104 protein-coding genes (2 of these 104 running past the window's edge) are annotated in these 115,343 nt (G+C 51.0%); 57 read left to right on the forward strand and 47 right to left on the reverse strand.

The window, feature by feature from the left end; translation table 11 throughout:
- Positions 1 to 2,540: the 5' portion of a pullulanase-type alpha-1,6-glucosidase gene (pulA, locus tag HV213_RS23530; RefSeq protein ID WP_181483521.1), read on the reverse strand. Its footprint begins 733 nt before the window's first position; 2,540 of the gene's 3,273 nt are visible here — the first part of the coding sequence; its start codon is at positions 2,538 to 2,540; its stop codon lies beyond the left edge, outside the window.
- A gap of 474 nt (positions 2,541 to 3,014) precedes the next feature.
- Here pulA and gspC point away from each other — a divergent pair, with 474 nt between their 5' ends.
- Genes gspC through HV213_RS23595 form a run of 13 tightly spaced genes read left to right on the forward strand, consistent with a single transcriptional unit; the run spans position 3,015 to position 14,639 of the window.
- A complete protein-coding gene (gspC, locus tag HV213_RS23535) occupies positions 3,015 to 3,854 on the forward strand; it encodes a type II secretion system protein GspC (protein WP_181483522.1) in 840 nt (279 codons plus the stop codon).
- Positions 3,855 to 5,837 carry a GspD family T2SS secretin variant PulD gene (gene pulD / locus HV213_RS23540; RefSeq protein ID WP_181483523.1) on the forward strand — a complete coding sequence of 661 codons (1,983 nt, stop codon included), beginning with the start codon at positions 3,855 to 3,857 and terminating at the stop codon, positions 5,835 to 5,837.
- On the forward strand, positions 5,834 to 7,327 hold the full coding sequence (gspE, locus tag HV213_RS23545) for a type II secretion system ATPase GspE (RefSeq protein ID WP_181483524.1): 1,494 nt from the start codon (positions 5,834 to 5,836) through the stop codon (positions 7,325 to 7,327). The genes pulD and gspE (HV213_RS23545) overlap by 4 nt, the downstream gene beginning before the upstream one ends.
- A 1-nt stretch (position 7,328) precedes the next feature.
- Complete coding sequence (gene gspF / locus HV213_RS23550; protein WP_181483525.1) at positions 7,329 to 8,537, forward strand: type II secretion system inner membrane protein GspF; 1,209 nt, start codon at positions 7,329 to 7,331, stop codon at positions 8,535 to 8,537.
- A gap of 20 nt (positions 8,538 to 8,557) precedes the next feature.
- Positions 8,558 to 8,980: a type II secretion system major pseudopilin GspG gene (gene gspG / locus HV213_RS23555; RefSeq protein WP_110272498.1), complete on the forward strand. Its 423-nt coding sequence runs from the start codon at positions 8,558 to 8,560 to the stop codon at positions 8,978 to 8,980.
- Complete coding sequence (gspH, locus tag HV213_RS23560; protein WP_181483526.1) at positions 8,980 to 9,492, forward strand: type II secretion system minor pseudopilin GspH; 513 nt, start codon at positions 8,980 to 8,982, stop codon at positions 9,490 to 9,492. Before gspG ends, gspH begins: the two co-directional genes overlap by 1 nt.
- Complete coding sequence (gene gspI / locus HV213_RS23565) at positions 9,489 to 9,854, forward strand: type II secretion system minor pseudopilin GspI (protein ID WP_181483527.1); 366 nt, start codon at positions 9,489 to 9,491, stop codon at positions 9,852 to 9,854. Before gspH ends, gspI begins: the two co-directional genes overlap by 4 nt.
- Positions 9,851 to 10,447, forward strand: coding sequence for a type II secretion system minor pseudopilin GspJ (gspJ, locus tag HV213_RS23570; RefSeq protein ID WP_181483528.1), 597 nt, complete (start codon positions 9,851 to 9,853; stop codon positions 10,445 to 10,447). Before gspI ends, gspJ begins: the two co-directional genes overlap by 4 nt.
- On the forward strand, positions 10,444 to 11,424 hold the full coding sequence (gene gspK / locus HV213_RS23575) for a type II secretion system minor pseudopilin GspK (protein WP_181483529.1): 981 nt from the start codon (positions 10,444 to 10,446) through the stop codon (positions 11,422 to 11,424). Before gspJ ends, gspK begins: the two co-directional genes overlap by 4 nt.
- Positions 11,417 to 12,613, forward strand: coding sequence for a type II secretion system protein GspL (gspL, locus tag HV213_RS23580; protein WP_181483530.1), 1,197 nt, complete (start codon positions 11,417 to 11,419; stop codon positions 12,611 to 12,613). The genes gspK and gspL overlap by 8 nt, the downstream gene beginning before the upstream one ends.
- Positions 12,606 to 13,091: a type II secretion system protein GspM gene (gene gspM, locus HV213_RS23585; RefSeq protein WP_181483531.1), complete on the forward strand. Its 486-nt coding sequence runs from the start codon at positions 12,606 to 12,608 to the stop codon at positions 13,089 to 13,091. Before gspL ends, gspM begins: the two co-directional genes overlap by 8 nt.
- Positions 13,081 to 13,839 (forward strand): type II secretion system protein N, encoded by a 759-nt coding sequence (locus HV213_RS23590; protein ID WP_181483532.1) that lies wholly within the window; start codon positions 13,081 to 13,083, stop codon positions 13,837 to 13,839. Before gspM ends, HV213_RS23590 begins: the two co-directional genes overlap by 11 nt.
- On the forward strand, positions 13,839 to 14,639 hold the full coding sequence (locus tag HV213_RS23595) for a prepilin peptidase (RefSeq protein ID WP_181486488.1): 801 nt from the start codon (positions 13,839 to 13,841) through the stop codon (positions 14,637 to 14,639). Before HV213_RS23590 ends, HV213_RS23595 begins: the two co-directional genes overlap by 1 nt.
- Before the next feature lie 97 nt (positions 14,640 to 14,736).
- Here the strand turns inward: HV213_RS23595 and HV213_RS23600 are convergent, their stop codons facing one another.
- Both HV213_RS23600 and hrpB read right to left on the reverse strand, forming a co-directional pair.
- Positions 14,737 to 15,699, reverse strand: coding sequence for an IS110 family RNA-guided transposase (locus HV213_RS23600; protein WP_197975051.1), 963 nt, complete (start codon positions 15,697 to 15,699; stop codon positions 14,737 to 14,739).
- 380 nt (positions 15,700 to 16,079) lie between these two features.
- Positions 16,080 to 18,509 carry an ATP-dependent helicase HrpB gene (gene hrpB / locus HV213_RS23605; protein WP_181483533.1) on the reverse strand — a complete coding sequence of 810 codons (2,430 nt, stop codon included), beginning with the start codon at positions 18,507 to 18,509 and terminating at the stop codon, positions 16,080 to 16,082.
- A gap of 72 nt (positions 18,510 to 18,581) precedes the next feature.
- Between hrpB and thpR the strand changes: the two genes are divergently transcribed.
- The 9 genes from thpR to panD all read left to right on the forward strand — a co-directional run bounded on the left by thpR (position 18,582) and on the right by panD (position 25,577).
- Entirely contained in the window at positions 18,582 to 19,118 is a 537-nt protein-coding gene (thpR, locus tag HV213_RS23610) for an RNA 2',3'-cyclic phosphodiesterase (RefSeq protein ID WP_139537010.1), read from the forward strand.
- Complete coding sequence (sfsA, locus tag HV213_RS23615) at positions 19,118 to 19,834, forward strand: DNA/RNA nuclease SfsA (protein ID WP_181483534.1); 717 nt, start codon at positions 19,118 to 19,120, stop codon at positions 19,832 to 19,834. Before thpR ends, sfsA begins: the two co-directional genes overlap by 1 nt.
- 164 nt (positions 19,835 to 19,998) lie before the next feature.
- Positions 19,999 to 20,454: an RNA polymerase-binding protein DksA gene (dksA, locus tag HV213_RS23620; RefSeq protein WP_110272509.1), complete on the forward strand. Its 456-nt coding sequence runs from the start codon at positions 19,999 to 20,001 to the stop codon at positions 20,452 to 20,454.
- A 64-nt stretch (positions 20,455 to 20,518) separates the two neighbouring features.
- Complete coding sequence (gene gluQRS, locus HV213_RS23625) at positions 20,519 to 21,400, forward strand: tRNA glutamyl-Q(34) synthetase GluQRS (RefSeq protein ID WP_181483535.1); 882 nt, start codon at positions 20,519 to 20,521, stop codon at positions 21,398 to 21,400.
- 51 nt (positions 21,401 to 21,451) lie between these two features.
- A complete protein-coding gene (pcnB, locus tag HV213_RS23630; protein ID WP_181486489.1) occupies positions 21,452 to 22,849 on the forward strand; it encodes a polynucleotide adenylyltransferase PcnB in 1,398 nt (465 codons plus the stop codon).
- Positions 22,846 to 23,325: a 2-amino-4-hydroxy-6-hydroxymethyldihydropteridine diphosphokinase gene (gene folK / locus HV213_RS23635; RefSeq protein ID WP_181483536.1), complete on the forward strand. Its 480-nt coding sequence runs from the start codon at positions 22,846 to 22,848 to the stop codon at positions 23,323 to 23,325. The genes pcnB and folK overlap by 4 nt, the downstream gene beginning before the upstream one ends.
- Positions 23,326 to 23,444: 119 nt before the next feature.
- On the forward strand, positions 23,445 to 24,236 hold the full coding sequence (gene panB, locus HV213_RS23640) for a 3-methyl-2-oxobutanoate hydroxymethyltransferase (protein WP_181483537.1): 792 nt from the start codon (positions 23,445 to 23,447) through the stop codon (positions 24,234 to 24,236).
- An 11-nt stretch (positions 24,237 to 24,247) separates the two neighbouring features.
- The gene (gene panC, locus HV213_RS23645; RefSeq protein ID WP_181483538.1) at positions 24,248 to 25,102 is read left to right on the forward strand and encodes a pantoate--beta-alanine ligase; all 855 of its coding nucleotides are present in this window, start codon (positions 24,248 to 24,250) and stop codon (positions 25,100 to 25,102) included.
- 94 nt (positions 25,103 to 25,196) lie between these two features.
- Positions 25,197 to 25,577, forward strand: coding sequence for an aspartate 1-decarboxylase (gene panD / locus HV213_RS23650; RefSeq protein ID WP_181483539.1), 381 nt, complete (start codon positions 25,197 to 25,199; stop codon positions 25,575 to 25,577).
- A gap of 2 nt (positions 25,578 to 25,579) precedes the next feature.
- Here the strand turns inward: panD and HV213_RS23655 are convergent, their stop codons facing one another.
- Both HV213_RS23655 and HV213_RS23660 read right to left on the reverse strand, forming a co-directional pair.
- Positions 25,580 to 26,833: a polysaccharide deacetylase family protein gene (locus tag HV213_RS23655; protein WP_181486490.1), complete on the reverse strand. Its 1,254-nt coding sequence runs from the start codon at positions 26,831 to 26,833 to the stop codon at positions 25,580 to 25,582.
- A gap of 56 nt (positions 26,834 to 26,889) precedes the next feature.
- On the reverse strand, positions 26,890 to 27,330 hold the full coding sequence (locus HV213_RS23660) for a PTS sugar transporter subunit IIA (protein ID WP_181483540.1): 441 nt from the start codon (positions 27,328 to 27,330) through the stop codon (positions 26,890 to 26,892).
- Positions 27,331 to 27,617: 287 nt separating this feature from the next.
- On the opposite strand from HV213_RS23660, the gene HV213_RS23665 reads away from it, so the two are divergent.
- Genes HV213_RS23665 through HV213_RS23680 form a run of 4 tightly spaced genes read left to right on the forward strand, consistent with a single transcriptional unit; the run spans position 27,618 to position 32,540 of the window.
- The gene (locus tag HV213_RS23665) at positions 27,618 to 28,163 is read left to right on the forward strand and encodes a fimbrial protein (protein ID WP_181483541.1); all 546 of its coding nucleotides are present in this window, start codon (positions 27,618 to 27,620) and stop codon (positions 28,161 to 28,163) included.
- Between the two features lie 55 nt (positions 28,164 to 28,218).
- Positions 28,219 to 28,899: a fimbria/pilus periplasmic chaperone gene (locus tag HV213_RS23670; protein ID WP_181483542.1), complete on the forward strand. Its 681-nt coding sequence runs from the start codon at positions 28,219 to 28,221 to the stop codon at positions 28,897 to 28,899.
- A 21-nt stretch (positions 28,900 to 28,920) separates the two neighbouring features.
- Positions 28,921 to 31,455, forward strand: a complete 2,535-nt coding sequence (locus HV213_RS23675) for a fimbria/pilus outer membrane usher protein (protein ID WP_181483543.1) — start codon at positions 28,921 to 28,923, stop codon at positions 31,453 to 31,455.
- Positions 31,456 to 31,469: 14 nt separating this feature from the next.
- The gene (locus tag HV213_RS23680; protein ID WP_228288570.1) at positions 31,470 to 32,540 is read left to right on the forward strand and encodes a fimbrial protein; all 1,071 of its coding nucleotides are present in this window, start codon (positions 31,470 to 31,472) and stop codon (positions 32,538 to 32,540) included.
- A 30-nt stretch (positions 32,541 to 32,570) separates the two neighbouring features.
- Here HV213_RS23680 and HV213_RS23685 read toward each other — a convergent pair whose 3' ends face one another.
- Both HV213_RS23685 and HV213_RS23690 read right to left on the reverse strand, forming a co-directional pair.
- Positions 32,571 to 33,341: an ABC transporter permease gene (locus tag HV213_RS23685; RefSeq protein ID WP_181483544.1), complete on the reverse strand. Its 771-nt coding sequence runs from the start codon at positions 33,339 to 33,341 to the stop codon at positions 32,571 to 32,573.
- Complete coding sequence (locus HV213_RS23690; protein WP_181483545.1) at positions 33,338 to 34,264, reverse strand: ABC transporter ATP-binding protein; 927 nt, start codon at positions 34,262 to 34,264, stop codon at positions 33,338 to 33,340. Before HV213_RS23690 ends, HV213_RS23685 begins: the two co-directional genes overlap by 4 nt.
- A 107-nt stretch (positions 34,265 to 34,371) precedes the next feature.
- On the opposite strand from HV213_RS23690, the gene can reads away from it, so the two are divergent.
- Positions 34,372 to 35,034, forward strand: a complete 663-nt coding sequence (gene can, locus HV213_RS23695; protein WP_110272520.1) for a carbonate dehydratase — start codon at positions 34,372 to 34,374, stop codon at positions 35,032 to 35,034.
- Between the two features lie 72 nt (positions 35,035 to 35,106).
- Here the strand turns inward: can and hpt are convergent, their stop codons facing one another.
- Positions 35,107 to 35,643, reverse strand: a complete 537-nt coding sequence (gene hpt, locus HV213_RS23700; RefSeq protein ID WP_110272777.1) for a hypoxanthine phosphoribosyltransferase — start codon at positions 35,641 to 35,643, stop codon at positions 35,107 to 35,109.
- A gap of 19 nt (positions 35,644 to 35,662) precedes the next feature.
- A complete protein-coding gene (locus HV213_RS23705) occupies positions 35,663 to 35,767 on the reverse strand; it encodes a hypothetical protein (RefSeq protein WP_181486492.1) in 105 nt (34 codons plus the stop codon).
- Between the two features lie 79 nt (positions 35,768 to 35,846).
- Here HV213_RS23705 and HV213_RS23710 point away from each other — a divergent pair, with 79 nt between their 5' ends.
- The gene (locus HV213_RS23710) at positions 35,847 to 38,237 is read left to right on the forward strand and encodes a glucose/quinate/shikimate family membrane-bound PQQ-dependent dehydrogenase (protein WP_181483546.1); all 2,391 of its coding nucleotides are present in this window, start codon (positions 35,847 to 35,849) and stop codon (positions 38,235 to 38,237) included.
- Between the two features lie 88 nt (positions 38,238 to 38,325).
- On the opposite strand, the gene cueO is transcribed toward HV213_RS23710, so the two are convergent.
- Complete coding sequence (gene cueO, locus HV213_RS23715; RefSeq protein ID WP_181483547.1) at positions 38,326 to 39,924, reverse strand: multicopper oxidase CueO; 1,599 nt, start codon at positions 39,922 to 39,924, stop codon at positions 38,326 to 38,328.
- Between the two features lie 146 nt (positions 39,925 to 40,070).
- Here cueO and HV213_RS23720 point away from each other — a divergent pair, with 146 nt between their 5' ends.
- The 5 genes from HV213_RS23720 to speD all read left to right on the forward strand — a co-directional run bounded on the left by HV213_RS23720 (position 40,071) and on the right by speD (position 44,792).
- Positions 40,071 to 40,418 carry a YacC family pilotin-like protein gene (locus HV213_RS23720; protein WP_004872121.1) on the forward strand — a complete coding sequence of 116 codons (348 nt, stop codon included), beginning with the start codon at positions 40,071 to 40,073 and terminating at the stop codon, positions 40,416 to 40,418.
- A gap of 255 nt (positions 40,419 to 40,673) precedes the next feature.
- Entirely contained in the window at positions 40,674 to 41,093 is a 420-nt protein-coding gene (locus HV213_RS23725) for a permease (protein WP_228288571.1), read from the forward strand.
- An 8-nt stretch (positions 41,094 to 41,101) separates the two neighbouring features.
- Positions 41,102 to 42,952: an FKBP-type peptidyl-prolyl cis-trans isomerase N-terminal domain-containing protein gene (locus HV213_RS23730; RefSeq protein ID WP_228288572.1), complete on the forward strand. Its 1,851-nt coding sequence runs from the start codon at positions 41,102 to 41,104 to the stop codon at positions 42,950 to 42,952.
- A 167-nt stretch (positions 42,953 to 43,119) separates the two neighbouring features.
- Positions 43,120 to 43,983 (forward strand): polyamine aminopropyltransferase, encoded by an 864-nt coding sequence (gene speE, locus HV213_RS23735; RefSeq protein WP_181483550.1) that lies wholly within the window; start codon positions 43,120 to 43,122, stop codon positions 43,981 to 43,983.
- A 14-nt stretch (positions 43,984 to 43,997) separates the two neighbouring features.
- On the forward strand, positions 43,998 to 44,792 hold the full coding sequence (gene speD, locus HV213_RS23740; RefSeq protein WP_181483551.1) for an adenosylmethionine decarboxylase: 795 nt from the start codon (positions 43,998 to 44,000) through the stop codon (positions 44,790 to 44,792).
- Between the two features lie 30 nt (positions 44,793 to 44,822).
- On the opposite strand, the gene HV213_RS23745 is transcribed toward speD, so the two are convergent.
- Positions 44,823 to 45,818 (reverse strand): LacI family DNA-binding transcriptional regulator, encoded by a 996-nt coding sequence (locus HV213_RS23745; protein ID WP_181483552.1) that lies wholly within the window; start codon positions 45,816 to 45,818, stop codon positions 44,823 to 44,825.
- A 360-nt stretch (positions 45,819 to 46,178) separates the two neighbouring features.
- On the opposite strand from HV213_RS23745, the gene HV213_RS23750 reads away from it, so the two are divergent.
- Positions 46,179 to 47,582, forward strand: coding sequence for a sugar porter family MFS transporter (locus HV213_RS23750; protein ID WP_181483553.1), 1,404 nt, complete (start codon positions 46,179 to 46,181; stop codon positions 47,580 to 47,582).
- Positions 47,583 to 47,600: 18 nt separating this feature from the next.
- Positions 47,601 to 49,652 (forward strand): glycoside hydrolase family 36 protein, encoded by a 2,052-nt coding sequence (locus HV213_RS23755; RefSeq protein WP_181483554.1) that lies wholly within the window; start codon positions 47,601 to 47,603, stop codon positions 49,650 to 49,652.
- 32 nt (positions 49,653 to 49,684) lie between these two features.
- On the opposite strand, the gene yacL is transcribed toward HV213_RS23755, so the two are convergent.
- Together yacL and acnB are read right to left on the reverse strand one after the other, a co-directional pair.
- Positions 49,685 to 50,047: a protein YacL gene (gene yacL / locus HV213_RS23760; RefSeq protein WP_110272529.1), complete on the reverse strand. Its 363-nt coding sequence runs from the start codon at positions 50,045 to 50,047 to the stop codon at positions 49,685 to 49,687.
- 175 nt (positions 50,048 to 50,222) lie between these two features.
- Positions 50,223 to 52,820, reverse strand: a complete 2,598-nt coding sequence (gene acnB, locus HV213_RS23765; RefSeq protein WP_181483555.1) for a bifunctional aconitate hydratase 2/2-methylisocitrate dehydratase — start codon at positions 52,818 to 52,820, stop codon at positions 50,223 to 50,225.
- A 355-nt stretch (positions 52,821 to 53,175) separates the two neighbouring features.
- Between acnB and HV213_RS23770 the strand changes: the two genes are divergently transcribed.
- Entirely contained in the window at positions 53,176 to 54,813 is a 1,638-nt protein-coding gene (locus tag HV213_RS23770; protein ID WP_181483556.1) for a DUF3300 domain-containing protein, read from the forward strand.
- A gap of 10 nt (positions 54,814 to 54,823) precedes the next feature.
- Positions 54,824 to 55,624 (forward strand): DUF2950 family protein, encoded by an 801-nt coding sequence (locus HV213_RS23775; protein ID WP_181483557.1) that lies wholly within the window; start codon positions 54,824 to 54,826, stop codon positions 55,622 to 55,624.
- Positions 55,625 to 56,708: 1,084 nt separating this feature from the next.
- On the opposite strand, the gene HV213_RS23780 is transcribed toward HV213_RS23775, so the two are convergent.
- The 6 genes from HV213_RS23780 to HV213_RS23805 all read right to left on the reverse strand — a co-directional run bounded on the left by HV213_RS23780 (position 56,709) and on the right by HV213_RS23805 (position 62,910).
- Positions 56,709 to 57,566 (reverse strand): hypothetical protein, encoded by an 858-nt coding sequence (locus HV213_RS23780; RefSeq protein ID WP_181483558.1) that lies wholly within the window; start codon positions 57,564 to 57,566, stop codon positions 56,709 to 56,711.
- Between the two features lie 25 nt (positions 57,567 to 57,591).
- Positions 57,592 to 58,125 carry a fimbrial protein gene (locus HV213_RS23785; protein ID WP_181483559.1) on the reverse strand — a complete coding sequence of 178 codons (534 nt, stop codon included), beginning with the start codon at positions 58,123 to 58,125 and terminating at the stop codon, positions 57,592 to 57,594.
- Between the two features lie 27 nt (positions 58,126 to 58,152).
- On the reverse strand, positions 58,153 to 60,756 hold the full coding sequence (locus tag HV213_RS23790) for a fimbria/pilus outer membrane usher protein (protein ID WP_181483560.1): 2,604 nt from the start codon (positions 60,754 to 60,756) through the stop codon (positions 58,153 to 58,155).
- A 54-nt stretch (positions 60,757 to 60,810) separates the two neighbouring features.
- Entirely contained in the window at positions 60,811 to 61,506 is a 696-nt protein-coding gene (locus HV213_RS23795; RefSeq protein ID WP_181483561.1) for a fimbria/pilus periplasmic chaperone, read from the reverse strand.
- 55 nt (positions 61,507 to 61,561) lie between these two features.
- Positions 61,562 to 62,092: a fimbrial protein gene (locus HV213_RS23800; protein ID WP_181483562.1), complete on the reverse strand. Its 531-nt coding sequence runs from the start codon at positions 62,090 to 62,092 to the stop codon at positions 61,562 to 61,564.
- A gap of 296 nt (positions 62,093 to 62,388) precedes the next feature.
- Positions 62,389 to 62,910 carry a hypothetical protein gene (locus tag HV213_RS23805; protein ID WP_181483563.1) on the reverse strand — a complete coding sequence of 174 codons (522 nt, stop codon included), beginning with the start codon at positions 62,908 to 62,910 and terminating at the stop codon, positions 62,389 to 62,391.
- A gap of 333 nt (positions 62,911 to 63,243) precedes the next feature.
- Between HV213_RS23805 and HV213_RS23810 the strand changes: the two genes are divergently transcribed.
- Positions 63,244 to 64,017, forward strand: coding sequence for a winged helix-turn-helix domain-containing protein (locus tag HV213_RS23810; protein WP_181483564.1), 774 nt, complete (start codon positions 63,244 to 63,246; stop codon positions 64,015 to 64,017).
- A gap of 13 nt (positions 64,018 to 64,030) precedes the next feature.
- Positions 64,031 to 64,522 (forward strand): FidL-like protein, encoded by a 492-nt coding sequence (locus HV213_RS23815; RefSeq protein WP_181483565.1) that lies wholly within the window; start codon positions 64,031 to 64,033, stop codon positions 64,520 to 64,522.
- A gap of 176 nt (positions 64,523 to 64,698) precedes the next feature.
- Here the strand turns inward: HV213_RS23815 and lpdA are convergent, their stop codons facing one another.
- From lpdA to pdhR, 4 genes are all read right to left on the reverse strand, one after another.
- The gene (gene lpdA / locus HV213_RS23820; RefSeq protein ID WP_110272779.1) at positions 64,699 to 66,123 is read right to left on the reverse strand and encodes a dihydrolipoyl dehydrogenase; all 1,425 of its coding nucleotides are present in this window, start codon (positions 66,121 to 66,123) and stop codon (positions 64,699 to 64,701) included.
- A 207-nt stretch (positions 66,124 to 66,330) separates the two neighbouring features.
- A complete protein-coding gene (aceF, locus tag HV213_RS23825) occupies positions 66,331 to 68,217 on the reverse strand; it encodes a pyruvate dehydrogenase complex dihydrolipoyllysine-residue acetyltransferase (RefSeq protein ID WP_181483566.1) in 1,887 nt (628 codons plus the stop codon).
- Between the two features lie 14 nt (positions 68,218 to 68,231).
- Positions 68,232 to 70,895, reverse strand: coding sequence for a pyruvate dehydrogenase (acetyl-transferring), homodimeric type (gene aceE / locus HV213_RS23830; RefSeq protein ID WP_110272535.1), 2,664 nt, complete (start codon positions 70,893 to 70,895; stop codon positions 68,232 to 68,234).
- A 241-nt stretch (positions 70,896 to 71,136) separates the two neighbouring features.
- A complete protein-coding gene (pdhR, locus tag HV213_RS23835; protein WP_004098632.1) occupies positions 71,137 to 71,916 on the reverse strand; it encodes a pyruvate dehydrogenase complex transcriptional repressor PdhR in 780 nt (259 codons plus the stop codon).
- Between the two features lie 652 nt (positions 71,917 to 72,568).
- Between pdhR and aroP the strand changes: the two genes are divergently transcribed.
- The 3 genes from aroP (at position 72,569) to HV213_RS23850 (ending at position 76,472) form a co-directional block, all read left to right on the forward strand.
- A complete protein-coding gene (gene aroP / locus HV213_RS23840; RefSeq protein WP_181483567.1) occupies positions 72,569 to 73,939 on the forward strand; it encodes an aromatic amino acid transporter AroP in 1,371 nt (456 codons plus the stop codon).
- A 176-nt stretch (positions 73,940 to 74,115) separates the two neighbouring features.
- The gene (locus HV213_RS23845) at positions 74,116 to 75,522 is read left to right on the forward strand and encodes a glycoside-pentoside-hexuronide (GPH):cation symporter (RefSeq protein WP_181483568.1); all 1,407 of its coding nucleotides are present in this window, start codon (positions 74,116 to 74,118) and stop codon (positions 75,520 to 75,522) included.
- Positions 75,522 to 76,472, forward strand: a complete 951-nt coding sequence (locus HV213_RS23850; RefSeq protein ID WP_181483569.1) for a glycoside hydrolase family 43 protein — start codon at positions 75,522 to 75,524, stop codon at positions 76,470 to 76,472. Before HV213_RS23845 ends, HV213_RS23850 begins: the two co-directional genes overlap by 1 nt.
- A gap of 76 nt (positions 76,473 to 76,548) precedes the next feature.
- Here HV213_RS23850 and ampE read toward each other — a convergent pair whose 3' ends face one another.
- Together ampE and ampD are read right to left on the reverse strand one after the other, a co-directional pair.
- Positions 76,549 to 77,403, reverse strand: a complete 855-nt coding sequence (gene ampE, locus HV213_RS23855; protein ID WP_181483570.1) for a beta-lactamase regulator AmpE — start codon at positions 77,401 to 77,403, stop codon at positions 76,549 to 76,551.
- Positions 77,400 to 77,963, reverse strand: a complete 564-nt coding sequence (gene ampD / locus HV213_RS23860) for a 1,6-anhydro-N-acetylmuramyl-L-alanine amidase AmpD (RefSeq protein ID WP_181483571.1) — start codon at positions 77,961 to 77,963, stop codon at positions 77,400 to 77,402. Before ampD ends, ampE begins: the two co-directional genes overlap by 4 nt.
- A gap of 203 nt (positions 77,964 to 78,166) precedes the next feature.
- Here ampD and nadC point away from each other — a divergent pair, with 203 nt between their 5' ends.
- The 3 genes from nadC (at position 78,167) to HV213_RS23875 (ending at position 80,799) form a co-directional block, all read left to right on the forward strand.
- On the forward strand, positions 78,167 to 79,060 hold the full coding sequence (gene nadC, locus HV213_RS23865) for a carboxylating nicotinate-nucleotide diphosphorylase (RefSeq protein ID WP_181483572.1): 894 nt from the start codon (positions 78,167 to 78,169) through the stop codon (positions 79,058 to 79,060).
- A gap of 182 nt (positions 79,061 to 79,242) precedes the next feature.
- Positions 79,243 to 79,308 (forward strand): prepilin-type N-terminal cleavage/methylation domain-containing protein, encoded by a 66-nt coding sequence (locus HV213_RS33805; protein ID WP_181486493.1) that lies wholly within the window; start codon positions 79,243 to 79,245, stop codon positions 79,306 to 79,308.
- A 513-nt stretch (positions 79,309 to 79,821) separates the two neighbouring features.
- Positions 79,822 to 80,799 carry a hypothetical protein gene (locus tag HV213_RS23875; protein WP_181483573.1) on the forward strand — a complete coding sequence of 326 codons (978 nt, stop codon included), beginning with the start codon at positions 79,822 to 79,824 and terminating at the stop codon, positions 80,797 to 80,799.
- 257 nt (positions 80,800 to 81,056) lie between these two features.
- On the opposite strand, the gene HV213_RS23880 is transcribed toward HV213_RS23875, so the two are convergent.
- A complete protein-coding gene (locus HV213_RS23880) occupies positions 81,057 to 81,830 on the reverse strand; it encodes an abortive infection system antitoxin AbiGi family protein (RefSeq protein WP_181483574.1) in 774 nt (257 codons plus the stop codon).
- Positions 81,831 to 81,882: 52 nt separating this feature from the next.
- Positions 81,883 to 82,509, reverse strand: a complete 627-nt coding sequence (locus HV213_RS23885; RefSeq protein ID WP_181483575.1) for an XRE family transcriptional regulator — start codon at positions 82,507 to 82,509, stop codon at positions 81,883 to 81,885.
- A gap of 109 nt (positions 82,510 to 82,618) precedes the next feature.
- On the opposite strand from HV213_RS23885, the gene HV213_RS23890 reads away from it, so the two are divergent.
- From HV213_RS23890 to HV213_RS23900, 3 genes are all read left to right on the forward strand, one after another.
- Complete coding sequence (locus HV213_RS23890; RefSeq protein ID WP_181483576.1) at positions 82,619 to 82,867, forward strand: helix-turn-helix domain-containing protein; 249 nt, start codon at positions 82,619 to 82,621, stop codon at positions 82,865 to 82,867.
- Positions 82,868 to 83,111: 244 nt separating this feature from the next.
- Entirely contained in the window at positions 83,112 to 83,693 is a 582-nt protein-coding gene (locus HV213_RS23895; protein ID WP_181483577.1) for a hypothetical protein, read from the forward strand.
- Positions 83,681 to 84,025 carry a hypothetical protein gene (locus HV213_RS23900; RefSeq protein ID WP_181483578.1) on the forward strand — a complete coding sequence of 115 codons (345 nt, stop codon included), beginning with the start codon at positions 83,681 to 83,683 and terminating at the stop codon, positions 84,023 to 84,025. Before HV213_RS23895 ends, HV213_RS23900 begins: the two co-directional genes overlap by 13 nt.
- Before the next feature lie 148 nt (positions 84,026 to 84,173).
- Here the strand turns inward: HV213_RS23900 and HV213_RS23905 are convergent, their stop codons facing one another.
- Entirely contained in the window at positions 84,174 to 84,794 is a 621-nt protein-coding gene (locus HV213_RS23905) for a recombinase family protein (RefSeq protein WP_181483579.1), read from the reverse strand.
- 417 nt (positions 84,795 to 85,211) lie between these two features.
- Between HV213_RS23905 and HV213_RS23910 the strand changes: the two genes are divergently transcribed.
- From HV213_RS23910 to HV213_RS23920, 3 genes are read left to right on the forward strand one after another with little or no spacing between them, the layout of a single operon-like run.
- Entirely contained in the window at positions 85,212 to 86,396 is a 1,185-nt protein-coding gene (locus HV213_RS23910) for a dsDNA nuclease domain-containing protein (protein ID WP_181483580.1), read from the forward strand.
- A complete protein-coding gene (locus HV213_RS23915) occupies positions 86,393 to 86,872 on the forward strand; it encodes a hypothetical protein (protein ID WP_181483581.1) in 480 nt (159 codons plus the stop codon). Before HV213_RS23910 ends, HV213_RS23915 begins: the two co-directional genes overlap by 4 nt.
- Complete coding sequence (locus tag HV213_RS23920) at positions 86,869 to 88,620, forward strand: AAA family ATPase (protein ID WP_181483582.1); 1,752 nt, start codon at positions 86,869 to 86,871, stop codon at positions 88,618 to 88,620. Before HV213_RS23915 ends, HV213_RS23920 begins: the two co-directional genes overlap by 4 nt.
- A gap of 162 nt (positions 88,621 to 88,782) precedes the next feature.
- Here HV213_RS23920 and HV213_RS23925 read toward each other — a convergent pair whose 3' ends face one another.
- The 5 genes from HV213_RS23925 to HV213_RS23945 form a co-directional block, all read right to left on the reverse strand.
- Entirely contained in the window at positions 88,783 to 89,454 is a 672-nt protein-coding gene (locus tag HV213_RS23925) for an EAL domain-containing protein (RefSeq protein WP_181483583.1), read from the reverse strand.
- 290 nt (positions 89,455 to 89,744) lie between these two features.
- A complete protein-coding gene (locus tag HV213_RS23930) occupies positions 89,745 to 90,464 on the reverse strand; it encodes an HNH endonuclease (protein ID WP_181483584.1) in 720 nt (239 codons plus the stop codon).
- A 520-nt stretch (positions 90,465 to 90,984) separates the two neighbouring features.
- Entirely contained in the window at positions 90,985 to 91,446 is a 462-nt protein-coding gene (locus HV213_RS23935; RefSeq protein ID WP_181483585.1) for a hypothetical protein, read from the reverse strand.
- A 499-nt stretch (positions 91,447 to 91,945) separates the two neighbouring features.
- Complete coding sequence (locus HV213_RS23940) at positions 91,946 to 92,323, reverse strand: hypothetical protein (RefSeq protein WP_181483586.1); 378 nt, start codon at positions 92,321 to 92,323, stop codon at positions 91,946 to 91,948.
- A 425-nt stretch (positions 92,324 to 92,748) separates the two neighbouring features.
- Complete coding sequence (locus tag HV213_RS23945) at positions 92,749 to 94,335, reverse strand: recombinase family protein (protein ID WP_249415942.1); 1,587 nt, start codon at positions 94,333 to 94,335, stop codon at positions 92,749 to 92,751.
- A gap of 121 nt (positions 94,336 to 94,456) precedes the next feature.
- Between HV213_RS23945 and ppdD the strand changes: the two genes are divergently transcribed.
- Genes ppdD through hofC form a run of 3 tightly spaced genes read left to right on the forward strand, consistent with a single transcriptional unit; the run spans position 94,457 to position 97,443 of the window.
- Positions 94,457 to 94,852, forward strand: coding sequence for a prepilin peptidase-dependent pilin (gene ppdD / locus HV213_RS23950; protein WP_181483588.1), 396 nt, complete (start codon positions 94,457 to 94,459; stop codon positions 94,850 to 94,852).
- Between the two features lie 10 nt (positions 94,853 to 94,862).
- Positions 94,863 to 96,248, forward strand: coding sequence for a type II secretion system protein GspE (gspE, locus tag HV213_RS23955; protein ID WP_181483589.1), 1,386 nt, complete (start codon positions 94,863 to 94,865; stop codon positions 96,246 to 96,248).
- Positions 96,238 to 97,443, forward strand: coding sequence for a protein transport protein HofC (hofC, locus tag HV213_RS23960; protein ID WP_181483590.1), 1,206 nt, complete (start codon positions 96,238 to 96,240; stop codon positions 97,441 to 97,443). Before gspE (HV213_RS23955) ends, hofC begins: the two co-directional genes overlap by 11 nt.
- A 30-nt stretch (positions 97,444 to 97,473) precedes the next feature.
- Here the strand turns inward: hofC and HV213_RS23965 are convergent, their stop codons facing one another.
- Complete coding sequence (locus HV213_RS23965) at positions 97,474 to 98,517, reverse strand: GMP reductase (RefSeq protein WP_112215517.1); 1,044 nt, start codon at positions 98,515 to 98,517, stop codon at positions 97,474 to 97,476.
- A gap of 347 nt (positions 98,518 to 98,864) precedes the next feature.
- Between HV213_RS23965 and coaE the strand changes: the two genes are divergently transcribed.
- Genes coaE through yacG form a run of 3 tightly spaced genes read left to right on the forward strand, consistent with a single transcriptional unit; the run spans position 98,865 to position 100,432 of the window.
- Positions 98,865 to 99,485 carry a dephospho-CoA kinase gene (gene coaE / locus HV213_RS23970; protein ID WP_181483591.1) on the forward strand — a complete coding sequence of 207 codons (621 nt, stop codon included), beginning with the start codon at positions 98,865 to 98,867 and terminating at the stop codon, positions 99,483 to 99,485.
- Positions 99,485 to 100,228 carry a cell division protein ZapD gene (gene zapD, locus HV213_RS23975; RefSeq protein WP_181483592.1) on the forward strand — a complete coding sequence of 248 codons (744 nt, stop codon included), beginning with the start codon at positions 99,485 to 99,487 and terminating at the stop codon, positions 100,226 to 100,228. The genes coaE and zapD overlap by 1 nt, the downstream gene beginning before the upstream one ends.
- A 9-nt stretch (positions 100,229 to 100,237) precedes the next feature.
- Entirely contained in the window at positions 100,238 to 100,432 is a 195-nt protein-coding gene (yacG, locus tag HV213_RS23980; RefSeq protein WP_181483593.1) for a DNA gyrase inhibitor YacG, read from the forward strand.
- A 65-nt stretch (positions 100,433 to 100,497) separates the two neighbouring features.
- On the opposite strand, the gene mutT is transcribed toward yacG, so the two are convergent.
- The 13 genes from mutT to mraY form a co-directional block, all read right to left on the reverse strand.
- Positions 100,498 to 100,890, reverse strand: coding sequence for an 8-oxo-dGTP diphosphatase MutT (gene mutT / locus HV213_RS23985; protein WP_181483594.1), 393 nt, complete (start codon positions 100,888 to 100,890; stop codon positions 100,498 to 100,500).
- A gap of 60 nt (positions 100,891 to 100,950) precedes the next feature.
- Positions 100,951 to 103,656, reverse strand: a complete 2,706-nt coding sequence (gene secA / locus HV213_RS23990) for a preprotein translocase subunit SecA (RefSeq protein ID WP_181483595.1) — start codon at positions 103,654 to 103,656, stop codon at positions 100,951 to 100,953.
- A gap of 61 nt (positions 103,657 to 103,717) precedes the next feature.
- On the reverse strand, positions 103,718 to 104,227 hold the full coding sequence (gene secM, locus HV213_RS23995; RefSeq protein WP_167492826.1) for a secA translation cis-regulator SecM: 510 nt from the start codon (positions 104,225 to 104,227) through the stop codon (positions 103,718 to 103,720).
- A 252-nt stretch (positions 104,228 to 104,479) separates the two neighbouring features.
- Positions 104,480 to 105,397 carry a UDP-3-O-acyl-N-acetylglucosamine deacetylase gene (gene lpxC, locus HV213_RS24000; RefSeq protein WP_110272551.1) on the reverse strand — a complete coding sequence of 306 codons (918 nt, stop codon included), beginning with the start codon at positions 105,395 to 105,397 and terminating at the stop codon, positions 104,480 to 104,482.
- Positions 105,398 to 105,497: 100 nt separating this feature from the next.
- Positions 105,498 to 106,649 carry a cell division protein FtsZ gene (gene ftsZ, locus HV213_RS24005; protein WP_110272552.1) on the reverse strand — a complete coding sequence of 384 codons (1,152 nt, stop codon included), beginning with the start codon at positions 106,647 to 106,649 and terminating at the stop codon, positions 105,498 to 105,500.
- 62 nt (positions 106,650 to 106,711) lie between these two features.
- Positions 106,712 to 107,968 carry a cell division protein FtsA gene (gene ftsA / locus HV213_RS24010; protein WP_004098594.1) on the reverse strand — a complete coding sequence of 419 codons (1,257 nt, stop codon included), beginning with the start codon at positions 107,966 to 107,968 and terminating at the stop codon, positions 106,712 to 106,714.
- Entirely contained in the window at positions 107,965 to 108,798 is an 834-nt protein-coding gene (gene ftsQ / locus HV213_RS24015) for a cell division protein FtsQ (protein WP_142512308.1), read from the reverse strand. Before ftsQ ends, ftsA begins: the two co-directional genes overlap by 4 nt.
- A 1-nt stretch (position 108,799) precedes the next feature.
- The gene (locus HV213_RS24020) at positions 108,800 to 109,720 is read right to left on the reverse strand and encodes a D-alanine--D-alanine ligase (RefSeq protein ID WP_181483596.1); all 921 of its coding nucleotides are present in this window, start codon (positions 109,718 to 109,720) and stop codon (positions 108,800 to 108,802) included.
- The gene (murC, locus tag HV213_RS24025; protein ID WP_181483597.1) at positions 109,713 to 111,188 is read right to left on the reverse strand and encodes a UDP-N-acetylmuramate--L-alanine ligase; all 1,476 of its coding nucleotides are present in this window, start codon (positions 111,186 to 111,188) and stop codon (positions 109,713 to 109,715) included. Before murC ends, HV213_RS24020 begins: the two co-directional genes overlap by 8 nt.
- Before the next feature lie 47 nt (positions 111,189 to 111,235).
- A complete protein-coding gene (gene murG / locus HV213_RS24030) occupies positions 111,236 to 112,306 on the reverse strand; it encodes an undecaprenyldiphospho-muramoylpentapeptide beta-N-acetylglucosaminyltransferase (RefSeq protein WP_181483598.1) in 1,071 nt (356 codons plus the stop codon).
- Positions 112,303 to 113,553 (reverse strand): cell division protein FtsW, encoded by a 1,251-nt coding sequence (ftsW, locus tag HV213_RS24035; RefSeq protein ID WP_110272557.1) that lies wholly within the window; start codon positions 113,551 to 113,553, stop codon positions 112,303 to 112,305. The genes murG and ftsW overlap by 4 nt, the downstream gene beginning before the upstream one ends.
- Positions 113,553 to 114,869: a UDP-N-acetylmuramoyl-L-alanine--D-glutamate ligase gene (gene murD / locus HV213_RS24040; protein ID WP_181483599.1), complete on the reverse strand. Its 1,317-nt coding sequence runs from the start codon at positions 114,867 to 114,869 to the stop codon at positions 113,553 to 113,555. The genes ftsW and murD overlap by 1 nt, the downstream gene beginning before the upstream one ends.
- A 2-nt stretch (positions 114,870 to 114,871) precedes the next feature.
- Positions 114,872 to 115,343, reverse strand: partial view of a phospho-N-acetylmuramoyl-pentapeptide-transferase gene (mraY, locus tag HV213_RS24045; protein ID WP_181483600.1) — the 3' end only. The gene runs 611 nt beyond the window's last position; only the last 472 of its 1,083 coding nucleotides appear in the window; its start codon lies off the right edge, out of view; it ends in the stop codon at positions 114,872 to 114,874.

Raw genomic sequence — 115,343 nt, forward strand, 5'->3', positions numbered from 1 at the left:
TCCCACAGGGTCTGGTTGTCGTGCTTCGAAACATAGTTGACGACTTCCGTCGGGTCTGCGGCATAACCGCCAGGCGCGCCGTTATAGTCAATTTCGCTGCCTTTCTTCACCGCGCCGTCTTTATCGATCATCACAAAATCGGCAAGGTTACCGGCCATTCCCAGACGGGTCAGGTCAGCCAGGTGGCGAACTTGATCATCGCTCAGGCTGGTAATTTCGTTTGGTAATACGCCCGCGCCGCTGCCGACGCCCTGGTTCTGACGCAGCGCATCGCCGGAGTCGAACGGCCCGCCGCCGCGCACGGAGTCGCGCAGGCGATCGGAGAAGGTACCGATACCGGTGCCTTTCAGGTTGATCTGCGAAGCAATTTCAAAACGATCGCTCTGGTTAGAGTCCCAGCCTTCACCGAAGAAGTAGATATCCGGGTTCAACGCTTTGATGCGATCCCACGCCGAGAGAATTTGCGCTTTCGGGTGATAGCCCATCAGGTCGAAGCGGAAGCCATCGATTTTATAATCGGTGGTCCACACCGCCAGCGAGTCGGCGATAAGCTTGGCGAACATCCGATGTTCCGGCGCGGAGTCTGAACAGCAGGTAGCGGATTCAACGCTGCCGGTGGTTTCATTCAGGCGCTGATAGTACCAGGGGACAATCTTATCCAGCACCGAGGTGCGATCGGTCGGCCCGGCGGCATTGGTGTGGTTGTACACCACGTCCATAATGACGTTCATCCCCAGATCCTGCTTGATCGCCTGAATCATGGTGCGGAACTCTTTAATACGCGTCGTGCCTTCCGGATCGGTCGCATAGGATCCTTCCGGAACCGTGTAATGGAACGGATCGTAACCCCAGTTATAGGAGTCGGTCTGCGCCACCAGAGTATTCAGCGCCTGCACCTGCGGGTTATCCTGGCTATCGCTCTGCTTGAGCTGATTCAGCACCTCTTCCACCGTGGATCCGCTGTCGCAGTACCCGGCAAATTCGCTGCTCTTCACCGCGCTGTTCACTTCACACAGGCGGCTGAACGGCTGCTGAATGTCAGCGACTTTATCGCTGAACTCATTCACCGTCGCCAGATCGAAGACCGGCAGCAGCTCAATGTGCGTCACGCCTGAAGCCGAGAGCTTCTTCAGGTGCTGCACCATATTGCTGTCGCCAGCGGTCAGCGCGAGGTATTTACCGCGCAGTTCGGCCGGGACGGTCTGATCCCAGGCGGAGAGATCGCGAATATGCGATTCATGGATCGTCATCTTCGCTAGATCAGCTTTGGTTTTCTGCGCATGCGGCATGGTCAGGCTGTCCCAACCGTCAGGCTTGAGCGCGCTGTCGTTGAGGTCAACGACCTGACTGTACTCCGAGTTGGTCGACAAGCTGTGCGCGTACGGGTCGGTAACTTCGTACTGTTCAACCTTACGCGACTGCGGGTGATACACCGTCATCGCATAGCGGTAGAATGCCCCTTTCAGGTCGCTACCACCCTGCCACGACCATGCGCCAGAAACGCTGTCGCGGGTCATCGGATGGCTGCCGGTCACTTTCTTATCGGCACTGTACACCACCACATCCACCTGCTGAGCGGTCGGTGCCCAGACGCGGAAGTTCACGCCGCCGTCGGTCAGCTGCGCACCGTAACTCTGCGCTTCTGCCGCTTCAGCATAGGTATCGTCCAGTACGCCCGCCGTCTGTACCTGGGTGGCGGAAATCAGGATCCCGTCCTGCTCTGCGGCAATGGCAACCGTTTCACCCTGCAACAGTTCATCAACGTTGGCGTTTTCCGGCAGCTTAAAGGCCGCATAGCTGGAAAGATGCGGGAAGCGCATGCTGACCTGCTGGCTAACGGTGGTCGGCGTCAGTTTCAGATAGCGGTCGGTAAATTTACCTTCGCTATCGGCCGCCACTTTACTGCTATGGCTGTAGTACAGACGCACGATGGGCTTATCCTGACCGCCCGGCCACAACAACGTGTTTTTATCGACCCAGTGGGCTTCGGCCAGCGCCACGCCAAACGCGGCGCGGAAGGCATCGGCGCGGGAATCGTAGACCGCGCTGTTACCAGCGATAACGGAAACCGTGCGATCGGTAAAGTCGCCAAACGACACTTGCAGATCGCTGTCGATCAGCTTATTGGTGCCGTCGCGAACAATCACGTTAATACAGCCGCTTTCTTTATTGAGCGGAACCACCCAGTACGGGCCATATTTGTCGCTGCCCGTCGGCATGGTGCTGACATCGTTCCAGTCAGCAACCGGCGAGCTCAGCGCGTCGCAGGTTTCGTTATTCCACAGATAGAGGTTTTTACTGCTGTAGTCCGCCGCGCTGTTGCTGGTGATCCCGGCAATATCCACCAGGTGGATGACCGCCTGGTTTTCTACCGCCGTGACCGCTTCACCGGGCACCGCAACGTCAGGTAAACGTACAACGACATCCTGATTATCAGGCGTGTCAGGATTTCCAGAGGAAGAAGAAGAGGATCCGTTATCGCAGCCGCTAAGCAAAACCAGCGATCCCAGAACCAGGGCATTACGGGTATATCTGAGCATTCGATAGTCCCTTTAATACCCGTCATACTTCAAGTTGCATGTGCGTTGGCTGCCTCGCTCACCCCAGTCACGTACTTAAGTACGCTCCTGGGGACTCACTGCGTTGCCGCCTTCCTGCAACTCGAATTATTTAGGGTATATGCTGATTAATTATATGAAGTGATCTATGAACGAAATTATTCAGAGTGCATTACAGCACCATGAAAAATGACGAGCATATCTTTAAAGCGTCGATAATTAGATATTCTTGCTCTCTTCGGTTCAATCATCCATTCACTCACCCCTTGGGGGCGTAGGCGGCCGGGGGAGAAAAAATAAAAAGGGAATGACGACCGCAATAGCGAAACTCATTATGATTCGCAGCGACCAACACAGATTCCCGCAATAAGCATACTTAGAATAAAAAAACGCCCCACCAATATCGGTAGGGCTGTACCTTTTGCTGAGGGAAATAGAATGAACAAAGGAATGAAAATGCATAATTCCGTGATGAGATTAACAATATCAAATAAAAAAATAATTAATTACGCGCCTCATATTGTGACCTCCATCATATTATTAATTCTCTGCCAACAGCTCGCTCAATTAACCTGGAAAATAATTTTCCCGGTAAACTTTACGGATAACGAACGCCCTCATAGCAGCCTGACAGCACCTCCCGATGTTCCATCTAAAACAGCGCTTCCGCGCTTTACGTTGTTTGGTATCGCGGAGAAGACCGCCGCGCCCGCAAGCGTTAATGACCTTCGGCAGGCCCCCATTTCAGCTTTAAAACTGCGCGTGACCGGTCTGCTCGCCAGCACCGACCCAGCCCGCGCCATTGCTATTATGATGAAAGGCAATCAACAGGTTAGCCTCGGCGTTGGCGATAACACGCCGGGTGGAGAGGCCAAAATCGTCGCTATTTTTCCCGACCGACTGATCGTCAATTATCGCGGCAGCAACGAGGCCATCCCGCTGTTTAACGACCAACCTACTGGCGCAAAAAATAGCGCGATGACCCCAACCCAACAATTGGCTCAGGAACTGCGCAAGCAACCGCAAAATATTCTTCACTACCTCAATATTTCGCCGGTGATGACCAATGACAAACTGAGCGGATATCGCCTGAATCCAGGCAAAGACCCGGCATTATTTCGCGAGGCCGGTCTCCAGGAAAACGACTTAGCTATTGCCCTGAACGGCCTGGATTTACGCGACAGAGAACAGGCCCAGCAGGCGTTAACTCAGCTTCCGGAATTAAGTGAAATAACCCTTACCGTTGAACGCGATGGTCAGAAACACGATATTTACCTGGCCCTGAGGGACGAATAATTGAACATCACCACCGTTATCCGCCCATTTTTCCTGGCGCTGCTTATATTCTCATCCCTGTTATTCAGACCGGCTGGTGCGGAAGAATTCTCTGCCAGCTTTAAGGGAACCGATATTCAGGAATTTATCAATACGGTGAGTAAAAACCTGAATAAAACGGTGATTATCGACCCCAGCGTGCGCGGCACTATTACCGTGCGCAGCTACGATATGCTCAATGAAGAGCAATATTATCAATTCTTCCTCAGCGTCCTCGATGTGTATGGCTTCGCCGTGATTAATATGAATAACGGCGTGCTGAAAGTGGTGCGTTCGAAGGATGCGAAAACCGCCGCCGTGCCGGTCGCCAGCGATGCCGCGCCGGGAATCGGCGATGAAGTCGTCACCCGCGTGGTGCCGCTGACCAACGTCGCCGCCCGCGATTTAGCACCACTGCTGCGCCAGCTCAACGATAACGCCGGAGCGGGCAGCGTGGTGCATTACGAACCCTCCAACGTCCTGTTGATGACCGGCCGCGCGGCGGTGATCAAGCGCCTGTTGACCATTGTTGAGCGCGTCGATAACGCCGGAGACCGCAGCGTGGTGACCGTTCCCCTCTCCTGGGCTTCCGCCGCCGATGTGGTCAAGCTGGTGACTGAACTCAACAAAGACACCAGCAAATCGGCGCTTCCCGGCTCAATGGTCGCCAACGTAGTGGCCGATGAGCGCACCAACGCGGTACTGGTCAGCGGCGAACCCAACTCCCGCCAGCGGATCATCGCCATGATCAAGCAGCTCGACCGCCAGCAGGCGACGCAGGGCAATACCAAAGTCATCTACCTGAAATACGCCAAAGCGTCCGATCTGGTGGAAGTGCTGACCGGCATCAGCAGCACGATTCAGAGCGAAAAGCAGGCCGCGAAACCGGTGGCGGCGCTGGATAAAAACATCATTATCAAAGCCCACGGTCAGACCAACGCCCTGATTGTCACCGCAGCGCCAGACGTGATGAACGACCTTGAGCGGGTGATCGCCCAGCTTGATATCCGCCGCCCACAGGTGCTGGTGGAGGCGATTATCGCTGAAGTGCAGGATGCCGACGGTCTTAACCTTGGTATCCAGTGGGCCAATAAAAATGCCGGGATGACTCAGTTCACCAACAGCGGCCTGCCGATATCCACAGCGATTGCCGGAGCCAATCAGTACAACAAAGATGGCACCCTCACCAGTTCGCTGGCCAGCGCCCTGGGTTCCTTCAACGGCATTGCCGCCGGATTCTATCAGGGCAACTGGGCAATGCTTTTAACCGCCCTTTCCAGCAGCACCAAAAACGATATTCTTGCCACCCCGAGCATTGTCACCCTCGACAACATGGAGGCCACTTTTAACGTTGGCCAGGAAGTCCCGGTGCTCACTGGCTCGCAAACCACCTCCGGAGATAACATCTTCAATACCGTTGAGCGCAAAACCGTCGGCATCAAGCTGAAGGTCAAGCCGCAAATCAACGAAGGTGATTCGGTACTGCTGGAGATCGAACAAGAGGTCTCCAGCGTGGCGGACGCCGCTTCCAGCACCAGCTCGGATCTCGGCGCGACCTTCAATACCCGCACGGTGAATAACGCGGTGCTGGTCGGCAGCGGCGAAACGGTAGTGGTCGGCGGCCTGCTGGATAAAAGCGTCACCGACACCGCCGATAAAGTCCCGTTACTTGGTGATATTCCGGTGATTGGCGCGCTGTTCCGCTCCACCAGCAAAAAGGTCTCCAAGCGCAACCTGATGCTGTTCATTCGCCCGACGGTGATCCGCGACCGCGACGAGTACCGCCAGGCATCATCCGGCCAGTACACCGCCTTTAACGACGCCCAGACCAAACAGCGTGGCAAGGAGAGCAACGACGCGATGCTGAGTAACGATCTGCTGGAGATCTATCCGCGCCAGGACACCGCCGCGTTCCGTCAGGTGAGCGCCGCTATCGACGCGTTCAACCTGGGAGGAAATCTATGACCCCCGCCGCCGAACGCCGTCCGCTGTTGCCCTTCAGCTACGCCCGCACGCATAACGTGATGCTGTTGAGCAACGGCGAAAGCTGCGAGGTTTTCTGCCTCGCCGCCACCGCGCCGCAGGCGCTGTTGGAAGCCCGCCGGGTCGCCGCGATACCGTTCAGCCTCGAAAGCCTGGAGGAAGAGGCGTTCGAAAAGCTGTTGGTGCTGAGCTATCAGCGCGATTCAGCTGAGGCACGACGGATGATGGCCGATATCGGCAACGAGCTGGATTTATACACCCTTGCCGAAGAGCTGCCGGACACCGACGATCTGCTGGATAGCGAAGACGACGCGCCGATTATTCGCCTGATTAACGCCATGCTCACCGAGGCCATCAAAGAGAAAGCCTCGGATATTCATATCGAAACCTATGAACGCCATTTGCAAATTCGCTTTCGCGTCGACGGCGTGCTGCGTGAAATCCTGCGCCCCCAGCGCCGCCTCGCCGCGCTGCTGATCTCGCGCATTAAGGTGATGGCGAGCCTCGATATCGCCGAAAAGCGTATTCCTCAGGACGGACGCATGGCGTTGCGCATTGGCGGACGAGCCGTCGACGTGCGCGTTTCGACGCTGCCCTCAAGCTACGGCGAACGGGTGGTACTGCGTCTGCTCGACAAGAACAGCGTTAATCTCGATCTGCTGACCCTTGGGATGTCGCCCGCCCTGCTTCAGCAGGTGGATGGGTTGATCGCCCGCCCGCACGGCATCGTGCTGGTGACCGGGCCAACCGGTTCAGGAAAAAGCACCTCGCTTTACGCTGCGCTGAGCCGCCTCGACGCCCGCGAGCGCAACATCATGACCATTGAAGACCCTATCGAATACGAGCTGGAGGGCATCGGTCAGACCCAGGTTAACAGTAAAGTCGATATGACCTTTGCCCGCGGGCTGCGCGCCATATTGCGCCAGGATCCCGACGTGGTGCTGGTGGGTGAAATCCGCGATGGCGAGACGGCGCAAATTGCCGTCCAGGCCTCGTTAACCGGCCATCTGGTGCTCTCTACGCTACACACCAACAGCGCGCTGGGCGCTATCTCGCGCTTGCAGGATATGGGCGTGGAACCTTTTCTGCTCTCCACCTCGCTGCTGGCGGTGATGTCGCAGCGGCTGGTGCGCCGACTGTGCCCGCACTGCCGTCAGCAGGAACCGGCGAATATCGACGCTGCCCGCCAGATGGATATCCCCCCCGGCACTGCGCTTTGGCGGCCTCAAGGCTGCGCCGAGTGCGGTTTTACCGGCTATCGCGGGCGCACCGGCATTCACGAACTGCTGCTGGTGGACGATCGTGTGCGCATGGCTATCCATCGTGGTGAAAACGAGGTGACGCTGATCCAACAGTTGGGGGCGGACTATATGACCCTGCGCCGTTCCGGGCGGGAAAAAGCGCTGGCGGGAATCACCAGCTGGCAAGAGGTGCTCAGAGTCACCGAGCAGCAGACCACGGAGGCTTCCTGAGATGGCGCTTTTTCGTTACCAGGCCCTCGACGAAAACGGCAAAACCCGGCGCGGCGTTCAGCAGGCTGACTCCGCCCGCCACGCGCGCCAGGTGCTGCGGGAGCAGGGCTGGCTGGCGCTGGAAGTCGACCCGACAACCAACGGCAGCAGCGGACGTCCACGCTTTATCCGCCGCACGAGCGCAAGCGATCTCGCCCTGCTGACCCGCCAACTGGCAACCCTGGTCGCCGCCGCCATCCCGCTGGAAAAAGCCCTCGACGCGGTGGCCCAGCAGTGTGAGAAACCGCAGCTAAAAACGATTATCGCCGGGGTGCGCGGCAAAGTGCTGGAAGGCCATTCCCTGGCGGAAGCCATGCGCGGCTATCCTGGCTGTTTCGACGCGCTCTACTGCGCGATGGTCGCCGCCGGGGAAGCCTCAGGCCACCTCGACGGCGTACTAAATCGGCTGGCGGATTACACCGAACAGCGCCAGCAGCTTCGCGCCAAACTGCTGCAGGCGATGATTTACCCCATCGTACTGACCTTTGTTGCCGTCAGCGTGATTGTGATCCTGCTCTCGACGGTGGTGCCGAAAGTCGTCGACCAGTTTGTGCATCTCAAACAGGCGCTGCCGTTTTCCACCCGCCTGCTGATGGCGATGAGCGACCTGGTTCGCACCGCCGGTCCATGGCTGCTGCTGGTCATCGTGCTGGTCATTCTGCTGCTGCGCTACCTGCTGCGTCAGCCCGCAAAGCGGCTGGCCTGGCATAAACAGCTGCTGCGCCTGCCGCTGATTGGCCGGGTCGCGCGCAGCGTCAACAGCGCCCGCTACGCCCGTACCCTGAGCATTCTCAACGCCAGCGCCGTTCCGCTGCTGCTGGCGATGCGCATCAGCGCAGAAGTGTTAAGCAATGCCTGGGCGAAGCGCCAGCTGGAAGCCGCCAGCGACGCGGTCCGCGAAGGGGTCAGCCTGCACCGCGCCCTCGAAATGACCCAGCTTTTCCCACCGATGATGCGCTACATGGTCGCCAGCGGCGAACAGAGCGGCGAGCTCAACGGCATGCTGGAGCGCGCGGCAGATAATCAGGACCGGGAGCTGAGCGCGCAAATCCAGCTGGCGCTCAGCCTGTTTGAACCCCTGTTGGTGGTGGCGATGGCCGGAATGGTGCTGTTTATCGTCCTCGCCATCCTACAACCGATACTGCAACTCAACACCCTGATGAGTATGTAATTGTTCTAATGGAGAAAAATATGCAACGACAGCGCGGATTCACCTTACTGGAAATCATGGTGGTGATTGTTATCCTCGGCGTGCTCGCCAGCCTGGTGGTGCCCAACCTGATGGGTAATAAGGAAAAAGCCGACCGGCAAAAAGTGGTCAGCGACCTGGTCGCGCTGGAGGGGGCGCTGGACATGTACAAACTGGACAACAGCCGCTATCCAAGCACCGAACAGGGGCTGCAGGCGCTGGTCACTGCGCCGTCCGCCGAGCCACACGCACGCAACTATCCGGAGGGCGGCTATATCCGCCGTCTGCCGCAGGACCCGTGGGGCGGCGATTACCAGTTGTTAAGCCCCGGTCAGCACGGACAAGTGGATATTTTCAGCCTCGGGCCGGACGGCGTCCCGGAGAGCAATGACGATATCGGCAACTGGACGATCGGGAAGAAATAGTGCGCCAGCGCGGCTTTACGCTACTGGAGATGATGCTCATTTTGCTGCTAATGGGCGTCAGCGCGGGCATGGTGATGCTGGCGTTCCCGGCTTCGCGTGACGATGGCGCGGAGCAGACGCTGGCGCGCTTTCAAGCGCAGTTGCGCTTTGTCCAGCAGCGAGGACTGCAAACCGGCCAGTTCTTTGGCGTCTCGGTGCATCCCGATGGCTGGCAGTTCCTGGTATTGCAAGCCCGTGAAAGCAACGATCCGACACCCGCCAGCGACAGCTGGAACGGCTATCGCTGGCTACCGCTGCAGGCCGGGCGCGTCGCCACCTCGGGCAATATCAATCAGGGCAAGCTGAACCTCACTTTCCCACAGGGCGAAGTCTGGACTCCAGGCAACACTCCCGATGTGCTGATTTTCCCCGGCGGCGAAATGACGCCGTTCCAGCTCAGCATGGGCGATGCACCGGGTATCGCGTTTAATGCCCGCGGCGAAAGCCTGGCCGAATCGCAGGAGGCGCAATGAAGCCCCAGTCCGGTATGACGCTGATTGAAGTGATGATTGCGCTGGTGGTGTTCACCCTCGCCGGGCTGGCGGTGATGCAGGCTACGCTCCAGCAAACCCGCCAACTGGGACGAATGGAAGAGAAAACTCTCGCCAGCTGGCTGGCGGATAATCAGTTGGTGCAGCTACGGCTGGAGAATCGCTTTCCGGCGCTGAGCTGGTCGGAAACCACCGTGCAGGCGGCGGGCGTCAGCTGGCATATTCGCTGGCAGGGCGTGGAGACTGACCTTCCGCAACTGCGGGCGCTGGATGTCGAAGTCCGTCACGATAAAAGCGACAAGACCCCGGTCTCTTCGCTACGCACCTATGTCACCCAGCTATGACTCAACGCTCGCGCGGCTTCACCCTCGTCGAAATGCTGCTGGCGCTGGCGATCCTCGCCGCGCTCAGCGTGGCCGCGGTGACGGTGCTGCAAAACGTGATGCGCGCCGATACGCTCACCCGTGATAAGAGCGGGCGAATGCAGGCGTTACAGCAAACCTTCAGCCAGATGGCGGCGGATTTCAGCCAAATCATTCCCCGCCGCAGCCGCGACAGCGCGAGCCTCTTTTTTGCCGGACGCTTTCAATTGAGCAGCGATGACTGGGCGATAACCTTTAGCCGCAACGGCTGGCCCAACCCGCTGGGCATCCTGCCGCGTTCGGAAATTCAGAACGTTAGCTATCGCCTGCGTGAGGGCCAACTGGAGCGCCTGAGCTATGACCAGCAGGACCCATTGCCCGGCAGCCAGCCCACCATCACCGTAGTCCAGCGCGGCGTTCAGGCGTTCCGTCTGCGCTTTTACGCCAGCGGCCGCTGGCAGGATGAATGGCAGCAGCCGCAGACGCTGCCGCAGGGGCTGGAAGTGACACTGGCGCTGGAGCAATACGGCGAAATCAGGCGGCTGTTTCTGCTCACGCCGGGGGGCAGCCAATGAACAACCGCCAACGCGGCGTCGCCCTGCTGATGGTGCTGCTGATCCTTGCCCTGATGATGGTGCTGGCGAGCGCCATGACCGAACGCACTGCGCAGATGTACCAGCAAACCGCCACCACCCTCGATAATCTACAGGCCAAATGGTACGCGCTGGGGGCGGAAACCATGGCGGCGGCGCTGCTGCAACGCGACGCGCTCGACTCGCCGAACCAAACCCATCTGGCGCAGAACTGGGCCCAGCAGGATCGCCGTTTTACGGTTAATGACGGCGAGATTTACGCCACCATTACCGACGCCCAGGCCTGCTTCAATCTTAACGCCATTAACCAGCTCAACGGCGACGAAAACGCCGAAATGCCTTATCCCGCGCAGGTTTTTACCCGGCTGCTGGAAAATCTCGGCAGCGAGCCGCTGCGCGCTTTACAGCTCACCGCAGCCCTGCGCGACTGGGTCGACAGCAATCGTGAGCCGCTGCTGAACGGCGCGGAGGACGAAGTCTATATGGCGCAATCACCCGGCTACCTGACCGGGAATCAGCCGCTGCAGGATGTTAGCGAACTGCGCCTGCTGGTCGGGATGGACGCTGCGCTCTATCAGCGCCTGTTGCCCTACGTCTGTGCCCTGACGGACGACGCGCTACAAGTGAACGTCAACACCCTGAAGCCCGCTCAGGCCGCGCTGCTGGCGGCGCTCTTTCCAGCAGAACTCACCGTACCCGAGGCGCAGCAACTGCTGCAAACCCGCGCATCGACGGGCTGGAGCAGCGTCGCCGCCTTCCTGTCGCAACCGACATTACAAAGAACCGATACCGCCGCCGCGCGTCCGTGGCTGGCGGTACACAGTGAACGCTTTATCGCCACCTTCAGCGTGGTGATGGGCAACGCCCGCTATCAACAACGTAGCCTCCTGCAAAAACAGGGGCGCACCTTCAGCGTCGTTCAACGGCGCTACGGAATCTATTGGGTAGCCGATGAATAACCACCAGACCTCTTCCGCCGCCGTGCTGATTATTCGCCTCAATCCTGATACCTCCACGGCGATATGGCGGCTGGTCGCGCCGGGAGAAGCAGCACAGACCGGAGAATGGCATCCTGATGATGGCGACCAGACACTTAGCCTGCTGGCGCAGCGCTATCCGGCCTGGGTGCTGGTACCGACCAGCGATTGCGCATTTCACCACGTCACTCTGCCCGCCGGAGCCATCAGGCGACCACAGCAGGCGCTGGCGTTTTTACTCGAAGAACAGCTGGCGACGGAGGTCGAAGAGAGCCACTTTGCCCTGCTTCATCAGGACAAAACCGACTGCGCCGTGGCGGTGGTCGGACAGGAAAAGATGCGCGCCTGGCAGGCCTGGTGCGAGGAGCTTGGGCTGAACGTACTGGCTCTGACTCCGGATGTCCTCACGCTGCCGCAAAGCCCAACCGGCTGGAGCGCCGTACAGTGCGGCGAGCAGTGGCTGTTTCGCTGTGATTCGTGGATCGGAATGGCGGTGGAAACCACATGGCTCGACGGGCTGCTGGCCCACTGGCAAAACGTCGCGCCGATAACGTGTTACTCGTCGCCGCCGGATATCGCCGCACCGTGGCAGCCCCTCCCGCCGCAGGACCTGATCCAACTGGCGGCGAACAACCCGGATGCCCGCAAGATCTGTTTACGCCAGGGTAATTTTGCCGCTAAACGCCGCCGTCAACCGACATCCCGGCGCTGGCGTCCAGCGATCGCCGCAGCGCTGGCGCTACTGCTGCTGTGGAGCGGAAATAGCCTGGACGATCACCTCGCCCTGGGGCGACAGGCCGATGCCGCCGTGCAGGCCAGCCGCGATTTTTACCGCCAGTGGTTTAAGGCGGAAAAAAACGTCATCAACCCAAGGCTGCAAATGCAACAGCATCTGCGCCAGCTGGAAAGCTCAGGGGGACAACCGGCGCTTATTTCACGGCTCGGCGCGTTACAAAAAATCATCGCTGAGACGCCGGGCATCCGCTTGCGCGCCCTGAGCTTTGACGCCGCACGCAACTCATTACAGCTCGATATTACCGCCGTTTCACCACGTGCTCTTGAGCAGTTCAGCAATCGCGCACGAACGGGATTCCGCGTGCAGACCGGCGAGATGAAGCCGCGCGCCGACGGTATTGAAGGTCGTCTGACGCTGGAGGGTAACGATGCCTGACCTGCTCGACTTATGGCAACAACGTACGCGTCGCGAACAGCATCTGCTGCTGGGGATGGGCGCGATGCTGCTTATCGGCCTGGTGTATTACGCGCTATGGCAGCCGTGGCAAAACCGCGAGGCACAATGGCGGCAAACGCTGGCCAGAGAGCAGGCTAATCTGCAGTGGATGCGCCAGCAAACGCCGCTTCTCCGGCAGCTTAGCCAGCAGAAACCGCCTATGGCGCAGGAAGAGCCATCGACGGTGATTATGCGCGAGGCCGCCCGCCACGGCATCACCATCGTTCGTCTACAGCCGCAGGGGGCTCGCCTGAGCCTCACCGTGCAGCCCGCCGATTTCCAGTCGCTGATGTTATGGCTGGATGCGCTGGGACAGTCGGGGATGACAACCGCCACGCTGGCTGTCTCAGCCGTAGCACAGCAGCCCGGCTGGGTTACCGTCAATGCGCTGGTGCTGGAGCGTAGTGATGAAAAATAAACTGCTCATTGGCCTGCTGCTGGCGGCGGTCTATCTCTTCTGGCTGTTGCTTAGCGCTCCGGCGCGGCTGCTGACCCTGGCGCTGCCGGAAGGCGCACGGCTCTCTGCAACGTCAGGCACCCTGTGGCAAGGGGAAGCCCGTCAGGCCAGCTGGCGTGGTGTCGAGCTGGCCTATTTGCGCTGGGAGTTTGGCTTCTCGTCCTGGCTTCCCGGCTGGCATATCCGTTTTAACGACCCGTCCGGGCTACGCGGCCAGGCCTGGCTGCACGGTCTGAACGAATTTGTGGTACATGAGGGGCGTCTCACGATCCCGGCCCGTTTTATCAGCCAGAGGTTAGCGCTCGGAATACCGCTGGAAGCCAGCGGTCAGGTGGTGCTGACATTACCTGAAGCCAGCTTTAACGCCAGCGGCTGCCAGCAGATTACCGGCGGCAATATACAGTGGCGGGATGCGGCGCTCAACTCCCCGGCAGGGGCGCTTGAACTGGCTCGCGTAGACGGCAAATTAAGCTGTACCCCAGCGGGCGCGCTGGGTCTTGCCCTAACCCAGGATTCTCATCAGCTTAGCCTCAGCGGACAAGGTTCTTTCACGCCAGACGGTCGCTATACGTTTAGCGGGACATGGCAAACCCGCCAGGCGGCCCCGGCGCTGCTCAGCCTGTTGGCGGCACAAAATGCGCGTAAAGATGAGCAGGGGCGCACGCCGTGGCAGTGGCAAGGGCAGTGGTTATCGCAGGAGACACGATGATGATAGAAAATATCACGCAGCTGGAGGAGTTTGCCGCACAATTCCCGCTCGTCTGGAGCGGTTTTTTACTCCTTTTCGGCCTGACGTTCGGCAGCTTTTTTAACGTCGTTATTCACCGCTTACCGCTGATGATGGAGCAGGTCGGGGGAATTAATCTTTGCTTTCCTGCGTCGTTCTGCCCGCAGTGCCGTCAGTCCATCGCCTGGCGGGATAATATTCCCCTTTTGAGCTTTCTGTGGCTGAAGGGGCATTCACGCTGCTGCGGACTACCGATATCGCATCGTTATCCGCTGGTAGAGCTGGCGACCGGCATGCTGTTTGCGTTGGTCGGATACCTGATGCTTCCGGGGATACCGCTGCTGGGCGGCCTGCTTCTGCTGTCGGTTCTGCTAATCCTTGCCGCCATCGACGCGCAAACGCAGCTGCTGCCCGATCGGCTGACCCTACCACTGCTATGGGCCGGGCTGCTGTTTAATCTTAACGATACCTTCGTTCCGCTGGCGGATGCGGTCATCGGCGCGATGGCCGGGTATTTGTCGCTCTGGACGGTGTTTTGGGTATTTCGTCTGCTAACCGGCAAGGAGGCGCTGGGCTACGGTGATTTTAAGCTGCTGGCGGCGCTCGGGGCATGGTGCGGCTGGCAGATGCTACCACAAACGCTGCTGCTGGCCTCCGCCAGCGGCCTGGTCTGGACGCTGTTACAGCGGCTGGTGACCCGGCAATCGCTGCAACAACCGCTGGCCTTCGGCCCCTGGCTGGCGCTGGCGGGCGGCGGGATCTTTTTGTGGAGCCAGATATAACCGCGCTGACCGGGAAATATCCCTGAGAAATCCCCGGAAATAAAAAGTCGGTGACGGTTTTCTCCCTCTCCCTCCGGGAGAGATACCGTCTTGCCGGTTATCCTGCAAGTGGTATTTCAGCGTTAAATTCATGCCCGGATTTCACCACACCATAAGCCAGCTGCAGTAATTTCCTCATTCCTGCACACACTCGCTCTTTCCCTGTCTTACCCCGGGCTGCAAGCCTTTCCATCAGGTTTTTCACCACCTTATTGCATCTTCCTGCCACTACCGCTGGCATATACAGTGCGCTACGCAGCTCTGCATGGCCCACTTTCGACAGCCTGCTTTTCCCTTTCCACATCCCTGACTCACAACGACGAGGATTCAAACCAGCATACGCCACCAGTGCCTTGCTGTTGCTGAACCGTCGCAGATTTCCTGCGAACGCCAGCAGGCTCACACTCAGCATGTCTCCTATTCCGGGGATACTTTTCAGTAGCTCCCGGTCCCGCTTCAGGTCTGGGTTATCATCGATATGCCGGTTGATTTTATTGCGGGTTTCTTCAATCAGCTCATCCAGCATCGTAACGTGTTCATTCAGGGAAGGAACGATGACTTCATCTGCTGCCTCAAGGCGGTTCATCTCCATCTGACGCATCTCTTCCAGGTTACGCAGGTGGCGTACCAGAGCCGTCAGTTGTCGTTCGCTCAGCGGCGCAGGATGCCAGGGGGCCGGCTGATACAGAGCGCAGTAGCGCGCTATCAGCGCCGCGTCGCTTTTGTCCGTTTTATTGCGGGTCAGTTCAGTGTTTGCGAACGCATGGATACGTGCCGGGTTTTCAAGGCTGACGCAGCAGCCATTATCGGCCAGCAGGGTGGCCAGTTCAGTGCTGTAGCAACCTGTTGCCTCCATGCAGACATGACAGTGACCAAAACGCGCCAGCCAGTTCAGAAATTCGCGGCATCCGGCTGGGGTATTGGCGAATTTTTTGGTTTTGTACTTCTGGTTTGGCAGCAGGACAGCAACGTCGAATTTGAGTTTGGCGATATCAACGCCGACAGGGACAAGATTCATCATGGTACTCCGTAACCTTATGAATATTATCGCCGGACCATCCTTATATGTGGGTGCTCAGGGCACAGGATACCGTTCGGTCTTGAGGCGACAGGGAAACAGGTTACCGGGGCATAATCTCTCCCGCGGGCTCAGGGGCTCCAGGGCTGGGTGATGCTCACCGGTAACCTCCCGATGATCAGTCGGGGATCTTCTCCGCCGGAACGGAGAAGGTCAAGACATAAGGGCCGGGGTGAGGGCATTTTTGCGCATGCTCTCCCCTCACCCTAACCCTCTCCCCAAAGGGGAGAGGGAACCGTCCTGTGATCATTTTTACTATATAACAATGTGTTAGTCAGGTAGCACGGGTAAGGCGTTTGCGCCGCAACCCGTGGACGCTCCGGCTACGAATACTTCTTGGTACGCCGGGTCGGGGCGGTATTGGCCGGATCGTCCGGCCAGACGTGCTTCGGATAGCGCCCTTTCATCTCTTTTTGCACCTCACGATAGCTCCCCTGCCAGAACGCGCCTAGATCGCGGGTGATTTGCAGCGGTCGTTGGGCGGGCGATAGCAGCTCCAGCACCAGCGGCACGCGCCCCTGAGCTATAACCGGGGTCGTCGCCTCGCCAAACATCTCCTGCATCCGCACCGCCAGCGCAGGCGGATTTTCATCATGATAGCGAATGGCGATGCGGCTGCCGGTCGGCACCGTGTAATGACCAGGCAGCTCGCTATCCAGCTTCTGACGAAGCGGCCACGGTAGCCAGTTTTGCAGCGCCTGACGCACGTCCAGCGCCTTGAGCGCGCGCAGCGAGTGAACGCCAGTCATCTGCGGCAACAGCCACTCCTCAAGCGACTCCAGAAGCGATATTTCATCAACGTCGGGCCACGCCTCTTCCGGCAACCACTGCGCGGCACAGTGCAGTCTCAGGCGTAGCTGTTCCGCTTCCGGGGTCCAGTTGAGCACGCTCAGGCCCTTATCCCGGATGCCGTTGAGCATCGCCTGATGCAGCTCCTCTTCCGAAGGCTTCGCCAGCGGCTGGGTCTTGATCACCAGTTGCCCGATACAGGTGCGTCGCCAGGCCTTCAGGGTGCCCAGCGCTTCGTCCCACTCGACGGTATCAGAACGCTGAGCCAACGCCGGACACTGCTCAATCAGCGCATGAATATCCACCGGCAGCGCCAGTAAAATCCGTGCATCCGGCGACGAACTGCCCTGCAATAGCAGCGGCGCAATCAGCCACTCATGGCGACCCAGCGCATCGTCAGCGTCAAGCATTGCACCCATCCCGTTCGCCAGTTGGTAGCGCCCCTCCTGGCCTCGACGATGGGCAATGCGGTCGGCAAAAGCCGCTGCCAGCAGCGCAGCCATTTGGCTGGCATCAGGCTGACCGCCGCGGGTCGCCAGTCGCTTCATCAGCTGCTGCGCTCGCTGCTGCCAGTTGGCCTGCTGGCGGGAAAACGCCGAACTGAGATCGCTATTACCGCCGCGCGGTGGTTCTTCAAGGATCGCCGCCAGTTTCGCCGCCGTTGCCACACCATCGGTATCATCCGTTGCGGTCAACATGGCCGCCAGGCGTGGATCGTTACCCAACGCGGCCATTTTGCGCCCGTGCGCCGAGAGTCGCTCGCCGTCCAGCGCCGAGAGCGCAGTCAGCAGGCGACGGGCCGCCGCCAGGTTAGCCGCAGGCGGCAGATCCAGCCAACGAAGCTGGGACGGGTCCTGACATCCCCACTGTAAAAGCTCCAGCAATAGCGCCGACAGATCGCTTTGCAGGATTTCCGCATCGCCCTGCGCCGCCGCGCGCTCAGCCTGCTCTTTACCGATCAAATGCAGGCAGATCCCCGGTTCCAGACGTCCGGCACGCCCGGCGCGCTGGGTCATCGAGGCCTGGCTGATGCGTTGTGTGATCAGGCGAGTCAATCCCGTGCGAGCGTCAAAGCGAGCGACGCGCTCCTGGGCGCTATCCACCACCAGCCGAATACCTTCGATAGTCAGACTGGTTTCGGCAATATTGGTCGCCAGCACCACTTTGCGCATCCCGGCCGGCGCAGGCAGTATCGCCTTGCGCTGCTCGTTCAGCGGCAGCGCGCCATATAGCGGACAGAGAACCACATCGTTCGCCACCCGCTCCGCCAGCCGCTCCTGCACCCGCTGAATCTCTCCAACGCCGGGCAGGAATAGCAGCATCGAGCCGTTTTCGCTGCGCAGCAGTTCTGCGGCGGCAATCGCCACCGCCTCGTCAAATCGCTGATGCGTTGGCAGCGGCGAAAAACGCCGTTCAACCGGAAACGCGCGCCCTGCGGATGTCACCGTTGGCGCGTCCGGCAGCAGCTGTTGCAAACGCTCGTTATCCAGCGTCGCCGACATGATCAGCAGCTTGAGATCGTCGCGCAATCCCTGCTGCACATCGAGCAGCAGCGCCAGCGCCAGATCCGCCTGCAGGCTGCGTTCGTGAAATTCATCGAGGATCACCAGCCCAATGTCGGTCAGTTCGGGATCGCGCTGGATCATCCGCGTCAAAATACCTTCCGTGACGACTTCGAGGCGCGTCTTCGGCCCGACGCAGGTCTCGGCGCGCATGCGATAGCCCACGGTCTCGCCGGGTTTCTCCCCCAGCAGCTCCGCCAGCCTTTGCGCCACGTTGCGTGCAGCCAGCCGCCGCGGCTCCAGCAGAATAATGCGTCCGTTGATTTTACCTTCCGCGAGGATTTGCAGCGGCAGCCAGGTGGATTTCCCGGCACCGGTTGGCGCATTGAGCAGTACCTGCGGCGCATGCTGCAGGGCAGTGAGAAGTTCAGGAAGAACGGCGGCAACCGGCAATGAGGACACGAAGGGCTCCGGAGGTTAACATTTGAGGGCAAGCATTGTAGCATCCTGATAATTCATTACCGAGTCTCTATCATGTCCGAGCCGAAAAGGCTGTTTTTCGCCCTTGAGCTGCCTAAAGAGGTTCAGCGGCAAATTGTTCACTGGCGCGCCGCCAGCTTTCCCGACGATGCGGGTCGACCGGTGGCGGCGGATAATCTCCATCTGACGCTGGCGTTTCTCGGCGAGGTGAGCACGGAGAAACAGCGCGCACTGTCCGCGATGGCCGGGCGTATTCGCCAGCCGGGCTTTACTTTAACGCTTGATGATGCCGGACAATGGCTGCGTTCACGCGTCGTATGGCTGGGCACCCGCCAGCCACCGCGCGGGGTGCTTCAGCTGGCGAATATGCTGCGCGCTCAGGCGGCCCGCAGCGGCTGCTATCAGAGTCCGCAGCCGTTTCATCCGCATATCACCCTACTGCGCGACGCGCGCCATGCGGTGCCTATTCCGCCGCCCGGCTTCAACTGGGCGTTTGCGGTCAACGAATTTGTCCTCTACGAGTCCAGCTTTAGCCGCGGGCGCACCCGCTACACCGCTCTGGAACGTTACCCTTTCGACAAGGAAAGCTGATGCAGTTCACTCCCCCGCTACAGTCCGCCATCTTAATTAAACGTTACAAACGGTTTCTTGCCGATGTTGTCACCCCCGATGGCTGTGAGCTAACTCTGCACTGCCCCAACACTGGCGCAATGACCGGTTGCGCCGCGCCGGGCGATACCGTCTGGTATTCCACATCGGATAATCCTAAGCGCAAATATGCGCACACTTGGGAATTAACTGAAACCGTACAGGGCGCAATAATTTGTGTTAATACTTTACGCGCTAATACGTTGGCGAAAGAGGCGATTCTGGCAGGAAACATTCCTGAACTTTTGGGTTATAACACGCTGAAAAGTGAAGTGAAGTATGGTTCTGAAAGTAGCCGCATTGATATTCTGTTACAGGCAGATTACCAACAAAACTGCTATATTGAAGTGAAATCGGTTACGTTGGCGGAGAAAGAATACGGTTACTTCCCCGATGCGGTCACCGAGCGCGGTCAGAAGCACCTGCGGGAGCTGATGAGCGTAGCGGCGGCGGGCGATCGGGCGGTAATTTTGTTCGCCGTACTGCATTCGGCGATCGACCGTTTCTCACCCGCGCATCATATTGATGCCAGATACGCACAGCTATTGATTGAAGCGCAAACCAAGGGGGTAGAAATTCTCGCATACAAGGCGGAACTTTCTACCGAAACAATGACTCTGAATAAGCCGATTACCGTGGTGTTAACCCCCGGTAAATAAACGGCTAAATAGTATTCTGGTCGCGAGCGCAAATACGCTTTTCCTCACAGGGTTGTCAAGTGTAACGTTTAGATAATTGCTATCCGGAAAAGCATCTGCTATTTATAGCGGCCTGATTTTTCCCCCTACACGGGGATCGATAGTGCGTGTTAAGGAGAAGCAACATGCAAGAAGGGCAAAACCGTAAAACATCGTCCCTGAGTATTCTCTCCATCGCAGGGGTGGAGCCGTACCAAGTAAAACCGGGCGAAGAGTACATGAACGAAGCCCAGTTGGCGCACTTCAGGCGCATTCTTGAAGCGTGGCGTAATCAACTTAGGGATGAAGTGGATCGCACCGTGTCGCACATGCAGGATGAAGCTGCCAACTTCCCGGACCCGGTAGACCGTGCCGCCCAGGAAGAAGAGTTCAGCCTGGAGCTGCGTAACCGCGATCGTGAACGTAAACTGATCAAAAAGATCGAAAAAACCCTGAAAAAAGTCGAAGACGAAGATTTCGGCTACTGTGAATCCTGTGGCGTCGAGATTGGCATCCGTCGTCTGGAAGCGCGTCCGACCGCTGACCTGTGCATTGATTGCAAAACGCTGGCGGAAATTCGCGAAAAACAGATGGCAGGCTAATCCACTTCGCTGGTGTATCTCCGGCGGGAGTTCGCTCCCGCCTTGATGCTTTATCAGTCACATCATGAAAGACTCACACTATATTGGGCGCTTTGCCCCCTCACCTTCTGGCGAACTCCACTTCGGCTCACTGATTGCCGCGCTTGGCAGCTATCTGCAAGCTCGGGCGCAGGGCGGTATCTGGCGCGTGCGCATTGAAGATATCGATCCGCCGCGTGAAGTCCCCGGCGCCGCCGCAACTATTCTGCGTCAATTAGAACATTACGGCCTGCACTGGGACGGTGAAGTGCTTTGGCAATCGCAGCGTCACGAAGCCTATCGTGAGCGTCTGGCCTGGCTGCACGAGCAGGGACTCTGCTATTACTGCACCTGTACCCGCGCGCGCATTCATGCCGTCGGCGGTCTTTACGACGGTCACTGCCGGGATTTACAGCTCGGTGCACAAAACGCAGCCCTGCGCCTGCGGCAAACGCGGCCGGTTCTCGAGTTTTACGATCGACTGCACGGTACTCTCGTTGCGGATGAACCGCTGGCGCGTGAAGATTTCATTATTCATCGTCGCGATGGGCTGTTCGCCTATAATCTTGCGGTCGTGGTGGACGATCATTTCCAGGGCATCAGCGAAATTGTCCGCGGTGCCGATCTGATTGAACCCACGGTGCGGCAGATTTCGCTGTATCAGCATTTTGGCTGGCAGCCGCCGGACTATATTCATCTACCTCTGGCGCTAAACGCTCAGGGAAATAAACTGTCGAAGCAAAATCATGCTCCAGCGCTATCGCAAGGCGATCCACGCCCGGAAATTGTGCGAGCGTTAACGTTTCTTAACCAGGATGTCATTCAGGAATGGCGAGAGCTGAATATTGACGATTTACTCAAGCATGCGGTAGTGAACTGGCAGCCGGAGAAAATCCAGCATTCTCAAATGCGTTCTGCTGAGCTATGATTAGCCGCTATTTTTTTGTCCTGAAGTCCGTCTGACACTACGAGGTGTACCATTTTTACCCGAGTCGCTAATTTTTGCCGCAAGGTGCTAAGCCGTGAAGAGCGCGAGGCAGAAGCCGCCGTCGAACAACGACATATGACGGTTATCCCGCGTGATCAGCATGCAATTTCCCGCAAAGATATCAGTGAAAATGCCCTCAAGGTCATGTACAGACTCAATAAGGCGGGCTACGAATCGTGGCTTGTCGGCGGCGGCGTACGCGACCTGCTGCTGGGCAAAAAGCCGAAAGATTTCGATGTCACGACCAATGCAACTCCGGAGCAAGTACGCAAGCTGTTCCGCAACTGCCGTCTGGTCGGTCGTCGCTTCCGCCTGGCGCACGTGATGTTCGGGCCAGAAATTATTGAAGTCGCCACCTTCCGTGGTCATCACGAAGGGCATACCACCGATCGCGTTACCTCGCAGCTTGGCCAGAACGGCATGCTGCTGCGCGACAACATCTTCGGTTCAATCGAAGAAGATGCCCAACGCCGCGACTTCACCATCAACAGCCTTTATTACAGCGTCGCTGATTTCACCGTGCGCGACTACGTCGGCGGCATGAAGGATCTGCAGGATGGCGTTATCCGTCTGATTGGCGATCCGGAAACCCGCTATCGCGAAGATCCAGTGCGCATGCTGCGCGCGGTGCGTTTTGCAGCGAAGCTCAATATGAACATCAGCGAAGAGACCGCGGAGCCGATCCCGCGTCTGGCTACGCTGCTGCACGACGTACCTCCGGCGCGTCTGTTTGAAGAAGTCCTGAAGCTGCTGCAAGCGGGTGATGGCTATCAAACCTACATGCTGCTGCGCGAATACAATCTGTTCCAGCCGCTGTTCCCGACCATCACCCGCTACTTTACCGAGCGCGGTGATAGCCCGATGGAGCGCATTATCAGCCAGGTGCTGAAGAATACCGATAACCGCATCCGTAACGATATGCGCGTTAATCCGGCGTTCCTGTTCGCGGTGATGTTCTGGTATCCGCTGCTTGAGATGGCGCAGAAAATTGCCCAGGAGAGCGGTCTGGCCTACCACGACGCCTTCGCGCTGGCGATGAACGACGTGCTGGATGAAGCCTGCCGCACGCTGGCGATCCCTAAACGCATTACCACGCTGGTACGCGATATCTGGCAGCTTCAGCTGCGGATGTCTCGCCGTCAGGGCAAACGCGCGTGGAAGCTGATGGAGCATCCGAAATTCCGCGCCGCCTACGATCTTCTCGAACTGCGCGCGGGTGCGGAGAATAACGGCGAGCTTCTGCGTCTGACCAAATGGTGGGGCGAGTTCCAGGTGGCCATGCCGCCCGATCAGAAAGATATGCTTGACGATCTGGGCGACGACCCGGCCCCGCGCCGCCGCCACCGTCGTCCACGTAAGCGCGCCCCGCGTCGCGAAGGCAGCGCATGACGTTAGTCTACATCGCCATCGGCAGCAATCTGGCCTCTCCTCTGGAGCAGGTGAACGCTGCCGTTAGCGCGCTGGGTGAAATTCCTGACAGCCGGGTGATAAGCGTTTCCTCTTTCTATCGCACACCACCGCTGGGGCCACAGGATCAACCTGATTACCTCAACGCCGCCGTGGCGCTGGAAACTTCGCTCACACCTGAAGCACTACTTGATCACACCCAGCGCATCGAACTACAGCAGGGCCGCACACGTAAAGCAGAACGCTGGGGACCGCGCACGCTGGATCTCGACATCATGCTATTTGGCGATGAAGTGATAAATACTCCGCACCTGACCGTGCCGCATTATGATATGAAAAACCGCGGTTTTATGTTGTGGCCGCTGTTTGAAATCGCCCCTGAGCTGCATTTCCCTGACGGGATATCATTACGAACTGTGCTGGCGAACCTCGCCGCAGATAAACCCGCCATTTGGTAATATCCTTTCGTATTTTAGCAATTACGGCGATCGTGGTAATCGATTGCCCAAAACCATTGCCCCCCTGAATGCTGCTGTTAGAATGCCGATTAATATGACTTTCATCATCAGGAAACGTTATGAAACCGACCACTATCTCCCTGCTGCAAAAATGTAAGCAAGAGAAGAAGCGCTTCGCCACCATCACCGCCTACGACTACAGCTTTGCCAAACTGTTTGCCGACGAAGGCATCAACGTGCTGCTGGTCGGCGACTCGCTGGGTATGACGGTACAAGGCCACGACTCCACTCTACCGGTCACCGTAGAAGACATTGCCTACCACACTCGCGCCGTGCGTCGCGGTGCGCCGAACTGCCTGCTGCTCGCCGACCTGCCGTTTATGGCTTATGCCACGCCTGAACAAACCTTCGAGAACGCAGCCATCGTGATGCGCGCGGGGGCCAATATGGTCAAAATCGAAGGCGGTGCGTGGCTGGTGGATACGGTAAAAATGCTTGCCGAACGCGCGGTACCGGTGTGCGGGCATCTGGGCCTGACCCCTCAGTCAGTGAATGTCTTCGGCGGTTATAAAATTCAGGGCCGCGGCGACGCCGGGCAAATTCTGCTTGATGATGCGCTGGCGTTAGAAGCGGCTGGCGCGCAGCTGCTGGTGCTGGAGTGCGTGCCGGTTGAGCTGGCAAAACGCGTTACCGAAGCCTTAACCATTCCGGTGATCGGCATTGGCGCAGGCAACGTCACCGACGGGCAGATCCTCGTGATGCATGACGCCTTCGGTATTACCGGCGGCCATATTCCAAAATTCGCCAAAAATTTCCTTAGCACGGCAGGCGACATGCGCGCCGCAGTGCGGCAGTATGTTGCCGAAGTGGAGTCCGGCGTCTATCCGGGCGAAGAACACAGTTTCCATTAAGGAGTGTTGTTGTGCTGATTATTGAAACCCTGCCGCTGCTGCGCCAGCATATCCGTCGTTTACGTCAGGAAGGTAAACGCATCGCGCTGGTTCCCACCATGGGTAACCTGCACGATGGTCATATGAAGCTGGTTGATGCAGCGAAAGCCAGCGCGGATATCGTGGTGGTCAGTATCTTCGTCAACCCGATGCAGTTTGACCGCCCCGAGGATCTGGCGCGCTATCCGCGCACGCTGCAGGACGATTGTGAGAAACTAAATAAACGCAAAGTCGATTTTGTCTTTGCTCCAGCTACGGCGGAAATCTACCCGCAGGGTACCGAAAGCCAGACTTACGTTGATGTACCGGGTCTGTCGACGATGCTCGAAGGCGCCAGCCGTCCGGGCCACTTCCGCGGCGTCTCCACTATCGTCAGCAAGCTGTTTAACCTCGTGCAGCCGGATGTCGCCTGCTTTGGCGAGAAAGATTTCCAGCAGTTGGCATTGATTCGCAAGATGGTGGCCGATATGGGCTACGACATCGAAATTATTGGCGTGCCGATTATGCGTGCCAAAGATGGTCTGGCCCTCAGCTCGCGCAACGGTTATCTCACTGCCGATCAGCGTAAAATTGCACCGGGGCTGTATAAGGTGATGAGTCGCGTGGCGGAGAAGCTGGTGGCTGGTGAACGCAATCTGGACGAAGTTATCGCCATTGCCGCCCAGGAACTGAACGAGAAAGGCTTCCGCGCCGACGATATTCAAATTCGCGATGCGGATACGCTGCTTGAACTCACGGAAAACAGTCAGCGCGCGGTGATTCTGATGGCGGCATGGCTCGGCCAGGCGCGTTTGATCGACAATCAAAACGTCGTGCTCGCACAGTAGACATCGGTTAAAAATAAGGCAATACTGCCTGGAATTTCCTCAAAGCGGATGTTACATCCGCTTCGTTATCGTTAAGCTTCAAAGGTAAAACGTTATGATTCGTAATATGCTGCAGGGCAAACTACACCGCGTTAAAGTCACGCAGGCCGACCTGCACTACGAAGGCTCCTGCGCTATTGATCAGGATTTTCTTGATGCATCCGGTATTCTGGAGAATGAAGCTATTCACCTGTGGAATGTCACCAACGGTAATCGTTTCTCCACCTACGCCATCGCCGCAGAGCGCGGTTCCAGAATTATTTCCGTTAACGGCGCCGCAGCGCACTGTGCAAACGTCGGCGACATTTTAATTATCGCCAGCTTCGTTATGATGCCAGATGAAGAAGCCCGCACCTGGCAGCCGAAAGTGGCCTATTTCGAAGGCGATAACGAAATGAAGCGCCAGGCCAAAGCCATTCCGGTACAGGTGGCGTGATATTACCCCTGCGGCTGGTTGCTGACCAGCCGCGACATGGTCTCCAGCGAATCCGTTTTTAAAATATAAAGCCTTTTCAATAAGAATGGATTATCCCCCGGCTTTACCTTCCCTCTTACCGTGGTCACCGCCAGATGAAAACCAGCGTCGTTCGCCGCCTTCACCGCCGTCGCGTTGTAGCCGCCAAACGGGTATGAGAGATAGAGCACATGCGGATTAAACTGCGCCAGATCCCGCCGCGAACGCTCAAAATCAAACAAAATATTGTGGTAACTGCGACTCAGAAGAATCGGATGACGATAAGCATCAACCCGATGCAGAAAATGAGTATGTGACTGCACGTCAAAGACGTCCTGAATCTGCTTAAGTTCGGAAATACTCATAAACTGCAGCGATTTCGGTGCCCATTTCTGCGGATGGCGCTTAATGCGCGACGAGATAATAAAGGCCGTGGCGTGAAAGCCATACTGCTTAAGAATCGGATACGCATAGCGATTGACCGACTTCAGACCATCATCAAAAGTAATGACTACCGAGCGTGCAGGAAGATTCACTTTATTGCGCAGATAGCCTTCCAGTTGATACATACTCAGAGTCGTATAACCCTGGTCACGAAGCCAGGTCATCTGATTGCTGAAGGCGCGGACGGAAGTGGTGGTTGAGGTGTGGCGAAAGCGGGTATTTTCTTCATCACGCAGAATATGGTGATAAGTCAGAATCGGAATACCGTTATCTTCCTGCGCATCCAGACTGCTCACCCACGCCAGGCGATTGCCAATGCGGATTTGAAACCAGGTTTGATTAAGCCGGTCTTTGAGCTTGCTGATAATGGGATAGCGTAGATTACTCGTCAGCGTGCCGAACGGGGCGCTGCCGACGGAAGGCGCGTCATAAACCGGCGTATCTTTCCAGGTAATAAGATTTTGGTTGCTCAGCGGCTTATTCAGGTCGCCCAGGTTATCCTCAACCCGCTGCTTGCCCTGTACCGACTCCAGATGGCCCTTATCAATAAAACCGGTGCCAAAACCAAAATTGAACTCATAGTAATCCGCCGCCGTTGGCACTACCGCGAGAATTTGCCCTGCCCGCACGTTACCAACGCTGACAACCTGATTACCCACTTGCGCCCAAATATCGGCGTCTTCGGTGGTCTGCATATAATGCGCAGGCACTCCCTGCTGGCTTAACAGACTGGCGGAAGCGCTGAGAGACATCAAAAAGAGGAGTAAAGCGAGAGTTCGGGCAAACATGCGCATCAAGCCGATAGACAAATCTGCCGTTATTGTAACAAAAGCGGTATCAATACCAATGCTTAATTCCCGTTCGGCTCGTGCAGCAATCGGAAAGGGGGATTTTTTTGCTGCTGATGCCAGAGGCTGCTCACTACAGGGCCTCCGGTAGTCACTATCGCGTGACGGAAAGCTTCGCTGCTCAGGCTCTGACGCAACAGATACATATCCTCCAGTAATGGGTAGCTAATTCCGGAAATGACTTCGCAGTGGGTATGCTTATGGCTCATCAGCGCCGCTACACGATATGGTGCCGCGCCGGTTTTGTCGGTCAGAAAAATGACGCCTTCACCGCTGTCCGTCTCGTGCAGCGCATCACACATCATGCGGCTCAGCATATTACTGCTGAGATTACGCCAATAGTTTACCGCCCGACATTGCGCCAGCGGCCCAAACTTTTTCTCCAGAAGATCCAGCATCTCCTGCGCCACTTCATCATGACAGGTAATCACCCAACCCAGCATACTTCCTCCTTATTGAAGGTTAGGATCCTATCTTGCCCTGGCAATAATTTTAGTGATAACGCTCCAGTTTTATGCATGAATCAACTAATACTTTTATCTTATTGTAGGACATTCTACTTATAATCAATAAGAATCATCTATGCACCAAAAGAAATTAATAAATAAAAAACATAATCCTTTTCTTAAATGATTAAAGAAAAGAAATTAAGATTAACCTCACTCTTTACCTTTACTCATCATACAAAGATAATCACTTCGCAATTAATATATTTCTTAAGGAGTGAGAAATGAAAGTTAAAGCAAGCGTATTTATCATTGCATCATTATTATCTTCACCTATGGCTTTTGCGGCAGATAACTCAGGTGATGGTCAAGTCCATATTACAGGTAATATTATTGAAAGCGCCTGTACTGTAGCCAGCGATTCAAAAGCCATTGACGTGCTGCTGGAAGACCGAAATACCAGCGCGTTTACCGCAATGGGTGATACCTCGGCGGAGAAAGAGTTTAAAATTAAGTTAGAGAATTGCAATTCAAGTTCATATGAAAATGTAAGAGTAAGGTTTGAAGGAATGGCCGATGCAACGGGGGGCAGCACTGTTCTCGCTAACACTGGCGATGCAGCAGGCATCGGCGTCCAAATTCTGGATAATGGGACGCCAATGGATTTCACCGATCACAGCGGCTGGTCCACAACGAACACCAGCTTGCTGGATAATGAGGGCAACCCGCAAATTCCGTTCACCGCACGCTATTACGCGACCAAGAGCATGGCTGGCATCGTCGCGGGTACAGTAGACACCACGGCAACGTTCTATCTGCAATACAATTAATGACTTATTTCGGCAGTCTTGCTAAGACTGCCACTTTCCCCATGGAAGGGATAATATGAATAAATTTATCAAAACACTGCTATTCGGCATAATGGTGTTTTCATCTTTTTCTCACGCAGGGGTAACTATTGGTGTGACGCGCGTTATTTACCATGGCGATGCCAGGGATGAGTCCGTCACAATAATTAATGACGACAAAGAACCCTATTTAATTCAATCATGGGCGCAAAAAATCAATAATGATGGTTCAAATGCCGCTGCGCCATTTATGGTTACCCCGCCTCTTTTCCGTCTGAACTCCGGACAGCGAAATGTATTACGCGTAATACGTACCGGAGGTAATTTACCGGAAGATCGTGAATCCTTGTACTGGCTTGATATTAAATCAATTCCATCAAGTAACAATAACGATAATCACAATAAAATACGTTTGGCGGTAAAGACAGAGTTTAAATTGATCTATCGTCCAAACGGACTGAAAGAGACGCCGGAGAAGCTCACGACTCAACTGCGCTGGAAGAAACAGGGCCATACCTTAACGGTTGAAAACCCTACCGCCTACTATATGAATTTTGCTGATATCACCATCGGAAGCCAGAAGCTTAAAGCCCCGCAGTACGTCGCGCCATTCAGTCAGGAAACCTACACGCTAGCCGCCGCAAGCAACGGTGCGGTGAACTGGACCATCATCAACGACTACGGCGGCGTCGGCCCTGTGCATAAACAACCGCTGTAATTACCGGCAAGGATGCAGGTTATGAACGCGAATAAAAGAGTCAATACCCGCGTCCCGTTTGCCCGGTACGCGCTGATGGTCGCGATATTCTGCGCACATGCGCATGCTGAAGATCACTTCGACCCGGCATTTCTGGAAAAGCGTCCGCAGGATAGCGCTATCCCAACCGATTTATCCGCATTCAGCACCGACCAAAGCCTGCTGCCGGGGCGCTACTACGTTGACATACTGATTAACGGCGTGACGGTAGAATCACGCAATATTGAATTTCATTTGGCAAAATTAAGCGGCGGCAGGCAAGCCCTGCAAGGATGCCTGTCGACGGAAGCGCTCTCCGGCTACGGCATAAAAACGGCCCTATTTCCTGCGCTGAACACCCCGCAAGATTGCGCCGATCTGGCCGTTATCCCGGCCGCAAGCCAGCAGTTTGATTTTCAGAACCAGCAGTTGCGTATTAGCATCCCACAGCGCTATCTCTCCTCTGGCATTCGTGATTACGTACCGCAGGATAAATGGGATGAAGGGATCCCCGCCCTGCTACTTAACTACAGTTTCAACAGCTATCAGGACCTTCGCACCAGCGAGGAGAACGAAAATAACGCCACCAAATTTCTTGCCCTTCAGCCTGGCATCAACCTTGGGGCATGGCGGTTTCGCAACTACATCAACTGGAGCACTCAGGGAGAGGACAGTAGCTGGAGTACGGTTTATAACTATTTGCAGCGCGATATCATCAGTCTGAAGAGCCAGCTGACGCTGTGGGATAGTACGACTACATCGGAAATTTTTGACAGCCTCCCCTTTCGCGGCGCGCAGATAGCCAGCGATGATCAAATGCAGCCAAACAGTATGCGTGGCTATGCGCCGACGATCCACGGCGTCGCACGAAGCAACGCTCAGGTCATCGTGCGGCAAAACGGGCGGATAGCCTACCAGACTGCGGTCGCGCCAGGTGAATTTGAAATCAGCGATATGTTCGCGACCGGCAGCAGCGGCGACTACGATGTCACGATTAAAGAAGCCGATGGCAGCGAGCAGCACCTTGTTATCCCCTACGCCTCATTGCCCAATTTACAACGTGAAGGTCGGTTAAAATACAGCGTCACCACGGGCAAATATCGCGACAATAACAACCAGGCCAGAGAGAATTTTACGCAAGCAACGCTGCTCTATGGCCTGCCATGGGGTATCACCGCCTATGGCGGTAGCCAGATCTCCGGCGACCGCTACCAGTCGCTGGCCCTTGGTCTGGGACAGAATATGCAAATGCTGGGCGCTATCTCGATAGATGGCATTTGGTCACACGCAAAATTTGCCGATGACCACAAGGAAACTGGGCAGTCCTGGCGCATCCGCTATAGCAAAGGTCTGTTGAGTACCGGTACTAACGTCTCTATCGCTGGCTACCGTTACGCCAGTGAACACTTTAATTCTCTGGAAGATCGCCTGAATGCTGACAATGACGTTGATTATTCCAGCGATAAACGGCGAAACCGCTTTGAGGCCACCATCAACCAGCAACTTAGCCCTGGTCTTGGCGCGCTTTCGTTAAGCTGGGTGAAAGAAGATTACTGGCGTAGCAGCCAGCAAATGCAGTCTATCAGTGTTGGTTACAACAACAGCTGGCGGCAAATCAGCTACGCGCTGAACTACAGCTACAACCAGAACACCTGGCAAAATACGGGCTCCGACGATGATGGCAGCTACCGCAGTAACGATCGACAGTTCAGCGTCTCCATCAATATTCCTTTCTCGCTATTTAGCAACCGTATGTATGCCAGCTATATGCTCAATACACGTAAGCACGGCTCTACAGCCAATAGCACCACGCTGAGCGGAACCGCACTCGCCGACAATAATCTCAGTTGGTCGGCCCAGGAGAGCTACAATACCGACAGCGGCGATGCTGGCGGTGTCAGCGCCAGCTATAAAGGAACCTACGGCAACCTCAACGCAGGCTACAGCTGGTCAGCGGATTCCCAGCAGCTCAGCTATGGAATGGCCGGAGGCATCATCGCTCATGAAAATGGCATCACCTTAAGCCAACCAATAACCGGAGCCGCAATTCTGGTCGCGGCGCCGGGTGCCAGCGGCGTTGCGGTGAAAAATCAAACTGGCGTCAAAACCGATTTTCGCGGCTATACGCTGATCCCAAACGTCACACCGTACTACCGCTATGACATCTCTCTGGACAGCCAGACTTTTGCCGATGATGTCGATATGCCAGTCAACAACCAGGTGGTCTACCCCACTCGTAACGCCGTCGTTCGCGCCGCGTTCAGCACGCATAAAGGCTACCGCACGCTGATGACGCTATCCCGCGCTGACGGAACGCCGGTCCCCTTCGGCGCGACAGCAAGCATAAGTGAAGCTGATGATGGGCTGGCAAATATCGTCGGCGATAGCGGGCTGGTATTTCTTAGCGGTCTGCCAGAGGAAGGCAAGCTCGCGGTGAAATGGGGAAACCAGCCAGATGAAACCTGCCATGCCAGCTATCACCTTGATCCTAAAAAAAATATGAACGGCATCGTCACCAGCAATGCCCACTGCCAGTAAAGGAAAGTATCGATATGAAATGGATGAAATATCTCACACTGCTACTGCTTGTCGGCTCTTGCCATGTGATGGCGGAAAATTTTGGCAACGGCACCGGCTGGTGCCAGTCAAATAGCGGGACGAATATCGTTGAATTTAGCGTCAATAAAACGATTACCGATACCACCAGCAACCAGGCAGGTCACATTATCGATGCATCGTGGTCCAGAAGTGGCTACTACAACGCCTCATGCGATTGTGATAGTACCAGCTACCGGGGCTATAATTATTTTTCCGCGACCACTGGCGCCTTGACGCAAAAAGGCACCTACAGCGAATCCCGTTCCTATGGAACGATGGATTATTATGTTTTATTGCAAAACAAACTGGAGATCGGCACAGAAATCTACGTTGCCGGAAAACTGAATAAATATGTTCCCGTACCGTTTTCCGCCGTCAGCAACAACGATAGCGGGGCTGGGGGCTGTACGGGCGCTACGATGGAAGGCCTGACCGCAGGCTATAGCGGCAATGCCCGCATCTATATTTCTCATCCATTAGTCGGCGAAATCACCATCCCGGACACCGTCGTTGCCAATCTCTATTTATCAAAATCATCAGCCAGCAGCGGAGATAATGTTCCTGGTCCGGTACCACCGCTGACTCAGGTGCATATTTCAGGCACCATCATCGTCCCACAGTCGTGTACCATTGAAGCGGGACAGGTTATCGAAGTGAATTTTGATGATATTTTAGGTAAGGATATTAAGAATATCGGCGATAGCCCAACGCAAAAAAGCACAAAGTTTGTCTTCACCTGCAGCAACGTTGCCGACGGCACCAATCTCTCCATCGCGCTTTATGGGGAAAACGATTCGCACAACAACGATTATCTAAAAACAACCAATGAGGATATCGGGATAAAAATCACCGATCAAAACGGAAACGTTGTGGTACCGAACGGTGATAGCGCATTACCGATTAATTATTACACTAATGGAGCAGGTACCTCAATGTTCACTGCTGCTCCGGTCAATACCACCGGTCATATCCCGCATACCGGGCAATATGAAGCCACCGCCACGCTGGAAGTACAAATTCGTTAAAATAAAGGGCGACATCGTCGCCCTCCTCGCTTAGCTACGCAGGCCGCGCCCGCGTTGGATCAAATACCAACACAGCAGATAAAACGCGGTAATAAATACCACCAGCACGCCGAAAGTGGTGACAAGCGGAACATCGTTAATCCCCAGGAAACCGTAGCGGAAGCCGCTGATCATATAAACAATCGGGTTCAGGTGCGACAGTGCCTGCCAGAACGGCGGCAGCAGGGTCAGAGAATAAAACACCCCACCGAGGTAGGTCAGCGGCGTCAGAACAAAGGTGGGAATCAGGCTGATATCATCAAAGGTTTTGGCAAACACCGCATTCAGCAGGCCCGCCAGCGAAAACAGTATCGCGGTCAGTATCAGCGTCAGGGCGACGAACAGCCAGGAGTGAACCTGGAAAGGGACAAAAAATAACGAAATTGCCGTCACCAAAATCCCTACGAATAGGCCGCGTGCAACCCCACCACCGACATACCCGATAATCACCACGTGCGTGGGGACCGGCGCTACCAGCAGCTCTTCTATATTACGCTGAAATTTCGCGCTGAAGAAAGATGAGGCCACGTTGGCATAAGCGTTGGTGATCACCGCCATCATGATCAGGCCCGGCACGATAAACTGCATATAGGTAAAACCGTGCATTTCACCGATACGCGAGCCGATAAGGTTGCCGAAAATAACAAAATAGAGCGTCATGGTAATCACTGGCGGTACCAGAGTCTGGATCCAGATACGCATAAAACGGTGGATCTCTTTGGTCCAGATGCTTTTCAGCGCGACCCAATAAAGCTGCATCATGCTGACTCTCCTTTCCGGTCATGGACCAGCGTGACAAACAGCTCTTCAAGACGGTTAGCTTTGTTACGCATACTTAAAACCTGTACTCCCTGCGCGCTCAGTTGGCTAAACACGCTATTAATTCCCTGCTCACGCAGCACTTCCACTTCCAGCGTCGACGTATCCACCAGGCGATACTGATAACCTTCCAGCACCGGTAACGGGCTTTTCGGCGCCAGATCGAGAATAAAGGTTTCTGATTTCAGCTTGGAAAGCAGTTCTTTCATCGAGGTGTTTTCCACCAGCTCGCCACTCTGAATAATGCCGATATTGCGGCATAGCATTTCGGCTTCTTCCAGATAGTGGGTAGTCAGGATAATCGTGGTGCCTTTATCGTTTAAATCTTTCAGGAACCCCCACATCGAACGGCGGAGTTCAATATCCACCCCAGCGGTCGGCTCATCGAGGATCAACAATTTTGGCTCATGCATTAATGCCCGAGCGATCATCAGGCGGCGCTTCATCCCACCGGAGAGCATCCGTGCACGTTCATTGCGCTTTCCCCAAAGATCGAGCTGTTTAAGGTACTTTTCGCTACGAATAATCGCTTCTTTGCGCTCAACGCCATAGTAACCCGCCTGATTCACCACAATCTGTTGTACGGTTTCAAAGGGGTTAAAGTTGAACTCCTGCGGCACCAGGCCGAGCTGGCGCTTGGCGTTCACCACATCTTTTTGCAGGTCATAGCCAAACACGTTGACCTCGCCGGAGGTTTTATTCACCAGCGAACTGATAATACCAATAGTGGTCGATTTACCCGCACCGTTTGGCCCGAGGAGCGCATAAAAGTCGCCCGCTTCAACTTGCAGATCGATTCCACGCAGCGCCTGAACCCCGCCAGGGTAGGTTTTCTTGAGCTGTTTTAGTTCCAGAGCAATGGTCATTAAATGTCTCTTCTCACGTCGTGACACGCGATGGGTTGTTTTAAAAAATGTGAGGTTAACCTATATTAGCGCAACGCACTTACTTGGTTACAGGCCCGTAAACATCCATGAACGATATAGATACACTCATCAGCAATAATGCACTATGGTCAAAAATGCTGGTGGAGGAAGACCCCGGTTTTTTTGAAAAACTGGCGCAAGCGCAGAAGCCGCGCTTTCTGTGGATTGGATGTTCTGATAGCCGCGTCCCCGCTGAGCGCTTGACCGGCCTGGAGCCGGGCGAACTTTTCGTACACCGTAACGTCGCAAACCTGGTGATTCACACCGACCTGAACTGTCTTTCCGTTGTGCAGTATGCCGTTGACGTACTGGAAGTCGAGCATATTATCATTTGCGGTCACTACGGCTGCGGCGGCGTGCAGTCAGCGATTGAAAATACCGAGCTCGGCCTTATCGATAACTGGCTGCTGCATATTCGTGATATCTGGTTTAAGCACAGCTCGCTGCTTGGCGAAATGCCGGAAGAGCGTCGTCTTGATACTTTGTGTGAACTGAATGTGATGGAGCAAGTCTACAACCTTGGCCATTCAACTATCATGCAGTCAGCGTGGAAACGCGGGCAGAAAGTGACTATCCACGGCTGGGCTTACGGAATCCACGATGGCATGTTACGCGATCTCGACGTAACCGCCGTCAGCCGCGAAACGCTGGAGCAACGTTATCGCCAGGGAATTTCCAACCTTAAAAGTAAGCACGCCAATCACAAGTAACCGACGCACTCACTTTTTATCCCGGATAAGACGCGTTATACCGCACCGCTATCCGGGATATATCGCCAAAGTTTATTCGTCCAGCAAAATCACTTTGCCAACATACGGCAGGTGACGATAGCGCTGAGCGTAATCAATGCCGTAACCCACCACGAACTCATCCGGGATCGCAAAACCAACAAACTCAACCGGGACGTTAACTTCACGACGGCTTGGCTTATCGAGCAGCGTACAAATCGCCAGGGATTTAGGTTCGCGCAGGCTCAGAATTTCGCGCACTTTCGACAACGTATTGCCGGAATCGATGATGTCTTCCACGATCAGTACATCTTTACCGCGGATATCTTCATCAAGATCTTTAAGGATTTTGACATCGCGAGTAGTGGACATGCCGCTGCCGTAGCTGGAGGCGGTCATGAAATCGACTTCATGCGGCACCTGAACCTCACGGCACAGGTCGGCCATAAACATAAATGACCCACGCAACAGCCCCACCAGCACCATTTCGCTGCCGCTGTCTTTGTAGTGTTCGTTGATTTGACGACCTAACTCGGCAATACGGGCTTTGATCTCGGTTTCCGGGATCATCACTTCTACAGTATGTTTCATAAAACTAACCATTTGATTCTTAATGTAAATCATCAAAGCCGCTGCGGTTGCACCGACGTTGACCGGCAAGCCATAAAGTATACCAGCAAAAAGAAATCTGCGGTGCAGGGATTAATAAAGCCAATTTTGTGATTCCGATCACACTTGTTAAATCCTATAATTAATTGCATTTAAAAAATTAACAAACAAACGAGTATCTTTCTATGGCAGAAACAAAATCTCAACAATCACGGCTACTCGTGACGCTGACAGCTCTTTTTGCAGCGTTCTGTGGCTTGTATCTTTTAGTGGGCGGAGCCTGGCTGGTCGCGATTGGCGGCTCATGGTACTACCCTATCGCCGGTCTGGTGATGCTGGGCGTCACCGTCATGCTCTTGCGCGGCAAGCGTTCTGCGCTTTGGCTTTATGCCGCGCTGCTGCTTGCCACTATGATCTGGGGAGTATGGGAAGTTGGTTTCGATTTCTGGGCGCTGACGCCTCGTAGCGACATCCTGGTCTTCTTCGGCATCTGGCTTATTTTGCCTTTTGTCTGGCGTCGTCTGCCGATCCCATCTGGTGGTGCGGTTACCGGATTGGTTATCGCTCTGCTTATCAGTGGTGGTATTCTGACCTGGGCTGGTTTCAACGACCCGCAGGAAGTCAACGGCACGCTGAGCGCCGATGCCGCGCCTACCGCGCCAATTTCTACCGTTGCTGACAGCGACTGGCCAGCATATGGCCGTAATCAGGAAGGCCAACGCTACTCACCGCTGAAGCAGATTAATGCTGACAACGTGAAGGATCTGAAAGAGGCCTGGGTCTTCCGCACTGGCGATCTCAAGCAACCTAACGATCCGGGTGAAATCACTAATGAAGTGACGCCGATTAAGGTTGGCGACACCCTCTATCTGTGTACTGCCCACCAGCGTTTGTTCGCGCTTGATGCTGCGACGGGTAAAGAGAAATGGCACTTCGATCCGCAGCTTAACTCGGATCCGTCCTTCCAGCACGTGACCTGCCGCGGTGTCTCTTATCACGAAGCCAAAGCGGATAATGCACCGGCGGATGTGGTTGCAGATTGCCCGCGCCGTATCATTCTACCGGTCAACGATGGTCGCCTGCTCGCTATCAACGCCGACAACGGTAAGCTATGTGAATCCTTTGCCAACAAAGGCATCCTCAACTTGCAAACCAATATGCCGGTCACCACTCCAGGCATGTATGAACCCACTTCACCGCCGATTATTACCGATACAACTATCGTTATCGCCGGAGCCGTCACTGATAACTTCTCAACCCGCGAACCGTCTGGCGTTATTCGTGGTTTTGATGTCAATACCGGTAAACTGCTGTGGGCGTTCGATCCGGGCGCGAAAGATCCGAATGCTATCCCGAATGATGAACATCATTTCACACTCAATTCACCAAACTCCTGGGCGCCAGCTGCCTACGACGCGAAGCTGGACCTGGTCTATCTGCCCATGGGCGTGACCACCCCAGATATCTGGGGCGGCAACCGTACGCCAGAGCAGGAACGCTATGCCAGTTCCATCGTGGCGCTGAATGCGACAACCGGGAAACTGGTGTGGAGCTATCAGACCGTTCATCACGACCTGTGGGATATGGATATGCCGTCACAGCCGACGCTGGCGGATATCGATGTTAACGGCAAAACCGTTCCGGTTATCTACGCCCCGGCGAAAACCGGCAACATTTTTGTCCTCGACCGTCGTACTGGCGAACTGGTTGTCCCGGCGCCAGAAAAACCGGTCCCACAAGGTGCAGCCAAAGGTGATTACGTCTCGAAAACTCAGCCGTTCTCCGATCTGAGTTTCCGACCGAAGAAAGATCTGACCGGTGCCGATATGTGGGGCGCCACCATGTTCGACCAACTGGTGTGCCGCGTTATTTTCCATAAATTGCGCTATGAAGGTATTTTCACACCGCCATCAGAGCAAGGTACGCTAGTCTTCCCAGGCAACTTAGGGATGTTCGAATGGGGCGGCATCTCCGTCGATCCAAATCGTCAGGTAGCAATTGCTAACCCAATGGCGCTGCCGTTTGTGTCAAAACTGATCCCTCGCGGCCCCGGTAATCCGATGGAGCAGCCGAAGGACGCCAAAGGTTCTGGTACCGAAGCCGGTATTCAGCCGCAGTACGGCGTCCCTTACGGCGTTACGCTAAATCCGTTCCTGTCGCCGTTTGGCCTGCCGTGCAAACAGCCAGCCTGGGGCTATATCTCCGCGCTGGATCTGAAAACCAACGAAGTGGTATGGAAAAAACGCATCGGTACACCGCAGGATAGCCTGCCGTTCCCGATGCCAATTAAGCTGCCGTTCACGATGGGTATGCCGATGCTGGGCGGCCCAATTTCCACAGCGGGTAATGTGCTGTTTATTGGTGCAACTGCGGATAACTATCTGCGCGCATATAATATGAGCAACGGTGAGAAACTATGGCAGGCACGCTTGCCAGCAGGTGGTCAGGCGACGCCGATGACCTATGAAGTGAATGGCAAACAGTATGTTGTCATCTCCGCAGGCGGTCACGGTTCGTTTGGCACGAAGATGGGCGACTATATCGTTGCTTACGCTTTGCCTGACGACGCGAAGTAAAAACAGAAGGCCCGGAAATCGGGCCTTTTCTTTATGATTCAAATCAAGCTCTTTGACCTGGTCATTAAGGTTGCTTCAGGAATAACATTTACACCGTAAACCCAAGCATCATCCCCGTATCTTCATGCTCCAGCAGATGACAGTGCGCCATATAGGCATGCTCTTTCGGTGCATCATGGTCAAATTTCACCAGCACTTCACTGACGTCGCCCTCTACCCGTACGGTATCTTTCCAGCCGCTACGATGCGCTACCGGTGCTTTGCCGTTTTCCGATAAAATACGGAACTGAGTACCGTGTATATGGAACGGGTGGAGCATCATGTCGCCTTTACCGGAAATAACCCACCGTTCATATTGCCCTTTTGTCGCAGCAAACATGGGAACATTCATATCAAATGCTTTTCCATTAATCCGGTTAGCATTATGGAAATCAAAGCCTTTATCGCTGTGCTTCATTTGCGCCATACCGCCATGATTCATCTGGCTCATGTCACCGTGGTTCATATTATTCATATTTCCCATCGCACCATGATTCATCATCCCATGGTCCATTCCGGACATCGCCTGGTCGCCATATTTTTGCATCAGCGCCTGCATGCCCATCATATCAAGCATCGGATCCATAGAGAGCTGTAGCGTACGTTGGGTTAGCCCTTGCAGAGAGGGTAGCGCTGGCATCGCGGCCAGAACATCTGGCAGCTTGCCGGAGGCCTGAATTGTCAGTGGTTGCACGCGCAATACCGGCTGCGGCTTGTCGAACGGGGTAATTGCCATTCCCATCTGGTTCACCGGCAGCGTTATCAGATCAAAAGGTTTACCGTCTGTCGTATCCACCAGGACTTCAAAACGCTCCCCCATTAACACCGGTAGCTCATTAAGTTTCACAGGTTCAGCCAGCAGGCCGCCATCACTGGCTACTACGTACATGGGCCGATTATCACTGGTTGAGAAATTCAAAGAGCGGGCATTGCAGCCGTTAAGCAGACGCAAACGCAGCCATCCGCGAGGCGCAGCATGCTCGGGGTAAAGCGATCCATTAGTCAACAGCGTATCGCCAAACCAGCCAACGGCTGCACTCATGATGTCGAGCTGATAATCAATCTCTCCCGCTGGGGTAAATTTCTTATCCTGTACAATCACCGGTACATCATCGATTCCCCACTGCTTTGGCAGCAACAGCTTTTCGATCTCCTTATCGGAAATCAGTACCAATCCAGCCAGTCCCATCGCAACCTGACGCCCCGTTTTCCCATGTTGGTGCGGGTGGAACCAGCAGGTTGCCGCTCGCTGTGTGGGAGTAAAACTCACCGTGCGCGAGCCACCAGGCGCAATCACTCCCTGTGGGCCTCCATCGACCTCGCCGGAAACTTCCAGACCATGCCAGTGTACGGTAGTCTCCTCTGCAAGGCGGTTATGGATATCAACAGTTGTCGTTTCTCCCTGCTTAAGCTGTAGCGCGGGCCCCAATAAATTGCCGTTATAGCCCCAGGTGGTAGCCAGGTGAGAACCGAATTGTGTTTTGCCTGCCTGGATAGTTAAGGTGATGCGATTACGTGCGTCGGCAGTCAGCAGCTCCGGTATAGGCAATACTGGACGACTGGCAGCAAAAACCGAGCGACTCCATAGCGGCAAGGCACTGGCCACGCTGACCGCAGCGGTTAATTTGAGAAATTCACGACGTTGCATTTTCACATCCTTTTTATTCTGCTGGCGAATATTTGAGCTTAAACCTTCCACCAACGGGAAGGTCAAGCAGAAGAGTAAGAATAAAGCTCGGCGTAGTGTAAAGAAGTATGCTAACGTTGTTTGTCCGTGATTCAATGGTAGAGAAAATGAAGACGCTTTTCAGAACAATAGTGCTTGGCAGCCTGCTTACTCTATCCGCCAATAGCTATGCATTAAGCGAGTCCGAAGCGGAAGATATGGCTGATTTAACAGCAGTATTTGTCTTTCTGAAAAATGACTGTGGTTATCAAAATTTACCAAACACTCAAATCCGCCGCGCGCTGGTCTTCTTTGCTCAGCAAAACCAGTGGGATTTAAGCAATTACGATAGCTTCAATATGAAAGCGCTGGGCGAAGATAGCTACCGCGATCTCAGTGGAATTAAAATCCCGACGACAAAAAAATGTAAAGCACTGGCGCGTGACTCACTCAGCCTGCTTGCGTATGTGAAATAAGTATCTCAATTCATATTCTAAAATAGGTGACCGTGCTAATACGCACGGCCACAATATCTCATTTAAGTAACTATTCATCTAACAACCTTAATTAATTTACCTTTCAACTTATTCACCACACCAATAACTCATTAATATTTTCATTTAATAAAACTATAATCATCTTTTAAAAAAACCAAGAGTCTTTATTGCAATATTTTTTTTGCACACTATTATCGCTCGATAATGACCTCTGATTACCAATGGAATAAAATTTTGAACATATCCTTATTTACCCGTATAGCTCCTCTTGCCGTAATTTTATTGGTTGGCTGTAATTCAACGCAATCCCGACAGTCCTCAAGATTAATGAAACCATTACCTGATGCGACATTAAGCCAACAACAAACGGAACAGCAGAGAATGGCAGAGGAACAAGCACGTATAGATGCTTGCCGCCAGGCACTGGAATCGTTGAAAGAAGTGAATCCAAAGCAGGCTGCGAAACTCGGTAATGATTTTACGGCCCTCATTAGCGCCGCGTCTCAATATAACTCTGTACGTAGTAAAGTTGCAGAACCCACAAAGCAGGGGATCGATTCGATGTATCAGTTCAAATCAATCAAGCTGTGCGCTGACATTGAAAAAGAACTGATAGATAGCCTTGTTAAACGTGGCGAAAATGTTCAACCATGAACAGGATAATGGCCTGGCGTTTCAAGGCGATACCGTTGGCAGCAGTGCTTGTGCTGGCGCTATCATCATCACCTGATGCATATGCAGAGAAAGACGCACTGATAAACGTCACGGCCAGTTCAAATAGTGACGATTCAGGTCCTGCTTTTTTGAACTATGCCAAAGAACAGCAGACTCAGAAAAATAATGAGTCTGTTAAAGCCACTGAGGACAAAAACAATAATACGAAAACAACGAATAAAAAAAACATCAAGAAAACCAATGAAGCTTCCCGTCAGGCTGCAATAATTTCTCAAAAAGATAAAACCATCCGCCAACTCCGGCAGCAACTTGATGCTAAGTCAGCGGCAGTTGACTCTGTACCAGACAATCAAAAAGAGCTGACAGATAAAATTAATCAGCTTCAGGAAGAATTAACTGTTGCTGTAACAGAAAAACAAAAACTAATAGATAAAGAACGCTCTGTTGTCGCTGAAGAAAAAAAGAGCACATCAAAACTTGATGCTGCAGAAAATAAAATCCTGCAGCAAGAGCAAAGGCTGACTTCAGCAGAATCAGCAAAACAAAAGCTTGAGGTTCTGCTGACTGAAGTTACCACTGAAAAACAGGCGCTGGTAAAGAAACTTGCTGTTGCAGAAACAGAAAAGCAAAATACGGCAAAAAAATTCGCGACTGCTATATCAGAGACACAAGCGCTCATGACAAAGCTCGCCGCTGAGACAAAAGAAAGACAAGTACTTGCAGAGAAATTAGCGACCTCAGCCCCGGATAAACAAGCGTTCGCAACAAAACTGGCTGCGGCAGAGACATCCCAGCAGGCTTTGACAACGAAACTCGCGGCTGCGGACGCAGAGCAGCAAGCGCTGAAAGCGAAACTGGCCGCCGCTGAAACAGCCAGACAAGCTCTAACGACAAAACTCGCAGTAACAGATGCAGCACAGCAGGTGCTGAAAACTAAGCTGGACACCTCTGAAACTGCTCAGAAAGAGATGACAACTCAACTCACCACCAGTACAGCAGAAAAACAGGCGCTCACGGCAAAACTGGATTCATTGACCATCAGCAAACAGCAGTCAATTCGTGACGAGGACTCTTCTCGCCTTCAGGCTGAAAAAGATAAAGCCCTACTGCAAACCAGCTTAGATGAAATTAACCAGCTAAAGAGCAGGCTGGCTGATGCTGAGAATAAACCGGATAAGAAATCTACGACTATCGATCTTGCTAAAGAGCCCCAGCAGCAGGCTTACTCTATCGGTGTATCAATGGGTGATGAAGCGCTCAAGGTTTTGTCTACCCGAAATACTCAAGGCATAAATGTCGACAAAGACACCGTACTACAAGGGATTCTGGATACATTTTCAGGAAAAATTGCCATTGATGAGAAAATCCGCAATAAAGCTTTGTTCGATGTTTCTAAAAAAGTCTTTCAAAATCTGAATAAGATCGAACAACAAACCGTGAGTGACGGGAAAAAATATCAGCAGAAGTTCGCTAAACAAAAAGGCGTTGTATTCAAAGATGGCGTCTACAGTCGGATTGATTATGCTGGCGAAGGCAGGATTCTCGACAGCGATACCGTCACCGTAACTATCAAGGAAACGCTCACCGACGGAACCGTCATTAACGATATGGAAGCGGAAGGCAAAGTCTGGTCCCAGACGCTAAAATCCTATCCTCCCATATTCCTCGGCCCCATAAAGCGCCTGGGAAATCATGGTTCGATTACGGTAGTGATCCCTCCAGACCTGGCTTACGGTAGTGAAGGCAGGCCACCCAAAATCCCACCGGGAGCGACTATGATTTATTCGCTCAGAATCGTTGATGCTACTGCGGCGGAACCCCAGGCTAAAAAACCCTGATCCCGACGCCTCCTGTTAGAGGAGGCGTTTCCCCCATTTTCTGAATGGCAACATACGTCATACTTCATCTGCTGAAACATCCATCGTGCATCCTCATGTATAGTTGGCTATGATGTTGCGCTCATTTTTTATGGGTGTAACAGATGTTAACAAAGGAGGATCTGCCTGTGGCCGATAACAATCTGTGGCATGAAACGTTGCACGACCATTTTGGTCAGTATTTCAGCGTTGATAACGTGCTGTATCATGAAAAAACCGATCATCAGGATTTGATCATTTTCGAAAACGCCGCCTTTGGCCGCGTGATGGCACTGGATGGCGTGGTGCAAACCACTGAACGCGATGAATTTATCTATCATGAAATGATGACCCATGTTCCTCTGATGGCCCACGGCCAGGCGGAACATGTGCTGATTATTGGCGGCGGCGACGGCGCCATGCTGCGTGAGGTCTCCCGTCATCGCAATATCAAAACCATCACCATGGTGGAAATCGATGCTGGAGTCGTTTCATTCTGTCGTCAATATCTCCCTAACCACAACGCAGGCGCATATGACGATCCGCGTTTTACACTGGTTATTGATGATGGCGTCAATTTTGTTAATCAGACGACGCAAACGTTTGACGTTATTATCTCCGATTGCACCGATCCTATTGGTCCTGGTGAGAGCTTATTCACCTCCGCATTTTATGAAGGCTGTAAGCGTTGCCTGAACCCTGGTGGGATCTTCGTTGCTCAGAACGGCGTCTGCTTCTTACAGCAAGATGAAGCTATCAGTAGCCACCGCAAGCTCAGCCATTACTTTAGCGATGTGAGCTTCTACCAGGCAGCGATTCCAACCTATTACGGCGGCATTATGACCTTCGCATGGGCCACGGATAACGAAGCCCTGCGCCACCTCTCCAGTGAAATCATCCAGGCGCGCTTTCATAAATTGAATCTGAAGTGCCGTTATTACAATCCGGCAATTCATGCGGCGGCATTTGCTTTACCGCAATATCTACAGGATGCGCTGTCCACCGTTAAGTAAGGGGGTGATCTAAATTGAAAAAATTGAAGCTGCACGGCTTTAACAACTTGACCAAGAGCCTGAGTTTTTGCATTTATGATATCTGCTACGCGAAAACGGCAGAGGAGCGTGATGGTTACATCGCCTATATCGACGAACTCTATAATGCCAACCGTCTGACTGAAATTTTGTCAGAAACCTGTTCCATTATCGGCGCAAATATTCTTAACATCGCGCGTCAGGATTATGAGCCTCAGGGCGCAAGCGTAACGATACTGGTCAGCGAAGAGCCGATTGATCCGCAGCTTATCGATCAAACCGAACACCCGGGCCCGCTGCCGGAAACCGTTGTCGCGCACCTCGATAAAAGCCATATTTGCGTTCATACCTACCCGGAAAGCCACCCTGAAGGTGGATTGTGTACCTTCCGTGCCGATATTGAAGTCTCCACCTGTGGGGTCATCTCGCCGCTAAAGGCCCTGAATTATCTGATTCATCAGCTTGAATCAGACATCGTCACCATCGATTATCGGGTTCGTGGTTTTACCCGCGATGTGAACGGCATGAAGCATTTCATCGATCATGAAATCAACTCCATTCAGAATTTCATGTCTGACGATATTAAGTCCCTGTATGACATGGTGGACGTGAACGTTTATCAGGAAAATATCTTCCACACCAAGATGTTGCTTAAGGAATTCGACCTTAAACACTATATGTTCCACACTAAACCGGAAGATTTAACAGAAGAAGAGCGCAAGGTCATTACCGACCAGCTTTGGAAAGAAATGCGCGAAATTTACTACGCCAGAAATATTCCGACGGTATAAATCTCTGACGGAGCAGGGAAGCTCCGCTTATCAAATATTAACCTGCAGGTCTAACAAAACCGCCCTTGTTTCTTTATTTCCCTCAGTGACACGCAGCACCGCCTCGCCAAGTTGACGGCCGATCTCTTCATGATCGACGGTAAACATGCAGGTTGTCGATGACAGCTTTCCCGAGAAATCACTGCTCGCCGCAGCGCACAGCATTGATTTATCTGTCAGCCCACAATCAGGCAATGCCGCCAGATAATGGCTGGCCCCCATCAGAAGAAAATCGTTGATGAAGATAATAAAATCCGGTTTTTCAGCCTGACGCATAAACTGTCTGGCAGCCTCTTCACCAGACTGCTCGGTCACCGCGCCAAAAAAGATCAGTCCATCATCAGGTTGTTGACCCTGCAGATGTAACTCCTGTAAGCACCCATCAAGAAACTGCTGCCCGTGCATGCTGTCAGCGCCTAGCGTCGCAATAGCAATACGCTTTGCCCCCTGGCGCAATGCATAGCGGACGCACTGACGCCCCATTTCTTCATGATGAAAATCAACCCAATTAAAGTGACCGTTCAGCACCCGACTTTGTCCCATCGTGACGAAAGGAAACCGCAGATCGTTCAGCAGCAAAATACGCTCATCATCAATACGCGTATCCGTCAGGATGACCGCATCAGCACGGTTTTGCTCAATGATTTTTTGCAACAGCAGGTGCTCGCCCTGCCGGTCCGTGGTGATGTGGATAACCGGGTCAATACCGCTCTCTTTAAGACTGCATTGTAATCCTCTGGCAATACGCATAAAGAAAGATGCGGTATGAATATTTCCACCATCGGCGGCAGGCAGCAGCAACGCCACGACACCGACTTTACCGCTACGCAGATAGCGAGCGGAAGCGTTTGGCCGATACCCCAGTTTTTCCGCTGCCTCAAGGACCTTTTTACGCGTATGGCTACTGATATCGCTTTTGTTATTCAACGCTTTCGAGACCGTCGCTGTCGAAAGATTCAGAAACTCAGCCAGTTCTTTAATATTCATTTTTCTTTATGGACTAAATTGCTTCGGACAAGGATATTCTTGCCAATCTAAACCATTAATTTTCCGATGACAATAAAAAAGCGTTTTAACACGACATAATAATGTTGCAGAGATCACATTTACGCAGACAAAACCATTGCCATCGATATTTTTCAGATCTAGCATAAAATAATACGAAATCGATTAAGTATTTTTATTATATATCTCTATAGCCTAAATAATTCGAGTTGCATCACGGCGGCAACTAAGCGCATCCCTGGGAACGTACAAATAGTACGTGACCGGGGTAAGCGCAGGCAGCCAACAAAGATGCGGCTTGAAGTATGACGGGTATAAACAAAACTAACAAAGGTAAACCCTATGCAATTAGATAGCCCGCTTCCTGCTGCGGCATCCGTCAATAAAACACGGCCGCAGGTGATCTGGATTTGTCTGCTGGCGGCCCTCGCCGGTTTGTTATTTGGCCTGGATATTGGCGTCATCTCCGGCGCGCTCCCGCTTATCGCCAAAGAATATCATCTGCTTGATAACCAACAAGAATGGATCGTCAGTTCAATGATGGTCGGTGCCGCAGCAGCAACCCTGTGCAGCGGTTTTCTGGCCTATCGGTTAGGACGTAAATATGCCCTGTTAATTGCTGCTGGCTCATTCTGTATCGGTGCCATTATTTGCACCTGTGCCGTCAGCGCGGATATGTTAATCGCCGGGCGCCTGATTCTCGGCGTAGGACTCGGAGTCGCATCTTACGCAACGCCTCTGTATCTTTCTGAAATTACGCCAAAAAATATCCGTGGTGCGATGATTTCCGCTTATCAGTTAATGATTGCTCTCGGAATTTTAATTGTCTTTCTGACCAATACTGCGTTTAGCTATAGCGGCAACTGGCGTGGAATGCTGTTGGTTGTGGCTATCCCATCACTGATTTTCCTTTTTGGCGCTTTGTTCCTGCCTCGCAGCCCACGCTGGCTGATGATGCATGGCAGAGAAGAGGATGCCAGAGTCGTATTGCTACGCCTGCGCAACAGCCGCGAAGAGGTTGAAAGCGAACTGCAGGAAATTAAAGAACAGCTTAAAGTTAAACAACACGGCTGGCATTTATTTAAAGAAAATAAACACTTTCGCCGTAGCGTCGGATTAGGGGTCGTCCTGCAAATCATGCAACAGTTCTCCGGCGTCAATGTGATGATGTACTACGCGCCACGCATCTTCCATGAAATTGGCTTTAGCTCCACGGCAGACCAAATGTGGGGAACGGTAATCGTTGGCCTGGTGATGACTATCGCTACCTTTATCGCCGTCGGCTTTGTCGACCGTTGGGGACGTAAGCCTATGCTGTATATTGGTTTTATCACCATGGGTATTGCGATGAGCGTGGTTGGTTCACTACTGGGTGGTGACGCGTTATCGACTCTGGAGAAAGGCGTTACCGTCACCATGTTACTGCTGTTTATCGTCGGTTTTTCTATGTCAGCAGGCCCGTTAATCTGGCTATTGTGCTCCGAAATTCAGCCATTAAAAGGGCGCGAATTTGGTATTACCTGCTCCACGTTTACCTGCCATATCGCCGGGATGATTGTCAGTGCGACCTTCCTGTCGCTACTCAATACATTAGGTAGCGCTCATACGTTCTACTTATACGCTTTATTAAATCTCACAGCCATTATCATTATTTATTTCTTTGTTCCTGAAACCAAAAATATTTCACTGGAAAAAATCGAACAGAACCTAATGGCAGGAAAAAAATTACGCAACATTGGCCGATGATAAAAGGGAGTATCGGACATGAATTTTATAGAATTTACTGAAGATAATTTGCATATTTCTTTTTCGCTTAATGAAAAACAGCAAATTTATATTAGCCGGTTTTCAACAACCTCGGATTCTGCAGCACACGGGGAGTTTCCGCTGGTACAGGTACATGCCAGCGGCTACAACCAAAACGATCATCATGCCCGGAAGCATACCGGCAGCGAACCGGGTTCATCGTTACGCTACCAGTCCCATCGTTTTAGCGAAAATAAGCTGGGCAAGAAGCTTGAAATCAGCCTTAGCGGTGAAGCGATCGGCGTCTGCTGGCATCTTCAGCATTTTCGCGACACGCACTCGGTGCGAGTCTGGAGCGATGTACGCAATGACTCCCCGGAACACATCGGCCTGGAATATATCAGCTCCTTAACGCTGTTTGCCATTGATAGCAAGCCGTGGGAAAAAACCACGCTTCTGCACTTACCGCACAATAACTGGTATGGCGAAGCTCAATGGAAGAGCCGCACGCTCCCGGAACTCGGGTTGGATAAGGTAAACCATTTTTCACTCGATCGTCTCTCGATAGAAAACACCGGCACCTGGTCCAGCATCGGTTATTTACCCTGCGCCGCTTTTGAGGATACCTCAGCAGGCACCACGCTACTGTGGCAGATTGAACATAGCGGCTCATGGCAGTGGGAAATCGGCGATTTCCGCGATCGACTCTACTTGCAGGTCAGCGGACCAACCGAGAATGAAAGCCACTGGTGGAAAAATCTTGCGCCGGGGGAAACCTTCACTTCCGTGCCGGTCGCCGTTGCACTGGTCCAGGGGGGGTTACAAGAAGCACTACAGGAAATCACTCGTTATCGGCGAAAAATAGTGCGCCCGTCGGCGGATAACCAGCGGCTCCCGGTGATATTCAATGACTATATGAACTGTCTGTCCGGCGATCCGACTACCGCGAAACTGCTGCCGTTGATTGATGCCGCCGCGAAGGCGGGATGTGAATACTTTTGTATCGACTGCGGCTGGTACTCTGACGGTGAATGGTGGGATGGTGTCGGCGAATGGCTCCCCGCACCAACGCGCTTCCCTGGAGGGATCCGCGAACCGCTCGATTATATTATAGCCAAAGGTATGAAATCAGGATTGTGGCTGGAACTGGAAGTGATGGGAATTGCCTGTCCGCTGGCGCAATCCTTACCTGATGAGTGTTTTTTCCTGCGCCACGGCAAACGGGTCATTGACCACCAGCGCTATCAGCTGGATTTTCGCCACCCTTTAGTTCTGGAGCATGCCGACCGGGTTATTTCCCGCCTGGTTGAGGAGTATGGAATCAGCTATATCAAAATGGATTACAACATCAATGCGGGCAGCGGGACCGACTACGCCGCCGATAGCCCCGGCGACGGACTGCTACAGCACAATAGGGCTTATCTTAGCTGGCTGAAAAACACCATGGCTCGCTACCCGCAACTGGTGATTGAAAACTGCGGCAGCGGCGGATTGCGCATGGATTACGCGCTTTTGCAGCAGCACAGCATTCAATCCGTAACCGATCAGACTGATTACCGCTTAGTGGCATCTATCGCCGCCGCGGCAGCCTCTGCGGTCACGCCTGAACAGGCCGCCATTTGGTCTTATCCCTTACGTGAAGGCGATCGTGAAGAAGTGGTGATGAACATGGTTAACAGCATGCTGCTGCGGGTTCATCAAAGCGGGCATCTGGCGGAACTGAGCGAAGAGCGTTTCACATTGGTTCAGGAAGGGATCGCACTGTATAAATCGTTTCGCCAGCAAATCCCCCACCTGGAGCCTTTTTGGCCGCTAGGAATGCCCTCTTTCGCTTCACCATGGCTGGCATTCGGCCTGCGTAACGAAAATGAAGCCTGGCTGGCGGTCTGGCGAATGGAAAGTGAACAGGGCTCAATCACGCTGCCGCTTGATGACGTCTCACAAGCCAGCTGCGTTTACCCGCGCTTTGCCAAAGCGCTCTGTCTGCCTGAATTCAACAAACATGAATTGATGATTTCACTACCGGAGAAACTGACCGCCAGGTTGTTTCATCTTACCTTCACCCACTAAACGAAAACCGCCTCCCGATTGGGAGGCGGTCATCAACGCTGCTGCATGAACTCACGGTATGCGGCAACGACCTGTAAAAAATCCTCAACGCCGCACAGAGAGAGGCTTTCTTCGTCATAATAGCTCATCCCCTCCTCCATCTCATCGCCAGAAAAATCCAGCTGATTAGCGCGGATCATCACTTCTTCACCATCCAGCCATAATGTGTATTCATGACCAGTACGTTGCCAGGATCGTTCACTGCCTTTGACGGTGCGTGCGGCCTGCTCCACTTCATCCAGCAGGGCGAGGTTATCTTTAACCTCTTCATTGAACCAGTGGCCTATCACTTCATGGTCCATCGACATTCGCACCTTTACCACTCCGGTAATATCGCGCAGAAATTCGTAATCCATAGTCTTTTCCTCTGCAAGGGCAATGCGTCACCGCTGCACTGTACCCATAGGGTAATTATCGCAGCAGTAAGAGAGAAAAAAAGCGTAGCGAGCGGAGGGATTGGAAATAAAAATGCCCGGTGATGTAAAGTTCACCGGGCATTGAAGGGTTTATGTACGAAATAGACTTATCGCATTACACCGCGGTCTGGAAAATCACGCCGTCAGCTTTTTCCGTGTACTGACCCAGCTGATCGAAGTTCAGATAGCGGTAGGTGTCTGCCGCCGTCTTCTCTACCTGCGCAACATAGGTCTGGTACTCGTCCGGCGTCGGCAGCTTACCGATAAGCGCCGCGACTGCCGCCAGCTCCGCAGAAGCCAGGAAGACGTTCGCCCCGGTGCCTAAACGGTTCGGGAAGTTACGGGTTGAGGTCGAAACCACCGTCGCACCGTCCGCTACGCGCGCCTGGTTACCCATACACAGGGAACAACCCGGGATTTCAATACGCGCACCGCTCTTACCAAACACGCTGTAGTAGCCTTCTTCGGTCAGCTGCGCTGCGTCCATACGGGTTGGCGGCGCCACCCACAGGCGGGTTGGCAGCTGCCCTTTGTGGCTGTCCAGCAGCTTACCGGCAGCACGGAAGTGGCCGATGTTGGTCATGCAGGAACCGATAAACACTTCGTCGATCTTCTCGCCCTGCACGTCAGACAGCAGACGCGCATCGTCCGGATCGTTCGGCGCACACAGGATGGGCTCTTTAATGTCAGCCAGATCGATGTCGATCACCGCGGCATATTCGGCATCCGCATCACCTTCCAGTAATTCAGGTTCCGCCAGCCATTTTTCCATACCCTGCACGCGACGTTCCAGCGTCCGGCGATCGCCGTAGCCTTCTGCGATCATCCACTTCAGCAGGACGATGTTGGAGGTCAGGTACTCAACGATCGGCTCTTTGTTCAGTTTGATGGTACAACCGGCAGCAGAACGTTCGGCGGAAGCATCGGTCAGTTCAAACGCCTGCTCGACTTTCAGATCCGGCAGACCTTCGATTTCCAGGATGCGGCCGGAGAAGATGTTTTTCTTGCCTTTCTTCTCAACGGTCAGCAGGCCCTGACGGATCGCATACAGCGGGATCGCGTGCACCAGATCGCGCAGGGTGATACCCGGCTGCATCTTGCCTTTGAAACGAACTAAAACGGATTCCGGCATATCCAGCGGCATCACGCCGGTCGCGGCAGCAAACGCCACCAGACCCGAGCCCGCCGGGAAGGAGATACCGATTGGGAAACGGGTATGGGAGTCACCGCCGGTACCGACGGTATCCGGCAGCAGCATACGGTTCAGCCAGGAGTGGATAACGCCATCGCCCGGACGCAGTGAGACGCCGCCACGGTTCATAATGAAGTCCGGCAGCGTATGGTGTGTGGTGACGTCAACCGGCTTCGGATACGCCGCCGTGTGGCAGAAGGACTGCATCACCAGGTCAGATGAGAAGCCCAGGCACGCCAGGTCTTTCAGTTCATCACGGGTCATTGGACCGGTGGTGTCCTGAGAGCCGACGGAAGTCATCTTCGGCTCGCAGTAAGCACCCGGACGAATACCGGCCACGCCGCAGGCGCGACCCACCATTTTCTGCGCCAGGGAGTAACCACGGCTACTTTCCGCCACGTCTTTCGCCTGACGAAAAACGTCGCTGTGCGGCAGACCCAGCGCTTCACGCGCTTTGGTGGTCAGGCCGCGACCGATAATCAGCGGAATACGGCCACCGGCACGCACTTCGTCGACCAGAACGTCGGTTTTCAGTTCGAAGTTAGCCAGCAGTTCGTTGGTTTCGTGGTTGCGCACTTCACCTTTGAACGGATAAACGTCAATCACGTCACCCATGTTCAGTTTGTTGACGTCCACTTCAATCGGCAGCGCGCCCGCATCTTCCATGGTGTTGAAGAAGATAGGGGCAATTTTACCCCCGAGGCACAGACCGCCGCCGCGCTTGTTCGGCACGTTCGGGATGTCATCGCCCATGAACCACAGCACCGAGTTAGTGGCCGATTTACGTGATGAACCGGTCCCCACCACATCGCCAACGTAGGCCAGCGGAAAACCTTTCTGCTGCAACGCTTCGATCTGTTTGATCGGGCCAACAACGCCAGGCTGATCCGGGTCGATTCCTTCACGGGCGTTTTTCAGCATCGCCAGAGCGTGCAGCGGGATATCCGGGCGGGACCAGGCATCAGGGGCCGGAGACAGGTCATCGGTATTGGTTTCACCGGTGACTTTAAAAACGGTGACGGTGATTTTGTCCGCCAGCTGCGGACGGTTCAGGAACCACTCGGCGTCAGCCCAGGATTGCATCACCTGTCTGGCATATTCATTGCCTGCTTTGGCTTTCTCTTCTACGTCGTAGAAGTTATCGAACATCAGCAGGGTATGGGACAGTGCTTTCGCGGCAATCGGCGCAAGTTTTGCGTCGTCCAGCGCATCAATCAGCGGATGAATGTTGTAACCGCCCTGCATGGTGCCCAGCAGTTCGATGGCTTTTTCAGGGGTCACCAGCGGGGAAGTCGCTTCGCCTTTGGCGATTGCGGCAAGGAATCCGGCTTTAACATAGGCGGCTTCGTCGACGCCCGGCGGTACGCGGTTAATTAACAGATCTAACAGGAATTCTTCTTCGCCAGCAGGCGGATTCTTCAGCAGCTCAACCAGGCCGGCCATTTGGGTTGCATCTAAGGGTTTTGCAACAATCCCTTCGGCGGCACGCTCAGCTACGTGCTCACGATATTCTTTTAGCACGACGGTATCTCCTCGCTCTCATTGTCATATGCGGTCGGCGATCTCTTCACGCTCCTGTGAGACAGCAGTTTGTAGGGTAAATGCCCGATACCGCGTCGGCAGCATAGCAGGATTTTAGGGAGGTGTTAATCTGTTTACAAAAAAGCAACATTAAAAATTAGCTGAATCGTTAAGGGCAGAATATTGCAGGTTTTCTGTCAGTTTACTGGAATATAAAATTAATTCTGTTACACATCGCTGACCAAAATCCCAACAAAAATCAAAAACGCAAATAGGGTCTCTTTATACTCAGGCAATCCCCCGTATTTCGACAATACTATGTCGAAACGGGCCAACTTCTGTGCCAGGAGTCATCATGACGCTGCCTTTCAAACCCCATGTGCTCGCACTGCTTTGCAGCGCCGGGTTATTAGCCGCCGCGGGTACGCTCTATATTAAAAGCCGGGAACCACAATCCGTTCCCGAACCTTCGGTCGTGGCGCAGGCCGCGCCTGTGCCAGCCGCTGCTCAACCAGTGACGACCACTTATACCCCAGCGCAGATCGATCAGTGGGTGGCGCCAATCGCGCTGTATCCGGACAACCTATTGTCACAGGTGCTGATGGCCTCCACCTACCCAAGCAACGTAATACAGGCGGTGCAGTGGTCGCAGGATAATCCCACCATGAAAGGCGATCCGGCGGTACAGGCGGTGGCCAATCAACCCTGGGATCCCAGCGTAAAATCGCTGGTCGCCTTCCCATCGCTGTTAGCGTTAATGGGAGAAAACCCGCCGTGGGTGGAGAATCTGGGTAACGCGTTTCTCGCCCAACCGCAGGATGTGATGGATTCGGTACAGCGCTTGCGCGCTATCGCCCAGCAAACCGGAACGTTGAAATCGACACCGCAGCAGAAAGTCAGTACCAGCGTGAAAAATGTCCCACCACCGCGCGCCCAAACCAAGAATGGGGTAACGGTCGTTTCGACAGCTCCACCGGCTCCGACGGTCATCAAAATAGAATCCACCGATCCGCAGGTTGTCTATGTTCCCAACTACAATCCAGCCGTCGTTTACGGTACCTGGGCCAACACCGCCTATCCACCGGTCTATTTACCGCCGCCTCCGGGGGAGCAGTTCGCCGATAGCTTCGTCAAAGGTTTTGGTTATAGCCTTGGCGTCGCCACAACGTACGCGTTATTCAGCAACATCGATTGGGATGATGACGATCACCACCATGATGATGACTATCACCATCACGATGATGACCACCATGACGGCTACTCGCATAACGGTGATAACATCAACATCAATGTAAACAACTTCAATCACATAACGGGACAAAACTTGCCGGGCAATAATGCCAACTGGCAGCATAACCCAGCCTATCGCGGCAATATTCCTTACCCGAATAACAACGTCACGCAGCATTTCCATCAGACCAGTGTTCCAGGCGGGCTTAGCGCCACCCAGCATCCACCGGTCGATCGTAATGAGCAGCGTCAGGCGGCAATGACCCAGTTGCAGCAGCGCACTGGTACCACGGCAACGGCGAGTAATCTGGCAACGCACTCCCCTTCCCGTGACGCGCAGCGCCAGGCCGCCTCACAGCAGCTACACCAGGTCACCCAGCGTAATAACTATCGTGGCTATGACAATACGCCTGCGGTAAAAAATAGCGCCACGCAGCAGCGTCGGGAAGCAGCCAAAAACCAGCTTCAACACCCGACAGCCCAACAGCAGCATCGGGAGACGGTGAAAGCGCAGGTTCAGCACCCCACTGCGCAGCAACAACAGCGCCGTGAACAGTTCCAGTCTGCAACGCCTGAACAGCGTCAGCAGAAGCTCGGTAATCTGCATGCCAATGCGCTAAGCGGTAACGACAGCCGCTCCCCCTCCTGGCAATCTCAACAAGAGCGAGGGCAACAGAGTCGTCATATCTCAGGTTTAAACAGCGAGCAGCGCAGCGCGGCCAGAGAACATCTTTCCGAACATCGTGAATTGCGTCGCCGCTGAGGATAAGAAGATGAAAAAGCACCTACAAATGACGCTGCTGGCGCTGGTCATGGCACCGATGATGGCTCTGGCACAGCAACAATTCTCCACGCCTGAACAAGCTGCAAACGCGCTGGCTGAGGCAATCAATCAGCATGATGAATCTGCGCTGGATACGCTGCTCGGTGATAACTGGCAGCAGTTCTTACCGCCGGACGGCATTGCGCCTGATGCGGTAGACCGTTTTCAGCGTGACTGGCAAGTCAAACATAACGTTGTTCGCCAGGACAATAGCGCGTGGCTGGACGTCGGCCAGGAAGAGTGGCGACTGCCCATTCCCATCATCAAGGGCGATGATGGCTGGCATTTTGATATGGCTGCCGCAGAAGATGAAATTGTCACCCGCGCTATTGGCCGCAATGAGCTCTCAGCGATTCAGGCGATGCATGCTTATGTTGATGCCCAACAGGATTTCTATCAGTTAAATCACGCCTGGGCGCAGAAGATTATCAGCAGTGATGGCAAGAAAGATGGCCTCTACTGGCCTGCGACTCCAGGAGAAGCGCCCAGTCCGTTAGGGCCTGCCTTCAGTCCCGCTATGCCGGGCGAGGGATACCACGGTTATCATTTCCGCATTATTCCCAGCGATAGCGAGAAAGGCTTCGCCCTGCTCGCCTGGCCTGCGAGCTGGGGTGAAACAGGCGTGATGAGCTTTATTGTCAGCCAGGATGACAACGTCTATCAGGCGGACCTGGGGGAAGCGACGGAACAGAAAGCTGCGGCAATAAATCGCTACGGTGAACATGAACCGTGGAAACCTGTAGAAGAATAGATGGGGCATAAAAGCGGTCCACCATTCGGCTGAACGATCCAGTGGGTGTACGACACTAACCTCCATCAATTCTCTGACGGTTTTTTTCATGTTATCTGCATGGTATTTACGGACATGTCGAGGTGGCGACCACATTCATTGAGTATTTTCCAGGTTTGGAGCCTGACTCCACAAACATCCCCATAGTGAGTGGGGGCCTGTGTTGCGTTCCTGGTTGGTTTACTTTGCCATTCACCGTTAGCGAAGCACCAGCAATGTTGTTCGTCGCGAATACGATGGGGGGTGGGGAAACGTAGGCGGGTTCGATGGCGGTCCCAGCATTGTTGTGCCCTTCCATTAGTGTGCCGAGGTTTATCATATCTGGGAACGTTATGCTGCTTACTATAGAATCGGTTACGTCCGGAGTTATGCGAGAGGTCGGTTGTGTACTGATCTGTTTCCCGTTTGTGTCGTAGGCGTAGACGCCGGCGTTTACGTTGAATATACGGTTAGGGAGGAAAGCTGGGCGTGCGATTGGATATTGCATCGCGTCTGTCGATGAGGCGGATAATACGGCGTCAATTGAGTATCCACCGGAGATTTGCATTGACGGGATAGCGGTGACGATACCAGTGTCAGTTGTTATCGTGTTGCGTTGGATTTGGGTTGATAGCGGCATGCAAGTAGTCGGTCGCCATCCTGGCCGCAAGCATACATGCACCCATACGCCGTGGAGTGCGGTGGATAATGCGTCGTCATGGGAGATGATCACTCGTACTTTGCGAATCCATTTGAGGCTTATAGTCGAGGAATTTTGTGCCGTGGATGCGATGTGTCCTGCATGTTCAGTCGATGCTCCATATTTAAATCGCGATAGGTAGGGAACAGTACATTCCATCGTGCCCGCCTGGCTAGTGCCGATCAATAGTAAAGACAACACGAGTATTTTTTTCATTTTCAATCTCCTTCGGGCAAAAAGAATGCGCCAGGCAACCCTTTCGCCCATATCTGTTACTGATGCTCGTAAGCCAGCCCCGTTTAATTCTTTTCATCCGTAATCATAGTTACGGCGATGAGCCTGCTTCTGAAGGGTTTGAATCGCGGTTTACGGACATGTCCAGGTGGCGGTTACTTTGGACGTATAGGTACCGGGTCTGGCTGTGGGTTCAAGATTCATCCCAAGCTTGAATGGCGGCTTATACACCGTCCCGGCCTGGGCTATTTTGCCATTCACCGAAAATGACGCGCCAGCCGTTGTAGTCGACGTGAATTTCAGTCCGAGGGAATTAGTATTGATTTCTGTAACGACGGGCGTGTCCACCACGTTGACTCCCACTTGCAATGTTCCGAGGTCTATCGTCGTGGGAATGGTAATAGAATCCGTGGTCTTCGGCGTCGTGATAATGGAAAAGTGGGAGTCTTGCGTCGCAGAGAGTGATTTTCCGGAAGCGTCCAGGAGGGTGACATTCGTTGTTACAACCGGCTGTATGGATGACGCTGGTCGCCGGTTAATGTGTACTCCCATGATAGGTATGCCCGGTGTTGTGGAGAGAACCAGGTAGCCGGTCATGACCCCAGACGTTGAGTTCGTTATCGGGAAGGTAGCCGTAATTGTCCTTGCGGAACCGGTGATAAGGGGACCTTGCACACACGTTATAATATAGGGATTGCTTACGCCAGAGTGGTGGCAAAAGTGTAGGTAGTTTGCTTCGAGAATAGACGATTCCGCCAGGGTTGGGAGGGTTAACGTGGCGGACGCTGTGCGCGGGAATTTCAGGAAGGCGCTTCCTTTTTGGATTGTTGCGATGACAGTACCGTACATGATGTTAGCACCACCACTCGTAGCAATTGGTAAGCCAATATTCATATCCGCATATGAGTGTGCGATGTTTTGTTCACATCGGAGTGTTGTGGCCTCAGTGTTGTTGACGATGAGTAAAGCTAATGCGAGTATTTTTTTCATTTTCAATCTCCTTCGAGCAAAATCGTCAACTGTAACTCAACGAAAAGGTCACCACAGTCTGAAACGAACCGCCGCTCACGCGCCCGGTCCCTGTTCCGGCGTAACCCGCAGCAAATGTGTATTTACCACCCGACTCATCGAAGCTAAAGGTCACCTTACTCTGACCATCGGGTGTCAGTACTTTTCCGCTGTTATCCAGCAGTCTCAACCCCACATTTCTGGCTGAAGCGGTATTTATAAACAGCGTCCTATCACCACTCCCAACAGCCGTGCCGGAGGGCGTGATGCTGACCCCTGAAACACCGCCGCTACAATTCAGCGTCAGGGAAAACTCCGTTTTTCCATGTATGCCATTACTGGTGGCCAGGCTTCGGGTATTCACATCCGGCAGGTTAATTGTCTGGGTCGCCTCGGTGAACGAACAGGTTTTCGCCTCCAGAACGCCAGTGATGGTAAACTGGGTTGACGTTATATTGGCAGCTTGTAGAGGAAAACTGAGAGAGGGTAGCCCCAGCGCCATTCCATACATAAGTTTTCGTAACGTATTATTTTTAATCATTTTTATTTCCTTTTCACCGGGGTCATCTTAGCGACATATGGCGCTGATATACGCAATAGCGGCGTTCTGCTCCCGATCGCTGATCCGGTAAGTAATGGCGCACTGTTGATGGTGTTTGTCGCCCCACTTCGCCGTCAGCGTGCCTTTATCCTGAAGGCCGGACAGATACACCTGACCACCATCACCAACAATGCCGCTGATCTTCTCACCAGCAATCATGGTGCCAAAAGGCAGCGGTTTTCCGTCACGGGTGAGGGTCATGATGCCGCGATGGCCGCGCTGAACATCAAAACGGGCCCGAACAATCGCCCCTTTGGTTGGCACCACCCGCGCCACTCCGCTGTCGATATCGGTTTTGTCATCCAGCGTACTGGTGTCCAGAGATACGCTGTTTTCGCGATATGCAGTGGCATAAGGCTTTATTGCATAACCTCGCCAGTCCGTGGAGACACCAGTTGCTCCCTTCACGCTGACGCCGCTGGCACCCGGAGCGGCAACCAGCACCGCGCTGTCCGCCACCTGCTGCCCCTGCGTCAGGCCATTACGGTGTGCAACTAGCGCCCCGCTCAGACCGTAGTTCACACGCTGGTAATCCTCGCTGTAGCTGTACCCCAGCGAGGAGGCGCCATAGCCACCACGATGATTGATCCCGGCATTCCCGGTACCGCCGCTGCCGTTGCCATTACCGCTGTGGCTGTAGCCTTGAGAGACATTCCAGTTCAGGGTATTGCCATCCAGAGCCGTTCCGCTCAGCCCCGCCTGCTGACTCAGGTTGCCGTGATTATCCCGACTGCCATAAAACGTGGCATAGACTGAGCGAGAATCGCTTTTCCAGGAAAACAGCCGATCAAGCGGCACCGACAGTGACAGGTTGAATGTCTTGTCAGTCCATGATGGGTTGCTTTCATTCTTCTGCTGGTTATAGCTGTAAGATAGGGAGTAGCTGAGCGGCCCCAGAGCACTGCTGTAGCCGGTCTGCAAAGAGGTGGAGGAATCCCCAGAGTTCCAGTAAGTCTGCTTAACACCGGTGATGTACAGAGAGCCGATGCTGCCGAGACTCTGCGAGATATTGGCTTCCAGCCTGGCTCGTTTAGTGTTGTACAAGTTGTAGTAATCAGAGTAGGTATCCTGGTTCAGGTTACCGTACTCATCATATTCGTCATGATCGTATAAACGACCGCGCATAGTTTTCAGCGCGGTTTCATCAAGAGTATGAAAGCCCTTAGTAGAATAGCGATACCCGGTAAGACGGAGGTTTGTTCCTGTTGGACTAAAGGAGTGTGCGTAGAGAAACCGGACCGACTGTCCCTGATGGCGGGAACCATCAGCAAGTGTGCTATCTGCATGCGTCACATCCGCAGAAAATGCCCCGATTGCGCCCATATTAAGGCCCAACCCCAGTTGCTCCGCCATATAGTTATCAGAGTACTGTACGCCGCCATAGATCGTTACGTTATGAGGCAATCCCCATAACAGCGTAGCTTCTCCGAACGCGGGGTCATCGTAACGGTCACTGCTGCCGGAAAATAGGCCGGCCGTCAAGCTGTACGTCACCCGCCCTTCACGCTGTAGCATCGGTACGGAGGAGTAAGGCACGGTAAACACGTGCGTGTTGCCGCTGGCTTCTTTCACGCTGACTTCCAAATCCCCACTGCTATACATGGGGTAGAGGTCGGTTATCTCAAACGCCCCGGGAGAGACGTTCATCTGGTAGATATTGTAACCATTCTGCCGAATCATCACCTGCGCATTACTTTCCGCCACGCCGCGGACCACCGGGGCAAACCCCCTCATGGTATCCGGATACATGTTGTCATTGGTGGACAAACTGATGCCCTTAAATCCCGTTGAGTCAAAAACCTGATTTGAGGTCGAACTCTCCCCTATCACCAGATTACTGCGCAGGGGAATAACGGAACGCTCAACATATGTTTTAAGACGCTGCCGAGATTGCTGGGTCTGGTATTCATTGCTGTAGTAACTCCAGGTCCGGAAATCACGCAGCCGCCACCCCCCGAAATTTATCCCGCTGTTCAGGTTCAGGAAGTAGTTATTACTGTCAGATTTTCCGGCAAAGGTATTTCCACCGCTGAAGTTATAATTCAGCAACGCAGCATTAATCCCCTCATCCCAGAGCGAAGGTTCAATATATCCACGCGCCTGATGATGCAATGAGGCCTGTGGAATACTGATAAACAACTGCATTCTGGTGAAATCGAAGCGAGCCCAGGCATCCTGGATCGCTTTTTCCGGTGCCACGCATTCGTCTTCTGCGAGGGAAGCCAGCGCCGGAAAGAGATCGATTTTCACGCCCAGAGATGCCATCAACTCCCGTGTCAGACATGCCGATAGCCCGGTATTGTCCCTGCTGCGATACCCTTGCGTCGGGATTTCGCGCGGGGTAAAGGTCAGCGTGCGCTGTCCTTGTGTTCTGTCATTCAAAAAAACTTCAACCAGGTACTCACCCGGTCGCTGGGCGCCGGCTGACTGAAAGATATGCAGGGCGGCGGCAGCTTCAGCATCTGCGCCCATAAATTCAGGAGGAAAATAGAGCTCAGAGGCATGAGCGGTAAAACCCGCCTGAAAAAACAAACTCGCCAGGGTAATCGCTAAAGGTGACTTTTTTTTCATAATAATCAAAATCAGAGGCAGAACAGGTTAGACAGACAAATTCGTTTCAGAGCCTTACAGGCTCTGGCGTTGCTGAGCAGAAACGGCACCGTAGTCATTGATGGTGCTGTAGGTCAGTGTCCGGGGGCTTCCTGATGCTGTCAGAGATTCCGTGCTAAACGGAGCCACCATGGTGTCAGCCGCTTTGCGGCCATCCAGCGCAACCTGAACCAGCGTCACGTGATACGGAGAAGAATTGCTGATTTGCACCTGGTTCCCGCTGCGTTTGAACGTCAGCATCGATGGCGCTTTATCAATCGGGGCGTCGAGTCCGTTGGGGCGCACAAACATCTTGATACGCGTCACGGCAGCCAGCAGCAGCATGTTCTTGCCTTCCAGTTTTGACTTATCAACTGATGGAATAGCCTTGGCGTTGAAGTAATAGAGGGTTTCTCTATCCTGTGGCAAGGTGGGGCCGCTGAACATTACACGCAGCATATTTTGGTCCCCGGGATTACTGACATACAGCGGCGGAGTGATAATAAAATCTGTGGATTTGTCGCCACGAGCATTCTCTACCCAGCTCTGAACGAGGTAGCTGACCTCTTTTGAAGAATTGCGTGCAGACAGGGTGACCTGTTTAACATCCACCGGATACACCACGCGGGTCCCTCCCAGAACAATGCCTCCCGCCGACGCGAGGTGAGGTAAAATCAGGGCTGAACATAACAGTAAGGCAGACAGTGGCTTACGATATGAGTGAAGAAACATAGTACTCTCCAGACAAAAAGAGTCCCCTGCATCGGAAGTACAGAGGACTCTGAAATTATTGATATTTCACGGTAAACTGCGCAGTGGCATTAGCTTCGCCAGCTGAAATGTTGTCGCCCAGAGCGAAATAACGGGCCGCGAAGTTGAACTCATTTGCCTTATCAGCGCCCACTTCCATAGTCGCTGCGGGAGCTGAGCCGTCCACCTTCACTGGGAGATAAGTACTGCTGTTCAGGATCTGAATCCCCACGCCTGAAGCGACACTCTCCTTGCCAGTGATACTCAGCACCTCATCAGTTGCGGTGGTGCCACTGAAAGTGATGGAGGCATTGGCCGAATCGCACTCGTCAAGTGAGATAGTGAAATTGGTTGGCTGGGACGCGCTATTTGCTGAGGCCAAAACGCTGGACTCCACATCCCCCAGAATCACCACCTGTGCTGCTGAAGCTTTGGTCAGTACACAGGTATTTTCTTTAATAGAACCTTTAAATGTTACCGTGCTAGTTTCACCTTCTCTTACCGCGAAAGCGCAAGTGGATGCCATGACCAGGGCCGGAATAATTGCAACAGAAAAAAACTTTTTCATTGATACATCCTTAGTATTAACATTAAATTAATCCTTTATTCAGAATTAATCAGACTGAATGCATTACGAATAAAAATTAATTCCTATTCGTAACGCATGGTATTCATAAATATTTAAAAATCATTTTCTAAAATGATGCCAATTCAGATAACACGATAGCCACCACGTTCCATTTACCTATTGATGGATATGCACTTACTGAATTCAGTACAATTATCCTCAACGATGCAGGGAATGGCGCAGTGACCACAATAATGGTCAAGTCATATTTTTTAAATGCGCAAGATATTCTGAAGTTAATGCTTCATCATTCGAATATTCAGAAGCAGACCGGCATGAGTTCTGGCACTATATATTTTTTTAGCTCTGGCAAGATGAGCACACACCGTTTTACGAGAAATACAGAGATGCCGGGATATACGTTCCACCCCCCAACCCTTTTCCATTAGACCGATGATATAATTCTGCCGGGCAGGTATTTTGGCCCTTATCAATAAAGTGGCCAATTGTCTGTTCCAGTCAATATAAGTCACCTGTTTTTTTACATTCATTATCTCACCGTAAAATCCACCCACCGTCTGGTTTAAAGAAACACCACCATGCAGACTTAACTTCTTTGATAACAGCCCGGTTCTCCGTAATGTAATAAACAGATCGTTTTTATTCACATGCACAGAACTCAGATAGGTTCTGATGGCCCCGAGATCCCCAATTCTGTCCACATCCATTAGATGCACATGTGCATTATTTTCCAGTGCCCGAGGCAGCGCCGATATGGCCAAGTGCAGGTACTGGTCATCACTGAATAGTCTGAACATACATATTTCTCTCTTTCGGTATTCTGAGGGCGTTACAACGACCACACTGCAATTTTCTGAATCGGAGCCCATTGTAGGCATCTTCTCAAATATTGAAACTATATAGTGTATTTATGGATAATTATGGATGGATATGCTTAATTATAGGCATTGAATAGATTCATAAAGAGGGATACCCCTATAATGTTCCAGTGACCTTCTTTAAAAAAACCATACATATCAGGTAAAAGATTTACAAAGCAGGCACGGAAACCGTAATGTGGTGATAAGTGATGTGAATGTTAAATAATTGTGATTTACAATATTTCATTTCTGTTGTCAGTTGGAGGGACGATGATTTATATCATTAATAAAAAAATAATCTATGACACGGAAGCATCTGTTATCAGGGTATCGGATGAACCAGATGACAGAGTGATGACTCTGACACCTATTTCAAATCGCCTGTTGATGACGCTGGTCAGGCATCAGGGGGAAATTGTTAGCAAGGAGCAACTGCTGGAAAACGGATGGGAAGAAACGGCTAACAGTGGCTCTGGTCATACGGTAGTGCAATATCTGAGTAATTTAAGGAAGATATTTAAAGCACACATTCCGGATACAGAAGTTATCATTACTATCCCCCGGCAGGGCTATTATCTATCTGATGAAATTGATATCGAACTGAAGAGTGTTTGCGCCACGCTGCCCACTAAACCGGTTTCTGACGTTAAGCATATTAATGGCCGAAAAAGCACCATCAAGATACCTATGGTCGTCTGCACTTTTTTAATTATAGGCATTATTTCTGTGGCGGTGACATACACATCAATCATCAGAGGCTATACCTATCCACCGCAAACCTCTACCCTGCTAAAGCATTATAAGGGATGCCCCGTATACGTTCTTCACTATCTGCTTTCCAATGAACGAGCAGAGCTATATAACAAAAGGTTTGATGAACTCGTCAGCCAGCATAATGTTATCTGCTCGCAAAACTCATCTTTTTATATGAGCATCAACCGTGGTGCTGAAAATGGTGTTTCCGGTAATGTCATGCTGGCTAAATGTACAGAAAATGATGATGGACCAAACGCCTGTTTTAATTACCAGTACAACCGATGGTGAACAGGGAGGAACGATGGAAAGAAAATGGAAGATTATTTGTTGCGCTCTGTTCTTTACGCTAATTTTACTTACCTGCAGCCTGCAGTATGTCGTCTGGAAAAAGTCGCATTTAACCTGTAGTGCGGTCATATACCATGCAGAACATTATGGCTCTGATGAGTTTACCTACCTGAGTGTCAATAAAATATCAAAGGCACCTGATAGCGTCATTAATATGATTAATGGCAGAGCGTACAGTAATGAAAAAATGCATATCCTGAACCGGACGGTAACATTCAGCTACTCGCAGGTAAAAGGTTCACCAGGAAAATTTTTGCTTAAGGTTACCGATGTGAGGAAGTCAGGGGCTGACAATGTTCATGATGAGGAGATTAATAAATATATGTCTTTTATCAGTACCGAAGTGGAAAGAACGATGTCACTCACCCGACTGCCGTCCGGTGATATTCTTTTCACATCAGCATTAGGCCCTTTCTTTGTCTGTGATGTGGATGGTGACCATTAACCCATCTTGTGGTGAACGCCTCTGGCTGGCGACGGTCTGGCATGTTTTTGGGGTCGGTTCGTTTGTTTTGGGTTGTGAAATAATCCACCTGCATAGCGGGTGGATTATTTCAGGCTTACTGCTCTGTAGGCCGGATGAGACGCTTGCGCCGCCATCCAGCATAGCCGTTCAGAAAATTATTTCTTCTTCGCTTTCGCGTTCGGCAGGTCGGTGATGCTACCTTCGAAGACTTCTGCCGCCAGGCCAACGGACTCATGCAGAGTCGGGTGAGCATGGATGGTCAGCGCGATGTCTTCAGCGTCGCAACCCATTTCGATAGCCAGACCGATTTCACCCAGCAGCTCGCCGCCGTTGGTACCGACAATCGCCCCGCCGATAACGCGGTGAGATTCTTTGTCGAAAATCAGTTTGGTCATACCGTCTGCGCAGTCGGAAGCGATAGCACGGCCAGAAGCAGCCCACGGGAAGGTGGCGGTTTCGTAGCTGATGCCTTTCTCTTTCGCTTCTTTCTCAGTCAGACCAACCCAGGCAACTTCTGGCTCAGTGTAGGCGATGGACGGGATCACTTTCGGGTCGAAGTAGTGCTTCATGCCGGAGATAACTTCGGCGGCAACGTGGCCTTCGTGAACACCTTTGTGCGCCAGCATCGGCTGGCCGACGATATCGCCGATAGCAAAGATGTGCGGCACGTTGGTACGCAGCTGTTTGTCAACCCGGATAAAGCCACGCTCGTCAACTTCAACACCTGCCTGGCCGGCATCGAGGTTTTTACCGTTCGGCACGCGACCGATAGCCACCAGTACGGCGTCGTAGCGCTGCGCTTCAGCCGGCGCTTTTTTGCCTTCCATGGAAACGTAGATACCGTCTTCTTTCGCTTCAACGGCAGTGACTTTAGTTTCCAGCATCAGGTTGAACTTCTTGCTAATGCGTTTGGTGAAGACTTTTACCACGTCTTTATCGGCAGCCGGGATCACCTGGTCGAACATTTCAACCACGTCAATCTCTGAACCCAGCGCATGGTACACGGTACCCATTTCCAGACCGATAATACCACCACCCATAACCAGCAGGCGTTTTGGTACAGTTTTCAGTTCCAGAGCGTCGGTGGAATCCCATACGCGCGGGTCTTCATGCGGAATGAACGGCAGTTCAATCGGACGGGAACCCGCCGCGATGATCGCGTTGTCAAAGTTGATCACGGTTTTGCCGTTTTCGCCTTCGACTTCCAGGGTGTTAGCACCAGTAAATTTACCCAGACCGTTAACCACTTTCACTTTACGGCCTTTGGCCATACCAGCCAGACCACCGGTCAGTTGAGTGATAACTTTTTCTTTCCAGGTACGAATTTTATCGATGTCAGTTTTCGGCTCACCAAAAACGATGCCGTGTTCGGCCAGCGCTTTCGCTTCTTCGATAACTTTCGCAACGTGCAGCAGTGCTTTAGAAGGGATACAGCCGACGTTCAGACAAACACCGCCCAGGGTGTTGTAACGTTCTACGATTACGGTTTCCAGACCTAAATCAGCGCAACGGAAGGCAGCAGAATAACCTGCGGGGCCTGCCCCAAGTACCACGACCTGAGTTTTGATTTCAGTACTCATCATGACCTCTGTAATTTATTTCCGGCGGGTCTGACGCTATTGTTTTTACGCCCATGTCCACCGGGACGTTCTATCCGCAAGTATTTTACAAAATTGTTAACAATTTTGAAACAACAAACGGCAAACGATTTTGTCCTTTATTGCTGGTAACTTCAAAACGCAGAAGAGATTACCAGAAAAAAGCCGGCCGTCAGGCCGGCTTTTCGCTTACATCACCAGGCGGCGAATATCGCTCAGGGTGTTGTTGATGATGGTAATAAAGCGCGCACCATCAGCACCGTCGATAACGCGGTGGTCGAAGGACAGAGAGATCGGCATCATCAGACGCGGAACAAACTCTTTACCATTCCACACCGGTTCCATCGCGGATTTAGACACACCGAGGATAGCCACTTCCGGCGCGTTCACAATCGGTGCGAAATGGGTGGTACCCAGGCCGCCGATGCTGGAGATAGTGAAGCAACCGCCCTGCATTTCGCCAGCAGTCAGCTTACCATCACGCGCTTTCTTGGAGATCACGGTCAGTTCGCGAGACAGTTCGGTAATGCTCTTCTTGTTCACGTCTTTAAAGACCGGAACAACCAGACCATTCGGGGTATCAACCGCCACACCGATGTTGATGTATTTCTTCAGCGTCAGGCGCTGTGCATCTTCAGACAGCGAGCTGTTGAAGCGCGGCATCTGCTCAAGCGCAGCGGCAACGGCTTTCATGATGAAGACTACTGGAGTGAATTTCACATCCAGTTTACGCTTCTCAGCTTCGGCGTTCTGCTGTTTACGGAACGCTTCCAGATCGGTGATATCGGTTTTGTCGAAGTGAGTAACGTGCGGGATCATCACCCAGTTACGGCTCAGGTTAGCGCCTGAGATTTTCTGGATGCGACCCAGTTCCACTTCTTCGATTTCACCAAACTTGCTGAAGTCCACTTTCGGCCATGGCAGCATGCCCGGGATACCGCCGCCGGTAGCAGCAGCCGGTGCCGCCTCAGCGCGTTTAACCGCTTCTTTCACGTAAGCCTGAACGTCTTCGCGCAGGATGCGACCTTTACGACCAGAACCTTTCACTTTCGCCAGGTTAACGCCAAATTCGCGCGCCAGGCGGCGAATCAGCGGAGTTGCGTGAACGTAAGCATCGTTTTCAGCAAACTCAGATTTGCCTTCCGCTTTTGCCGCAGGGGCAGCAGCAGGTTTAGCGGCCTGAGCGGGTGCAGCAGTCGGTGCCGGTGCAGCAGCCGGTGCTGCGGCAGGCGCAGCGCCTTCTACTTCGAAGACCATGATCAGGGAGCCGGTAGACACTTTGTCGCCAGTGCTGATTTTGATCTCTTTCACGGTGCCCGCGAACGGTGCCGGAACTTCCATCGAAGCTTTGTCGCCTTCTACGGTGATCAGTGACTGCTCAGCGGCAATTTTATCGCCCACTTTAACCATCACTTCAGTGACTTCAACTTCGTCGCCGCCGATATCCGGTACGTTAACTTCTTTAGACCCGGAAGCCGCCGGTGCAGCCGCTGCCGGAGCAGCTTCCGCTTTCGCCGGAGCAGCAGCAGGTGCGCTACCCGCCACTTCGAAGACCATAATCAGGGAGCCGGTAGATACCTTGTCGCCAGTGCTGATTTTGATCTCTTTCACAGTACCTGCGAACGGTGCCGGGACTTCCATAGAAGCTTTGTCGCCTTCTACGGTGATCAATGACTGCTCAGCCGCAACGGTGTCGCCCACTTTGACCATGATCTCGGTAACTTCAACTTCGTCGCCGCCGATATCCGGTACGTGTACGTCTTTAGCCGCTGCTGCCGCTGGCGCTGCTGCCGGAGCCGCTTCTTTCTTCTCTTCCTGCGCAGGTGCAGCGGCTGCTGCACCATCGGCGGAATCGAAAATCATGATCAGTTTGCCGGTCTCGGTTTTGTCGCCAACAGAGACTTTGATCTCTTTAACAACGCCAGCCTGAGGAGACGGAACTTCCATAGAGGCTTTGTCGCCTTCTACGGTGATCAGCGACTGTTCAGCTTCAACTTTGTCGCCCACTTTGACCAGGATCTCGGTGATTTCAACTTCATCAGCCCCGATGTCCGGTACATTGATTTCGATAGCCATTATTCTTTTACCTCTTACGCCAGACGCGGGTTAACTTTATCTGCATCGATATTGAATTTGGCAATTGCGTCTGCAACCACTTTCTTATCGATTTCGCCACGTTTAGCCAGTTCGCCCAGCGCTGCAACTACCACGTAGGAAGCATCAACTTCGAAGTGGTGACGCAGGTTCTCACGGCTGTCAGAGCGACCGAAGCCGTCGGTACCCAGTACGCGGTAATCATCAGCCGGTACATAAGTACGAACCTGCTCGGCGAACAGTTTCATATAGTCAGTCGATGCCACAGCCGGAGCGTCGTTCATCACCTGGGCGATGTACGGAACGCGTGGAGTTTCCAGCGGGTGCAGCATGTTCCAGCGCTCACAATCCTGGCCATCACGCGCCAGTTCGGTGAAGGAGGTGACGCTATAAACGTCAGAACCTACGCCGTAGTCTTTCGCCAGGATCTCAGCGGCCTCACGCACGTGACGCAGGATAGAACCGGAACCCAGCAACTGAACTTTACCTTTGCTACCTTCGATGGTTTCGAGTTTATAGATACCTTTACGGATACCTTCCTCGGCACCTTCCGGCATTGCCGGCATGTGGTAGTTTTCGTTCAGGGTAGTGATGTAGTAGTAAACGTTCTCTTGTTTCTCACCGTACATACGCTCCAGACCATCATGCATGATGACCGCAACTTCGTACGCGTAAGACGGATCGTAAGAGATACAGTTCGGGATAGTCAGAGACTGAATATGGCTATGGCCATCTTCGTGCTGCAGACCTTCGCCGTTCAGCGTCGTACGACCGGAAGTACCACCGACCAGGAAGCCGCGAGCCTGTTGGTCGCCGGCCTGCCAGCACAGGTCACCGATACGCTGGAACCCGAACATGGAGTAGTAGATGTAGAACGGAATCATCGGCAGGTTGTTGGTGCTGTAAGAAGTCGCAGCAGCCAGCCAGGATGCGCCAGCACCCAGTTCGTTGATGCCTTCCTGCAGAATCTGACCTTTCTCGTCTTCTTTGTAGTAAGCAACCTGCTCACGGTCCTGCGGGGTGTACTGCTGACCGTTCGGGCTGTAAATACCAATCTGACGGAACAGACCTTCCATACCAAAGGTACGCGCTTCATCGGCGATGATCGGCACGAGGCGGTCTTTGATGGATTTGTTCTTCAGCATCACGTTCAGAGCACGAACAAACGCGATAGTGGTAGAAATTTCTTTGTTCTGCTCTTCCAGCAGCGGACCGAAATCAGCAAGCTGAGGCAGTTCCAGCTTCTCATCGAAGTTCGGCTGACGAGTCGGCAGGTAACCGTGCAGTTTCTGACGCTGTGCGTGCAGATAGGTATGTTCTTCAGAACCTTCCGGGAAGGTAATGTAAGACAGGTTTTCCACCTGCTCATCGGTTACCGGCACATTGAAACGGTCGCGAATGTGACGCACGCCGTCCATGTTCATTTTCTTAACCTGGTGAGCGATGTTTTTACCTTCAGCGGTATCACCCATGCCGTAACCTTTGATGGTATGGGCCAGGATGACGGTTGCTTTGCCGGTAGTTTCCTGCGCTTTTTTCAGTGCAGCGAAAACTTTCTTCGGATCGTGACCACCGCGGTTCAGAGCCCAAATCTGATCGTCAGACCAGTCGGCAACCAGCGCTGCGGTTTCCGGATATTTACCGAAGAAGTGCTCACGAACGTAAGCGCCGTCTTTGGATTTAAAGGTCTGGTAGTCGCCGTCAACGGTTTCGTTCATCAGTTGGATCAGTTTACCGCTGGTGTCTTTACGCAGCAGTTCATCCCAACGGCCGCCCCAGATAACCTTGATAACGTTCCAGCCAGCACCTGCGAAGATACCTTCCAGTTCATTGATGATCTTGCCGTTACCGGTGACCGGGCCGTCAAGACGCTGCAGGTTACAGTTGATAACGAAGACCAGGTTGTCCAGTTTTTCACGGGTAGCGATGGTGATCGCACCTTTGGATTCTGGTTCATCCATCTCGCCATCGCCCAGGAAGGCATAAACGGTCTGTTTGGAGGTATCTTTCAGGCCACGATGTTCCAGATATTTCAGGAATTTAGCCTGGTAGATTGCACCGATTGGGCCCAGACCCATGGAGACGGTCGGGAACTGCCAGAAGGTCGGCATCAGTTTCGGGTGCGGGTAGGAAGACAGGCCTTTGCCATGAACTTCCTGACGGAAGTTGTTCATCTGCTCTTCAGTCAGACGACCTTCCAGGAATGCACGTGCGTATACGCCCGGAGAGATGTGGCCCTGGAAGTAAACCAGATCGCCGCCATCCTGCTCGTTGCGTGCACGGAAGAAGTGGTTGAAGCACACTTCGTAGAAAGTCGCGGAAGACTGGAAGGAAGCCATGTGGCCACCCAGTTCGAGATCTTTTTTCGATGCGCGCAGAACGGTCATAATAGCGTTCCAGCGGATCGCAGAACGAATACGACGTTCCAGATCCAGATTTCCCGGGTATTCCGGTTCATCTTCAACGGCAATAGTGTTTACGTAACTGCCAGTCGATGTGCCAGCAGCCACTTTCACCCCGCCTTTGCGGGCTTCAGAAAGGAGTTGGTCAATCAGATACTGAGCGCGCTCAACACCTTCTTCACGGATGACCGATTCGATCGCCTGTAGCCAGTCGCGAGTTTCGATCGGATCCACGTCATTGGGTAAACGTTCTGACATGGGGGGTATTCCTTATCTATCTAATCGTTGATTAATCTGGAACCTGTCCCATTGCGCTCTTTGTTCTTCATACTTCTGGCTGTCTCTTTGTTGGCTTCGCTTCCTCACCCCAGTCACATAGTTCACTATGCTCCCGGGGATTCGCGCGCTTGCCGCCGCGATACACCCAAAATTATTTTGAACAACTAAAAGTGCAATAAGACAGGTTCTGCGTTTAGTTGCCGCGCTCTAAAAATGGCGCTTAAGAACCGGAGTTCTCATCTTTTCGTTGCTGTAAACGGCGCAATGAGCGTTCACGACGGCTCTGCTCACGGCTGCGATCCAGCAAAATTTCCTCAATGAACGCCAGGTGACGATGCGAGGCTTCACGCGCCTGCTCCGGCTCCCCGGCGATTATCGCCTCGAAAATCCGAGTGCGATGATTGCTGACCTGCGGGAGCATCTCCCGGCGGGCATACAACAATTCAAAATTCTGGCGAACGTTTTGGGCCAGCATCGGTTCCATGCAGCGTAGCAAATGGAGCAACACCACATTGTGCGCCGCTTCGGTGACGGCAATTTGATACTGGACGACGGCGTCGGATTCGGCGTCAAGGTCGCCGGACTGCTGGGCTCGCTCTATGGCCTGATGCAACTCGCGAATACGTTCGCGGTCTTCATCATTGCTGCGCAGCGCTGCGTAATAAGCCGCAATGCCTTCAAGCGCGTGCCGAGTTTCCAGCAGATCAAATTGGGATTCAGGGTGGTCGGACAGGAGCTCTACCAGCGGGTCGCTGAAGCTCTGCCACAGGCGGCTTTGTACAAACGTTCCACCTCCCTGGCGACGAAGCAACAACCCCTTGGCTTCGAGGCGTTGAATCGCCTCACGCAGCGAGGGGCGGGAAACGTCGAACTGTTTTGCCAGTTCGCGTTCAGGCGGGAGCTTTTCACCGGGGCGCAACGTCCCCTCAAGGATCAAAAACTCCAGCTGCTGCTCTATCACATCGGATAGTTTTGGTTGGCGGATCTTGCTGTAGGCCATATTCCCTGTCTCTGCCATTAGCCCGGAGTCAATTGGTCTTACCAATTCATAGTTCGTAGCGCTAAAGTAACAAAGTATTCACCTTCTGTCCATACAGGTTTTGATTGAAATCAGTAAACCCAGCATGTTTTAACAAACATACAGAAATAACATTTCAAAAATGTAACTTTGCACAAATGTTATGTTTACCCACAATGAGGTAGCGTTAACTTAATCGAAACGAAAAAATACGCTATCTGAACCGATTCACCTCACCACCAAGTGAATAAAAATTCATTTTTTGTGAATTTAAAGAAAATAAGAGGTAGGTAGTGGGTATGCAGGCATGATTTACAAATGGTTTCTTTTTGCTCGCTTCGTCATCATCCCTTCATAAAGCAGGTGCATTCACTGCCGCTTATCACTATTCTCCATGATACGAAAGGCCTTTTCATGAATTACCACCCTGCCTTGCGTAAAGAAATAAGTACAGAAACGGAATTTCATAATTACACAAACACAACAATATGTGCGTCGTATCACTCAGGGTAAAACGGGGCGCAGGCTCGCTGAAATTTCGCTGACTATGCTATCAGGCAGGGACAGACGGTGAAGAAGTCACCTGAAGGATGACGCGTACAAACATAATAACCATAACCACACACGAGGTTTCATGATGGAAGGTCAACAGCATGGCGATCGGCTAAAGCGCGGCCTTAAAAACCGCCATATTCAGCTTATTGCGCTGGGAGGCGCTATCGGTACCGGTTTATTTCTGGGTAGTGCATCCGTCATCCAAAACGCAGGCCCAGGTATTATTCTGGGCTACGCAATTGCCGGTTTCATCGCCTTTCTGATCATGCGTCAGCTGGGTGAGATGGTGGTAGAAGAGCCTGTGGCAGGTTCATTTAGCCATTTCGCCTACAAATACTGGGGCGGCTTTGCAGGCTTCGCTTCCGGCTGGAACTACTGGGTTCTTTACGTTCTGGTGGCCATGGCAGAGCTCACTGCCGTAGGGAAATACGTCCAGTTCTGGTGGCCTGAAATCCCGACCTGGGTTTCTGCAGCCATCTTCTTCGTTGCCATCAATGCCATCAACCTGACCAACGTCAAAGTGTTTGGCGAGATGGAATTCTGGTTCGCAATCATCAAAGTCGTCGCCGTCGTGGCGATGATCCTGTTCGGCGGCTGGCTGCTGTTCAGCGGCAACGGCGGACCGCAGGCCACAGTACGCAACCTGTGGGAGCAGGGTGGATTCCTGCCGCACGGATTCACCGGGCTGGTGATGATGATGGCGATTATCATGTTCTCCTTTGGCGGTCTGGAGCTGGTCGGTATTACGGCAGCAGAAGCCGATAATCCGGAGCAAAGCATTCCTAAAGCCACCAACCAGGTTATCTACCGTATCCTGATTTTCTATGTGGGCTCGCTGGCCGTTCTGCTCTCCCTGCTGCCGTGGAGCCGCGTGACCGCTGACACCAGCCCGTTCGTCCTGATCTTCCACGAACTGGGCGATACTTTTGTGGCCAACGCGCTGAATGTCGTGGTACTGACTGCGGCGCTTTCCGTTTACAACAGCTGCGTCTACTGCAACAGCCGGATGCTGTTCGGCCTGGCACAGCAGGGTAACGCACCAAAAGCGCTAATGAACGTCGATAAACGCGGCGTACCGGTTAACACCATTCTGGTTTCCGCAGTAGTGACCGCACTGTGCGTCCTGATTAACTACTTCGCACCGGAATCAGCGTTTGGTCTGCTAATGGCGCTGGTCGTTTCTGCGCTGGTGATCAACTGGGCGATGATTAGCCTGGCACACATCAAATTCCGTCGCGCCAAACAGCAGCAAGGCGTAGTCACCCGCTTCCCTGCGCTGTTTTATCCGCTAGGAAACTGGATTTGCCTGCTGTTTATGGTCGGTGTGCTGGTCATCATGCTAATGACTCCGGGTATGGCCATTTCAGTTTACCTGATCCCCGTATGGATTGTGATCCTTGGCATTGGCTATCTGTTTAAGCAAAAAACAGCTAACGCCATAAAAGCATAATCATACATCTCCAGAATCTGTGCCCGCCGCCATTTTGCGGGCACAGAGCATTGTTATCTGCTTCACACTTTCCTCGCAACAACCTATTTGTCCATATCGTTGACCTTTTCCTGCAACGCATTTATCCATTATCCAGCTAATAATTCTCTCCATACCGCAACGGGGAGATCTCCACCATGAATGGCAATAAGCTTTCAGTTAAAGAGAAAATTGGCTACGGGATGGGCGATGCCGGATGTAACATCATCTTCGGCGCCATCATGTTGTTTGTTAACTATTTTTATACGGATATCTTCGGGCTCGCACCGGCCCTGGTCGGCGTCCTGCTGCTTTCCGTACGCGTTATCGATGCCGTGACCGACCCGATTATGGGCGCAATGGCTGACCGTACTCGCAGTAAATATGGCCGTTTTCGTCCATGGCTGCTGTGGATTGCCTTCCCGTACGCGCTGTTCAGCGTGCTGATGTTTACCACCCCCGAATGGACCTACAACAGCAAAGTTATCTATGCTTTCGTCACTTACTTCCTGCTCTCACTGACTTATACCGCGATCAACATTCCTTACTGTTCATTGGGTAGCGTGATTACTAATGACCCGCAGGAACGTGTAGCCTGCCAGTCCTATCGTTTTGTCATGGTCGGTATCGCCACCCTGCTGCTCTCTCTGACGCTGCTGCCAATGGCGGATTGGTTCGGCGGTGAAGATAAAGCCAAAGGCTACCAGATGGCGATGACGGTGCTCGCCTTTATCGGCATGTGTATGTTCCTGTTTTGCTTCGCTACCGTTCGTGAACGCGTACGCCCGGCGGTGCAGACTAACGACGAACTGAAAAAAGATCTGAAAGACGTCTGGAAGAACGATCAGTGGGTACGTATCCTGCTGCTAACCCTGTGCAACGTCTGTCCGGGCTTTATCCGCATGGCCGCCACCATGTATTACGTCACCTGGGTCATGCAGCAAAGCACCCACTTCGCGACGCTGTTTATCAGCCTCGGCGTGGTGGGAATGATGATTGGCAGCATGCTGGCAAAAGTACTGACCGACCGTTGGTGCAAACTGCAGGTATTTTTCTGGACCAATATCGTGCTGGCCATTTTCTCCTGCGCATTCTACTTCTTCGATCCGCATGCCACCATGATGATTATGGTGCTCTACTTCCTGCTGAATATTCTGCATCAAATCCCATCGCCGCTGCACTGGTCGCTGATGGCTGACGTTGACGACTACGGCGAGTGGAAGACCGGCAAACGTATTACCGGCATCAGCTTCTCCGGTAACCTGTTCTTCCTGAAGGTCGGACTGGCGATTGCCGGGGCAATGGTTGGCTTCCTGCTCTCCTGGTACGGCTACGATGCTGGCGCTAAAGAGCAGAGCGCCTCAGCTGTTAACGGTATTGTGCTGCTGTTTAGCGTCATCCCTGGCGTCGGTTACCTGATTACCGCCGGTGTCGTGCGCATGCTGAAAGTGAATCGCGAGTTCATGCGCCAAATTCAGTCAGACCTGGAGAAACGCCGCATCAACTACAGCGAACTAAATGAGTTCCAGGATCACAAAACCAGTGAACACGTAAGGAAAGCTTGATGAAAAACTGGCCAAACCCGTTTATTGAACAACGCGCAGATCCGTTTATTCTGCGCCATCAGGATTGCTACTATTTTATTGCCTCAGTTCCGGAGTATGACCGACTGGAAATTCGCCGCTCTGCAACCCTTGAAGGCCTGCGCGACGCGCAGCCGGTGGTGGTCTGGCGCAAGCCGGAGAGCGGCCCAATGAGTCAGCTGATTTGGGCCCCGGAACTACATGAAATCGAAGGTAAATGGTACATCTACTTTGCCGCCAGCCACACGCACGATCTCGATGAATTGGGCATGTTCCAGCATCGCATGTTCGCTCTGGAATGCGCGGATAGCGACCCGCTAACCGGCAAGTGGCAGGAAAAGGGCCAGGTAAAAACGCCGTTTGATACCTTTGCGCTGGATGCCACCACCTTCCACCATCAGGGCAAGCAGTGGTACCTGTGGGCGCAAAAAGACCCGGATATTGCGGGCAACACCAACCTGTATCTGGCTGAACTTGAAAACCCGTGGACGCTAAAAGGCGAACCAGTGATGTTGAGTAAGCCGGAGTTTGACTGGGAGTGTCGCGGCTTTCTGGTCAACGAGGGTCCGGCGGCGCTGTTCCACGATGACAAACTGTTCGTCAGCTACTCCGCCAGCGCTACCGATGAAAACTATTGCATGGGCTTACTGTGGATAGACATCAACGCCGATCCGCTCCAGCCGGAAAACTGGCATAAAGCACCGCAGCCGGTGTTCCGCACCAGCTACGAAAATCGTCAGTATGGGCCGGGACACAACAGCTTTACACAAACGCCGGAGGGAGAAGATGTGCTGGTGTATCACGCGCGCAACTACACCGAAATCGAAGGCGATCCGCTGTACGATCCGAATCGTCATACCCGTCTGAAATTGGTTCGCTGGCAAGAAAATGGGATGCCTGATTTTGGCATCCCAGCGGCTGATACGTTGTAGCACTGCGCTTGCAGGGGTGGGTTTTGTAGGCCGGGCAAGGCGTAAGCCGCCGCCCGGCAAAGCGCATCTCAGGTTGTTAAATCAACGTCCCGTAAATCGTCAGCAGCGCCATAATCACCACTACCACCAACGACGTTTTCTTCGCCATGGAAACCGCCGCTTTCGGCGTAGCCACTTTATCGACGTGCGGCTCGCGAGCCAGCGAATACTGCGCCAGACGGGTTAATACCTGATATTGCGAAGAGTGGCGATCGCCCAGCGACGCAAACCAGGCCGGTAACGCTTTTTCTCCGTGCCCTACCAGAGCATAAACCACGCCAACCAGGCGTACCGGCACCCAGTCCACTACGTGCAGGATACCGTCGATTCCCGACTGTAAACGATGATGTGGCGTCTGATAACGCGCCAGCCACGTTTGCCAGGCACGCAGCACGCAATAAGCGATTAGCGTTAACGGGCCCCACGGTCCACCAACAACGAACCAAAACAGCGGGGCAAGATAATAGCGATAGTTAATCCACAGCAGTGCGTTTTGCAGCTCGCTGAGATATTCACGCTGATCGCAACCCGGCGGCACGCCGTGGATAAGGGTAAGCTCACTGGCCATGGCGTCGCAGGCGCGGCTATCATCACGGGCAGCGGCTTTCAGATACGCATGATAATGCAAGCGGACTTTCCCAGCACCAATGCACAGCAGGCCGAGCAAAATCCAGAACACCAGCAGCGGAACGTTAAATAGCTGCCCTTGTAGCAAGCGCTGAATAATAAAGACCACCGCTACCGCTGCAACCGTCATCAGTACGGTACCAAACAGCGAATAATGCTTTACCCGGCGAAATAACACTTCCAGCCGATGATCAAGCTGCCAGTGCTCGCCCAGCTTGAACAAACGCTCGGCAATAAGCACTAACAGCGTGGTAAACAACGTCATGGCATCTCCTTATCTGACGACGAGGTTAACAAACCGCGAAATTTTGCCCAGTCAAAAGCCGGGCCGGGATCCGTTTTACGCACAGGTGCAATATCGCTGTGGCCGGTAATATGGTCTGCAATGGCCGGGTAGAGCGAAATAAGCTGTCGGGTAATAGCCGCCAGTTGCTGATATTGCGCCTCGGTATAGGCCTGTGTGTCGGTCCCTTCCAGCTCAATGCCTATTGAAAAATCATTACAGCGCTCGCGTCCGTGGTAGCTGGAAACGCCCGCGTGCCACGCGCGCTTATCGAAAGGCACATACTGCACGATTTCACCGTCCCGGCGAATCAGACAATGCGCCGAAACGCGAAGATGGGCTATCTCAGCAAAGAAAGGATGAGCATCGGGATCGAGCGTACCGCTGAACAGGGCATCAATCCATGGACCGCCAAATTCGCCGGGCGGCAGACTGATATTGTGCACCACCAGCAAAGAAGGGGTTTCATTATCCGGGCGGCTATCGTGGTGCGGCGAAGGAACCCGACGCGCATCTACCAGCCATCCCCCGTTCAACTGCATGTCGAGTCTCCTTTTACTAACCTGCGCATTCGCAACGCCCGAGGGCCAAAGAATGCCTGCTGTTATACGCACTATCACTCATCACAAAACTAACTTGAGACCCACGGTGAAGCCGCCAGAAGGATGAAGTGGATGTGGTACAGAAACGTGGTTCAGGTTAGCATGTTTCCCACTTCTGAATCCTATCTATCTGGAGCTTTATCATGTCGCCTCGTCGCTACAATCCCGACCGCCGCCGTGACGCGCTGCTGGAACGTGTTAATCATGATATTACTGACGCCGTCGCCCAATCCCTACGGGAAGATCTGGGCGGTGAAGTGGATGCTAATAACGACATTAGCGCACAATTGTTGCCGCAAGACGCGCGCTCGCACGCAGTGGTGATCACTCGTGAAGACGGCGTATTTTGCGGTAAACGCTGGGTAGAAGAGGTCTTTATTCAGCTCGCCGGAGATGATGTCAACCTCACCTGGCATGTTGCCGATGGCGACGCGGTTAAGGCAGATCAGCCGCTGTTTGAACTGGATGGCCCCTCCCGTGTTCTGTTAACCGGCGAGCGCACCGCGCTCAATTTCGTGCAGACATTATCCGGGGTGGCAAGCGAAGTCCACCGCTATGTCGACCTGCTTGCTGGAACCAAAACCCAACTTCTCGATACGCGTAAGACGTTGCCTGGTCTGCGCACGGCGCTGAAGTATGCGGTCCTGTGCGGAGGCGGGGAGAACCACCGCCTGGGTCTGTCCGATGCCTTTCTGATCAAAGAGAACCACATTATCGCCTCTGGATCGGTACGCCAGGCGGTAGAAAAAGCGTTCTGGCTGCACCCTGATGTTCCGGTCGAAGTCGAAGTCGAAACCCTTGAAGAGCTTGAAGAAGCGCTGAAAGCGGGCGCTGACATCATTATGCTCGACAACTTCACCACCGACCTGATGCGTGAAGCAGTGAAGCGCACCAATGGTCAGGCGGCGCTGGAAGTTTCCGGCAACGTCACCTTCGATACTATCCGTGAATTTGCCGAAACCGGCGTCGATTACATATCCGTTGGCGCACTAACCAAGCACGTTCGCGCGCTCGATCTCTCAATGCGTTTCCGCTAGCTGTCCTGCCCCGGTTGATATCCTGCACCGGGGCTCTTTTTGCGAGCCGACTCGCACACCGATAATCCCTCACTGCAACCCGCAAAAAAAGCCTGGAACCTTGCTTCCTTAGGCGCGATCAGCGACTCGCACTGCGGATTAAAGCCCGGCAAAGTGCTCCCGAAAACAACAAGGAGCAACTTATGGATAAACAACGTGGCTTTACCCTTATTGAACTGATGGTGATTATGTACGCTAATTTAAAGTAAAATAATTACACGAAATCAAGTATGCACTTATAGTATAAAAATCTGCCTTCATAGATAACGACACTGATTGATCCTACCCGCGAATAATGGACACCCGACTAAGTGAGTAAACTCTTAACTCAGAAGTGAATCATGACTAAACCATCGGCAACGAAAACCAAGCCCTGACAACACACGCCAGCCCTTCGTGACGAAGCCACATGAGACAGTTTCGAAATAGCCGTCTCTGCCAATACCAGTATATAGCTCAGTGCAATTGTCACGGCACCCTGCATTATGAATTAATCCCACATTAAAATTTCAGATGTAAAAACATAATCAGCACCGTTATTATTACCATACACAACAATTTTGATTAACAATAAATCACTTTTCTTCTTGTGTTAGTTACACATCTTAATATATTATCCCCCCCAATTTATTATCACTTTCTTTTTTAAAATCTTGCACAAAATACATTTATTGTTTTCAGTGTAAATATATCAGAAGTATTTTTCACACAGGAGTTACATTATGAATCCAATCAAATTAAATACGGGCATTGGAGTAACTGGTATTAAGAGTCAATCAAAAAGTAAAAGTGGCGACAGCACAAAATATGAAATCACATTATCCGGCTCACAAAAAAGCCATCTAATACCAAAAGTTATATTATTTTGTGAGGATAAATTCGCAGAGTCCATGATAATTAACGCCCTATCCTACAAAGAGTTAAATCATGGTGCATTCAAAATTATACATTGTGGAGTATGGCATAACATCATAAAAGCACTCGCTGGATGCTTGCTTTATGAAAAAGAACTAATAGATTCGGGGAATGGTAAAGCCCTGAAAGTGATTGGTATAATAGATGGAGATGTTTCCGAATCGGATATATCAACGGCAATAAAAAAAACATACAAGGGGAGTTTTTTACCCGCTGAAATTTCTAATATAATAAAAATAATAACTGAGCATGTAACTAGCTTCAAGATAACTCAAGATGGTCTGAAGTTGCCTGAGCTTTCAACAGGCCTACCAGAATTTAATTTAAAAATAATGCTCGATGACATAACTGAAGAAATGATCCGCAATTATCACAAAGAATACATTTTAAAATATGAAGGCTGGTTGAAAAAAACTGCCACCCTCGAAGGAAAAGTTAATTTAACTCGTGAGCTTGAGGATATAAAAAGGAAAATAAAAGAAACCTTAGAAATAATCGAAACCTCAAAAAATATCAAGAGCCATGAACTACCTAAAAACAGCAGTAATAAATTTGACTATCACTATTATTTCGAAACATTAAAAGAAAGGATAGGAAATAAACATTTCAACAGTTATTCCTATTCACACGACACCGAACTCCTTGTATACAGAATTATTTCCACTTATAGCAAATCTCGATGGGAAGAATATATCACTCCCGTAACCAACCTATTGATTTCAGTTAAAGATGAACAAGTAAAAAGATTCAACCATAATACATTTAACAACGACTCATTAGATTGAAGCAGAGGCCAAATGCTGGCCTTCTTTGCATAAGAATCACCAGCAACCATAATGAATGGTGAATCGCAAAAATTAGCTCGGATACCTTCATGCCATTGCAGAACCGATACCTCTCTGATACAGAGTTTTCTTTTCCAAGAAAAAACTGTCGATCAGCACTACTAAAATTTTCATTAAAAACATTATGTAAATGTGGTTTTAATATGATAAAGAACTGGCAATAAAGATCATCCTGCTTTACAAGTAATTTTAAATCATTATAAATCAGCAAAAATATTTGAGGTTACAAAAATCTTTGCCAGTAATTTATTACGAACATCTTCTGAATACTTCTCACTTATGATATTAATAAGTCTATTTAAATATGAATCATTCTTTACGAAAATATACCTTATGTCATCATGAGAAAATGGAAGCATAGATTCCTTGTGATTTCCCAAAAATTTATCACCCAAGATTTTATTTTTTGATAACCGTATTGGTACAACCTCAGAACGGATATCTGGAACATATCTCCATTCATTCTCATTTGCAAACCTATAATTAAAAATTGGCTCTTCATTTCTTCGTGCTAACGTGCCTTCGTAATTTTTCATGTAACGCAAAGGATTAATAAAAGCCCTGTACTGTGCTCTTCGGATCGAATAATCAGGGTTGTCTTTTGAATCAGCTAAATTTTCTTCTTTAAAATTACGCAACGCATCATTTAAACAATCAACCATTGAACAATTATTACTAACATAGAAAACTGGGTTCAATCCACTCTCAATACCCCATGTTTTCTTTAACCCTATGCCAAACCCACCATATTTAATAGTATGCTCTAAAAGATGAGACAGCCTAATATCACAAAATGAAACCATTGGTATTGCAAACTTTCTTGACCTCACCTTTTCACCATGAATCTCCTCGGTCGAGTGAGAAGCTATAAAATAAGAACACTCTAGTATTTTTACCAAAGTATCATACTTTTTAGTAAAATGAATAAGCGTACTTGGGTAAAGACTCTTTTCTTTCGATTTCTTCGACATATTACTCATCCTGTAGATTAAATATACCTAACAACTACTTACTCCCTCAACACTAAGAATAATTCAGTACTAACACCACCGCTCCCAGAATATCGAAACCAGAAAGAGATTTTTCAGTGACGACTATTTCGTTGTATCTGTCATTATCACTATTCAAGCGATACCCATCAGAAACTATCTGCACTCTCTTGTACAAATAACTGCTGCCCTTACGCATCACAAACACTTTACTTTCTTTAAGATGCTTTTGGCTTTGATCTATGACTAACACGCTACCAACCGTAAAAGTAGGTTCCATTACGTCAGTATCGACACGAAGTGCAGTTAGGTACTCAGTTTTAGTCAGGGAGAACGCGAAAATTTCAGCATCTATAAAAAGGAACTCATTGGTTTCATAAAAAGGAATTTTGCATACTCTTTCGTTGTAACTTTCATGTGCTGCTTTAATAGTTACATCCCGAAATTCCTTGCCCGTAGCCAACCATTCTACTGATACATTCCCAGCCTTAGCAAGCAGTACAAGATTCTCCAAGGTAGGGCTTGAAACTGCCTGAAGGTAGTTATGTACAGTACTGTACCCAATCCCAGCTCTCTTCGCGAACTCCCGTCCAGAACCAGAGGGAACAATCGATTTCAGTCTTTCACTGAACTGTACAATGCTCTCTTTCTTGTCAGCCATTTACACCCTGCTATCCGTTCAATTAAAGGAAAGAATGTTCCTTATTATGATTTGACTTATACCTTATAATGATCAATCATGTTCTCAATGTAAGTAACGAGTGGTCATTATGAGTATTCATAAACAATCAGGATGTCAGAAAAAGGTGCAAAATGCCAGTACTGAGAACTGGCATAGGGCCGATATACTTGCTGCTATCAAGAAAAAAGGAGGCACGCTTGCACAACTCTCAAGAGAAAATGGGTTACATGAGAGAACATTGTATAACGCTCTCGAAAGACATTGGCCTAAAGGAGAGCAAATTATTGCCGCTTATATCGATGTGGCAGTACATGTTATCTGGCCTGAACGTTATTAAATTTTGACGATAAAAGAGGATATATAGTGGCGAATTACTTTACGATTACATGCCCACATTGCGGCAGTACTACAACCGTTCAGACCGGAGTATCTAAAAATGGTACTGGAGTTGGTCAATGCCGGAATTGTTCAAAGAACATAAAAGTAACCGTTGACGGTAAAGGTAACGTGATAAAAATTAGTTGATGAATATTCAATTACGTTTATTCATTCAGAAATGATATGACTTAAAAGGGATCTACATGATTGGTTTAGTTGTCATTGTTATCTGTATTTTTATTTCAGTACTTTCCTATAAGAAGATTGCGAATAGTTGCCGTAACAAAGGCAGAGGTAATGTTAGGACTTTTTTGACTGCATTGATATCAAGTAGTTTGCTATTCATGCTCACAATGAGCATCGGCGTAGCCAGATTTTTCCCTTCTAATGTGGGGGGGGGAATTTCCGAGAACCCTGTTCAGGTAAAAAACACTACCTATAACCGTTCTAACGAAAAAAATAAGAACGTTTATATCTGCAATAAATTTGATGCCATTACCCAAACTCGCCAAGGTACAAAGCATAATTCTGGTTTCTATTCTGATGCTGCCACTCGCATCACATATACTATCACCGATAGCGTACTGACAACTCAACTATCCTCTCGTGAAGTTGAGAGTAGTACTGAAACAGCAAAATTCAATAAAATTGCAGATGATGGTTCAAGAAAATATGGGAATTCATCAAGTAATTTCTTTGTATATGTATTGAATGACAATACTATAAAAGTAATTATGATCGATTTTAATGCCAATATGACATTGACACAAACATGCTCAAAATAAAAAAGATCGCACGAAATGAAAAAATATTATTGCTCACTTTATTATTCAGTACTACAACTTTCGCCGCGTATAAGACATATGATGCACAAAAAGATAGCAAGTACTTAGATAAAGCAATTTCTGGAGTTTGTAAACCGGAACACCAGAGATATGATGATCTTAGTTTTGATTTCAAATCAGATATCAGTAGCATGAGTAAATCTGATAGTGATAAAACTGTTGCTACCCTTAAGGAGGCTGAGCGTAAACGCTGGTCATGTATAGAAAAAGAATTGAATAAAAAGAATATCACACTGAATTTAGAGAAATTATATAAAGAAAATAATCTATAAAAATCCATCAGAAACCAGTCGGTACTTTTAGTATTTCATATAGATATCAAAAGGATATATGGACGGCTATTTGCCATATGTCCTTTTTTTACCCCCTACCGCTATAACTGTTTGTTATAAAATAGGTATTTCCAGAAATTTTCAGTTATTACAGTGCTGTAATTGCCATTTTTTTCGATACTTTCGCAACAGTAGCCCTTGAGCAGCCGATTAAATCTTGTACTTTATTCCAACTTTTACCATCGGACAAAAGTTCAGCAATTCTGCGATGGAGTTCCTGATCTATCGGACGCCCCTTGTACCTATTTTCACTCCTTGCCTTTTGTATACCCTGCTTTTGCCGCCTACGCCGATCTTCATAGTCCTTTCGGCTGATAGCTGCCAGCATATCAAGCATCATAGAATTCATTGCTTCAAACATACGAGCGGTGAATTCATCCTGCACTTTCAAAAGCTGGTGGCTCGTTGGTAAATCCAATGACACGACCCTGATCCCCTTTGATTCGATAAGTGCCCTTAGAGTTTTCCAGTCCTCACCAGTAAGCCTACTGATACGGTCAATCTGTTCACAAAGAAGAATATCGCCACGTTCAGCGATCTCCAGGAGTAGGAACAATTGAGGCCGCTGTAGGTTTGCACCTGATTCATTCTCTTTGAAGTACTTTGATACTTTCAGGTCATGTGAATGAGCAAATGCCTCTAGCTCGTTTAATGCTCTGTCAGCATCCTGCTGTTTCGTTGATGCTCGAAGATATGCCCATACCCGCATGATATTCACCACTGGTCTGTTTTAAGTAGTTCATTATATATAGTCCGTTTTAAGTTGTAAAATCTACTTAATGAACCAACTTAGTGATGATCTGTGCTGGTATGCTTGAGGTATACCCAAATGAGAACGGATGGCTGACGTCGTTCATTACCCTTTACACTCTCTGAATCATTAGTTTGCTTGATAATCACCTTACTATTCAATGCTGATCGGATAGCAACAGATGTACCAAAGACAGGCTTAGGCTACCTCTAAGGGCATTTCTCCCCTTTTTAAAGTCAAAAATAAAAAAACACTGGATATAAAACCAGTTATTGATTATTGTATCCATGTTCACTTTTACAGCCTTTCTTGTTTTCAAAAATGGCTGTTACCTTTGCATTATCCCTATGTTTCTTTAGGACAATGTGAAATGTTATGGCTGAGTTACATGATGTTAAACCAAGAGAACAAGCGGGAAGAGACACTTTAGAACGATATAATGCTCAAATTAGAGCAGCAAGTATCGCATGCTTGTCCATATTGGAAGGCAAAGATGTTAAACGTGTCTTTTGCGAATTTCATGATGACTTTGTGATTGAAAAAGTCATTGCTAATGATATTCATTACACTTTTGTACAAGTCAAAACCAAAGAGAAGCTGCGAGAAATATGGAAACTTCGAGATGTTTTTGGAATTTTAAAAAGAAAAAGCAAAAAAAACCCGCAAACGGATGAAATGATCAGAGATAGTTTCGTTGGAAAATTATTACAACATACAATTAACTTTGAGGACTCCTGCAAGGAAGTAGTCTTCCTTACAAATACTCATATTGATGAAGATATTGAGGATATCGTTAATGATATCTTATCTGACTCCTTTTCTAATACGCATTGCAGACTTATTATTGATTCATTTAATAACTGTTTTATATCAATTCAAGATGGTAAAAAAAACCTTGATATTGATGCAATAAAACTCAATCTCAAGAAATTAAAATTTGAAACCGATGTTGAATATATTAAGAGTAAGCATGAAACATTCGAGATACTTGCAAAGGAAAAAATATTTAGATTCAGTGAAATAGAATTATCACATATAGAAGCGAAGGAAATATTATTTTCTCTGTTGTCTCTTGTAAATGCAAAATCTAGTGTAAAAATCAACAATTGCTCAAGGAAAAATCTTGAAGTATATTCTGGTATAGGTATTGATGATCTTTTAGAGGTACTTAGTATCTCGAAACGTGCTTATTATGAATTTTTAGATAATGGGGATGAACATGCCCTTAAATCAGCATCTGTAATTGAGAGGCTATTGAGAAAAGCAGGAGCTAGCGACGTAGAAATAGATTTTTTCACAAGATGTAAGATAAAATGGGATCAGTGGTTAAGAAATAACAGACATATAATATCTGAGTTCGATTACATCACAATTGACAGAGAGATCAACTCAACTCTAGATAAATTGACATTTATGCATGGAAATTTATTTTTAGCAAGTTTAAGAGACTTCATTAATGAATTACATGATTCATTACATGTAAATAATTTACTTCACTCTTTAGACAAAGAGGCTTTGACTGGAAGTCTTTTTGCTAGGTTAGTTGAGCGTTCAAAATGAATTACGATGAATTTTTCGAGATTGTATCTAACAAACAAATCAGAATCGATATCAAAGATATTGAAAAACAAGAGAGCGTAGGATTAAATAATGAAGCCCTATTCCAACTGCCATTAATAGCTCTCATAATACTTCTTTTATCTAAAAATCGAGTGAAACCTCGGGCAAGTGAGGTTGGTAGTTTGGTGGGTAAACTTTTAGAAGATGTTATGCTGGGATTCAAAGGATCATCACAACTACTTGGATGGTCTGCAAATCTTAGAATACGTACAGTCACTGCTTTAAATTTCCTTGAATCTGTACAATTAATCCTAGTTGATGAGAGTAATAAGAAGTTGAATATTACTAAGTTAGGAAAAAAAATAATTGATAAGGCATTTTCATATGAAACTGATTTATCTTATAATCTCGCATTAATAGAAAGGTCATATAGAAATTACTGTGTTGATTCAAAATTGGACGGTGAGATATTATGAAACTGCTAAGTATAAAAATCAAGGGTAGGGATATTATTGGACTTGAGTCCGAAGAACTCACTTTTGGAAAACATATTACTGAATTTTATGGGCCAAATGGATGCGGAAAAACACCATTATTACAATCTATCGCTTATTGTCTAGGATATCCATGTAAGTTTAGAGATGATATTTATAAGCTATGTAAATCTGCGATTCTTACATTTACTATAGCTAATGACACTTTTCAAGCCACTAGAGAGTTTGAACATACCGACTTCATTTTAACCTTACAAAGCGAGAAAGAAACATTAAAATTTTACAATCAAGCTGATTACTCTAAATATATAATGGAAAGGCTATCATTAGCTTACCCATCACTTCTTACAACGCAGAATAAACAGTCATATCCTTATTTATCGACTATTCTCCCTATATTCTACCTAGATCAAGACTTAGGTTATTCAAAATTTTATTATTCGCCAAGTAATTTTATAAAAGATCAATTTTCCGAAATGCTACGGATAATATTTTCTCTACCTGAGAAACACTCATTCGATGCAAAAAAGAAGGCTATTAACATCTCAGAGGAAATCAAATATTTAGATAACTCATTAGCAGTTCAACGAAGAGATATTGAAATAGCTAAAGATGCTCATAATGACAAAAATATAGAATCAATTGATGACTCAATCAACAACTTAAAGAATGAGCTGAATCAATTAAAAAATAGTAAATCATTAAAGAATGATTCTCTTTTTAGCATAGAAGAAATCATAAAAAAACAAAAAGAAAACTTAAGAGAGTTGAATTCTGAATTAAATTTCATGGAAAGAAGGGAATCATCTTTAATACAAATAATGAAAGAAATAAACACAGAAATCAACACACTAAATCTAAATGAAGAAGCGAAGAGAATATTTCGTTCTTTTGAGGAGATTTGTCCATCAGTTGATTGTAAAATGTTTTCTCGCAGTTCTGAAAGTTATGCGAAACATCTTTTATATCTTAAAGACCAAATCAAAGATATTGAAAGGAGTTTAAATTTAGATAGTAATCGGCACGATAAAATAAAACAAGAAATACAATATTCCAGTAAAACCATTGAAGATCTAAATACGTTAAGAAACAACATCATAGAGGAAGAAGATATATCCTCGGTAATTGATGCTATCTCAGAAATAACATCTATGCTCTTTAAGCTGCAATTAGATAAAAGTGAATTAAACAAAATAGCTATCCTTGAGGATAAGTATGTCGAGATGCTTAATAAACGTGAAAATGCATTAGATAAATTAGCTGGCCTCGATAAAAACAGACAATCAATTCCAAGACTGGCTAAAGTTAAAACTACATTAAGAGATAAGTTCATCAACTGGCTCAAAGTGCTAAAAACTCCGAATATTGATTTTAATGTTACATTTGAAAATGACTTCAACCCTATCATGGGTTATGAAACACTAGATCAATTAAAAGGAAGTACTAAAGTAAGAGCAATACTTGCATATCGAAGTGCATTAATCGAAAGCATGCTTGAGCTTGATAGCAAGTCTTTTATGTTTGCGATATTTGACACTCCAAAACAGCACGAAATACATTATGAAGATATAGATAATTTCGTAATCAATTTGAAGGTGCTATCTGAAAAATATGATTTTCAATTTATCTTTTCATCAACCGAATACAAATACTCAGGTGATAAAAACGACACTCTATTAACTCCAAAATATCCTGGGGAACAACATGATATGTTTTTAATGAGATATTGACAGATAATTAACCCATACTTATTTTTAGTGTATGGGTTATTCCTCCCTCTTATTTTTATTATTAACAAGATTGGAGAATAATAACTGATAGCAACAGAGGACTGTTTCTTTGACTAATTATCTTTCCCCCAAAGAGATCCACTTTGTATTTTCTAAATAATATCAGAGTACGATACTCACATCTTGTAGCGGTACTGATTCGTATAACTCCCCTTGCACACCCCAAACATCGCATTCTTTTAAATACTGCAATATTTCATTATCAAATACGCCTGATACGATAATCCTCGGGCAATACTTCATTATATCCTTTAGTAGTACTGGAAAGCTGCTTTTGTAGAATTGAGTACTGAACAAGGTTTCATCAATCTTAACTACTTCAAACATGGTACTAACACCAGTTCTTACATTGTCAACGCCTAGATAATTGAGGAAAAGAGCATTATTACTATGTGAAAGTGATTTCAGTACTGGATTCTTTAGCCCCTGTTCACTCTTTAGAAAATCCTCTGAGATCTGTAACTTAACATATGGCATTGATTGTAGAAGTACTTGAATGTATGCGTCATGCCTCAAAATCAATGCGGTGCTCTGATCGATATTGAGAGAACAAAACAGTTTATTTTCAAGGAAAAACTCTTCTTCATTGCTAATGAAATGCATTAAATCAATTAGATAAGCTCTTTTTTCGTGGATAGTCCAGCCCTGAATTATCTCCGCTGGTGCTGGATTAAGCACGTTAAAACCGTTTTCCTGAAATCTAGTCAGTACTTCCACCCCAAGCAGCTTCTGATCTGTGCTCATTACAGGTTGTGCAAGATACTGTGTGATCATCACTACCATCCTGATTTTTTATGTACTGGTTTTTTATTGTACCAGGCTGATCAACTGTTAGCTAATAAGGTTAAAAAATACTCCATTTTTAATTTACGTATGTAATCCCTTAAACTTTCCAGTTCTGTGATGATAGGTCTAAGGTTTGGTTATTTGGCATGTTTAAGGCCAGTAACTAAGCATCATTTGCATTCTCTTATAATAAATTTGATTCCCATTTTACCTAGGTAATTGAGAATCAATATTTAAGTAAAATAATCACAAAAATAAATCATCACTAACAACACACATTATTTGGAAAGTATTTTAATCAACTCACTGGGTAACAGTACTTTATTTCCTCTATGTATCATTGCGTGGCAATTAGGGCACAAAGGTATGAGATCATTAATTGGGTCTAAAACATAGCCAGCACCAACTGTATGCAATGGCTTGATATGGTGCACATGAATGAAATCTTTCCCATGCTTGCCATACGTTTTCTCAAAATTGAAACCACAACACTTACACGTATTACCGTGATGTTGGATGCAAGCTTGTCTGGCCTTTGGATCGCGTTCGTAGTAGTTAACTGTTACTTGTGTCTTTGCACCTTCAACAAAACTCTCTCCTGAAGGAATTTCATCAGGGAATGGATTCGGTAGGAAGTCTGCGTACCATACATAGCCTTCTTTACGAAGATACCGTTTGTTTAATTTACGCTCAAAATCCTTGATTACAGCAATTTCAGGATTATCCGGGTGTTCTGCGAAAACCATATTGAAGGTGTATAGTTCGTAGCCTTCATGGGCTAACCGGATGTGTTCCAGTGCCTGTGTGTAGCCAGGTTGTTTTTTGTTGTTTGAGTTAAATTCCCATTTCTCCCGGAGTATTACAGATCGCTCTTGTTCGTTCTCAACATCCCATGAACCAAAGATGACCATCTTCTTTTCGTGGTTTACAAATGACCAACTCCACGTCCAGTTACTGCAAGTCGCTCCGTGTGACTGGATGAATTGCTTTCTGTTCATATCAGCTCCTGCTGAAGTACTTCATTTAGACATTCAACGTTAATCATGTCGTTGTTTGCTATCAGATTCAATGTTTAGATCGTAGTAAGGGCTTAAACAGCCCGATAACCCCGACAAGGACTTAGTCCGCGTAGATACTTCAAAAAGAGCGAAGCGAACTTTAGGCCACAGGGCCGACACAATTATTATGTGTCAGTACTTTTAATTGTCTGAGCGAAAGCGAGTAGTAACGCCTTGCGTTGTTTCGAGTACTCGCGAGAAAAACGCAAAGTTAAGATCTATTATTTGTTTTAACAAGGGCAAGGCCGGAGGCGTTGACCTTCTTATAATGAGTAATAGTAATAAATTCACTTAATAATTAAGGTTATAAATTAAGTTATTTTATTATTATAGTTACCCTAATTAATTTAAATATAAAATACCGTTATAAATCAATTAATTAAACTTTGTATGTTACATCCAAAAGGTCCAAAAAATTGGTTTTAGGAATATAGAACCGAATCTACCCAAAAAAGTTACCCTAATTCTTTAAACCTGTTAAGTACTCGATCATAGCGTCTAGTGGTTTCTTGCTCTTGATCATCTGGCGTAGTTCGGCTGTCTGCTGCGTACTGAGATACTGGCTATCGTCCGGTACAAGTAGCTGTACACCCTTCTGGTGAGCATCTCGCATCGCCTTAGAGACTGCCACGCATACACGCTTATAGACTTTGATACTCTCGGCTGAAAGCGGCCTTGTACGCTTGTTCACTGTACGTAGGTCTAGGTAGTGCCGCACTGTTGCTAAACTGATCTCATTCATCGAACGGATCAGATAGAAAATATCGCGTATAGCATACTTCCTACGGCTACTTTTCATTTCACCATCAATTACACTCTTTAGTATGTTACGCCCATCATCAGTTAGATATACGTAGTTTCTTGTTCCATCGAATAGTAGTACCAGTTCTGAATTGTCATGTTTAATTTCTTTTCTTGCCATAAATAATCCTGTAAATCACTAATTAAGACTGGTCTGATTTGTTCAAGCATTCAGGCCATTTTTATTATTTTGCTTAGATGTTGGCACGGAAATTATTTAATCAGCATCAGTTTATAAAGTACTCACAGCGTGAGAAATTTCATCTGCAATCTACTTTTCGATAAAGTCAGGATTTAATTGCCGGTACATCAACACTGCTAAGCAGCAGCTTAAGACCTATATTATACCATATGAATTATATTCGTTTCACTGAATACAAAAAATCAAGTATTAATATTCAAGTATGCCACTAATTTTATATCATCAATTTGTACAGCCATAAAAACAACTCCTCCTGTCTGTCTACTAATTACCTTGGCTTGATTTCCTGAATCACTAGGGATAGAAAAATAAATTTGCGAGCAGGAAAGAAAGATGCAGAATTATTCATTATTTTCTTCATTATGATAAGTTTAGAAAGGTCGTTTCATTCCTGTAAACCGACCTTTTGTCCTTTTTGTTATGAATGTTTAGGTGTTGCGAGTACTTCAAGGTTGTGCACATCGACAATAGACAGAAGCTGCTTCACTGATTCGTATGCCAAGGGAAGTTTCATTACCAATGTTGAGTACATAATGAACTTCACTTCGTTATCTTCTATATCGACTTCTGTTATATTGCCATGATCAATATTTAGACCACGATAACAAATCTCGTCGCCCTTCAGATAGATTGTGTGAATCCTCTCATCACCTTGATACCGATCCAAAACCTGAATGTAGGCTTTAGCTTCGGTCTTCTTACGTTGGATAGTGACATCGAACCCTGCTAGCTCATTGAATAACCGATTGATTTCACTAACAATTGCTGCTGATACCTTACTATTTTTCTTTGACATTTTTTTACCCCTCTAAATTAAAATTCATCTCATGATTTACCTCCTACGGCTGATGTTTTGTTCGAATGACTATATGTTAACGGGAAAAATTGGCTCGATCAAGGAATAGTAATAATCATTTCATTCATAATAACTTTATATATGGTAGTCGAAAGTATCTAAGATTTTTCAGTATCTCCGTACTTTATTGCTAGTACAATCATATAAGATTTCAATAGTATTCCTGTACATCAATATACATTGCATTGATTTATGATTTTGAGAGTATCTTAGCGTTTAATATGTAAGGACATGATGTAAGGATGTGTGATTTTTTCCTTTTAAATCATAATGTAACACATACCATGCCGCTCAGAACTATAAGGTAAGGTGTGATCTTATACAACAAGCTTCGCAGCGTCAGTTCTACGAAGCTAAAATGCTCACTACTGAATGTGCTCTTGTAGCACTTTCAGTGCTTCATCTTCCTTAATAACGTTTTCATTGAGAGAATACTGCCGATTGGTTGTGCTGTATGTAACAATCCCACTGTTTGTTTGTATTACTATATGATCTTCTTCAACGTACAGATTACCTTGTAGAACACCTGTTTTTGGATTTATGTTAATCCATTGATAATCCTTACATGCGTAATAATCTATAGACAAAAGTATAAGTTCATTACTTCTGAATACACTGATTGATTTAATAACTTTACGTAAGCGACTATTGAACTCCTGACGAATAGAAACATTATTAACATCTTTTAAATCTAAATTAATACTCTCAACAATTTTTTCAAACTCATACACAACATTACCAGCAGCCTTGATTTCGTCAATCCTACCTTCAATCTCACGAATTTTACCTTCAATATTTTTAAGGATTCTATAATCTCGATCACTTGGTATATCAACACTATCAACTATATGCTGTACTTCAGCACAGTAATTGTTGTGGTAAATGAGTTCATCTTGTAAGTTATGTAATTCTAAGTTGTGTTCATCTTCTTTTAAATCTTGTATTTCAAAATGACGTAAATGCTCGATTAAAGCATTCTCAATAATTTCATATTTAAATCCTCTAGCATGACACCTGTTATTCCCTGCGGTCGCATAAGAACAACGACCAAAGCGTTTATCTTTATCTACTTGTAGCAAGATGTGAGCCGTATTACAATGACCACACATAAGCAACCCAGAGAATAAATTATTAGCTCGCCTGTTAATTTTTTTACTTCGACCAGGACTTTTCAATTTTTGCTGTACAGAATTGAAATCCATTTCGGAGATTATAGCTGGATATATTACCAGCCCATCAAAATTCTTTCGCAAATCAGATTGTGTTCGATGTTTTCCTGTCACACGAACATCATTCAAAACACGGTGAACGTTCCAACTACCCCACGTCTTCCCATTATAAAGCCATTGACGACTATTCAATTCATCGCGGATATATGCCTGACCAAAACCTTTAATATATAAATCGAATATTAATCGAATTGATTTCGTATGTTCTATAACTTCAAGGTACTTATTATCTTCAACATATAACCAACTTGGACAACGGGCCGTCAGTACTGCTTCTTTTCTAACTACTTTATCAAACCTTTTGTCCCAATTTTTAAGGGAAAGCTTCTGTTTCCGTAATGATTCACGATGGCTACGGATCAAACCTGAGCTTATGAGGTTTAAATCCGAATTATTGTGATGCACTATCCCGTTTTCTGCCTCATGGATATTACAGCCAGCCTCGATCAACTGTAAAAATGACAAAGCTGCCGTTTGCGGGTTGGTTCGGCTAAACCTATCAATATTCTCAATACATAAAACCGCATTTTTGATCTTTCCAGCTTTAACATCCTCGATAAACGCTAGCAGTACTGAACCCTTAGCAAGATTTGCTCCTGAAAATCCAGACACTCCCTCTGCATTTAGGAAAACAACCGATTCACTACTCAATCCATATCCGAGGCCATCACTATCGGAGTATTCATCAACATAGTCCATCAACATTCCCTGCTGGCGGGACATGCCATAACCCCCCTTTTCGGTGGTCTGATGCCCTGAAGATACCCTACAGTAGCAATAGGCCATTTTAGTTCTCATATGTTGCTATTCCGTATTAAACCATAACTATATTTTAGCATAACTCATGGTGGTCATTGGGATCATCGCAATTCTCAGCGCTATCGGCATTCCTGCTTACCAGAACTACCTGCGAAAAGCGGCTCTCACCGACATGCTGCAAACCTTTGTACCTTTTCGCACCGCCATTGAGCTTTGCGCGCTAGAGCACGGAGGATTAACAACCTGTGATGGCGGCAGCAATGGCATCCCCTCACCCGCCACCACGCGTTACGTCTCGGCAATGAGCATCGCCACCGGCGTTGTCACGCTCACCGGCCAGGAAAGCCTCAATGGCTTAAGCGTCACGATGACACCAAGCTGGGATAACGCTAACGGCATCACCGGCTGGCAGCGCGTTTGCAGCATTACCGGCGACAGCGCGCTTAAGCAAGCCTGCGAAGACGTATTCCGTTTTAACTGAGGGTGAGGCAATGAAAACTGAACAATTGATACCTCTGTGCCAGCGCTACCGGGCATTACTGCTCAATAGCGATGCACACACTATTGCCATCGCCGTTGTTGATGCGCCAGCACCAGAGCTTATGGAAGCACTACGCTTCGCGACCCAGAAACGAATCGACATTGAGTGCTGGAGTCAGGACCGGATGGACAAACGGCTACAGACACCAGGGATAGCGGTAGCCCCAATGCATAATGAAGCCTCGGCAAGCGTAGTTGAACAGGTTAATCACATCCTGGAGCAAGCCCTACGTCAACGCGCGTCCGATATTCATATCGAACCCGGCGAAAACCACCTGAGAATTCGCCTGCGGGTAGACGGCGTGCTGCACCCGCTTTCGCCTCTGGCCCCGGAGCTTGCCGCACCGATTACGGCCCGGCTGAAAGTGTTGAGTAATCTGGATATCGCCGAGCACCGCTTACCGCAGGACGGTCAGTTTACTCTTACGCTTGCAGAAAGACCGGTCTCTTTTCGTATCGCCACGCTTCCCTGCCGCGGCGGAGAGAAAATCGTTCTGCGTTTATTACACCAGGTCGAACAAGCTCTGGATCTCGAAGCGCTGGGGCTCTCCTCTCAACAGCTTGCTGACTTTCGCTCGGCGCTTAACCAACCGCAGGGTCTGCTGTTGGTCACAGGCCCAACGGGAAGCGGAAAAACCGTCACCTTATATAGCGCGCTGCAGGCGAGAAATCGCGATGAGGTCAACATCTGTAGCGTGGAAGATCCGCTGGAGATTCCGATTGTGGGGATGAATCAGACGCAGATTAATCCCCGTGCCGGGCTAACCTTCCATAGCGTACTGCGCGCCCTGCTGCGTCAGGACCCCGACATCGTAATGGTGGGCGAAATACGCGATGCGGAAACGGCTGAAATTGCGATAAAAGCGGCGCAAACCGGACACCTGGTCCTCTCTACCTTACACACCAATTCGACCAGCGAAACCCTGGTGCGCCTGCAGCAAATGGGTGTCGCTCGCTGGATGATCTCATCAGCACTCTCGCTGGTTGTTGCTCAACGCCTTGTGCGCAGATTGTGCCCACACTGTCGCCGGGAAACCGGCAGCTCGGCCGATGTCCCGCATAGCCTGTGGCCACGAGCGCTTCCTCGCTGGCAGGCTCCAGGCTGCCAGCACTGTTATCACGGCTACTACGGGCGACTGGCGCTATTTGAGCTTTTACCCGTTAACACCGCGCTACGGCAAGCCATAACTCAGGAGCTTAGCGCTACCGAAATCGAATCCCTGGCGCGAGAAGCGGGAATGATGACGCTGTTTGAGAGCGGCTGTCTGGCCGTGGAACGAGGACTGACCAGCCTCGAAGAGGTGGTTCGCGTTCTGGGGATCCCACATGGCGACTAAGCGGCTGTGGCGCTGGCGTGGTATCGATGTTCAGGGCGTCCCCTGTCAGGGCACGCTTTGGAAAGAGAATCGCCCGCTGGCATTGCAGATGTTGCAGCAGGAGCGAATCATCCCACTGACGCTGCGCCGCTGTAGCGTGCAAAATTCACTGTGGCATCCACGCCACAGCGGTGAAATCATCCGCCAGCTAGCCGCGCTACTGCAAGCTGGCCTCCCACTGGCGGAGGGGCTGGAACTGCTGGCGCAACAGCAACCCAATGCACAATGGCAGGCCCTGCTGCAAACGCTGGCTGATGACCTGGCGCAAGGCATTTCGCTTTCGGCTGCCCTGGAGAAATGGCCTGAAGTATTTCCCCCACTCTATTTGGCCATGATCCGTACCGGTGAGCTCACCGGCAAGCTGGAACTTTGCTGCACACAGTTAGCCCTTCAGCAGCGAGAACAGCTTCTTCTTAGCGAGAAAGTGAAAAAAGCGCTGCGCTATCCGATTATTATTTTATTCCTGGCGCTGCTGGTGGTCATGGGGATGCTGTGCTTCGTCTTACCGGAGTTCGCCGCTATCTATCAAACCTTCAATACTCCGCTACCATTACTGACCCGAGCGGTGATGAGCGTCGGCGATGGGCTAACTCACTATTGGCCTGTTCTGGCTGTACTGGTCATTTTACCTGCAATTATTAATCGGTTGATTCGCCAGAGACTGGGCTGGTTGCTGCATCGCCAAAAGCTACTCCACGCGCTGCCAGTATTTGGTAAATTGCTGAGTGGGCAACGGCTTAGCCAGATTTTCACCGTACTTGCGTTAACGCAAAGCGCGGGTATCAGCTTCTTACAGGGCCTGCAAAGCGTGGAGGAAACCCTAAGCTGCCCGTTATGGCGACAAAGGCTCCAGCAGGTCGGTCTGCAAATTACCCATGGTGAACCCATCTGGCAGGCGCTGACTCATAGCGGAGGTTTTACACCGCTCTGTCTACAACTCATTCGTACCGGTGAAGCTTCAGGTTCGTTGGATACTATGCTGGAGAATCTGGCTCGCCATCATAGTGAGCAAACGCATCAGCAGGCAGATAACCTGGCAACCTTACTTGAACCTATAATGCTGGTGATAACTGGAGCGATTGTCGGAGTGCTGGTTGTGGCAATGTACTTACCCATTTTTCATCTGGGTGATGCCATTAGCGGGATGGGCGGATAAACGCTGGCGCGAATGCGCCAGCGAGAGGCATTACAGGCTATTGAACACGCGGTTCTCTTGTTCCTGTACGCGAATAAAGGTAGTACGCTTGGTCAGTTCCTTCAGACGTGAAGCACCCACATAGGTACACGCTGAACGCAGGCCGCCGAGGATATCACGCGCGGTATTTTCAACCGGACCGCGCAGAGGCAGCTTAACAGTTTTACCTTCTGCTGCACGATACTGAGCGACACCGCCAACGTGACGGGTCATTGCTGATTCAGAGCTCATACCGTAAAACAGCATGAATTTTTCACCATTTTCTTCAACTACGGTACCGCCGCTCTCTTCGTGACCTGCCAGCATACCGCCCAGCATCACGAAATCAGCACCACCGCCGAATGCCTTAGCCACATCGCCAGGCATGGTACAGCCACCATCACTAATGATCTGCCCGCCCAGGCCATGTGCCGCATCGGCACATTCGATAACAGCGGAAAGCTGAGGGTAGCCCACGCCGGTTTTCACACGGGTAGTACATACAGAGCCCGGACCGATACCGACTTTCACAATATCAGCGCCAGAAAGAACCAATTCTTCACACATTTCACCGGTAACAACGTTACCCGCAATAATGGTTTTTTGCGGCCAGGCTTCGCGGGCTTTGGCAACAAACTGCACAAAGTGTTCGGAATAACCATTTGCGACGTCAATACACACGAAGCTAAGCTGCGGATTCTGGGTCAGGATCTGTTGAGTTTTTTCAAAGTCTGCATTGGAAGTGCCAGTAGAGACCATGACGTGTTTCACTATATCTGCGGATTCGCCCTGTACAAACGCCTGCCACTGCTCAACGCTGTAATGCTTATGGACTGCAGTCAGAACGCCAAAGGAGGCCAGAGCTTTAGCCATAGCAAAGGTGCCGACAGTATCCATATTGGCCGCAATGATTGGCACACCGGACCAGGTCTGGCCAGAGTGTTTGAAGGTGAATTCACGTTCCAGCTGTACATCAGAACGGCTTTTGAGGGTAGAACGTTTCGGGCGGATAAGAACGTCTTTAAAACCAAGCTTCAAATCTTCTTCAATACGCATGTGCGAATTCCTGGGGTTAATTGCATTATTGTGAGAGCACAACTCCAGTGACGTTATCATACGCACGAATCATGACCGCGCAAGACTGCGATTTTCACTTTTTTTACGCTACAATCGTATAAATTTACCTGGTGAATAGCCAAAAGTGATTTTGCAACACTCAATCACCAACGTATCATTTTTAACCAATTGATTTACATGTACAAAAAAACCAGAATGCGTTGTGAAAGCAATTTATCGGCTTGACAACCAACCGATAAAAACCGCCCCCACAGTGTAGTCTCGCCGTGAATAGCGGACTGTCTCAAAGAAAAATGTGCATGTTGTCAGTTTCAGGATTGAAGCCTATGAAGTACACGGTAGCGTTAACGGGCGGCATCGGCAGTGGTAAAAGTACCGTAGCCGATGCATTTGCACATCTTGGAGTTAACGTTATCGATGCCGATGTTATCGCGCGTCAGGTTGTAGAACCCGGAACCCCGGCGCTTGATGCTATCGCTGAACGCTTCGGCCAGCAGATACTCAACGAAGACGGAACGCTGAACCGTCGCGCTCTGCGTGAACACATCTTTGCTCATGCTATGGATAAAAACTGGCTTAACGCGCTGTTGCACCCCAAAATTCAGCAGGAAACGCGTCGACAGATGCAGCTTGCAACCTCGTCTTATATTCTCTGGGTTGTACCATTACTGGTCGAAAATCGTTTGTCCGCCAAAGCCGATCGCGTACTGGTTGTCGATGTGCCAAAAGAGACACAAATAGAGCGCACGATGCTCCGCGATCGGGTCAGCCGCCAACATGCGGAACATATTCTCGCCGCTCAGGCCACGCGCGAGCAGCGTCTTGCCGTTGCGGATGATGTTATTGAAAATATGGGTCCACCTGCGGCTATTGCAGCAGATGTCGCCCGCCTGCATAAAAAGTATCAAACGCTGGCATTGCAGGCCGCCTCACAGGAAAAAACGTAATGCATACCCCTGTTCTATTTGAACATCCGCTCAATGAAAAAATGCGCACCTGGCTGCGTATTGAGTTTTTGCTTCAGCAGCTATCCGTACACCCAATTATCACCAGCCATGCGGATGCACTTCATTTTTTCCGTAATATCGGCGATCTCTTAGATGTCCTTGAACGTGGCGAAGTCCGTACCGATCTGATGAAAGAACTGGAACGCCAACAGCGGAAATTACAATCCTGGGCAGAAGTCCCTGGTGTCGATCAGGAACGTATCAATACGCTGCGCCAGCAGTTGAAGCAGTTATCCAGCATGCTGATCTCAGCCCCTCGCATTGGTCAATTTCTGCGCGAAGATCGTCTGGTCGGACTGGTACGCCAACGCTTAAGTATCCCCGGCGGTTGCTGCAGCTTTGATCTCCCAACGCTACATATCTGGTTGCATATGCCCCAGGAATATCGCGATGAACAGGTTAGCAAGTGGCTGTCCAGCCTCGACCCTCTGTCACAATCGCTGGTGCTCATTCTCGATCTGATCCGCAACTCAGCCGCCTTTCGCAAGCAGACCAGCCTGAACGGTTTTTATCAGGATAACGGCGAGGATGCCGATCTGTTACGCCTGCGTTTGGATCTTGCCAGCCAGCTGTACCCGCAAATATCCGGTCATAAGAGCCGTTTTGCTATCCGCTTTTTGCCGCTGGACAGCGAGCATGGCATCGTGCCAGAGCGTTTTGATTTTGAACTGGCCTGTTGTTAAGGAGAAAATATGTCAGAAGAGATAACCGTCAATTGCCCAACCTGCAGCAAAACTGTGGTCTGGAATGAACAGAGCCCGTATCGCCCTTTTTGCTCCAAGCGCTGCCAGCTTATTGATTTAGGCGAATGGGCAGCAGAAGAAAAACGCATCCCAAGCAGTAGCGATCTATCAGACAGCGATGGCTGGAGCGAAGAGAAAGAGTAAGTCGTCTGGTTTTTTCTTAAGGCGGGCAAGCATAGCGCTCCCGCCATAATTTACCGAATAATGGCTCATGAGTTTTGAACTAATTTTGCAATCACAGGCTCATTTGCGGGAGGGAAATCCTCAGCATTCAGCGCATTCTGCGCCATCCAACGGCCAGGTTGCCCCTCTTTCCCCCACGGTTCACCTTCCCAGACATCTACCAGCCAGAACCACAGCGTGATATGGCGGTCAGGAAACTGATATTCCAGCTTATCGAACAGGCGGCACGATTTAACCGTAATGCCCACTTCTTCCTGCAATTCACGAACTAATGCCTGCTCCGACGACTCACCCTCTTCAATTTTTCCACCGGGAAATTCAAGTTTATTCGCCATATGCGCATCAGCAGACCGCTGGGTTATAAAAATCTCGCCTTGCGGATTGCGGATGATACCGACTGAGATTTGCAGTTTCTTCATTGTATTCATTCCATAAAAAAGGCGCAGATATCTGCGCCTTTATGTTTAATGTTGTAGAGCTTAGCTCAGGCGACCGTGGCACTGCTTGAATTTTTTCCCAGAACCGCATGGGCAAGGATCGTTACGGCCCACTTTGCGATCGCCTGTTTGCTCCGCCAGTGCGGCAGCGGCGGCGGTGTCATCATCCTGATGACTAAGCTGCTGCATCTGCGCGAGACGTTCAGCCTCTTCACGACGCTGCTGCTCCATCGCCTCAACCTCTTCCGGCATCCGCACCTGGACCTTGCTCAACGTGCTAATCACTTCATATTTCAGCGATTCCAGCATAGAAGCGAACATTGAGAAGGATTCACGCTTATATTCCTGCTTCGGATCTTTCTGCGCATAGCCGCGCAGGTGGATACCCTGACGCAGGTAGTCCATTGCCGCCAGATGCTCTTTCCAAAGGGAGTCCAGAGTCTGCAGCATGACGCCTTTCTCGAAGTGACGCATCATCTCAGCGCCAACAACCTCTTCCTTACGCTGATAAGTTTCGATAGCGCTCTGCAGAATACGCTCGCGCAGGGTTTCTTCATGCAGCTCCGGCTCTTTATCCAGCCACTCTTTGATTGGCATGTCGAGATCGAAGTCGTTTTTCAGACGTTCCTGCAAGCCTTCAACATCCCACATTTCCTCCAGAGACTGCGGCGGAATGTGCGCATCAATAGTCACTTTGAAAACGTCTTCGCGGATACTGTTAATCGTTTCGCTCACATCAGACACATCCAACAGCTCGTTACGCTGGCTGTAGATTGCGCGACGCTGGTCGTTAGCAACATCATCATATTCCAGCAGTTGCTTACGAATATCAAAGTTGCGGCTTTCCACTTTACGCTGAGCATTGGCAATCGCCTTGGTCACCCAAGGGTGCTCAATCGCTTCGCCAGGCTTCATGCCCAATTTACGCATCATGCCCGACACACGGTCAGAGGCAAAAATACGCATCAGCGCATCTTCCATCGACAGATAGAAACGGGAAGAACCGGCATCCCCTTGACGACCTGAACGGCCACGGAGCTGGTTATCAATACGGCGAGATTCGTGACGCTCGGTACCAATGATATGCAGGCCGCCTGCAGCCAATACGGCTTCGTGGCGAACCTGCCAGTCAGCTTTGATCTGAGCAATCTGCTCCGGCGTCGGATCCTCCAGCTCTGCAACTTCAGCCTGCCAGCTACCACCCAGCACAATATCGGTCCCACGGCCCGCCATGTTGGTTGCGATAGTTACGGTTGAGGGATAGCCTGCCTGAGCAACGATATCGGCCTCACTGGCGTGGAACTTAGCGTTCAGGACGTTGTGTTTGATACCGGCTTTAGTTAATTCGTTAGAGACCACTTCCGATTTTTCAATGGAAATAGTCCCCACCAGGACCGGCTGACCCGCAGCGGTACGCTCTTTGATATCTTCAATAATGGCCTGAATTTTTTCCGCTTCGGTCATATAGACCAGGTCCGCCATATCTTTACGAATCATCGGGCGGTTGGTCGGAACCACAACGGTATCCAGTTTGTAGATCGAGCTAAATTCAAAGGCTTCGGTATCGGCAGTACCGGTCATCCCCGCCAGTTTCTCGTACAGACGGAAATAGTTCTGGAAGGTGATCGAGGCCAGCGTCTGGTTTTCGTTCTGGATATCAACGCCTTCTTTCGCTTCAACAGCCTGGTGCAGGCCATCTGACCAGCGACGACCTTGCATAGTACGACCGGTATGTTCGTCGACGATGATAACTTCGCCATCTTTAACGATGTAGTCAACGTCACGCGTGAACAGCACATGAGCACGCAGCGCGGCGGTAACGTGATGCATCAGCATGATGTTAGTCGGTGAGTAAAGAGACTCACCTTCATCCATGATGCCTTCGTTAACCAGCAGCTCTTCAATCAACACCAGACCGCGTTCAGTCAGGTTAACCTGACGCGCTTTCTCATCGACAGAGAAGTGACCTTCACCGGTAAAGGTCTCAGAATCTTCTTTCTCCTGACGCACCAGATGCGGGATGATTTTGTTCACTTTCTTATACATTTCGGAGCTGTCTTCAGCCGGGCCAGAAATGATAAGTGGGGTACGCGCCTCATCAATCAGGATGGAGTCCACCTCATCCACCAGCGCATAGTGCAGTTTGCGCTGTACGCGTTCTTCAGGACTAAACGCCATGTTGTCGCGCAGATAGTCAAAACCATATTCATTGTTAGTACCGTAGGTAATATCTGCACCGTATGCTTCGCGCTTGGCCGGAGCTGGCAGGCCAGACATGTTGATACCCACGCTCATCCCGAGGAACTCAAACAGCGGGCGGTTGTTTTCCGCATCACGTTGCGCCAGGTAATCGTTGACGGTAACCACGTGTACACCTTTACCAGTCAGTGCATTAAGATATGCTGGCAGGGTTGCGGTCAGGGTTTTACCTTCACCAGTACGCATCTCCGCGATGCAGCGCTCATTAAGCACCATCCCGCCCAGCAGCTGGACATCAAAGTGGCGCATACCAAAAACACGCTTACTGGCTTCGCGTACCACCGCGAAGGCTTCGGGAATCAAACTCTCCAGGCTTTCGCCTTTTTCCAGACGCGCACGGAACTCGACGGTTTTAGCCTTCAGCTCATCATCAGAAAGTTTTTCCATGGACGGTTCCATGGCATTGATGACGTTGACGGCTTTGCGCATACGACGCAGTGTACGGTCATTACGGCTACCGAATACTTTAGTTAATAATTTGATTAGCATAATAAAATCTCAAACGCCCCGCGATGCGGAGTCACAAAAAATAGAAAGGTTCGTTTTTGTTTCAGCTGAGACGTTGAGGCCCGGCGCGGATACCCGTTACCTGGCTAATCCAGGTACAGACACGAAATGCACAATGAGACCAGGACGGGTTATATGCCACCTGGCGGACAATGGCTGGCGGTTTGCTCTCCTGCGTCAGCAGCGCGCTGAGCGTGTCGAGCAGGGCCAGATGTTGTGCCTGAAGCGGCGAAGATTCTTCGGCTACCGGCAACACCTGCGGTGCCATCGCAAATGACAGGTGACGAATGACCGTGCGAATAGCGTGCTGATGCCAGTAATCAACCGTGAAATTGGGGCGACGATTGGAGGATTCCAGCAGTGCCAGCTGAGAGAAGTTAACTTTAGCCGGGTTATGGTTGCTGGATGTCGTTTTTGCAGGTGATGCGGTTTCATGCTCATGAGCATTACTGAGCGCAGGCAGGCCAAGGCTAGCCGCGACCATCCCCAACAGGAGATGCGGCCAAAAATACCGTCTGCCAAACTGTCGCCAGCGCGTCAGCAATCCACTCACTTACATTACCTTTATGTTGGTAGCAACCCTGAGAAATATTTTGCGCCCAAATATTAACATTAATACGCCATCACAGCAGCAGGAATGAAGGCTTACGCGGGGTAAAAACGTTTAAAAAAGGAGCGAACGCACGATAAATGCAGAAGAAAGATCGGAGCAGAATACAGGACTGGAAACTCAGAAAGAAAAACGACTGGCTCCCTGGCCGGAGAGAGTACCAGGTTACCAGTCGAATTTACTGCATGGTCAGGCTTATGCCATAACCAACGTCGGTGCACGGAATGCCAGCGGCATTTCTGCGTCGTCTTCGAAAGTCACATACTCCCAGGCTTCCTGTTTTGCCAGAACAGCCTGCAGTAGTTTGTTATTCAACGCGTGACCGGATTTGTACGCCGTGAAAGCACCGATGATATTGTGACCACACATAAACAGGTCACCAATCGCATCCAGCATTTTATGGCGGACAAACTCATCTTCAAAGCGCAGACCGTCTTCGTTTAGTACGCGATAATCGTCAACAACGATGGCACAATCGAAGCTGCCACCCAGGCACAGGCCACGGGACTGCAGATATTCGATATCACGCATGAAACCGAAGGTACGCGCGCGGCTAATTTGGCGCATAAAAGCATCAGCCGAGAAGTTCATTGCATAGCGCTGGCTGCTGGAATCAATCGCCGGATGGTTAAAATCAATGGTGAAGTCCAGTGAAAAACCATTATACGGTTTGAATTCAGCCCATTTATCGCCATCTTCAACGCGAACTGTCTCTTTGATACGTACAAATTTCTTAGCGCAGTTCAGTTCATCAATGCCGGCATCCAGCAACAGATAAACGAACGGAGCCGCACTACCGTCCATAATCGGGACTTCCGGGGCATCGACTTCAATAACAATGTTGTCGATACCTAAGCCAGCCAGTGCGGCATTGAGGTGTTCGACCGTCGATATCCGCACGTCATGCTCGTTGACCAGGCAAGTACAGAGCATGGTATCACGCACAGATTTGGCATCAGCCGGAAAATCAACCGGTGGATTCAAGTCGGTGCGACGATAGATGACCCCGGTATTTGCCGGCGCAGGGCGTAACGTCAGTGTGACCTTTTTGCCGGTATGCAAACCGACGCCAGTCGCCTGAACGATACGTTTAAGAGTCCTTTGTTTGATCATCGTATAATCTCGCCAAGTTACCTATCCAACCGAAGTGTACAATACATTCGGCAGGCCAGTTTAGCACAAAGAGCGCAGATGCCCAACTTCCAGCCAATTCTTAGTCGGCTTGCTTACGCAGGAACGCTGGAATATCCAGATAATCCGGCTCTTTTGCAGTTTGTGGCGTATTGTCGTTCACCACTTTAGCTGCCGGTTTCTGCTCTTGATTCAATGGAGACATACCGTGCTGCTGGTAGCGATCCATCACTGGCTGCTGAACCTGTTTGTTGGTTACCAGGGTAATTTCTGGACGTTTGTCCATACCGATACCGGTGGCCACAACGGTCACGCGCAGCTCGTCGTTCATATCCGGATCCAGAGAGGTACCGATAACCACGGTCGCGTTATCCGAAGCAAATGCACGAATAGTGTTACCTACAGTCTCGAACTCATCCAGACGCAGATCGAAGCCCGCGGTGATGTTGACCAGTACGCCGCGCGCGCCGGACAGATCGATATCTTCCAGCAGCGGGGAAGATATGGCCATTTCAGCCGCTTCTTCTGCACGGTCTTCACCGCTCGCCACACCGGAGCCCATCATCGCGTAGCCCATTTCAGACATCACGGTACGCACGTCTGCAAAGTCGACGTTCATCAGACCCGGACGGGTAATCAGTTCGGCGATCCCTTGCACCGCGCCTTTCAGCACGTCGTTTGCTGCGCCAAAAGCGTCAAGCAGCGAGATACCGCGACCCAGGACTTTCAGCAGCTTGTCGTTCGGGATAGTGATCAGCGAGTCTACGTGCTTGGACAGCTCAGTAATCCCCTGCTCAGCGAATGCCATGCGCTTCTTGCCTTCGAAATTGAAAGGCTTGGTCACGACGGCAACGGTCAGGATACCTAAATCTTTTGCTACTTCAGCGACAACAGGTGCCGCACCGGTTCCGGTACCGCCGCCCATACCGGCTGCGATAAATACCATGTCTGCGCCGTCAAGAGCAGCGCGCAGCGCTTCACGATCTTCATCCGCCGCATTACGGCCAACTTCCGGGTTTGCGCCTGCGCCCAGACCTTTGGTAATACCGCTACCGATCTGAATAGTCTGGCCAACCGCTGTTTTGCGCAGAGCCTGCGCGTCGGTGTTCACCGCAAAAAATTCAACACCCTCAATGCGCTCGCGCACCATGTGCTCAACGGCGTTACCGCCGCCGCCACCGACGCCGATGACTTTAATCACCGCGTCGTTGGTCAGTTCCATAGGTTCAAACATAATTTCTCTCTCCGTTGTGCCTGTCGCCTGAGAACGCTAATTTTCTGCGTTCTCTTAAAAAATTAAAACTCTTTTCGCAACCAACTGTTGAGCCGTTTGATCCACGACCCAACCGTTACGCGTTTTTCCACTTCGGCTTCACCACTGAGATGAGATTCCTTCCCGTAGTGCAGCAGCCCAACCGCCGTTGAGTAATACGGCTCCTGGGCATAATCCGTTAATCCGGTAATGTTCAGCGGCGCACCGATTCGTACCTGCGTATGGAACACTCGCTGTGCACAGGCGGCAAGACCTTCAATTTGCGCCGCGCCGCCGGTTAATACAATTCCTGCCGCCAGATGGTGCTTCACCCCTTGCTGGCGGAGCTGCTCCTGCAGTTGCAGGATCTCTTCGTTTACCAGGTTGAGCAATTCGGTATATCGCGGCTCAATAACCTCAGCCAGCGTCTGACGCTGCAGACTACGAGGTGGACGTCCACCCACGCTTGGCACTTCGACGTTCTCGTCTTTACCTACGATGGAACCTAGCGCGCAACCATGACGTACCTTAATGGCTTCAGCGTCGCTCGGCGGCGTACCGAAGGCGTAGGCGATATCGCTGGTCACTACGTTGCCCGCATACGGGATCACTTTGGTATGACGCAACGCGCCGCCGGTATAGACGGCAATATCCATTGTACCACCGCCGATATCCACCACGCAGACGCCCAGTTCACGTTCATCTTCTGTTAATACGGAATAGCTTGCGGCTAAACCGGCAAATATCAGTTGGTCGACTTTCAGACCACAACGTTCCACCGCTTTGACAATATTTTTCGCCATATCGTTATGGCAGGTAATCAAATGCACTTTCGCCTGCATGCGGACACCAGACAGTCCGACAGGGTTTTTAATCCCTTCCTGGTAGTCGATAGCATATTCTTGAGGGATAACGTGCAGAACACGATGCTCATCGCGCACGCGAACCGACTTCGCGGTATGCACTACGTTCTCGACGTCATCCTGCGTCACTTCCTCTTCAGAAATCGGCACCATACCAATTTCATTTTGACAGCTGATATGTTTGCCTGAAAGCGCCAGATAGACTGACGAGATCTGGCAATCGGCCATCAGTTCGGCCTGGTCAATGGCGCGCTGTACGCATTTCACCACGGATTCCAGGTCGTTCACTCCGCCTTTATCCATACCACGCGATGGGCAACTGCCCACGCCAATGATATTAATCATGCCGTCGGGCAGAACTTCCCCTACTAAAGCGGCAACCTTAGCGGTGCCGATCTCCAGTCCAACTACCAGTTTTCTGTCCGTCGCCTTGATCATTGTTGTTCTGCCTGTGCCTGATTCTGTTGTTGATTAGTTTCCTCTACGGGAACCGGTACCCAACCGACTGCCGCCCCCGAGTCATAACGCAAATCAACGTAGCTTATCCGTTTGCCGTCGGTCTGCGCCTGCTGCTGAAGAACCGGGTAGAGTTCCATAAAGCGCTGAAGCCGTTTCATGGTGTCGCCCCGACCAAGATTGAGCTTAATATCGTTATTAAGCGTCAACTGCCAGGAACGGCGCGCGGTCATTGCCGCCACTTTCAACGTGAATTTATCCTTTGCCAGCACCTGCCCCATGTCGCGGTATCCTTGAAGAACTTCGTTCTCGCTACCTTCCGGGCCGTATAACATTGGTAAATTCTGTTTACTGGTGCGATCTGACGGCACGCTGAAAGAATTCCCTTCCACGTCGACCATATGCTGATCATTCCAGCGCGCAATCGGCACATATTCAACCAGATGAATCTTCAATTCGTCCGGCCACTGCTTTCTAACGCTCGCCTGCTTAATCCACGGCAGACGCTCAATCTGGCTTTGAATAATGTTGACGTCCTGTGTCATGAAGGTACCCGGTGAACCTAACGCCAGAATCGCCTGACGGATATCATCATTACGCGTGTAGTGACGATCGCCGGTAACCACCATCTTTGACAGCGGTAAACGCTGTGCATCTTCCATCCAACCCAGAACCATCCATCCGCTGACCAGCACGGTACATAGCACCGCCAGCAGGAAGAAAATGCCTGCCAGGCGAGTTCCATTACTTCTACGCGAAGAAGATTCTTCCTCTTCTTCGTGGTTCCGCGTATTCAGCGCAGCCTGCGACATATCACCCCGCCAGGTCCAGAATTCGTACAACAAGCTGCGAGAAGCTCATCCCTGCCTGACGAGCCGCCATCGGCACCAGGCTATGGCTGGTCATGCCAGGAGATGTATTCGCTTCCAACAGATAAAACTGGCCATCGCTGTCCAGCATCACGTCAATTCGTCCCCAACCATTACAGCCAAGGGTATTCCAGGCTTTCAGCACCAGAGCCTGGATTTCTGACTCACGTACAGGATCTTCAAAACCAGGGCAGAAATATTGCGTCTCATCAGAGAGATACTTCGCCTCATAATCATAGAAGGTTCCTGCCGGCTGGATACATATCGACGGTAAAATTTCTTCACCAACGATTGCGACGGTAAATTCCGGCCCACTGAGCCATTTTTCGATCAGAACTTCATCATCATGCTGAAAAGCCAGCGCCAATGCATTTTGTAATGCGCAACTTTCGCTCACTTTCGACATGCCGACGCTTGAGCCTTCACGACTGGGCTTAATAATCAGCGGCAGCCCGAGGGCAGCAATCTGCTGCTCTATGTCAGCGGAAAGCCCTGCGTTAAACTGTTTACGCGTCAACGCAACCCATGGTGCAACGGGTAATCCTGCTCCCTGCCACAACAATTTGCTACGCAGCTTATCCATCGAGATAGCGGAAGCCATCACACCGCTGCCGGTATAAGGCAATCGAATCAGTTCAAGCAGCCCCTGCAACGTACCATCTTCACCACCACGGCCATGTAACGCAATAAACGCTTTCTGAAAACCCATGTTTTTCAACTGAGTAATATCAACATCGCGCGGATCTACCGGATGCGCGTCAACGCCAGCTTCACACAGGCCAGCGAGCACCGCTGAACCTGAATTGAGTGAGACTTCACGCTCCGCTGAGGTGCCGCCGAAGAGGACCGCGATTTTATCAGCCATGGCGCTCCTCCTGCATTTTTTGCGGTTGCAGTTTGATTTCAGCCAGGTGACGGGCGATTTTACCGATATTTCCCGCACCCTGTACCAGTATCAAGTCGTTACCAGTCAGTACGGAAGCCAGCATCTCCGCCGCCAGTGCCGGATCGGAAACCAAAATCGGATCAACCTTGCCACGCCCGCGAATCGTGCGGCATAGCGAACGGCTATCAGCCCCTGGAATAGCGGCCTCGCCAGCAGAGTAAACGTCAAGCATCAGCAGGGCATCAACCTGAGTCAGAACGTTGGCGAAATCGTCGTACAGATCGCGTGTACGAGTAAAACGGTGCGGCTGAAACAGCATGACCAGATTTTTATCCGGCCAGCCAGCCCGCGCGGCTTTAATCGTGGCATCAACTTCCGTCGGATGATGACCATAATCATCAATCAGCATGGCGGTACCGCTTTTGCCGTTCACTTCTGCTAATGGATATTCGCCAAGGAAATCAAAACGACGACCGGTACCCTGGAAGCTTTCCAGCGCATGCAGAATAGCATCATCTTCAATGCCCTCTTCCGTCGCCACCGCCACCGCCGCCGCTGCGTTTAGCGCGTTGTGGCGACCCGGCGCGTTGAGCGTCACCTGAATAACGTCTTTGTCCTGGCGAATCAGGCGGAAATGTCCCTGAGCACCAACCTGGCGATAATCCTCAATACGAACATCAGCATCATCACTAAATCCGTAGGTGGTTATCTGGCGGCCAACGCGCGGCAGCAGTTCACGGATAACCGGATCGTCCACGCACATCACCGCGCGCCCATAAAACGGCAGGTTATGCAGGAAGTTAATAAACGTCTGCTTCAGGTTTTCGAAGTCGCCATGATAGGTGTCCATGTGATCGGCTTCGATATTGGTCACCACGGCGACCATCGGCTGCAAGTGCAGGAACGAAGCATCGCTTTCGTCCGCTTCGGCAATCAGATAACGGCTATGTCCCAGGCGCGCATGAACACCCGCCGCTTTCACCAGCCCACCGTTCACGAAGGTTGGATCGAGACCCGCTTCAGCATAAATGCTGGAAACCATCGCTGTCGTCGTCGTTTTTCCGTGCGTCCCGGCGATAGCAATACCGTGGCGAAAGCGCATCAGCTCCGCCAGCATCTCCGCGCGACGAATAACCGGAATTCGTGCTTCATGGGCAGCGACAATCTCCGGGTTCTCCGCAGAGATCGCGCTGGAAACCACCACTACGCTCGCATCGCGAACGTTTTCAGGACGATGGTTGAAATAAATGGTGGCGCCAAGCTGAGTCAACTGCTGAGTCACCGGATTCGGCGCCAGGTCGGAGCCGCTAATCTGATAACCTTCGTTGGCCAGAACTTCGGCAATACCGCCCATGCCGGCACCGCCAATGCCAACAAAGTGAATGTGCCGGACGCGACGCATCTCGGGCACTATGGAACGCAGTTTTGCCAGATCTTGTGTATTCATTCTTTACGCCATCAACTTCTTTATTCGGACGGTGATATTCACCGCGATTAGCGCGCCAGTGCTGCGGCGCTGACTTCTTCTGCTACCCTCTCGGTAGCGTCCGGAATCGAGGCTCTACGCGCTCGCTCCGCCATATCCAGCAGCGTTTCGCGATCCCAACCGGCCAGGACTTGCGCGACGGCATCCACGGTAAATTGCGGTTGTTCGAGAATCTTCGCTGCGCCCGCTTTCTCCAGCGGAAGTGCGTTCCAGTACTGCTGCCTGTCTTTGTGCTGGAAAGGCACAAACAGCGCCGGTAAACCTGCGGCGGCAATTTCGCTCACCGTCAATGCGCCGGAACGACACACAACAACATCGGCCCAGGCATAAGCCGCCGCCATGTCGTCAATAAACTCAGTTACTTTATGCTGCGGCTGTCCAGCATCGGTATAAGCCCGCTGCACGATTTCCTGACCACCTTTACCGCTCTGGTGCCAGATGGTGACAGAAGAGCCGAGCTTCGCCGCCACCTGCGGCATCGTCTGATTCAGTACGCGCGCGCCCTGCGAGCCCCCCACGACTAATACGCGAATGGGCCCCTGACGCCCGGCTAAGCGTTGTTCTGGCAACGGCAGCGCGAGGACATCGGTACGAACCGGGTTACCAACAACATCGGCATCCGGAAAAGCGCCAGGAAACGCCTGCATCACCTTTTTAGCAATTTTTGCCAGCCACTTGTTGGTCAGGCCAGCGATCCCATTTTGCTCATGCAGTACGACTGGAATACCCAGCGACCAGGCCGCCAGACCGCCGGGACCGGAAACGTATCCGCCCATCCCCAGCACCACATCCGGCTGAAAACGCTGCATGATCGCCCGCGCCTGACGCCAGGCGTTGAAAATACGGACCGGCGCCAGCAGCTGCGCCTTCAAACCCTTGCCACGCAGGCCGGAAATCTGGATGAAATCAATCTCAATGCCGTTTTTCGGCACTAAGTCCGCTTCCATACGATCCGCGGTGCCCAGCCAGCGAACCTGCCAGCCCTGGTCTATTAAATGGTGTGCAACCGCCAGTCCCGGGAACACATGCCCGCCGGTACCGCCCGCCATCACCATTAACCGCTTTTCCTGACCGCTCATCGAACACCCCGTGTAAACGCCTGGGCTTTTTCCAGACGCGTTTCGTAATCAACTCGTAACAGCAACATGATGGCCGTCGACATAATCAGCAAACTGGAACCACCGTAACTAATCAGCGGCAGCGTCAGGCCTTTAGTTGGCAGCATACCCGCCGCCGCCCCAACGTTAACCAGCGCCTGGAAGCTAAACCAGATCCCGATAGCACAGGCCAAAAAACCGGAAAAACGGTGGTCAATCTCCAGTGCTTTACGGCCAATAGACATGGCGCGAAAAGCGACGAAGAATACCATTAAAAGCGCAAGCACCACACCGATATAACCGAGTTCTTCGCCGATAATGGCGAAGATGAAATCGGTATGCGCCTCGGGTAAATACTCCAGTTTCTGCACCGAGTTACCCAAGCCCTGCCCCCACATTTCACCGCGACCAAAAGCCATCAGCGACTGAGTTAGCTGGTAACCACTGCCGAACGGATCTTCCCACGGGTTCCAGAAGGAGGTCACGCGGCGAATACGATACGGTTCGGCGAGAATCAGCAGCACGACCGCCGAAATCCCCATCCCAATAATTGCGATAAACTGCCACAGCTTGGCTCCCGCGAGGAACAGCATCGCCAGGGTCGTGACAAACAGTACGACCACGGTCCCCAGGTCAGGCTGAGCCAGCAGCAAAATCGCCAGTACGAAAATCACGCCCATCGGTTTTAAGAAGCCGCGCAGGTTGTTACGCACTTCGTCACCTTTGCGCACCAGGTAGTTGGCGATATAACAGAACAGCGACAGCTTGGTAAACTCCGCAGGCTGAATACGCAGCGGCCCCAGCGCAATCCAGCGCGATGCCCCGTTAACCGAGCTGCCGACGACAAGCACGATCAGCAGCATCACAATAGAGGCGATCAGCATCGCGGTACTATGGCGCTGCCAGAACTCCATCGGCAGACGCAGCGTCACCATCGACAGCCCTAACGCCAGCAAAATGTATAGACCATCACGCTTGGCGAACAAAAACGGATCGTTGGCCAGGCGCTGCCCCACCGGCATTGAAGCCGAGGTCACCATGATGAAACCGATAGCGGCCAGGCCAAAGGTCAGCCACAGCAGCATTCGGTCATACATCACCAGGCTATCGGTATCTTTCTGACGCGACCCCATCACCCAGCCTTTCATCGCAGCGAACAGCCAGGTGAAAATAAACATTCCCGGCAGTCTCAGCCGTGGCATTTTCAGGCGCGGGAGTGATAAACGCATCAGCCTAACTCCTTCGCCAGACGAGCAAAGATATCGCCGCGTTGTTCAAAACTCTTAAACTGGTCCAGGCTGGCACATGCAGGCGACAACAGCACCATATCGCCGGGAACAACCTGCGGCGCTATCTCGCGCATCGCTTGTTCCATAGTTTCAGTTTGTACTGCAACATCCGGGCGAAGCGCTGCCAGCTGTGCACCATCGCGGCCAAAGCAGTACAGACGGATATTGTCGCCGGTCAGGTAGCGACTTAACGGTGTGAAATCAGCCGATTTCCCATCGCCGCCTAACAGCAGATACAGCGTCCCTTCAAGATGGAGTCCGTTGAGCGCAGCCTCGGTGCTGCCAACGTTGGTCGCTTTGGAATCATTAATCCAACGCACACCGTTATGTTCCAGTGCCACCTGAAAACGGTGCGCCAGGCCGGTAAAGGTCGTCAGCGCTTGCAGGCTGCTGGCGCGCGGAAGTCCTGCGGCATCCGCCAGCGCCAGCGCCGCCAGAGCGTTACTGTAGTTGTGCTGGCCGCTAATCTTCATCTCTTTGACGTTAAGCACTTTCTCGCCTTTGACGCGCAGCCAGGTTTCCCCCTGCTGGCGGTTCAGGTGATAGTCACCAACGTCAACGCCGAAGCTGATGCAGCGCTCGTCAGCGCCGCGTACCGGCATGGTCAAGGCATCATCGGCATTGACGATACAGGCCTGTGCATTTTCATAAATACGCAGTTTGGCAGCGCGATACTGCTGCAGCCCCAGCGGATAACGGTCCATATGATCTTCGGTGACGTTAAGAATGGTCGCCGCAACGGCCCGAAGGCTGGAGGTGGTTTCCAGCTGGAAGCTGGAGAGTTCAAGGACATACAGCTCGCGTTCATCATCCAGCAACATCAGCGCTGGCAGGCCAATGTTGCCTCCTACGCCAACGTTAACGCCCGCGGCCTTCGCCATTTCCCCAACCAGCGAGGTCACGGTGCTTTTGCCGTTGGAACCGGTGATAGCGACAATCGGTGCCTGCGCTTCGCGGCAGAACAGCTCAATATCGCCGACAATTTCCACACCAGCATCAGCCGCCGCGCTCAGGGAAGGATGCGCCAGGGCAATACCAGGGCTGGCGACAATCAGATCGGCCGTCAGCAGCCAGTCACCGTTCAGACCGCCGACATAGCGCTCAACGGCTTCCGGCAGTTTATCCAGTCCAGCAGGCGCGACGCGGGTATCCATCACCCGAGGCGTGACGCCACGAGCCATGAAAAAGTCCACGCATGACAGGCCGGTCATACCCAGCCCAATAATGACGACTTTTTTACCCTGATAATCTGCCATGATTAACGTACCTTCAGCGTCGCCAGGCCAATCAGCACCAGCATCAGCGAAATAATCCAGAAGCGCACGATAACGCGCGGTTCCGGCCAGCCCTTCAATTCATAGTGATGGTGAATCGGCGCCATACGGAAGATGCGCTGTCCGCGCAGCTTGAAGGAGCCGACCTGCAAAATCACCGATAACGTTTCTACGACGAAAACGCCGCCCATAATCACCAGCAGGAACTCCTGGCGCAGCAGCACGGCGATGATGCCCAGCGCGCCGCCGAGGGCCAGCGAGCCAACATCACCCATAAAGACCTGTGCCGGGTAAGTGTTAAACCACAAGAAGCCCAGACCCGCACCGACAATCGCCGTACAGACGATCACCAATTCACCCGCATGACGCAGATAAGGAATGTGCAGATAGCTGGCAAAGTTCATGTTACCGCTCGCCCAGGCCACCAGCGCAAAGCCCGCCGCCACAAACACGGTT

The organism is Klebsiella sp. RHBSTW-00484 (assembly GCF_013705725.1).
Taxonomy (GTDB): Bacteria; Pseudomonadota; Gammaproteobacteria; order Enterobacterales; family Enterobacteriaceae; genus Klebsiella.

Bases quoted from the DNA above. Each gene is read 5' to 3' on its own strand.
- HV213_RS23880 (WP_181483574.1), bottom strand. From the start codon at position 81,830: ATGTCGAAGAAATCGAAAGAAAAGAGTCTTTACCCAAGTACGCTTATT.
- HV213_RS23685 (WP_181483544.1), bottom strand. From the start codon at position 33,341: ATGATGCAGCTTTATTGGGTCGCGCTGAAAAGCATCTGGACCAAAGAG.
- HV213_RS23750 (WP_181483553.1), top strand. From the start codon at position 46,179: ATGCAATTAGATAGCCCGCTTCCTGCTGCGGCATCCGTCAATAAAACA.
- HV213_RS23655 (WP_181486490.1), bottom strand. From the start codon at position 26,833: ATGCGCATGTTTGCCCGAACTCTCGCTTTACTCCTCTTTTTGATGTCT.
- ftsZ (WP_110272552.1), bottom strand. From the start codon at position 106,649: ATGTTTGAACCTATGGAACTGACCAACGACGCGGTGATTAAAGTCATC.
- ppdD (WP_181483588.1), top strand. From the start codon at position 94,457: ATGGTGGTCATTGGGATCATCGCAATTCTCAGCGCTATCGGCATTCCT.
- HV213_RS23675 (WP_181483543.1), top strand. From the start codon at position 28,921: ATGAACGCGAATAAAAGAGTCAATACCCGCGTCCCGTTTGCCCGGTAC.
- HV213_RS23875 (WP_181483573.1), top strand. From the start codon at position 79,822: ATGAATCCAATCAAATTAAATACGGGCATTGGAGTAACTGGTATTAAG.
- HV213_RS23850 (WP_181483569.1), top strand. From the start codon at position 75,522: ATGAAAAACTGGCCAAACCCGTTTATTGAACAACGCGCAGATCCGTTT.
- HV213_RS23905 (WP_181483579.1), bottom strand. From the start codon at position 84,794: ATGCGGGTATGGGCATATCTTCGAGCATCAACGAAACAGCAGGATGCT.
- HV213_RS23785 (WP_181483559.1), bottom strand. From the start codon at position 58,125: ATGATTAAAAATAATACGTTACGAAAACTTATGTATGGAATGGCGCTG.
- aceF (WP_181483566.1), bottom strand. From the start codon at position 68,217: ATGGCTATCGAAATCAATGTACCGGACATCGGGGCTGATGAAGTTGAA.
- aceE (WP_110272535.1), bottom strand. From the start codon at position 70,895: ATGTCAGAACGTTTACCCAATGACGTGGATCCGATCGAAACTCGCGAC.
- HV213_RS23910 (WP_181483580.1), top strand. From the start codon at position 85,212: ATGGCTGAGTTACATGATGTTAAACCAAGAGAACAAGCGGGAAGAGAC.
- cueO (WP_181483547.1), bottom strand. From the start codon at position 39,924: ATGCAACGTCGTGAATTTCTCAAATTAACCGCTGCGGTCAGCGTGGCC.
- HV213_RS23940 (WP_181483586.1), bottom strand. From the start codon at position 92,323: ATGTCAAAGAAAAATAGTAAGGTATCAGCAGCAATTGTTAGTGAAATC.
- secA (WP_181483595.1), bottom strand. From the start codon at position 103,656: ATGCTAATCAAATTATTAACTAAAGTATTCGGTAGCCGTAATGACCGT.
- gspE (WP_181483524.1), top strand. From the start codon at position 5,834: ATGACCCCCGCCGCCGAACGCCGTCCGCTGTTGCCCTTCAGCTACGCC.
- panB (WP_181483537.1), top strand. From the start codon at position 23,445: ATGAAACCGACCACTATCTCCCTGCTGCAAAAATGTAAGCAAGAGAAG.
- yacG (WP_181483593.1), top strand. From the start codon at position 100,238: ATGTCAGAAGAGATAACCGTCAATTGCCCAACCTGCAGCAAAACTGTG.
- ampD (WP_181483571.1), bottom strand. From the start codon at position 77,963: ATGCAGTTGAACGGGGGATGGCTGGTAGATGCGCGTCGGGTTCCTTCG.
- gspG (WP_110272498.1), top strand. From the start codon at position 8,558: ATGCAACGACAGCGCGGATTCACCTTACTGGAAATCATGGTGGTGATT.
- HV213_RS23665 (WP_181483541.1), top strand. From the start codon at position 27,618: ATGAAAGTTAAAGCAAGCGTATTTATCATTGCATCATTATTATCTTCA.
- HV213_RS23720 (WP_004872121.1), top strand. From the start codon at position 40,071: ATGAAGACGCTTTTCAGAACAATAGTGCTTGGCAGCCTGCTTACTCTA.
- folK (WP_181483536.1), top strand. From the start codon at position 22,846: ATGACGTTAGTCTACATCGCCATCGGCAGCAATCTGGCCTCTCCTCTG.
- aroP (WP_181483567.1), top strand. From the start codon at position 72,569: ATGATGGAAGGTCAACAGCATGGCGATCGGCTAAAGCGCGGCCTTAAA.
- yacL (WP_110272529.1), bottom strand. From the start codon at position 50,047: ATGGATTACGAATTTCTGCGCGATATTACCGGAGTGGTAAAGGTGCGA.
- HV213_RS23805 (WP_181483563.1), bottom strand. From the start codon at position 62,910: ATGTTCAGACTATTCAGTGATGACCAGTACCTGCACTTGGCCATATCG.
- panD (WP_181483539.1), top strand. From the start codon at position 25,197: ATGATTCGTAATATGCTGCAGGGCAAACTACACCGCGTTAAAGTCACG.
- mutT (WP_181483594.1), bottom strand. From the start codon at position 100,890: ATGAAGAAACTGCAAATCTCAGTCGGTATCATCCGCAATCCGCAAGGC.
- HV213_RS23790 (WP_181483560.1), bottom strand. From the start codon at position 60,756: ATGAAAAAAAAGTCACCTTTAGCGATTACCCTGGCGAGTTTGTTTTTT.
- ftsA (WP_004098594.1), bottom strand. From the start codon at position 107,968: ATGATCAAGGCGACGGACAGAAAACTGGTAGTTGGACTGGAGATCGGC.
- HV213_RS23660 (WP_181483540.1), bottom strand. From the start codon at position 27,330: ATGCTGGGTTGGGTGATTACCTGTCATGATGAAGTGGCGCAGGAGATG.
- zapD (WP_181483592.1), top strand. From the start codon at position 99,485: ATGCATACCCCTGTTCTATTTGAACATCCGCTCAATGAAAAAATGCGC.
- lpxC (WP_110272551.1), bottom strand. From the start codon at position 105,397: ATGATCAAACAAAGGACTCTTAAACGTATCGTTCAGGCGACTGGCGTC.
- dksA (WP_110272509.1), top strand. From the start codon at position 19,999: ATGCAAGAAGGGCAAAACCGTAAAACATCGTCCCTGAGTATTCTCTCC.
- HV213_RS23895 (WP_181483577.1), top strand. From the start codon at position 83,112: ATGATTGGTTTAGTTGTCATTGTTATCTGTATTTTTATTTCAGTACTT.
- gspL (WP_181483530.1), top strand. From the start codon at position 11,417: ATGAATAACCACCAGACCTCTTCCGCCGCCGTGCTGATTATTCGCCTC.
- hpt (WP_110272777.1), bottom strand. From the start codon at position 35,643: ATGAAACATACTGTAGAAGTGATGATCCCGGAAACCGAGATCAAAGCC.
- HV213_RS23730 (WP_228288572.1), top strand. From the start codon at position 41,102: ATGGCCTGGCGTTTCAAGGCGATACCGTTGGCAGCAGTGCTTGTGCTG.
- gspK (WP_181483529.1), top strand. From the start codon at position 10,444: ATGAACAACCGCCAACGCGGCGTCGCCCTGCTGATGGTGCTGCTGATC.
- HV213_RS23915 (WP_181483581.1), top strand. From the start codon at position 86,393: ATGAATTACGATGAATTTTTCGAGATTGTATCTAACAAACAAATCAGA.
- HV213_RS23945 (WP_249415942.1), bottom strand. From the start codon at position 94,335: ATGTCCCGCCAGCAGGGAATGTTGATGGACTATGTTGATGAATACTCC.
- HV213_RS23800 (WP_181483562.1), bottom strand. From the start codon at position 62,092: ATGAAAAAGTTTTTTTCTGTTGCAATTATTCCGGCCCTGGTCATGGCA.
- HV213_RS23595 (WP_181486488.1), top strand. From the start codon at position 13,839: ATGATAGAAAATATCACGCAGCTGGAGGAGTTTGCCGCACAATTCCCG.
- HV213_RS23845 (WP_181483568.1), top strand. From the start codon at position 74,116: ATGAATGGCAATAAGCTTTCAGTTAAAGAGAAAATTGGCTACGGGATG.
- can (WP_110272520.1), top strand. From the start codon at position 34,372: ATGAACGATATAGATACACTCATCAGCAATAATGCACTATGGTCAAAA.
- ftsW (WP_110272557.1), bottom strand. From the start codon at position 113,553: ATGCGTTTATCACTCCCGCGCCTGAAAATGCCACGGCTGAGACTGCCG.
- gluQRS (WP_181483535.1), top strand. From the start codon at position 20,519: ATGAAAGACTCACACTATATTGGGCGCTTTGCCCCCTCACCTTCTGGC.
- HV213_RS23815 (WP_181483565.1), top strand. From the start codon at position 64,031: ATGGAAAGAAAATGGAAGATTATTTGTTGCGCTCTGTTCTTTACGCTA.
- HV213_RS23745 (WP_181483552.1), bottom strand. From the start codon at position 45,818: ATGAATATTAAAGAACTGGCTGAGTTTCTGAATCTTTCGACAGCGACG.
- HV213_RS23710 (WP_181483546.1), top strand. From the start codon at position 35,847: ATGGCAGAAACAAAATCTCAACAATCACGGCTACTCGTGACGCTGACA.
- HV213_RS23770 (WP_181483556.1), top strand. From the start codon at position 53,176: ATGACGCTGCCTTTCAAACCCCATGTGCTCGCACTGCTTTGCAGCGCC.
- gspI (WP_181483527.1), top strand. From the start codon at position 9,489: ATGAAGCCCCAGTCCGGTATGACGCTGATTGAAGTGATGATTGCGCTG.
- sfsA (WP_181483534.1), top strand. From the start codon at position 19,118: ATGCAGTTCACTCCCCCGCTACAGTCCGCCATCTTAATTAAACGTTAC.
- HV213_RS23900 (WP_181483578.1), top strand. From the start codon at position 83,681: ATGCTCAAAATAAAAAAGATCGCACGAAATGAAAAAATATTATTGCTC.
- murC (WP_181483597.1), bottom strand. From the start codon at position 111,188: ATGAATACACAAGATCTGGCAAAACTGCGTTCCATAGTGCCCGAGATG.
- HV213_RS23965 (WP_112215517.1), bottom strand. From the start codon at position 98,517: ATGCGTATTGAAGAAGATTTGAAGCTTGGTTTTAAAGACGTTCTTATC.
- thpR (WP_139537010.1), top strand. From the start codon at position 18,582: ATGTCCGAGCCGAAAAGGCTGTTTTTCGCCCTTGAGCTGCCTAAAGAG.
- murD (WP_181483599.1), bottom strand. From the start codon at position 114,869: ATGGCAGATTATCAGGGTAAAAAAGTCGTCATTATTGGGCTGGGTATG.
- HV213_RS23680 (WP_228288570.1), top strand. From the start codon at position 31,470: ATGAAATGGATGAAATATCTCACACTGCTACTGCTTGTCGGCTCTTGC.
- HV213_RS23890 (WP_181483576.1), top strand. From the start codon at position 82,619: ATGAGTATTCATAAACAATCAGGATGTCAGAAAAAGGTGCAAAATGCC.
- gspM (WP_181483531.1), top strand. From the start codon at position 12,606: ATGCCTGACCTGCTCGACTTATGGCAACAACGTACGCGTCGCGAACAG.
- HV213_RS23590 (WP_181483532.1), top strand. From the start codon at position 13,081: ATGAAAAATAAACTGCTCATTGGCCTGCTGCTGGCGGCGGTCTATCTC.
- gspJ (WP_181483528.1), top strand. From the start codon at position 9,851: ATGACTCAACGCTCGCGCGGCTTCACCCTCGTCGAAATGCTGCTGGCG.
- HV213_RS24020 (WP_181483596.1), bottom strand. From the start codon at position 109,720: ATGGCTGATAAAATCGCGGTCCTCTTCGGCGGCACCTCAGCGGAGCGT.
- gspC (WP_181483522.1), top strand. From the start codon at position 3,015: ATGCATAATTCCGTGATGAGATTAACAATATCAAATAAAAAAATAATT.
- gspF (WP_181483525.1), top strand. From the start codon at position 7,329: ATGGCGCTTTTTCGTTACCAGGCCCTCGACGAAAACGGCAAAACCCGG.
- HV213_RS23885 (WP_181483575.1), bottom strand. From the start codon at position 82,509: ATGGCTGACAAGAAAGAGAGCATTGTACAGTTCAGTGAAAGACTGAAA.
- nadC (WP_181483572.1), top strand. From the start codon at position 78,167: ATGTCGCCTCGTCGCTACAATCCCGACCGCCGCCGTGACGCGCTGCTG.
- HV213_RS23920 (WP_181483582.1), top strand. From the start codon at position 86,869: ATGAAACTGCTAAGTATAAAAATCAAGGGTAGGGATATTATTGGACTT.
- HV213_RS23925 (WP_181483583.1), bottom strand. From the start codon at position 89,454: ATGATCACACAGTATCTTGCACAACCTGTAATGAGCACAGATCAGAAG.
- coaE (WP_181483591.1), top strand. From the start codon at position 98,865: ATGAAGTACACGGTAGCGTTAACGGGCGGCATCGGCAGTGGTAAAAGT.
- murG (WP_181483598.1), bottom strand. From the start codon at position 112,306: ATGAGCGGTCAGGAAAAGCGGTTAATGGTGATGGCGGGCGGTACCGGC.
- HV213_RS23690 (WP_181483545.1), bottom strand. From the start codon at position 34,264: ATGACCATTGCTCTGGAACTAAAACAGCTCAAGAAAACCTACCCTGGC.
- hofC (WP_181483590.1), top strand. From the start codon at position 96,238: ATGGCGACTAAGCGGCTGTGGCGCTGGCGTGGTATCGATGTTCAGGGC.
- HV213_RS23935 (WP_181483585.1), bottom strand. From the start codon at position 91,446: ATGGCAAGAAAAGAAATTAAACATGACAATTCAGAACTGGTACTACTA.
- pdhR (WP_004098632.1), bottom strand. From the start codon at position 71,916: ATGGCCTACAGCAAGATCCGCCAACCAAAACTATCCGATGTGATAGAG.
- HV213_RS23780 (WP_181483558.1), bottom strand. From the start codon at position 57,566: ATGAAAAAAATACTCGCATTAGCTTTACTCATCGTCAACAACACTGAG.
- HV213_RS23930 (WP_181483584.1), bottom strand. From the start codon at position 90,464: ATGAACAGAAAGCAATTCATCCAGTCACACGGAGCGACTTGCAGTAAC.
- ampE (WP_181483570.1), bottom strand. From the start codon at position 77,403: ATGACGTTGTTTACCACGCTGTTAGTGCTTATTGCCGAGCGTTTGTTC.
- HV213_RS23600 (WP_197975051.1), bottom strand. From the start codon at position 15,699: ATGATGAATCTTGTCCCTGTCGGCGTTGATATCGCCAAACTCAAATTC.
- HV213_RS23670 (WP_181483542.1), top strand. From the start codon at position 28,219: ATGAATAAATTTATCAAAACACTGCTATTCGGCATAATGGTGTTTTCA.
- gspE (WP_181483589.1), top strand. From the start codon at position 94,863: ATGAAAACTGAACAATTGATACCTCTGTGCCAGCGCTACCGGGCATTA.
- HV213_RS23775 (WP_181483557.1), top strand. From the start codon at position 54,824: ATGAAAAAGCACCTACAAATGACGCTGCTGGCGCTGGTCATGGCACCG.
- HV213_RS23755 (WP_181483554.1), top strand. From the start codon at position 47,601: ATGAATTTTATAGAATTTACTGAAGATAATTTGCATATTTCTTTTTCG.
- ftsQ (WP_142512308.1), bottom strand. From the start codon at position 108,798: ATGTCGCAGGCTGCGCTGAATACGCGGAACCACGAAGAAGAGGAAGAA.
- HV213_RS23810 (WP_181483564.1), top strand. From the start codon at position 63,244: ATGATTTATATCATTAATAAAAAAATAATCTATGACACGGAAGCATCT.
- HV213_RS23795 (WP_181483561.1), bottom strand. From the start codon at position 61,506: ATGTTTCTTCACTCATATCGTAAGCCACTGTCTGCCTTACTGTTATGT.
- lpdA (WP_110272779.1), bottom strand. From the start codon at position 66,123: ATGAGTACTGAAATCAAAACTCAGGTCGTGGTACTTGGGGCAGGCCCC.